This is a genomic window from Glutamicibacter protophormiae (assembly GCF_014647495.1).
GTDB classification, from domain to species: Bacteria; Actinomycetota; Actinomycetes; order Actinomycetales; family Micrococcaceae; genus Glutamicibacter; species Glutamicibacter protophormiae.
The window spans coordinates 1-114,941 of sequence record NZ_BMPH01000003.1; the positions used below are offsets into that span (position 1 = coordinate 1).

At 64.0% G+C, this 114,941-nt stretch carries 108 protein-coding genes, 1 tRNA gene, 2 pseudogenes and 2 riboswitches (1 of these 113 running past the window's edge); of the genes and pseudogenes, 68 read left to right on the top strand and 43 right to left on the bottom strand.

Features of this window, described 5'->3' with window-relative positions; translation table 11 throughout:
- From IEY43_RS04300 to IEY43_RS04315, 4 genes are all read right to left on the bottom strand, one after another.
- A partial coding sequence (locus IEY43_RS04300) for a transposase (RefSeq protein ID WP_188947389.1) occupies positions 1–393 on the bottom strand: 393 nt, incomplete at its 3' end.
- Positions 394–436: 43 nt separating this feature from the next.
- Positions 437–568 carry a flavin reductase gene (locus IEY43_RS18480; protein WP_374189845.1) on the bottom strand — a complete coding sequence of 44 codons (132 nt, stop codon included), beginning with the start codon at positions 566–568 and terminating at the stop codon, positions 437–439.
- Positions 569–637: 69 nt separating this feature from the next.
- Positions 638–1,678 carry a methionine synthase gene (locus IEY43_RS04310; protein ID WP_188947390.1) on the bottom strand — a complete coding sequence of 347 codons (1,041 nt, stop codon included), beginning with the start codon at positions 1,676–1,678 and terminating at the stop codon, positions 638–640.
- Positions 1,679–1,716: 38 nt separating this feature from the next.
- Complete coding sequence (locus tag IEY43_RS04315) at positions 1,717–2,709, bottom strand: DUF1852 domain-containing protein (RefSeq protein WP_188947391.1); 993 nt, start codon at positions 2,707–2,709, stop codon at positions 1,717–1,719.
- Between the two features lie 121 nt (positions 2,710–2,830).
- Between IEY43_RS04315 and IEY43_RS04320 the strand changes: the two genes are divergently transcribed.
- The 6 genes from IEY43_RS04320 to IEY43_RS04345 all read left to right on the top strand — a co-directional run bounded on the left by IEY43_RS04320 (position 2,831) and on the right by IEY43_RS04345 (position 10,801).
- Positions 2,831–3,772 carry a LysR family transcriptional regulator gene (locus tag IEY43_RS04320; RefSeq protein WP_188947392.1) on the top strand — a complete coding sequence of 314 codons (942 nt, stop codon included), beginning with the start codon at positions 2,831–2,833 and terminating at the stop codon, positions 3,770–3,772.
- Positions 3,773–3,995: 223 nt separating this feature from the next.
- Positions 3,996–4,086, top strand: a riboswitch (SAM riboswitch).
- A gap of 135 nt (positions 4,087–4,221) precedes the next feature.
- Positions 4,222–5,532, top strand: a complete 1,311-nt coding sequence (locus IEY43_RS04325; protein ID WP_188947393.1) for an O-acetylhomoserine aminocarboxypropyltransferase/cysteine synthase family protein — start codon at positions 4,222–4,224, stop codon at positions 5,530–5,532.
- Complete coding sequence (locus IEY43_RS04330) at positions 5,529–6,734, top strand: cystathionine gamma-synthase (protein ID WP_188947394.1); 1,206 nt, start codon at positions 5,529–5,531, stop codon at positions 6,732–6,734. The genes IEY43_RS04325 and IEY43_RS04330 overlap by 4 nt, the downstream gene beginning before the upstream one ends.
- A gap of 188 nt (positions 6,735–6,922) precedes the next feature.
- On the top strand, positions 6,923–7,246 hold the full coding sequence (locus tag IEY43_RS04335) for a hypothetical protein (protein ID WP_188947395.1): 324 nt from the start codon (positions 6,923–6,925) through the stop codon (positions 7,244–7,246).
- Between the two features lie 1,032 nt (positions 7,247–8,278).
- Positions 8,279–9,403, top strand: coding sequence for a pentapeptide repeat-containing protein (locus IEY43_RS04340; RefSeq protein WP_188947396.1), 1,125 nt, complete (start codon positions 8,279–8,281; stop codon positions 9,401–9,403).
- A 534-nt stretch (positions 9,404–9,937) separates the two neighbouring features.
- Positions 9,938–10,801, top strand: a complete 864-nt coding sequence (locus IEY43_RS04345; protein ID WP_188947397.1) for an AraC family transcriptional regulator — start codon at positions 9,938–9,940, stop codon at positions 10,799–10,801.
- Between the two features lie 20 nt (positions 10,802–10,821).
- Here IEY43_RS04345 and IEY43_RS04350 read toward each other — a convergent pair whose 3' ends face one another.
- The 3 genes from IEY43_RS04350 to IEY43_RS04360 are packed head-to-tail and all read right to left on the bottom strand — an operon-like array spanning position 10,822 to position 13,325.
- Positions 10,822–11,340 (bottom strand): gamma carbonic anhydrase family protein, encoded by a 519-nt coding sequence (locus IEY43_RS04350; protein ID WP_188947398.1) that lies wholly within the window; start codon positions 11,338–11,340, stop codon positions 10,822–10,824.
- 39 nt (positions 11,341–11,379) lie between these two features.
- The gene (purU, locus tag IEY43_RS04355; protein WP_188947399.1) at positions 11,380–12,222 is read right to left on the bottom strand and encodes a formyltetrahydrofolate deformylase; all 843 of its coding nucleotides are present in this window, start codon (positions 12,220–12,222) and stop codon (positions 11,380–11,382) included.
- A gap of 50 nt (positions 12,223–12,272) precedes the next feature.
- A complete protein-coding gene (locus IEY43_RS04360) occupies positions 12,273–13,325 on the bottom strand; it encodes a flavin-containing monooxygenase (protein WP_188947400.1) in 1,053 nt (350 codons plus the stop codon).
- 92 nt (positions 13,326–13,417) lie between these two features.
- Positions 13,418–13,494: riboswitch (ZMP/ZTP riboswitch) on the top strand.
- A gap of 40 nt (positions 13,495–13,534) precedes the next feature.
- Between IEY43_RS04360 and IEY43_RS04365 the strand changes: the two genes are divergently transcribed.
- Complete coding sequence (locus IEY43_RS04365) at positions 13,535–14,395, top strand: bifunctional methylenetetrahydrofolate dehydrogenase/methenyltetrahydrofolate cyclohydrolase (RefSeq protein ID WP_374189846.1); 861 nt, start codon at positions 13,535–13,537, stop codon at positions 14,393–14,395.
- Between the two features lie 197 nt (positions 14,396–14,592).
- Positions 14,593–15,255, top strand: coding sequence for a DUF459 domain-containing protein (locus IEY43_RS04370; RefSeq protein ID WP_188947402.1), 663 nt, complete (start codon positions 14,593–14,595; stop codon positions 15,253–15,255).
- A 419-nt stretch (positions 15,256–15,674) separates the two neighbouring features.
- Here IEY43_RS04370 and IEY43_RS04375 read toward each other — a convergent pair whose 3' ends face one another.
- Complete coding sequence (locus tag IEY43_RS04375; RefSeq protein ID WP_188947750.1) at positions 15,675–15,872, bottom strand: hypothetical protein; 198 nt, start codon at positions 15,870–15,872, stop codon at positions 15,675–15,677.
- On the opposite strand from IEY43_RS04375, the pseudogene IEY43_RS04380 reads away from it, so the two are divergent.
- Positions 15,855–16,103: pseudogene (locus IEY43_RS04380) on the top strand (hypothetical protein); the annotation flags it as partial. The gene IEY43_RS04375 and the pseudogene IEY43_RS04380 sit on opposite strands and share 18 nt — an antisense overlap.
- 133 nt (positions 16,104–16,236) lie before the next feature.
- Here the strand turns inward: IEY43_RS04380 and IEY43_RS04385 are convergent.
- The 3 genes from IEY43_RS04385 to IEY43_RS04395 form a co-directional block, all read right to left on the bottom strand.
- Positions 16,237–16,716, bottom strand: coding sequence for a GNAT family N-acetyltransferase (locus IEY43_RS04385; RefSeq protein ID WP_188947403.1), 480 nt, complete (start codon positions 16,714–16,716; stop codon positions 16,237–16,239).
- 301 nt (positions 16,717–17,017) lie between these two features.
- Positions 17,018–17,740, bottom strand: coding sequence for a class I SAM-dependent methyltransferase (locus IEY43_RS04390; RefSeq protein WP_188947404.1), 723 nt, complete (start codon positions 17,738–17,740; stop codon positions 17,018–17,020).
- Positions 17,741–17,987: 247 nt separating this feature from the next.
- Positions 17,988–19,355, bottom strand: coding sequence for an MFS transporter (locus tag IEY43_RS04395; RefSeq protein ID WP_188947405.1), 1,368 nt, complete (start codon positions 19,353–19,355; stop codon positions 17,988–17,990).
- A 107-nt stretch (positions 19,356–19,462) separates the two neighbouring features.
- Between IEY43_RS04395 and IEY43_RS04400 the strand changes: the two genes are divergently transcribed.
- Together IEY43_RS04400 and IEY43_RS04405 are read left to right on the top strand one after the other, a co-directional pair.
- A complete protein-coding gene (locus tag IEY43_RS04400; protein ID WP_268240052.1) occupies positions 19,463–20,371 on the top strand; it encodes a LysR family transcriptional regulator in 909 nt (302 codons plus the stop codon).
- A 49-nt stretch (positions 20,372–20,420) separates the two neighbouring features.
- Positions 20,421–20,777, top strand: a complete 357-nt coding sequence (locus IEY43_RS04405) for a VOC family protein (RefSeq protein WP_188947407.1) — start codon at positions 20,421–20,423, stop codon at positions 20,775–20,777.
- Positions 20,778–20,802: 25 nt separating this feature from the next.
- On the opposite strand, the gene IEY43_RS04410 is transcribed toward IEY43_RS04405, so the two are convergent.
- The gene (locus IEY43_RS04410) at positions 20,803–21,420 is read right to left on the bottom strand and encodes a response regulator (protein WP_188947408.1); all 618 of its coding nucleotides are present in this window, start codon (positions 21,418–21,420) and stop codon (positions 20,803–20,805) included.
- Complete coding sequence (locus IEY43_RS04415; RefSeq protein ID WP_188947409.1) at positions 21,401–22,582, bottom strand: sensor histidine kinase; 1,182 nt, start codon at positions 22,580–22,582, stop codon at positions 21,401–21,403. Before IEY43_RS04415 ends, IEY43_RS04410 begins: the two co-directional genes overlap by 20 nt.
- Positions 22,583–22,692: 110 nt before the next feature.
- Here IEY43_RS04415 and IEY43_RS04420 point away from each other — a divergent pair, with 110 nt between their 5' ends.
- The 6 genes from IEY43_RS04420 (at position 22,693) to IEY43_RS04445 (ending at position 27,183) form a co-directional block, all read left to right on the top strand.
- A complete protein-coding gene (locus IEY43_RS04420; RefSeq protein WP_188947410.1) occupies positions 22,693–23,493 on the top strand; it encodes a GAP family protein in 801 nt (266 codons plus the stop codon).
- Positions 23,494–23,561: 68 nt separating this feature from the next.
- Positions 23,562–24,059 carry a hypothetical protein gene (locus IEY43_RS04425; RefSeq protein WP_188947411.1) on the top strand — a complete coding sequence of 166 codons (498 nt, stop codon included), beginning with the start codon at positions 23,562–23,564 and terminating at the stop codon, positions 24,057–24,059.
- A gap of 51 nt (positions 24,060–24,110) precedes the next feature.
- Entirely contained in the window at positions 24,111–24,551 is a 441-nt protein-coding gene (locus tag IEY43_RS04430) for an NUDIX hydrolase (protein ID WP_188947412.1), read from the top strand.
- 255 nt (positions 24,552–24,806) lie between these two features.
- A complete protein-coding gene (locus IEY43_RS04435) occupies positions 24,807–25,643 on the top strand; it encodes an exodeoxyribonuclease III (RefSeq protein WP_188947413.1) in 837 nt (278 codons plus the stop codon).
- A 9-nt stretch (positions 25,644–25,652) separates the two neighbouring features.
- Positions 25,653–26,663 (top strand): tryptophan--tRNA ligase, encoded by a 1,011-nt coding sequence (trpS, locus tag IEY43_RS04440; RefSeq protein WP_188947414.1) that lies wholly within the window; start codon positions 25,653–25,655, stop codon positions 26,661–26,663.
- A 1-nt stretch (position 26,664) separates the two neighbouring features.
- The gene (locus IEY43_RS04445; RefSeq protein WP_188947415.1) at positions 26,665–27,183 is read left to right on the top strand and encodes a 2'-5' RNA ligase family protein; all 519 of its coding nucleotides are present in this window, start codon (positions 26,665–26,667) and stop codon (positions 27,181–27,183) included.
- An 81-nt stretch (positions 27,184–27,264) separates the two neighbouring features.
- Here the strand turns inward: IEY43_RS04445 and IEY43_RS04450 are convergent, their stop codons facing one another.
- From IEY43_RS04450 to IEY43_RS04465, 4 genes are all read right to left on the bottom strand, one after another.
- Positions 27,265–27,678: an SHOCT domain-containing protein gene (locus tag IEY43_RS04450; protein ID WP_188947416.1), complete on the bottom strand. Its 414-nt coding sequence runs from the start codon at positions 27,676–27,678 to the stop codon at positions 27,265–27,267.
- A gap of 176 nt (positions 27,679–27,854) precedes the next feature.
- The gene (locus tag IEY43_RS04455) at positions 27,855–28,256 is read right to left on the bottom strand and encodes a phage holin family protein (RefSeq protein ID WP_188947417.1); all 402 of its coding nucleotides are present in this window, start codon (positions 28,254–28,256) and stop codon (positions 27,855–27,857) included.
- Between the two features lie 66 nt (positions 28,257–28,322).
- Complete coding sequence (locus tag IEY43_RS04460; protein WP_308425038.1) at positions 28,323–30,119, bottom strand: SulP family inorganic anion transporter; 1,797 nt, start codon at positions 30,117–30,119, stop codon at positions 28,323–28,325.
- Positions 30,026–30,838 (bottom strand): GAP family protein, encoded by an 813-nt coding sequence (locus tag IEY43_RS04465; RefSeq protein WP_188947419.1) that lies wholly within the window; start codon positions 30,836–30,838, stop codon positions 30,026–30,028. The genes IEY43_RS04460 and IEY43_RS04465 overlap by 94 nt, the downstream gene beginning before the upstream one ends.
- 127 nt (positions 30,839–30,965) lie before the next feature.
- Between IEY43_RS04465 and IEY43_RS04470 the strand changes: the two genes are divergently transcribed.
- Positions 30,966–31,970, top strand: a complete 1,005-nt coding sequence (locus IEY43_RS04470; RefSeq protein ID WP_188947420.1) for a formylglycine-generating enzyme family protein — start codon at positions 30,966–30,968, stop codon at positions 31,968–31,970.
- Between the two features lie 145 nt (positions 31,971–32,115).
- The gene (locus IEY43_RS04475) at positions 32,116–34,665 is read left to right on the top strand and encodes a LuxR C-terminal-related transcriptional regulator (RefSeq protein ID WP_374189849.1); all 2,550 of its coding nucleotides are present in this window, start codon (positions 32,116–32,118) and stop codon (positions 34,663–34,665) included.
- Between the two features lie 8 nt (positions 34,666–34,673).
- Here the strand turns inward: IEY43_RS04475 and IEY43_RS04480 are convergent, their stop codons facing one another.
- Entirely contained in the window at positions 34,674–35,756 is a 1,083-nt protein-coding gene (locus IEY43_RS04480; protein WP_188947422.1) for an ATP-binding protein, read from the bottom strand.
- Positions 35,757–35,965: 209 nt separating this feature from the next.
- On the opposite strand from IEY43_RS04480, the gene IEY43_RS04485 reads away from it, so the two are divergent.
- From IEY43_RS04485 to IEY43_RS04495, 3 genes are read left to right on the top strand one after another with little or no spacing between them, the layout of a single operon-like run.
- On the top strand, positions 35,966–36,904 hold the full coding sequence (locus IEY43_RS04485; protein WP_229777279.1) for a DUF1214 domain-containing protein: 939 nt from the start codon (positions 35,966–35,968) through the stop codon (positions 36,902–36,904).
- 35 nt (positions 36,905–36,939) lie between these two features.
- A complete protein-coding gene (locus IEY43_RS04490; protein WP_188947423.1) occupies positions 36,940–37,356 on the top strand; it encodes a hypothetical protein in 417 nt (138 codons plus the stop codon).
- Positions 37,357–37,364: 8 nt separating this feature from the next.
- Complete coding sequence (locus IEY43_RS04495) at positions 37,365–38,039, top strand: GAP family protein (RefSeq protein ID WP_188947424.1); 675 nt, start codon at positions 37,365–37,367, stop codon at positions 38,037–38,039.
- 162 nt (positions 38,040–38,201) lie between these two features.
- Here the strand turns inward: IEY43_RS04495 and IEY43_RS04500 are convergent, their stop codons facing one another.
- The 4 genes from IEY43_RS04500 to sdhC form a co-directional block, all read right to left on the bottom strand.
- Positions 38,202–38,984, bottom strand: a complete 783-nt coding sequence (locus IEY43_RS04500) for a succinate dehydrogenase iron-sulfur subunit (RefSeq protein WP_047118408.1) — start codon at positions 38,982–38,984, stop codon at positions 38,202–38,204.
- A complete protein-coding gene (gene sdhA, locus IEY43_RS04505; RefSeq protein WP_188947425.1) occupies positions 38,984–40,771 on the bottom strand; it encodes a succinate dehydrogenase flavoprotein subunit in 1,788 nt (595 codons plus the stop codon). Before sdhA ends, IEY43_RS04500 begins: the two co-directional genes overlap by 1 nt.
- 70 nt (positions 40,772–40,841) lie before the next feature.
- Positions 40,842–41,285 carry a succinate dehydrogenase hydrophobic membrane anchor subunit gene (locus IEY43_RS04510; protein ID WP_188947426.1) on the bottom strand — a complete coding sequence of 148 codons (444 nt, stop codon included), beginning with the start codon at positions 41,283–41,285 and terminating at the stop codon, positions 40,842–40,844.
- Positions 41,286–41,288: 3 nt separating this feature from the next.
- Positions 41,289–41,669 (bottom strand): succinate dehydrogenase, cytochrome b556 subunit, encoded by a 381-nt coding sequence (sdhC, locus tag IEY43_RS04515; protein WP_082123805.1) that lies wholly within the window; start codon positions 41,667–41,669, stop codon positions 41,289–41,291.
- A 277-nt stretch (positions 41,670–41,946) separates the two neighbouring features.
- On the opposite strand from sdhC, the gene IEY43_RS04520 reads away from it, so the two are divergent.
- The 11 genes from IEY43_RS04520 to IEY43_RS04570 all read left to right on the top strand — a co-directional run bounded on the left by IEY43_RS04520 (position 41,947) and on the right by IEY43_RS04570 (position 56,279).
- Positions 41,947–43,062 (top strand): mannose-1-phosphate guanylyltransferase, encoded by a 1,116-nt coding sequence (locus IEY43_RS04520; protein ID WP_188947427.1) that lies wholly within the window; start codon positions 41,947–41,949, stop codon positions 43,060–43,062.
- Positions 43,063–43,240: 178 nt separating this feature from the next.
- On the top strand, positions 43,241–45,373 hold the full coding sequence (gene betT / locus IEY43_RS04525; protein WP_188947428.1) for a choline BCCT transporter BetT: 2,133 nt from the start codon (positions 43,241–43,243) through the stop codon (positions 45,371–45,373).
- Between the two features lie 134 nt (positions 45,374–45,507).
- On the top strand, positions 45,508–46,713 hold the full coding sequence (locus IEY43_RS04530) for an amidohydrolase (protein ID WP_188947429.1): 1,206 nt from the start codon (positions 45,508–45,510) through the stop codon (positions 46,711–46,713).
- Between the two features lie 280 nt (positions 46,714–46,993).
- On the top strand, positions 46,994–48,082 hold the full coding sequence (locus IEY43_RS04535) for a BMP family lipoprotein (RefSeq protein WP_188947430.1): 1,089 nt from the start codon (positions 46,994–46,996) through the stop codon (positions 48,080–48,082).
- A gap of 118 nt (positions 48,083–48,200) precedes the next feature.
- The gene (locus IEY43_RS04540; RefSeq protein ID WP_188947431.1) at positions 48,201–49,814 is read left to right on the top strand and encodes an ABC transporter ATP-binding protein; all 1,614 of its coding nucleotides are present in this window, start codon (positions 48,201–48,203) and stop codon (positions 49,812–49,814) included.
- Positions 49,815–49,831: 17 nt separating this feature from the next.
- Positions 49,832–51,019, top strand: coding sequence for an ABC transporter permease (locus IEY43_RS04545; protein ID WP_374189850.1), 1,188 nt, complete (start codon positions 49,832–49,834; stop codon positions 51,017–51,019).
- Positions 51,016–52,290, top strand: coding sequence for an ABC transporter permease (locus IEY43_RS04550; RefSeq protein ID WP_188947433.1), 1,275 nt, complete (start codon positions 51,016–51,018; stop codon positions 52,288–52,290). The genes IEY43_RS04545 and IEY43_RS04550 overlap by 4 nt, the downstream gene beginning before the upstream one ends.
- Before the next feature lie 9 nt (positions 52,291–52,299).
- The gene (locus IEY43_RS04555; RefSeq protein WP_188947434.1) at positions 52,300–52,710 is read left to right on the top strand and encodes a cytidine deaminase; all 411 of its coding nucleotides are present in this window, start codon (positions 52,300–52,302) and stop codon (positions 52,708–52,710) included.
- Between the two features lie 27 nt (positions 52,711–52,737).
- Positions 52,738–54,051, top strand: a complete 1,314-nt coding sequence (locus IEY43_RS04560; protein ID WP_188947435.1) for a thymidine phosphorylase — start codon at positions 52,738–52,740, stop codon at positions 54,049–54,051.
- Positions 54,052–54,295: 244 nt separating this feature from the next.
- Positions 54,296–54,985 (top strand): DedA family protein, encoded by a 690-nt coding sequence (locus IEY43_RS04565; RefSeq protein WP_188947436.1) that lies wholly within the window; start codon positions 54,296–54,298, stop codon positions 54,983–54,985.
- 91 nt (positions 54,986–55,076) lie between these two features.
- Positions 55,077–56,279 carry an adenosine deaminase gene (locus IEY43_RS04570; RefSeq protein ID WP_188947437.1) on the top strand — a complete coding sequence of 401 codons (1,203 nt, stop codon included), beginning with the start codon at positions 55,077–55,079 and terminating at the stop codon, positions 56,277–56,279.
- Between the two features lie 75 nt (positions 56,280–56,354).
- Here the strand turns inward: IEY43_RS04570 and IEY43_RS04575 are convergent, their stop codons facing one another.
- Entirely contained in the window at positions 56,355–57,845 is a 1,491-nt protein-coding gene (locus IEY43_RS04575; RefSeq protein ID WP_188947438.1) for an aldehyde dehydrogenase family protein, read from the bottom strand.
- A 120-nt stretch (positions 57,846–57,965) separates the two neighbouring features.
- Here IEY43_RS04575 and IEY43_RS04580 point away from each other — a divergent pair, with 120 nt between their 5' ends.
- The 6 genes from IEY43_RS04580 (at position 57,966) to IEY43_RS04605 (ending at position 64,262) form a co-directional block, all read left to right on the top strand.
- Positions 57,966–58,664, top strand: a complete 699-nt coding sequence (locus IEY43_RS04580) for a MazG nucleotide pyrophosphohydrolase domain-containing protein (RefSeq protein WP_188947439.1) — start codon at positions 57,966–57,968, stop codon at positions 58,662–58,664.
- Between the two features lie 90 nt (positions 58,665–58,754).
- Positions 58,755–60,035: a phosphopyruvate hydratase gene (gene eno / locus IEY43_RS04585; RefSeq protein ID WP_188947440.1), complete on the top strand. Its 1,281-nt coding sequence runs from the start codon at positions 58,755–58,757 to the stop codon at positions 60,033–60,035.
- A gap of 124 nt (positions 60,036–60,159) precedes the next feature.
- Entirely contained in the window at positions 60,160–61,068 is a 909-nt protein-coding gene (locus IEY43_RS18100) for an FtsB family cell division protein (protein ID WP_229777280.1), read from the top strand.
- Positions 61,069–61,091: 23 nt separating this feature from the next.
- On the top strand, positions 61,092–61,790 hold the full coding sequence (locus tag IEY43_RS04595; protein ID WP_229777281.1) for a DUF501 domain-containing protein: 699 nt from the start codon (positions 61,092–61,094) through the stop codon (positions 61,788–61,790).
- Positions 61,790–62,722, top strand: a complete 933-nt coding sequence (locus IEY43_RS04600; RefSeq protein ID WP_188947441.1) for a Ppx/GppA phosphatase family protein — start codon at positions 61,790–61,792, stop codon at positions 62,720–62,722. The genes IEY43_RS04595 and IEY43_RS04600 overlap by 1 nt, the downstream gene beginning before the upstream one ends.
- 154 nt (positions 62,723–62,876) lie before the next feature.
- The gene (locus tag IEY43_RS04605) at positions 62,877–64,262 is read left to right on the top strand and encodes a S8 family serine peptidase (RefSeq protein ID WP_229777296.1); all 1,386 of its coding nucleotides are present in this window, start codon (positions 62,877–62,879) and stop codon (positions 64,260–64,262) included.
- Positions 64,263–64,305: 43 nt separating this feature from the next.
- Here IEY43_RS04605 and IEY43_RS04610 read toward each other — a convergent pair whose 3' ends face one another.
- Complete coding sequence (locus IEY43_RS04610; RefSeq protein WP_188947443.1) at positions 64,306–64,641, bottom strand: hypothetical protein; 336 nt, start codon at positions 64,639–64,641, stop codon at positions 64,306–64,308.
- 250 nt (positions 64,642–64,891) lie between these two features.
- On the opposite strand from IEY43_RS04610, the gene IEY43_RS04615 reads away from it, so the two are divergent.
- Together IEY43_RS04615 and IEY43_RS04620 are read left to right on the top strand one after the other, a co-directional pair.
- Positions 64,892–66,259, top strand: coding sequence for an NAD(P)/FAD-dependent oxidoreductase (locus IEY43_RS04615; RefSeq protein ID WP_188947444.1), 1,368 nt, complete (start codon positions 64,892–64,894; stop codon positions 66,257–66,259).
- A 114-nt stretch (positions 66,260–66,373) separates the two neighbouring features.
- Positions 66,374–66,458, top strand: a tRNA-Leu gene (locus tag IEY43_RS04620).
- Positions 66,459–66,538: 80 nt separating this feature from the next.
- Here IEY43_RS04620 and IEY43_RS04625 read toward each other — a convergent pair.
- Both IEY43_RS04625 and IEY43_RS04630 read right to left on the bottom strand, forming a co-directional pair.
- The gene (locus tag IEY43_RS04625) at positions 66,539–67,654 is read right to left on the bottom strand and encodes a tyrosine-type recombinase/integrase (RefSeq protein WP_188947445.1); all 1,116 of its coding nucleotides are present in this window, start codon (positions 67,652–67,654) and stop codon (positions 66,539–66,541) included.
- The gene (locus IEY43_RS04630) at positions 67,641–68,420 is read right to left on the bottom strand and encodes a helix-turn-helix domain-containing protein (protein WP_188947446.1); all 780 of its coding nucleotides are present in this window, start codon (positions 68,418–68,420) and stop codon (positions 67,641–67,643) included. The genes IEY43_RS04625 and IEY43_RS04630 overlap by 14 nt, the downstream gene beginning before the upstream one ends.
- A 105-nt stretch (positions 68,421–68,525) precedes the next feature.
- Here IEY43_RS04630 and IEY43_RS18320 point away from each other — a divergent pair, with 105 nt between their 5' ends.
- From IEY43_RS18320 to ilvA, 12 genes are all read left to right on the top strand, one after another.
- On the top strand, positions 68,526–68,732 hold the full coding sequence (locus IEY43_RS18320; RefSeq protein ID WP_188947447.1) for a helix-turn-helix transcriptional regulator: 207 nt from the start codon (positions 68,526–68,528) through the stop codon (positions 68,730–68,732).
- A 338-nt stretch (positions 68,733–69,070) separates the two neighbouring features.
- The gene (locus IEY43_RS04640; RefSeq protein ID WP_188947448.1) at positions 69,071–69,835 is read left to right on the top strand and encodes a hypothetical protein; all 765 of its coding nucleotides are present in this window, start codon (positions 69,071–69,073) and stop codon (positions 69,833–69,835) included.
- 294 nt (positions 69,836–70,129) lie between these two features.
- Positions 70,130–70,423: a hypothetical protein gene (locus tag IEY43_RS04645; RefSeq protein ID WP_188947449.1), complete on the top strand. Its 294-nt coding sequence runs from the start codon at positions 70,130–70,132 to the stop codon at positions 70,421–70,423.
- An 80-nt stretch (positions 70,424–70,503) separates the two neighbouring features.
- Positions 70,504–71,751, top strand: coding sequence for an AAA family ATPase (locus IEY43_RS04650; protein ID WP_188947450.1), 1,248 nt, complete (start codon positions 70,504–70,506; stop codon positions 71,749–71,751).
- Positions 71,748–71,954, top strand: a complete 207-nt coding sequence (locus IEY43_RS04655) for a hypothetical protein (protein ID WP_188947451.1) — start codon at positions 71,748–71,750, stop codon at positions 71,952–71,954. The genes IEY43_RS04650 and IEY43_RS04655 overlap by 4 nt, the downstream gene beginning before the upstream one ends.
- 426 nt (positions 71,955–72,380) lie before the next feature.
- The gene (locus IEY43_RS04660; protein ID WP_188947452.1) at positions 72,381–72,554 is read left to right on the top strand and encodes a hypothetical protein; all 174 of its coding nucleotides are present in this window, start codon (positions 72,381–72,383) and stop codon (positions 72,552–72,554) included.
- Between the two features lie 547 nt (positions 72,555–73,101).
- Complete coding sequence (locus tag IEY43_RS04665; protein WP_188947453.1) at positions 73,102–73,986, top strand: hypothetical protein; 885 nt, start codon at positions 73,102–73,104, stop codon at positions 73,984–73,986.
- Between the two features lie 864 nt (positions 73,987–74,850).
- Positions 74,851–75,156, top strand: coding sequence for an HNH endonuclease (locus IEY43_RS18485; RefSeq protein WP_188947454.1), 306 nt, complete (start codon positions 74,851–74,853; stop codon positions 75,154–75,156).
- Between the two features lie 466 nt (positions 75,157–75,622).
- Positions 75,623–76,222, top strand: a complete 600-nt coding sequence (locus IEY43_RS04675; RefSeq protein ID WP_188947733.1) for an NYN domain-containing protein — start codon at positions 75,623–75,625, stop codon at positions 76,220–76,222.
- Between the two features lie 415 nt (positions 76,223–76,637).
- Positions 76,638–77,456 (top strand): Bax inhibitor-1/YccA family protein, encoded by an 819-nt coding sequence (locus IEY43_RS04680; RefSeq protein ID WP_374189851.1) that lies wholly within the window; start codon positions 76,638–76,640, stop codon positions 77,454–77,456.
- A 115-nt stretch (positions 77,457–77,571) separates the two neighbouring features.
- On the top strand, positions 77,572–78,873 hold the full coding sequence (locus IEY43_RS04685; protein WP_188947456.1) for an AI-2E family transporter: 1,302 nt from the start codon (positions 77,572–77,574) through the stop codon (positions 78,871–78,873).
- Between the two features lie 4 nt (positions 78,874–78,877).
- Positions 78,878–80,149 carry a threonine ammonia-lyase gene (gene ilvA, locus IEY43_RS04690; protein ID WP_188947457.1) on the top strand — a complete coding sequence of 424 codons (1,272 nt, stop codon included), beginning with the start codon at positions 78,878–78,880 and terminating at the stop codon, positions 80,147–80,149.
- Between the two features lie 72 nt (positions 80,150–80,221).
- On the opposite strand, the gene greA is transcribed toward ilvA, so the two are convergent.
- Both greA and IEY43_RS04700 read right to left on the bottom strand, forming a co-directional pair.
- A complete protein-coding gene (greA, locus tag IEY43_RS04695; RefSeq protein WP_188947458.1) occupies positions 80,222–80,716 on the bottom strand; it encodes a transcription elongation factor GreA in 495 nt (164 codons plus the stop codon).
- 280 nt (positions 80,717–80,996) lie between these two features.
- The gene (locus IEY43_RS04700) at positions 80,997–81,416 is read right to left on the bottom strand and encodes a DUF4307 domain-containing protein (RefSeq protein ID WP_188947459.1); all 420 of its coding nucleotides are present in this window, start codon (positions 81,414–81,416) and stop codon (positions 80,997–80,999) included.
- A 204-nt stretch (positions 81,417–81,620) separates the two neighbouring features.
- Here IEY43_RS04700 and mca point away from each other — a divergent pair, with 204 nt between their 5' ends.
- From mca to phoH2, 5 genes are all read left to right on the top strand, one after another.
- The gene (gene mca, locus IEY43_RS04705) at positions 81,621–82,526 is read left to right on the top strand and encodes a mycothiol conjugate amidase Mca (protein WP_374189852.1); all 906 of its coding nucleotides are present in this window, start codon (positions 81,621–81,623) and stop codon (positions 82,524–82,526) included.
- 25 nt (positions 82,527–82,551) lie between these two features.
- Positions 82,552–82,851 (top strand): hypothetical protein, encoded by a 300-nt coding sequence (locus IEY43_RS04710; protein WP_188947460.1) that lies wholly within the window; start codon positions 82,552–82,554, stop codon positions 82,849–82,851.
- Positions 82,852–82,870: 19 nt separating this feature from the next.
- Positions 82,871–84,985, top strand: a complete 2,115-nt coding sequence (locus tag IEY43_RS04715; protein WP_188947461.1) for a thioredoxin domain-containing protein — start codon at positions 82,871–82,873, stop codon at positions 84,983–84,985.
- Between the two features lie 97 nt (positions 84,986–85,082).
- A complete protein-coding gene (locus IEY43_RS04720) occupies positions 85,083–85,844 on the top strand; it encodes an isoprenyl transferase (RefSeq protein ID WP_188947462.1) in 762 nt (253 codons plus the stop codon).
- 262 nt (positions 85,845–86,106) lie between these two features.
- Positions 86,107–87,423, top strand: coding sequence for an RNA 5'-3' helicase PhoH2 (phoH2, locus tag IEY43_RS04725; RefSeq protein WP_188947463.1), 1,317 nt, complete (start codon positions 86,107–86,109; stop codon positions 87,421–87,423).
- Here the strand turns inward: phoH2 and IEY43_RS04730 are convergent.
- Entirely contained in the window at positions 87,420–88,235 is an 816-nt protein-coding gene (locus IEY43_RS04730; protein WP_188947464.1) for a hypothetical protein, read from the bottom strand. The genes phoH2 and IEY43_RS04730 overlap by 4 nt on opposite strands.
- A gap of 98 nt (positions 88,236–88,333) precedes the next feature.
- Between IEY43_RS04730 and IEY43_RS04735 the strand changes: the two genes are divergently transcribed.
- Both IEY43_RS04735 and IEY43_RS04740 read left to right on the top strand, forming a co-directional pair.
- Positions 88,334–88,852, top strand: coding sequence for a prepilin peptidase (locus IEY43_RS04735; RefSeq protein WP_188947465.1), 519 nt, complete (start codon positions 88,334–88,336; stop codon positions 88,850–88,852).
- Positions 88,853–88,907: 55 nt separating this feature from the next.
- Positions 88,908–89,324, top strand: a complete 417-nt coding sequence (locus IEY43_RS04740; protein ID WP_229777282.1) for an NUDIX domain-containing protein — start codon at positions 88,908–88,910, stop codon at positions 89,322–89,324.
- Between the two features lie 88 nt (positions 89,325–89,412).
- Here the strand turns inward: IEY43_RS04740 and IEY43_RS04745 are convergent, their stop codons facing one another.
- A complete protein-coding gene (locus IEY43_RS04745; RefSeq protein ID WP_188947467.1) occupies positions 89,413–91,125 on the bottom strand; it encodes an MDR family MFS transporter in 1,713 nt (570 codons plus the stop codon).
- Positions 91,126–91,150: 25 nt separating this feature from the next.
- Positions 91,151–91,816: a TetR/AcrR family transcriptional regulator gene (locus tag IEY43_RS04750; RefSeq protein WP_188947468.1), complete on the bottom strand. Its 666-nt coding sequence runs from the start codon at positions 91,814–91,816 to the stop codon at positions 91,151–91,153.
- Positions 91,817–91,914: 98 nt separating this feature from the next.
- Here IEY43_RS04750 and IEY43_RS04755 point away from each other — a divergent pair, with 98 nt between their 5' ends.
- Complete coding sequence (locus tag IEY43_RS04755; protein WP_188947469.1) at positions 91,915–92,481, top strand: GNAT family N-acetyltransferase; 567 nt, start codon at positions 91,915–91,917, stop codon at positions 92,479–92,481.
- 15 nt (positions 92,482–92,496) lie between these two features.
- On the opposite strand, the gene IEY43_RS04760 is transcribed toward IEY43_RS04755, so the two are convergent.
- The 6 genes and pseudogenes from IEY43_RS04760 to IEY43_RS04780 form a co-directional block, all read right to left on the bottom strand.
- A complete protein-coding gene (locus IEY43_RS04760) occupies positions 92,497–93,687 on the bottom strand; it encodes a dipeptidase (protein WP_188947470.1) in 1,191 nt (396 codons plus the stop codon).
- 38 nt (positions 93,688–93,725) lie between these two features.
- Positions 93,726–94,163, bottom strand: a pseudogene (locus tag IEY43_RS18545) (hypothetical protein); the annotation flags it as partial.
- A gap of 15 nt (positions 94,164–94,178) precedes the next feature.
- Positions 94,179–95,045, bottom strand: a complete 867-nt coding sequence (locus IEY43_RS04765; protein WP_188947471.1) for a hypothetical protein — start codon at positions 95,043–95,045, stop codon at positions 94,179–94,181.
- 126 nt (positions 95,046–95,171) lie between these two features.
- Positions 95,172–96,584: a class II fumarate hydratase gene (locus tag IEY43_RS04770; RefSeq protein WP_188947472.1), complete on the bottom strand. Its 1,413-nt coding sequence runs from the start codon at positions 96,582–96,584 to the stop codon at positions 95,172–95,174.
- A gap of 130 nt (positions 96,585–96,714) precedes the next feature.
- A complete protein-coding gene (locus IEY43_RS04775) occupies positions 96,715–97,350 on the bottom strand; it encodes a carbonic anhydrase (RefSeq protein WP_188947473.1) in 636 nt (211 codons plus the stop codon).
- A gap of 73 nt (positions 97,351–97,423) precedes the next feature.
- Positions 97,424–98,095: a DUF4245 domain-containing protein gene (locus IEY43_RS04780; RefSeq protein ID WP_188947474.1), complete on the bottom strand. Its 672-nt coding sequence runs from the start codon at positions 98,093–98,095 to the stop codon at positions 97,424–97,426.
- Between the two features lie 157 nt (positions 98,096–98,252).
- Between IEY43_RS04780 and glpX the strand changes: the two genes are divergently transcribed.
- Positions 98,253–99,287, top strand: coding sequence for a class II fructose-bisphosphatase (glpX, locus tag IEY43_RS04785; RefSeq protein ID WP_188947475.1), 1,035 nt, complete (start codon positions 98,253–98,255; stop codon positions 99,285–99,287).
- Between the two features lie 109 nt (positions 99,288–99,396).
- Here the strand turns inward: glpX and manA are convergent, their stop codons facing one another.
- The 4 genes from manA to IEY43_RS04805 form a co-directional block, all read right to left on the bottom strand.
- Positions 99,397–100,605, bottom strand: a complete 1,209-nt coding sequence (gene manA, locus IEY43_RS04790) for a mannose-6-phosphate isomerase, class I (RefSeq protein WP_188947476.1) — start codon at positions 100,603–100,605, stop codon at positions 99,397–99,399.
- A 67-nt stretch (positions 100,606–100,672) separates the two neighbouring features.
- A complete protein-coding gene (locus IEY43_RS04795) occupies positions 100,673–102,295 on the bottom strand; it encodes an LCP family protein (RefSeq protein WP_188947477.1) in 1,623 nt (540 codons plus the stop codon).
- Positions 102,296–102,313: 18 nt separating this feature from the next.
- Positions 102,314–102,844 carry a 5-(carboxyamino)imidazole ribonucleotide mutase gene (gene purE / locus IEY43_RS04800; protein WP_188947478.1) on the bottom strand — a complete coding sequence of 177 codons (531 nt, stop codon included), beginning with the start codon at positions 102,842–102,844 and terminating at the stop codon, positions 102,314–102,316.
- Between the two features lie 78 nt (positions 102,845–102,922).
- Positions 102,923–104,083, bottom strand: a complete 1,161-nt coding sequence (locus IEY43_RS04805; RefSeq protein ID WP_188947479.1) for a 5-(carboxyamino)imidazole ribonucleotide synthase — start codon at positions 104,081–104,083, stop codon at positions 102,923–102,925.
- Positions 104,084–104,313: 230 nt separating this feature from the next.
- Here IEY43_RS04805 and IEY43_RS04810 point away from each other — a divergent pair, with 230 nt between their 5' ends.
- Positions 104,314–104,907, top strand: a complete 594-nt coding sequence (locus tag IEY43_RS04810; RefSeq protein ID WP_229777284.1) for a GtrA family protein — start codon at positions 104,314–104,316, stop codon at positions 104,905–104,907.
- Between the two features lie 9 nt (positions 104,908–104,916).
- Here the strand turns inward: IEY43_RS04810 and IEY43_RS04815 are convergent, their stop codons facing one another.
- Positions 104,917–105,642, bottom strand: a complete 726-nt coding sequence (locus IEY43_RS04815; RefSeq protein ID WP_188947480.1) for a TIGR03089 family protein — start codon at positions 105,640–105,642, stop codon at positions 104,917–104,919.
- Positions 105,643–105,929: 287 nt separating this feature from the next.
- Between IEY43_RS04815 and IEY43_RS18400 the strand changes: the two genes are divergently transcribed.
- From IEY43_RS18400 to IEY43_RS04830, 3 genes are read left to right on the top strand one after another with little or no spacing between them, the layout of a single operon-like run.
- Positions 105,930–106,454: a WhiB family transcriptional regulator gene (locus IEY43_RS18400; protein ID WP_275439067.1), complete on the top strand. Its 525-nt coding sequence runs from the start codon at positions 105,930–105,932 to the stop codon at positions 106,452–106,454.
- Positions 106,400–109,933, top strand: coding sequence for a glycosyltransferase family 2 protein (locus tag IEY43_RS04825; protein ID WP_188947481.1), 3,534 nt, complete (start codon positions 106,400–106,402; stop codon positions 109,931–109,933). The genes IEY43_RS18400 and IEY43_RS04825 overlap by 55 nt, the downstream gene beginning before the upstream one ends.
- Positions 109,930–112,380 (top strand): DUF5719 family protein, encoded by a 2,451-nt coding sequence (locus IEY43_RS04830; RefSeq protein WP_188947482.1) that lies wholly within the window; start codon positions 109,930–109,932, stop codon positions 112,378–112,380. The genes IEY43_RS04825 and IEY43_RS04830 overlap by 4 nt, the downstream gene beginning before the upstream one ends.
- Before the next feature lie 365 nt (positions 112,381–112,745).
- On the opposite strand, the gene IEY43_RS04835 is transcribed toward IEY43_RS04830, so the two are convergent.
- A complete protein-coding gene (locus tag IEY43_RS04835; RefSeq protein ID WP_188947483.1) occupies positions 112,746–113,204 on the bottom strand; it encodes a metallopeptidase family protein in 459 nt (152 codons plus the stop codon).
- Between the two features lie 67 nt (positions 113,205–113,271).
- Here IEY43_RS04835 and IEY43_RS04840 point away from each other — a divergent pair, with 67 nt between their 5' ends.
- Together IEY43_RS04840 and IEY43_RS04845 are read left to right on the top strand one after the other, a co-directional pair.
- Positions 113,272–113,664 carry a DUF3499 domain-containing protein gene (locus IEY43_RS04840; protein ID WP_188947484.1) on the top strand — a complete coding sequence of 131 codons (393 nt, stop codon included), beginning with the start codon at positions 113,272–113,274 and terminating at the stop codon, positions 113,662–113,664.
- Positions 113,665–113,926: 262 nt separating this feature from the next.
- Positions 113,927–114,941 carry the 5' portion of a TIGR01906 family membrane protein gene (locus tag IEY43_RS04845; protein ID WP_188947485.1) on the top strand. 452 nt of this gene lie beyond the right edge of the window, so the window shows 1,015 of its 1,467 coding nt (coding positions 1–1,015); the start codon lies at positions 113,927–113,929; its stop codon lies off the right edge, out of view.

Here is a 114,941-nt window from a genome sequence, read left to right on the forward strand (position 1 = left end):
GCGCGAGCCCTTGGGCACCAGCGTCGGGGCGAAGGTACCGGCCCGGTCCCTGGGGATCTGCAGGTCGATATCCCCGGCCACCGTGGACACGGTCTTCGGGTAGGAGCCATTGCGGGAGTTCGGCAGGAACCGGCCGTGGGCCTCGCCTTGCTCGTAGCCCAGATGGCTGCTCAGCTCGGATTTCAGGCCGCGTTCGAGGCCGGCACGGATGATCTGCTGAATGAATCCGTCTTTGCCGTCGAGCTGGATTTCTCCGCGGTCGATGAAGCCCATGAGTTCGTCGAAGGCCCCGGAGTCCTTGACGGCGTTCATGGAGCCGAGGGCTGCGATCTTCTCTGCGATGTCGGAGGCGTTTTCCATGCTCTGTTCGGTCTGGTCTTTCTGGATGGTCATATCGTGTTTTTCCTAGTCTCTTTCTATCAATTGACTAGGGGTCTTACACAATCCATCTGACAGGCTCTCGAGACACTGATAACAATTGCAACGGCGGCTGCGCGCTCACCGATGTCACCGACGACTTGGTCAGCGCCACCGGGCCCTGTCCTTCATCGGTGGCAATTAGCGCCACGCCGCCGGGTGCCCGCGGAAGAGCGTCTTGAAGTCTTCCACGGGCGCCGATGGCACCGCCACTGCGGTTTTAGACGAGGGCTCCGACAAGCTCCTCGCGCAGCACCGCGGCCCCGGCGCTCAGCGCACTGAGCTTGGCCAGCGCCACGTCGCGCGGGAACGGGGCCATGCCGCAGTTGGTGCTCGGGATGAGCTTGTCGGCATCTACGTACGCCAGCGCCTTGCGCAGGGTTTTGGCCACCTCGTCAGGGGTCTCGACCTGCTGGTTGGCCACGTCGATCGCGCCGAGCATGACCCGCTTGCCGCGCACCAGCTCCACGACCTCCAGCGGGACGTTCGAGTGGTGGGATTCGAGCGAAATGGTGTCAATCGAGGAACGCTGCAGCAGCGGGAACGACTTCTCGTAATGGCGCCACTGGGTGCCCAAGGTCGCCTTCCAGTCATTGTTCGCCTTGATGCCGTAGCCGAAACAAATATGCGCCACGGTCTCCGCTTTCAGGCCCTCGCAGGCGCGCTCCAGCGCTGCCACGCCCCAGTCGGCCACCTCGTCGAAGAACACGTTGAAGGCCGGCTCATCGAACTGGATGACATCCACGCCCGCGGCTTCCAGTTCCTTGGCCTCCTGGTTCAGGATAGCGGCGAACTCCCAGGCCAGCTTCTCGCGGCTGCCGTAGTAGCCGTCGTGCAGGGTGTCCACCATGGTCATCGGGCCGGGCAGAGTCCACTTGATCTGGCGGTCGGTCAGGGTGCGCAGGAACTTCGCATCCTGCACGAACACCGGGGCCTTGCGCTCCACCGCGCCGACCACGCTGGGCACGCTGGCCTCGTAGCGGTCGCGGATCAGCACGGTCTGCTTGTTCTCGAAGTCAACACCTGACAGGTGCTCGATGAAGGTGGTGACGAAGTGCTGCCGGGTCTGCTCGCCGTCGGAAATGATGTCGATCCCGCGGCGGGTCTGCTCCAGCACCGCGGCGCGCATCGCGTCCTGCTTGCCCTCGGCCAGCGCCGCCCCCTCAAGCTTCCACGGCGACCACAAGGTCTCGGTTTCCGAGAGCCACGCAGGCTTGGGCAGGGAACCGACAATGGAGGTGGGAAGCAGGGTGTTGGTCATAACAGGTCCTTTGAATTCGTGAGGTGTTCAGGGGGCGCTTAGGCGGCGGGCACGGCGTAGCCGGCGGCCCACTCTTCGAGCAGTGCGCGGTTCGGGGTGATGAAGTGTTCTTCGGTGTACCTGCCCTGGCTCGCGCCCAGGCGGGTGCGTTCCTCGCGGTCGTAGGAGACCAGCGTGCGGGAGAAGTCCTGCACCTCCAGGCTCGGGCGGTAGACCGCCGGGGCCGGGGAGTTCGCGTTGTAGATCTCCGGTCGGTAGATCTTCTGGAAGGTCTCCATGGTGGCAATCGTGCTGGCCAGCTGCAGGTTGGTGTAGTCGTTCAGCAGGTCGCCGCGGAAGTAGAAGGCCAGCGGTGCGACGGAGCCGGCGGGCATGAAGTAGCGCACGCGCAGGCCCATCTTCGCGAAGTACTCATCGGTCAGCGAGTAGTCGTCCTGCTGGTATTCCAGGCCCAGCACCGGGTGGCTGTTGCCGGTGCGGCGGTAGGTCTTGGAGGTGGAGACGCTGATGCAGATCACCGGCAGCTGCTCGAAGCGCTGGCGGTAGGCCTGTGAATCCAGGAAATGCTGGAAGAGCCGGCCATGCAGCTCCCCGAAGTCCTCCGGAACCACCGGCTTGCCCGAGGCGTCGGCCGTTGCCGGCAGCAGCACGCTGAAGTCGTAGTCCCGCACGTAGGAGGAGAAGTTGTTGCCCACGACGCCGTGGGTGCGCGCCCCGGTGTACCGGTCCAGGATGCTGGTGTTCAGGACCTCCAGCAGCGGGAAGTCCTGCGCCCCCTGCGCCGAGTCGAAGTGCACGTTGGCGGAGACGATTTCAAGCTCTAGCGCGTAGCGCTCGCCGTCCGGGTTGTCCCAGTGCGCCAGGGAATTGAAACGGCGGTTGATCATTGTCAGCGCGTTGCGCAGGTTCTCCTGGCGGTTCGCGCCGCGGGCCAAATTGGCGAAGTTCGTAGTGATGCGCGAATTCTCCGAGGGTGTGTAGTCCTCGGTGAAGTCGGTGCTGGTGATGCTGAAGTTCAGTGCGTCTGCCATGGCGGCCAATCTGTTGCTCAGGGGCCTGGGCAGGCCGGAGGAAGTCAATGCGTCCATCATGCAGCGTCTTCGGAGGTATCAGGTAACTCGGGCTAGCTATGGGTTGATATAGACTCAGCCTATGGTTCAGAAAGCGAACGGCCTGACACTGCAGCAGCTGCGCTATTTCATCACGGTGGCGACCGAGGGGTCGATCTCCGCCGCCGCGGATCTGCTCTACGTCACGCAGCCGAGCATGTCCGCGTCGATGAAGGAGCTCGAAGCACGGGTCGGGCGCACGCTGCTGGCGCGCTCGGCGCGGGGCGTGACGCTCACCGTCGAGGGGGCGGAGTTCCTCGGCTATGCCAGGCAGGTCCTCGAACAGGTGGAGCTGCTCGAACACCGCTACCTGGGCCGGCCGCCCTCGCGGCGCCTGCTGGGGATCTCGACCCAGCACTACTCGTTTTCCGTGGATGCGTTCGTGCGCATGGTCCAGGCCAGCGGGGCCGAAGAGTACGAGTTCTCGCTGCGCGAGACCCGCACCGAGGAGATCATCGAGGACGTGCGCACGCTGCGCAGCGAGATCGGGATCCTCTACCGCAACGACTTCAACGCGAAGGTGATCGACAAGCTGCTGCGCGAATCCCGGCTGGTGTTCCACCCGCTGTTCCTCGCCGATCCGCACATCTTCATCTCGCGCAGCAACCCGCTGGCATCCCGCCGGCGGGCAACCCTTGCCGATCTCGAAGACCTGCCGCGGCTGACCTTCGACCAGGGCGCGAACAACTCCTTCTACTTCGCGGAGGAGATCCTCTCCACGCTGTCCAGCAAACGCGAGATCAGGGTTTCCGACCGCGCGACCATCTTCAATCTCATGATCGGCCTGGGCGGGTACACGATCTCCACCGGCATCATCAGCGACGAGCTGGACCCCTCGATCGTCGCGATCCCGCTGGACATCGACGAGCGCATCGAGATCGGCTGGATCGACCATGCAGCGATCCCGCTGACCGAGCAGGCCCGGCGCTACCTGGAAGAAGTGCGCACGGTCGTCGCGGAATTCGGAGTCCACCTGCTCGGCTGACACCGTCACACTGCGTCATCGATTCGCCGCGCAGGACACATTGCGCAGCGAATAACCCCGGAATTCCGCGGTTTTTGGCCTGCGCGCCGCGTCATACAAGGTCCGCGCACCCGGTGTAACGATGACGATCACACGACATATGACGGGCCACTGCCTTGTGTGAAGCGCAGCCCCCGGCGCCGTTTGCGCCGTCCGGGACCCATGTCCAACCATGGAACTACACACCCCATCAAGAGCGACCGAGAGATCTGGCTCGTCGACGTCGCAGCAACCATCGGGAAACCGAAAGGTGCTAATGCCAGGAACGATGGAGCAGCCCCGGACTGCGTCTCTTGACGCTGCGCTGTGCCTCGTACCATGATGGACAGGCCGCCGGCCTGCCGTCCCCGGTACCTCGCACCGTGTTCGGTGCCCTCTCTCGTGGATTCGACAACGAGAAGGAGCCAGCCATGGCACAGCCACACACCGGGCCGTCGACGACGGCCATCCACGCCGGGTACACCCCCAGCGGCGACTACCGCCCGCTGGCCGTGCCGCTGTATTCCTCCGCGGCCTACGAGTTCCCCTCGCATGCCGAGGCGGTGGAGAAGTTCGCGCTGCGCCAGACGGGCTTCACCTACTCGCGCACCGGGAACCCGACGGTATCGGTGTTCGAACAGCGCGCCGCGGCCCTGGAAGCCGGGGCCCATGCGGTGGCCACCGCCACCGGCCAGGCGGCCGTGGCGCTGGCGCTGCTGGCCCTGACCCAGGGCCCGAAGCACATCATCGCCTCCAGCCAGCTCTACGGGGGCACCGTGGACCTGCTCACCGATTCCTTCAACGACTTCGGCATCCGGGTCAGCTTCGTGGACCCGGAGGACCCGGAAGCTTGGGAAGCGGCCATTGAGCCAGACACCCGAGCCTTCTTCCTTGAATCGGTCACCAATCCGCTGTCCACGCTGCCGGACCTGCCGGCGCTCAGCGAGATCGCGCACCGCCACAACATCCCGGTGGTCGTGGACAACACTCTGGCCACCCCGGCCAATTTCCGTCCGCTGCTGCACGGTGCGGACATCGTGGTGCACTCGGCCACCAAGGCACTGGCCGGCCACGGCCAGGTGCTCGGCGGTGTGGTGGTGGACTCCGGGACCTTCGACTTCTCGGATCCGGAACGCTGGGCGCAGATCGCCGCCCCTCGCGCCCGCTACGCCGGCACCTCGCTGCTGGAGCGCTACGGGGCCGGAGCCTATTCCATGCTGGTGCGCTCCAAGTTCCTGCACGATCTGGGCCCCACGCTGTCGGCCGCCAGCGCCCACGGCATCCTGACCGGCATCGAGACGCTGTCGGTGCGCACCGCCGCGGCGCAGCAGAACCTGCTGCTGCTGGCGAACTTCCTGCAGGCCCACCCGGCGGTGGCGGCGGTGCACCACCCCAGCCGTCCCGGGCACCCGCATCACGAACGCGCCAAGCGCTTTTTCCCGCGCGGCACCGGCAGCGTGCTGGCGGTTCAGCTGCACGACGAGGCCCTGGTTTCCGCGTTCATCGACAGCCTGGAGGTGATCGTGCTGGCCGCCAACATCGGCGACACACGCACCATGATCGCCCACCCAGCCACCATGACCCATTGCCGGCTTTCCGAAGCGCAGCTGGCCGACGCGGGCCTGAACCGCGCGGTGCTGCGCCTGTCGGTGGGTCTGGAAGACCCCGCAGATTTGATCCGCGACCTGGACCGCGCACTGAGCGCGGCCCAGGCCGCCACCCGAGAGGAGAGCTTCGCATGAGCGGCTTCAACACGCTGGCGGTGCACGCCGGCCAGGAAAAGGACCCGCACACCGGTGCGGTGATCCCTCCGATCTACCAGACCAGCACCTTCATCCAGGACGGCATCAACGTGCTGCGCGCCGGCCACGAGTACTCCCGCGGCTCCAACCCGACCCGCAACGGATTCGAAGCCCAGCTCACCGCGCTGGAAGGCGGAGCCGCCGGCTTCTCCTTCGCTTCCGGAATCGCGGCGGAAGATGCGCTGCTGCGGGCGCTGCTGGCCCCGGGGGACCATATCGTCTTGGGGGCGGACGGTTACGGAGGAACGAACCGTCTGATCACCCGGCTGCACCACAAGTGGGGCATCACCGCCAGCGCGGTGGACATCACCAACCTGGATGCGGTGCGTGCCGCACTGCGCCCGAACACCGCGCTGCTCTGGGTGGAGACCCCGTCCAACCCGCTGCTGGGCATCGCCGACCTGGCCGGCTGGGCCGCCATCGCCGCCGAGCACGGCGCCCTGCTGGTCGTGGACAACACCTTCGCCACCCCGTACCTGCAGCGGCCGCTGGACTTCGGAGCGCACGCGGTGGTGCACTCGACCACCAAGTACATTGGGGGGCACTCCGACGTCCTCGGCGGCGCGGTCATCGTGGCAGACCACCTGCACCGCGGCCAATCGCTGGCCGAAGCCGTCGGCTACCAGCAGTTCGCCGGGGGAGCGGTCTCCGGTCCGCAGGATTCCTACCTGGCCGCCCGCGGGCTGAAGACCCTGGGCCTGCGCATGGAACGCCACTGCGCCACCGCATCCACCCTGGCCGGCTGGCTCGATGACCGGCCCGAAGTCGCCCGCGTCTACTATCCCGGGCTGGAAAGCCACCCGGGCCACGAGCTGGCCAAGCGCCAGCAGCGCGGTTTCGGCGGCATCCTCTCGCTGCAGCTGGCCGACGAGTCCGCGGCCCGCGCCTTCGCCGAGTCCATGGAATACTTCCAGCTCTCGGTGTCCCTGGGCGGGGTGGAATCACTGGTCTGCTATCCGCGCGAAATGACCCACGCTTCGCTGATCGGCACACCGCTGGAAATCCCGGCCAACCTGGTCCGCCTCTCGGTGGGCATCGAGGAGCCCGAGGACCTGATTGCCGATCTGGAACTCGGACTCGCCGCTGCCGAAAAGGCTTCCGGGGCGGGCAGCATCCAGCACCGCAGCCTGGCTACCGCCTGAGCTTTCTTCGCAAGAAGCACGCGGGCCCTCCTCATTCGAAGGCCCGCGCGGGCGTTTAACGTCGGTGTCACTCAGCGATTCGCACCTGCGGCGTACGTCAGGCAGGGAATACTGGGTTCTGGAAGTGAAGATCTCCGGTCACCGTGATCGGTGGTCCAGAATGAAGACTGCATCCCGGGGAGCCAAACGTGTCGCAAATTCCAATGAAAGCATTCGGCATCGTGGGCGTAGTGGCCATGCTTGGTTTGAACATCTCGGTGCTGGCCTTCTTTGTTCTGTGGAAGATTGCCGACAGCACCGCAATCGGCCACATGGAATCGGAATCCAGTGTGGACCCGGGCCAGATGCTTCCGAATTCCGAAATGATGTGGTTGGCAGCGCACGGTTCCGTGCTGATGCTAGTGGTTGTGGACGTGCTTATTGTTGCAGGGCTGGTCAAGATGGCAGGTGCCCCGCAGCGTGCCGCCAATAGGGAACAGGACGCCTATTCGGAAAGCGACCGTCTGGTTTAGTTAAGCGATTGGGTTGGTTCCGCATTCCAATCGGTAGTATCCAGATCAGCTAACGGAAATTCAACGTCTTGTACATGACATGACACGGCCACCACAGTATTGGCCGGAATTCCTAGCAACGAACAGGAGCTGGACGCGCTACCCATGGGCGCCAAGCTGATCACTGATCGGAAAACTCTTTGAGGCCCGCGCAGCTGTGCTCTGCGAAGCGCTAGGCCTCCCGGCTGGGGACTACCGCTCGATTTCTTGCTAATGGCGGGATGGATGAGCTGACACCGAAGCGATGAAGTGCTTGGCGCAGGCATTCGCCATTGACCTGGGAGCCTGTCAGAACGTTAGTGTAAGGCACTAGTCAAGTTCCTTTATCAGAGCTCATGATACTTACTTCGAATACGGTTCAATCCGGTCCCGATTCGCCAGCTCAAACTGCTGCAACGATTGCTTTCTTCCGTTCGTGCCGGCCCCTTCCAACAGAATACGATCTGGCGCCGGCCCATGGGATCCGACCCTTCTTCTGCGCATTCAGGAACGTAGGATTAATTCCGGCGTGTGAGTTGCTGCCAGAACTGGTGGGCGGGTGGTATTCACCCGGTTTCTTCCTGTATGGCTGTTGTAGATGATTGACCGTGGGGTGTCTTGTCGGTTCAGGGTGGACCGTTGTTGAGATGTCATTTAGAGTTCGAATCAAATAGCAGGTGAGTTGGGTTTATGGGGGATCACATGGGGAAAGATTCGGAAGGCCGGGTCCCGGACGCTAAACCAGATCATGAAAATCCTGCATTCTGGCGACGCTGGGTGAGGAGTTTGAAGAAGTGGGGGCCCCTCCTCTGGTTTCATAAGCGGTTGAAGAAGTTACATGAGCAGTTGGAACAGTCCCCCCTTTTAGTGGCCTCTCTATGGGCCATTACCGGCGCACTAGTAGCATTCGGAGTGCTTTGGATCTTAATTGGTTTCGTCATGCATGGGTTTTGGACCTGGGGGTTGGGCCCCGGGGACACGACGAGGGCCGATGCTGTTCGTACCGTACTGACGATGATTGCTGGTGTTGGCGGCATCATTTACCTGACGATTGCGTACCGACGCCAGCGGGGTGTTGAGGCATCTGACTTCATGAATCGGTTGGAGAACGCGGCGAGACAATTGGGATCCTCTGACCCGATGGTGCAGTATGCGGGAATCTATGCCTTGGAAGCGCTGGCTGATGAAAATGCGACTGAGCGCAAACAACTATGCGTGGATGTGCTGTGCGCGTACTTACGGCTACCCTATCAGGGTAACGGACGTCCGACCTTGTTGAAAGAGGTTGTGGAAAAGCATGCTTGGACAGATGGGCGGCGCAACGTTGAGGAAATCCGAACTCACCAGCTTCGACCGGCCGACAAGGAGGTGCGCCTAACGATCATACGAACGATTAGTAGGCATCTTCAGGATGACGCATCTAAAACGTGGTCAGGGTTGGACTTAGATTTTACTGGTGCGGTTATCGATGGTGGAGATTTCTCTGGAGCCGTATTCTCTGGCGGAAAGGTGTCCTTCAGCGGTGCGAAGTTCTCTGGTGGGAAGGTGTCCTTCAGCGGTGCGAAGTTCTCTGGCGGGCAGGTGAACTTCGACGGTGCCGAGTTCCTTGGCGGGAAAGTGACCTTTTTCGGAGCGCAGTTCTCCGATGGGGAAGTGACCTTTTTCGGGGTCCGGTTCTCCGGTGGGGAAGTGTCATTCAGCGAAGTGCAGTTCTGTGGTGGGGAAGTGTCTTTCGGACGGGCAAAGTTCTTCGGCGGGAAGGTATCCTTCGGATATGCGGAGTTTTCTGGCGGGAAGGTGACCCTCAACGGTGCGGAATTCTTTGGCGGGAAGGTGTCCTTCGGGCGTGCGCGGTTCTCTGAAGAGGCGGAGGTGTCCTTCGGACGTGCGAAATTCTCTGGTGGGGAAGTGCCCTTCAGCGGTGCGAAGTTTATTGGTGGAGAAGTATCCTTCTTCGGTGCGAAGTTCTCTGACGGGGACGTGGACTTATCCGACGCGAAGTTCTCCGGTGGTCATGTGGACTTCAGGAAGCCTGCTGCATGGGATGCACCGCCGCGTGTTCCATGGGATGACGGGCAACCGCCGGTTAATGTGCTTCCGGACCAGTGGCCTCCAACTGTGTGGATTCCAAAGGAGTAGTTTCCAGTCATAGAATTCGACGACTGTCGATCTTGTGGCTCACCGCAACTTGTTGACACATGATATAGCTCATGCTTCCATTTCGAGCGCGATCTCATGCTTTTCAGCGCTTTCCTGATGGCAGCGGAACGTCTGCTCAATCTCGATAACATGGAGTGGTTCGAGCGGACTAGTGCTCGAAGAGCAGGAAGATGCTAAAGGTTGCCCCAGCTGTAATTGGGCGGTTGAAGTTAGATTGCACATCTATTCAGTGCCAGCTACTTCCGGAACAACCTATGCTGAAGGTCTTGGCTCGGGCTGACCATTTTTTAGCTCTGCTGCAACCACTGCCAAACTACTGTGCGGAAAGATGTTCCGCTATTCCCGCATAGGTACGATTCGGCCGAAGCCAGTGGTAAACACAACCCGGACCCGTTGTCCGGCAATCGGCGCTGGTGAAGGCTGGAGTCTTCGGCCCACCTGATCTGAACGAACCGCAAAAGTCGGGCGCGACTTTGCTTCCCCTCGGGATAGTGGATGGTGAAGGGTGGGAACATGATCGGAATTCTGAATCGGCTCATGGAGCAGATCGAACAGCACCTTGAAGTCGAGATCGATTTCGACGAGTTGCTGGCGGGCTCGGGTACCACCGTGTACCACGTTCGCCGCATGTTCTCTTCGCTGGCAGGAATGCCGCTGTCGGAGTACGTGCGCCGTCGGCGCATGACGGTGGCGGCTGCGGACCTGCTGGAAGGCCAGGATCTGCTGGGCCTTGCCGTGCGCTATGGCTACGGCTCGGCAGAGGCCTTCGGCCGGGCGTTCCGTGCGGTGCACGGTGCCGGCCCAGGTGATGTCCGCCGCGATGGCGGCCCCCTTCGAAGCCAACCAATACTCAGGTTCAGCCTGACCGTCGAAGGGTGCGTCCCCATGGATGCCCGAATTGTTGAACGCCCGGAATTCAAGCTGGTGGGCCACTCGGCCCGTGTGCAATTGATCCACGAAGGGTCCAACCCGCAGATCCAGGCCCATATCGCCTCGTTGCCAGTCAGCGAGCATGCCCGGCTCAAGGAGTTGGGCAACACCGAGCCGGCAGGCCTGCTCCAGGTCAGCGCGGATGTGGATGCAGACTACCGGGAGGGCTCCGAGCTCACGTACCTGCACGGTGTCGCGATGCTGGATGGGACCGTGCCGGAAGACCTGGACACCATCACTGTTCCCGCCGGGACCTGGGCGGTGTTCCGCACCTCCGGTCCGTATCCGGTGGCACTGCAGAACGTCTGGGCTTCCACCGCAACGCAGTGGTTCCCGTCGAATCCGTGGCTGCTGCGCGAGGGACCGTCCATGGTGGCGGTGCTTGAGCGGTCCGAGGACTTCAGCACCGCCACCTGCGAGCTGTGGCTGCCCGTGGAACGCGGGTAGGGCAGCAGGCCCGCCGCGGATCAGGAATTGGCGACCAGATGCTTGGCGGCCAGGCCCAGATAGGTGTCGGCGTTCTTCTTCAGTCCGGCGACCTCTTCCTCGGTCAGTTCGCGGCGCACCTTGGCCGGGACGCCGGCCACCAGCGAGCGCGGCGGAACCTGGGTGCCTTCAAGCACCAAGGCGCCAGCAGCCACCAGCGATTGCTCGCCGATGACCGAGCCGTTCATGATGGTGGCGCTCATGCCCACCAGGCAGCCGTCTGCCACGGTGGCACCGTGGACCACGGCGCTGTGCCCGACGGACACCCCGGCGCCCACGGTGCAGGGGAAGCCGGTGTCGGCGTGCAGCACCACGTTGTCCTGCAGGTTGCTGCCTTCGCCCACGCGGATCGGCGCGGAGTCGCCGCGCACGGAGACCCCGTAGAACGCGCTGGAACGATCGCCCATCGCTACGTCGCCACTCAGAGTGGCGGTAGGTGCGGTGAAAACGTCCTGGCCGACCTGCGGGGTCTTGCCGTCAATGGTAATAATGTGAGTCATGACACCACTGTAACGGCGAGGTGTTCGGACCTGCGACTTTTACGAGAAGACGATGGTGCGCTGTCCGTCCAGCATCACGCGGTGCTCCGCATGCCACTGCACGGCACGGGTCAGCGTGCGGCCTTCGACGCTGCGGCCCAGGGCCACCAGCTGCTCCGGAGTGCGTGCGTGGCTCACCTGGGTGACTTCCTGCTCGATGATCGGGCCCTCGTCCAGATCCGAGGTGACGTAGTGGGCGGTGGCGCCGATCAGCTTCACGCCGCGCGCGTAGGCCTGGTGGTAGGGCTTGGCGCCCTTGAAGGACGGCAAAAACGAATGGTGGATGTTGATGACCCGGCCCTCCATGCGCTGGCACAGCGAATCGGAGAGGATCTGCATGTAGCGGGCGAGCACCACCAGTTCGATGTCGTAGTCATCCACCAGCTTCAGCAGTTCGGCCTCGGCCTGCGACTTGTTGGCGGCGGTGACCGGCAGGTGCACGAAGTCCACCCCGTAGAACTCGGCCATGGACTTCAGTTCCAGGTGGTTGGAGACGATGACCGGGATATCGATGGCCAGGGTGCCGGCGCGCTGGGCGAACAGCAGGTCGTTCAGCGCGTGCCCGGCCTTGGAGCACATGATCAGCGTTCGGGTGCGTGCCGTGGTGTCGTCTACGCGCAGCGACATGTGGAAGTCGTCTCGGATGGGCGCCAGCGCCGCGCGAACCTGCGCCAGGGACTGCTCGGTGGCCACTTCGATGCGCATGAAGAAGGTCCCGGACTCGGGGGACTCGTACTGCTGGGATTCGGTGATGTTGCAACCGGCACCCAGCAGACCTCCGGAAATGGCATGGACGATGCCGGGACGATCTACGCAGGACAGGGTAACGGTGAACTTGTTCATGCATTGAGGTTAACCGTCTAACGCCCTGCGTGCACATTCGCCGCAAACAGTTACGCCGGAACGGCCGCCAGGAACTTGCTCGCTGCCACCGCGGCCTTGCGCCCGGCGCGGGTAGCGCCCAGCGTGGAGGCCGAGGCGCCGTAGCCGACGAAGTACAGGCCCGGAAGCTCAACTGCGCTGACCGAATCCTCGCCGATCAGGATGCCGCCGGCCAGCGTGTGCAGGTGAAGCGGGCGAAGGTGCTCGTGCGCATGGCGGAATCCGGTGGCCCAGAGGATGGCGTCGATGGGTTCAGTGCTGCCGTCCTGGAAGTGTACACTGCGCGGGCCCAGGAAATCGATCTCGCCGCGGGAAACCAGCGCGCCGGAATCGATGGCCGCCTGCATCACCGGGGTCAGCATCAACCCGGTGGCGCCCACCACGGAGGTCGGCGGCAGGCCCGCGCGGGTGCGCTCGTTGACCTCGCGCTCCACCTGGACGCCCCAATCGGCGCTCGGCGTGCGCCAGTCCGGCTCGGAGCGGGTGGACCACAGGGTGTCCACGCCGGCGGCGCGCAGCTGCACGATGAACTGGGTGGCGCTGGCGCCCCCGCCCACCACCAGCACCCGCTGTCCGGCGAACTGCTCGGGGCCGATGAAGCCGTTGGTGTGCACCTGCGGGCCGTCGAAACGGCCCGGGTACACGGGGATGTTGGGGTTGGTCCAGGTGCCGGTCGCATTGATGATGCTGCGTGCCTGCAGCGTGCTTCCATCAGAAAGCTCGACGGTGAAGAGGCCGTCCTGGTGGGTGACCGCGCGGACCGCGGCGTGGTGGCGCACCGGCAGGTTCTTCTCCCGCTCGTAGGCTCCGTAGTATTCGGAGACCACCTCGGAGGCCGGACGGGTGGGGTCCTGGTGATCGAAGGGGAACTCGGGCAGCGATGCCACCGCGTGGGTCTTGCCCAGGGTCAGCGTGCGCCAGCGGTGCTGCCAGGCGCCGCCCGGGCCCGGATTGGCATCCAGCACCACGTAGTCCTCCCAGGGCGCCAGCCCCCGGCGCTGCAGGTGGAATGCGGCGGCCAGTCCCGCTTGCCCCGCGCCGATCACGATGTTCTGGTATTGCATTGCTGCCTCCTTACCCCTGATAACCGGTTCCGCGGTGCCTCCATTCCACGTGAGGCGGTTGTCACACCGGTGCCCGGCGTGCAGTTCGCTAGAATTAACCGCGTGACTGGCGTTTGGTGGACTACCACCGGGGAGCTAATCGTGGGAGCCGCGCGCCTGGGTTCGCACACCACCTGCCTTGGCAACAGGGCCCCTACGGAAGGATGAGCGTGAGCGCACGCATTCTCGACGGCAAGGCCACCGCGGCCACGATTAAGCAGGAACTGACCGAGCGCGTCGCCAAGCTGAAGGCCGCCGGCCACAGCACCGGACTGGGCACCATCCTGGTGGGCAACGACCCGGGCTCGGCCTGGTACGTGGGCGGCAAGCACAAGGACTGCGCCGAGGTGGGCATCGAATCCATCCGCGTGGACCTGCCGGAGGAAACCACCCAGGACGAACTGCTTGCCAAGGTGCGCGAGCTGAACGAGAACCCTGACTGCACCGGCTACATCGTGCAGCTGCCGCTGCCCAAGCACATCGACCAGGACGTCATCCTGGAAGCCATGGACCCGGCCAAGGACGCCGACGGCCTGCACCCGATGAACCTGGGCCGCCTGGTCGCCAACGTGAACCGCCCGATGACCTCCCCGCTGCCCTGCACCCCGCTGGGCTGCGTGGAGCTGCTGGCCCGCCACGACATCGAATTGAACGGCATGCACGTGCTGGTCGTCGGCCGCGGCGTGACCATCGGCCGCCCGGTGGGCCTGCTGCTGACCCGCCGCGACGTGAACGCCACCGTCACCCTGGCGCACACCGGCACCGCCAACCTGGACGAGCTGCTGGCCCAGGCCGACGTGGTGATCGCGGCCGCCGGCTCGGCCCACATGATCAAGACCGCCAAGCCGGGCGCCATCCTGCTGGACGTGGGAGTTTCCCGCGTTGACGGCAAGGTCACCGGAGACATCGACCCGGCCCTGTACGAGGTTGCCAGCTGGATCTCCCCGAACCCGGGCGGCGTGGGCCCGATGACCCGCGCGATGCTGCTGAACAACGTGGTGGAAGCCGCGGAGCGCAACGCCGCGAAGTAGGCGCGAAGCGAACCATCGGCCGACGGCTCGCCAGTGAATTACTGGCGGGCCGTCGGCCGTTTAATGGGTGTTTCGCATCCTCGCGGGGCAAGGCGCCGGGAACCACCGCCGCCGCCTGCCCGCGCGGGTTGGGCAGCTGTCCGCCGCTGGCCTAGCATGGGATGAGCAGGACCCAAATACACAGGTGAGGCAGGGATATGGCGGAGCAGGGCAACGTCGGGGACATCACGCAACAGGCGCAGCCGGATGTGCGCATCTGCTTTGTCGGGGATTCGTTCGTAGCCGGTGTCGGCGATGAGGAGCGTCCGGGCTGGGCAGGACGGCTGGCGGCGCACGCGCATCGACGGGGGTCCGCGCTGACCTCCTACAACCTGGGCATCCGCCGCGACACCAGCGCGGACATCCTGCGCCGCATCCAGGCGGAATGCGTTGCGCGGCTTCCTGCCGGCTGCCATGCCGGGATCGTGCTCTCGTTCGGCGTCAACGACACCATGCTCGAAGCGGGCAGTTGCCGGGTCAGCGCCGAGGACTCGGTGTCCCATCTGCGCGAGCTGCTGGCGCGGCTTGGCCGCCAGGGCTGGCCGGTACTGGTGGCGGGCCCGCCGGCGGTCGCAGACCCGGCACACAACCAACGGATCGCGGCCCTGGATTCCCTGCTGGCGGCTGAATGCTCCCGCCATGCGGTTCCCTACGCGAGTGTCGTGCACCAGATGCAAGGCCATGAAACCTGGCGCCGCGAGGTGCGCGAGGGGGACGGAGCCCACCCGGGGTCGGGAGGCTACGACGCGTTGGCGGCGCTGCTTCAGCCCGCCTGGGACCGCTGGCTTGCAGCAGTGCGGGCCGGCAGCACCGGGCTCTAGCTGTACTTCCCAGAGATGTTGGTTGGACTCCTGCGACGATACGATCTGAAGTGATGGAATGACCAAGGCCTCCTGGGGTGGAGTGGAGCTGTCTTAGAAACCGCTTCACATAGGAGACCTTCATGTCCCGCGCTAACGCAGAACTGGCCCCGAAAGCACGTTTGCGACTGGCCCGGCTCATCCTCGAGGACGGATGGAACGTCGCTGGCCGCGGCCGCTGCTGGCAGCAGCATTCGCCCGGAAGCGCCAAGGGGGTGCTGCGCGAACGCTACGCCCGCGGCGAGATCGACGAGACCGAATACCGCCAAGCGCCTGGAAATCCCGCGCACCAGGACGACGTAGACCACGCAAAAACCCGTTCCATGGGATCAACAGATCCTCCGGAACGGGTTTTTCGCTGTGCTAAAGGCGCTTGGCTGCTAGTGCGAAGCCTTCTGCGGCTGGCTCTCGACGGTGCGCTTGTCGAAGACCAGGGCGCCGACTTCCTGCTCCGCCTGGTTGCGGAAGGACAGGTCGATATCGGCCCGGTCGCGGATCATGGAGACCGCGATGAAGCCGAGCACCACAACCACCAGCAGGTAGATGGCCACGGCGGTGGTGCCGCCGGTTCGGCCCACATGATCAAGACCGCCAAGCCGGGCGCCATCCTGCTGGACGTGGGAGTTTCCCGTGTGGACGGCAAGGTCACCGGAGACATCGACCCGGCCCTGTACGAGGTTGCCAGCTGGATCTCCCCGAACCCGGGCGGCGTGGGCCCGATGACCCGCGCGATGCTGCTGAACAAGGTGGTGGAAGCCTCGGAGCGGTGTCGCCGCAAAGTAGACGCTAACGACAGCAGGGATCGATAGCCCGCCGGATAGCGGGTTGTTGATTCTTTGGGTTAGGTGCTTAAACGCGTGTTCAGAAACCTTCAAAAGCCAACCGCCATAAGATGACTACTACGCTGCGGGTTGTGCGAGTCCTAACATTTGTTCAACGTTTTCAAATTAGTGCGGGTCTACGAAGCCAAACTGTTGTGAAGCCCTCGTCCATGTCTTCTTCGAAATCGAATTTGAAGCCGCGACGTTCATAAAATGTATAGGCAGTATCGTTTCCTTTGACAAATTCGATCCTCACGTCTTGGGCTGGCCCAACAGTAGCTAAAGCCACGTTCATCAGAGCAGTGCCAATCCCTTGGCCGTGGGCTTCGGGCACGACATAGATTTTCCAGATTACGGGTTCGTCTTCAAACCGTCCGAGGGTTAGTGTTCCGACTGCCTGTTCGCCCTGAGCAGCTATGAATGTCGTGTCATCTGTGATTGATGCGCTCACCGACTCATGAGACCACCAGGTATTGAGGTTGTTCATGACGAAATCCGGACTTGTGAAACCTAGATACGTAGCTGGCCATGTAATAAGCCCAATTGACCGGATGGCTTGCACATCATCAAGACTCGCGATGCGAATTGAAAGGTCTTCCATGCCCTGAATCTACAGGAGCATGGAGAAACTAGTGGACTTTCAATGGAGAAATGGGAGCCATTACTTGTTATTTCGCGTTGCATCGATTGCATGAACAGCCGGATCTTGTCAGTGTGTACGTCCATGCAAGGAACCTTCTGCTGGGCGTCGTTGCAATACACGGTCGAGATGAACGGATTACGTCTGTGTGAATGCCACGGTCGCAGGAATTGGCAGTTGAGACAATTGAACTGGTCCCGCAGGCGAACCTGCATGGATAAGGGATGGCTTGACAGGGGACCCGTTAGGCGGTGACTATCGATTATTCTCGATGAGCTTCGAAGACCATCAGTGGTGAGTCGTCGGTGCAAGGCGTACGGTTCCAATCACTCCACACGCCGTCAACAACGAAACCTGCATCGGCTAGCTGCTGCTGGATAACTTGCCGGTCGCGGAAAGCAAGAACGAGCTGCTCTACAACGTGGTGCCCGCTGGCCATGAACAGACTGTGAGAGGTTAGCCGGACCTCTCCGGGGGCCGTTTCACTGGCCTCGGTCCATTCGCGAACTGGACCACTCGTCGTGTCGCGGATCCTCGTGTCTTCAGCAGCCCAGTTCTCCCAAGCTCGGGTATTTGGGTTCCGGCTCTCGAACGCCAGCACACCGCGATCCCGCAAGGCTGTGTTGATGTCCTCAAGAGTCCGTTCCCACTCGCCATCTGGAATGTGCTGCGCAACGTTCCCTGTCATAACCGCATAGTCGAAGGCCTCGTGCGGAATATCGCGGCTGTCCCCGAGGATCCAGCGTACGGCCCGTCCATCCACACGTTCAGCCGCGTAGTTGATCATATTTCTGGACGGGTCAATTCCGACAACCGTGCGCCCGGGCCGGACGAAAGTAGCTGTCAGGATTCCGGTTCCACAGCCCACATCGAGTATTGAGCGTGCATTTTTCTCATCTGCCAGCAGTCGGTAGAACTCATGGTCGGGGCCGTCTGGATTGGCGTCATCATAGAGCTCAACAAGCCGCAGGTCATAGTCGTCCATATGCCAACCGTAACGGAATAAATCCCGTGTCCACCGATTGCTACAGGGACCACACCAAGGGATGGATCCATTCATCCATTCGTGGCACTTGTTCAGCTTGTTACCAACCTGTGGTCCATCGTCGACGAGACCGAATACCGCCAGCGCCTGGAAGTCCTGCGCACCAGGAAGTAGAGAGGCGCAAAAACCCCGTTCCGGTGAATGGAATTCACCGGAACGGGGTTGCTGCGCAAGGGGCGCTTGGCTGCTAGTGCGAAGTCTTCTGCGGCTGGCTCTCGACGGTGCGCTTGTCGAAGACCAGGGCGCCGACTTCCTGCTCCGCCTGGTTGCGGAAGGACAGGTCGATACCGGCCCGGTCGCGGATCATGGAGACCGCGATGAAGCCGAGCACCACAACCACCAGCAGGTAGATGGCCACGGCAGTGGTGCCGCCGGTTGCCTGGACCAGCGCCTGGGCGATGGTCGGGGCGAAGGCGCCGCCGAGGATCGCGCCGATGGCGTAGGAGATGGAGACACCGGAGAAGCGGACCGAAGCCGGGAAGAGCTCGGAGTACAGGGCCGCCTGCGGGCCGTAGGTCAGGCCCAGGCCGATCGAGAACAGGCCGAAGGCCAGGTAGAGCATGGCCAGCGAGCCGGTGTTGACCAGCGCGAAGACCGGGAACAGCGACGCGGCAAGGATTACGAAGCCGATCTGGTAGGTGCGCACGCGCCCGACCTTGTCCGCCATGTAGCCGGCGATCAGGGTCATGATCAGCCACATGGCTGCGCCGAAGGCCACGGCGACGAGCACATCGGTGCGCTCCAGGCCGATCGGTCCGTCCGGGTTGGTGGTGTAGGCCTGGAAGAACCCGCCGGTGGTCATGTAGCCCGCGGCATTGTTGCCGGCGAAGACCAGCGCGGCAATGACCACCAGCGGCCAATGCTTCTTGAACAGCACGACGATCGGCACCTTGGTCTGGGCCTTGTGCTCGGCGATCTCCTCGAAGACCGGGGACTCGTCGACTGCGCGGCGGACGAAGTAACCGATGGCGATCAGCACGATCGAGACCAGGAACGGCACACGCCAGCCCCATTCGACAAATGCCTCGCCGGGGGAGATGACGCCGGTCATCAGCGCCATCATGCCGCTGGCCAGCAGCATGCCCAGCGGCACGCCGACCTGCGGGTAGGAGCCAGCGCGGCCGCGCTTGCCCTCTTCGGCATGCTCGACGGCCATCAGCACCGCGCCGCCCCACTCGCCGCCGGCGGAGATGCCCTGGATGATGCGCAGCAGCAGCAACAGGATCGGGGCCCACAGTCCTGCGGTCTCATAGGTTGGCAGCACGCCGATCAGCGTGGTGGCCGCACCCATCAGGGACAGGGTCAGCACCAGCATGGCGCGGCGGCCGATCTTGTCGCCGTAGTGTCCGGCCAGGAAGGCGCCCAGCGGACGGAAGAGGAAGGACAAGCCGACCGAGGCGAAGGAGATCAGCAGCGCGATCTCCTTGCCGGCAGGCTCGAAGAACAGCTGGCTGAACACCAGGCCGGCAGCGGTGGCGTAGATGAAGAAGTCGTACCATTCGACGGTGGTACCGATGACTGTGGCGAACGCGACGCGCCGTTGGTTTGCGTTCATGAAGGGGCAGCTCCTTGGAGAGGTGAATCACTTCAGTGTGACACCCCACATAGGTAAGGTAAACTTCAATTGTCTGTAGAACTTCTGAAGGCTGGCTTATGTACTCCATGCGGCATCTTGAAATCATGGCTGAACTGCCCGACCATAAAACCCTCGGATCCGCAGCCGACGAACTGCGTATTTCCGAGTCAGCGCTGTCTCAGGCGATCACGGCGATCGAGAAGCTGGCCGGAGAAACACTGTGCTTGCGGCGCAAGGCGCACGGGTTCTCGCTGACTGCCTCAGGGGTGCATTTCGCGTCCCTGGCCCGCAAAATTGTTGCTGAAGTCGGTGAATTGGCCGCCACTTTTCCGCAGCAGGAGGGCGTGCTGCGCGGCCCGGTGCGCTTTGGCTGTTTCGCCTCGCTGTCGCCCCACCTGATCCCGGCGACCATGCAGGGATTCGAGCACCCGCAAGTGGAGCTCTCGGTCCAAGTGGGTACGCATGAGTCGCTGCTTCCGGGGCTGCGCCATGCGGATTTGGATGTCGCGTTCGTGTACGACCTGGGCCTGCCGCCGGATATGGACAAGCAGCTGATCTACGATACCCAGATGCAGGTGGTGCTGCATCCGGAGCACCCGCTGGCGGGGCTGCAGCGGCCGCTGGAGCTGGCCGACCTGGTGGACGAGCCGCTGGTGATGTACGAGTCGGATCCGTCCACCGAATACGTGCTGCAGCTGTTCGCCGCGCAGGACCTGAACCCGCAGATCATCGCCGAGGTGCCGCAGATGATCCTGGTCTCCGCCATGGTCGGGCGCGGCCTGGGCTACGGCCTGATGATGCGCCGCCCGAACAATGCCGAAATGTCCCTGGAGGGCAGGCCCCTGGCCTTCCGCGAATTGCACGTGCCGGAGCTTCCGAGCTCGCTGACCTCCACCAGTTCGGTCGTGGCGATCACCCCGCGCGGGGTCAAGGTGCCGGCCCGGGTGCAGGCGCTGATCGCGCACTGCCGCGAAGCCATGGCAGATTCCTGGTAGCCCTATCCAAGCACCGGCGGCTACCGCATAATGGGGCGCAGGAGGCATCATGATTGGCACATGGCAGGCATTGGTGATCGACTGCGAGGACCCGGACTCGCTGGCGGCGTTCTACGAGCAGCTGCTGGGCATGGTCCGGATTGACAACGACCCGGACTGGGTGAGCATCGGCGATGCCCCTGATCGCCCGGCCGTCGCATTCCAGGCCGTCAGCCCCTATGTAGCGCCCGAATGGCCGGGCCATGTGCATCCGCAGCAGATGCACCTGGACGTCCGGGTCAAGGACCTGGACCTGGCCGAGGAACTGGTGCTGAATCTCGGCGCCCGGAGTACCGGGGAAGGCGCCAAGACCTTCCGTGTTTACCTCGACCCGCAAGAGCACCCCTTCTGCCTGGTGAGCTGGTAGCGGCAGGCCGGCTGCCGCAGGCTAGCTAGCCTGCCGCGCCATAGGCGATCCTGGCCGCCTGCAGCCGGGTGCCCACCCCGAGCTTGGACAGCACCGCCGAGACGTGCGTTTTCACGGTGCTCTCTCCGATGCCCAGACGCTGCGCCAGCTGCGGGTTGCTCAGCCCCTCGCCGATTCCCTCAAGCACCTCGCGCTCCCTCGCCGTGAGCCCTTCGGGCAGCACCGCTGGCGGCGCCGAGGCCAGCGCCCTTTCCATGACCCGGGCGGTGACCTGTGGATCCAGCACGGACTGGCCGCGGCCTGCCGCGCGCACCGCCTCGATGATCGCCTCCGGTTCGGCGGACTTCAGCAGGAAGCCGTGGGCTCCGGCCTGCAGTGCGCCGAAGAGGTAGTCGTCGTCATCGAAGGTGGTCAGCACGATCACCTTGGCCTGACCGGAAATCCGCGCGGTCGCGGCGATCCCGTCCATCACCGGCATGCGCAGGTCCATGAGCACCACGTCGGGAGCCAGCGCGCGGACCATGGGCAGGGCGGCGGCGCCGTCCGCCGCCTCCCCGACGACTTCCAGGTCCCCGGCCGCCTGGAGCACCAGGCGGATGCCCAGGCGCACTGTCGAATGGTCGTCAACGAGCAGGATCTTCATGGGCTTCTTCCTCGGGGCGCGGGGCGGTCGGCAACGTGACCTTCACCTGGAATTCGGGGGTGGACTGGATGTCGCAGCTGCCGCCCACGGCCAGGGCGCGGGTGCGGATGCTTGCCAGCCCGACGCCGGTGCCGAAGCCGTTCCCGGGCTGCGCCGGGACCGGATTGCTGGCCATGATCTGCACGCTGCCCGTCCGCTGCTCCAGGCTCAAGCGCAGCGTGCTGCCCGGGGCATGCTTGGCATGGTTGACCAGCAGCTCGCGGACCGTGCGGTGCGCGGCGGTGTGCACGGCGGCCGGGATGCGCTCGGGATGGGCCACCGAATAGTCGAGCTGGACCTCTTCCGGGGCATCGGCGACCAGCTGCGGCACATCGGTCAGCCGGGCGGCCAGCGCCGGGGTGCCCGCGTGCAGCATGCGGACCATGTCCGCCATTTCCTCCAGCCCGGTGACGCTTTCGCGGCGGATGGTTGCCAGCGGTTCGCTGCCCGGCGCGGCGGCCAGCGCGGCTCCGGAGAGCAGCGCGATGGAGGAGAGCCTGGCGGAGAGCACGTCGTGCATTTCCCGGGCCAGCGCGGTGCGCTCCGATACCCGGGCCGCATGGTGCTCCGCGGTGAGCCGGTCGGCCCGCTCCTCGGCGGCGGCGGCCAGCGCCGCCGAACGCCCGGCCTGCGAGGCCGCCAGTTCCTGGGCCGTGCGCACGTTCTGGGCCCACAGCATCGGGGTGAACAAGATGAACCCGGTGAGGAACAGGCTCAGCACCACCTGCTGTTCGGCCTGCGTGGTCTCCCAGGCGAGCACGGCCGCCACCAGCGAAACCAGGCACATGACGGCGAACGACATCCGGCGCAGCCGCGTCCCGCCGAGCAGGAAGACGCTGAAGACCGCCTCGAACGCCATGAAATACCCGGCAACGCTGCCCAGCGCCAGCAGTCCCAGCCCGGCCGAGGCCATGGCCAGCACCGCGGGCAGCAGCCAGCGCCGACGCAGCAGGACGGCGCCCAGGCCCAGCAGCAGCACCGGGAGCCAGAGCCAGCCCGGCAGCTCGACCAGCGGCGGGTTCACCACGCCGAAGGCGTGCAGCACCGCGGCAAGGAACAGATACATCCCGGCGGTTTCAGGCTCTTCCTGGCCGCTGCCGAGACGCCGGAGCAACGTCGTCATGCCTCCAGCATGCACCATCCGCCGGGCGGGGCGGCATCCGCCTTAAGGGGGAGATCCTGCGGGGCCATTGCCGGATACCGCGGCGCCGGTACCCGCGACAGGCTGGAAGCATGGACATCTTCACACACGCCGCACCGGCCTCGCTGGTGGTGCTCGCGCTGATCGACGCCACCAGCATCGGCACCCTGGTCATTCCCGTCTGGCTGCTGCTGCGCCGGGACTACCGCCGGTCAATTCCCCGGGTGCTGCTCTACCTTTGCCTGCTGGCGGGGTTCTACTGGGTGATCGGTTTGCTGCTGCGATCCGGAGTCCAGCTGGCCGCGGCCCGGATCCCCATGGACGCTCCGGTGGTCCGGCTGCTCGGCCTGGCCGCGGGAGCGGGAATGATCATCTGGGCGCTGGCCTACCGCACCGATGAGCAGAAGCTCGCCGCCACCCGCAAGGCCGGAACCGCCGGCGGCGTTCGGGCCGAGGCCGGGGGACGGCAGGACTCCGGTGCCGAAGAGCCGCAGGTATCCGGGGCGCTGCGCCGGCGGCTGGGCACCGCGCTGGATACCCGCACCGGGGTCGTGGTGCTGGCCTTGCTGGCCGGTTTGCTGGAACTGCCCACCATGCTTCCCTACCTGGGAGCCATGGGCGTGCTGCAGGGCACCGGATGGAGTGCCGGGGTGCAGGCGCTGGTGCTGGCCGGGTACTGCCTGGTGATGATCGCACCGGCCCTGATGCTAGTGGGCGTGCGCAGGGCGGCGGGGGACCGGATTGAGCAGTGGCTGCAGGCGGCCGGCCGGAAGCTGGGCCGCTATGCGCAGGAGACGCTGGGCTGGGTGGCTGGCATCGCAGGCTACTTCCTGATCAGGCTCAGCCTGGACGGGGTGCAGCTGCGCGAGCTGGTCGGCAGCGTGCTGGGATAGAAACGCTGTGGGCGAAAGGACAGGAACGCAATTGGCCTGCACCGCGGGATGATGCGAGAATTGAAGGCATGGAACCTCTAGGCAGCAGCGCGAAGCAGGGTCGGAAAATCACCCTCAACGCATCGACCCTGGCCATGTCTGTCATGGTCATCGTCCTTCTGGTGGCGGTCATTTTCGCCGCCAACTCAAACGAGATCGTCGGCTGGTTTGTCGTCGTCATCTCCGCCGGCTGGCTGCTGCTCGCCGGGTTCATGATGTTCGGACTCAAGCGCGGAGCGCAGAAGATCAACGAGTCGCTGCGCGAAGCCACCGTCGCGGCCACCCCGCGCGCCCAGGCCGGTGCCGTCGTCGTCGACGAAGCCACCAGCCAGCGCGACATGAAGCTTGACCACTCCTTCAAGATCGTCCAGGTGCAGGCACGGGTGATCTCCGAGCAGCGGGAGCTGAAGACCCCGGAGTCCGAGGAAATGATCGACCGTGCACTGGACACCATCCAGATGACCGCGGGCAATGCCCGGGACATGATCAAACCGGCCAAGCCGTTGGACGGCGAAATCATCGGCTAAATGCATACTTCTCGAGGCGGCTTCGGCCGCCTCGATGTTTTTAAGGACGTCATGGAACTGATTGCCGTCGCCTATGTCATTTTCCGGCGCGAGAACCAAATCCTGCTGCAGCGGCGATGCGGCACCGGCTTCATGGACGGCTATTGGTCTTCCGGGGCCGCCGGGCACGTCGAGGCCGGGGAATCAGTGTTCCACGCGGCCTGCCGCGAGGCCCTTGAAGAACTGGGGGTCACGGTCGATCCGGCAGACCTGATGCCGCTGACCGTGCTGCACCGCGCGCCGAACCGCGTCGACTTCTTCTTCCAATGCACCGCCTGGGACGGCCAGCCGCTGCTGATGGAGCAGGACAAGTCCGCAGATCTGCGGTGGTTCGAGCTGGAGGAGCTGCCAAGCGCGGTGGTTCCCCACGAAGTGCGGGCGTTCGAGCAACTGCTCACGGGGTTGCCGCCGAGCGACTCGACCGGCGATTTCACGCCTGGTGCAGGCAGGTAAGCCCGGTAGCCGCCGGGCATCGGGGCGGTCCGCGGCAGAAGGGGGTGCCCCGTTGCCGCACGGAACTGGAGATGCCCGCAGTGGGATGGCCCGGCGGCGAGGCAGCGTGCGATCGATGACGAGGAACTGTCGCACTGATCTGGCGGCCGAAGCTCGAAGCAGCGGGAGCCGGAACTGAACTTCCGATCCGTGTTTCCTTCCGGGGCGCGAGCCGATCAACGCGTAATCAGCACGCGAATTTTGTAAGCTGGAAGGGTGATACCAACCAGCGTGGAAATTCTGAGCAAGAACGCCGGCGCCCTGCGCGTGGCTTCGGTCAATGTCAACGGCATTCGCGCCGCCTACCGCAAGAACATGGCAGATTGGGTCGCCGCCCGAGACGTCGACATCCTGTGCCTGCAGGAAGTGCGCGCACCGGACAAGGTGCTGCGCGAACTGATCGGCGAGGGTTGGCACATCCTGCATGCCGAGGCCAAGGACAAGGGGCGTGCCGGCGTGGCAGTGCTCTCCCGCACCGAGCCGGTGGCCGTGCGAGAGAACATCGGCGACGAGTACTTCGCCGAATCCGGACGCTGGGTGGAAGCGGACTTCGAGGTCAACGGGGAAACCTTCACCGTGGTCTCCTGCTACGTGCACTCGGGCGAGCTGGGCACCCAGAAGCAGGATGACAAGTACCGTTTCCTGCAGCGCATGACCGAGCACCTGCCGGCACTGGCGGCGGAAAAGGACCATGTGCTGGTGGTGGGCGACTTGAACGTCGTGCACACCGAGAAGGACATCAAGAACTGGAAGCCGAACCACAACAAGCGCGCCGGCGTGATGGATGAGGAGATCGCCTACTTCGACGGCTTCTTCTCTTCGGTGGGGTACAAGGACGTGGCCCGGGAGCTGGCCGGCGACGCGCAAGGCCCCTACACCTGGTGGTCCTACCGCGGGCAGGCCTTCGACAACGACGCCGGTTGGCGCATCGACTACCACATGGCCACCCCGTCGCTGGCGGACAAGGCCATCAAGTCCCATGTTGACCGCGCTTCAGGCTACGACCTGCGCTTCTCCGACCACGCACCGCTGGTCGTCGACTACCAGTTTTAAGGATTTTTCATGACTAAGCCCCGCGTTCTCTCGGGCATGCAGCCTTCGGGCGACTCCCTGCACCTCGGCAACTACCTTGGTGCACTGGTCAACTGGGTCAAGACCCAGGATGACTACGACGCATTCTTCTTCATCCCGGACATGCACGCCATCACCGCGAAGTACGACCCCGCGGACCTGAAGGCCCGGACCCGCAAGACCGCCGCGCAGTTCATTGCCGGCGGCATCGACGTGGACCGCTCCACCCTGTTCGTGCAGTCCCAGGTGCCGGAGCACGCCCAGCTGGCCTGGGTGCTCAACTGCCTGACCGGCTTCGGCGAAGCCAGCCGCATGACCCAGTTCAAGGACAAGTCCGCCAAGGGAGGCGTCGACGCAGCCAACGTCGGTCTGTTCACCTACCCGGTGCTGATGGCCGCCGACATCCTGCTCTACCAGCCGCAGGGTGTGCCGGTGGGAGATGACCAGCGCCAGCATGTGGAGCTGACGCGCACCTTGGCTCAGCGCTTCAACCACCGCTTCGGCGAGACGTTCGTGGTGCCGGAGGCGCAGATCCCCACCGAGGGCGCGCGCATCTACGACCTGCAGAACCCGACGTCCAAGATGTCCAAGTCCGCGGAGTCGCCGGCAGGCCTGATCAACGTGCTCGACGAGCCGAAGCTGATCGCCAAGCGCATCAAGTCCGCCGTCACCGACACCGGGACCGTCATTGCCTACGACAAGCAGGAGAAACCAGGCGTCTCCAACCTGCTGGATATCCTGGCGGCCGTGACCGACCGCCACGTGCCGGAACTGGTCGCCGAATTCGAGGGCAAGATGTACGGGCACCTGAAGGTGGCCGTGGCCGACGCGGTGGTGGAGCGCCTGACCCCGATCCGCACCCGTACCCTGGAACTGCTGGACGATCCGGCCGAGCTGGACCGCCTGCTGCTGGTCGGCGCCGAAAAGGCCCGCAGCGTTGCGTCCAAGACCGTGGCCGATGTCTACGAGAAGGTCGGCTTCCTGCCGCCGCTGGGCGTCTGAGATGGATAACCTTGAACCCCGATTCACGCTGGGCGTGGTGATCCCGGTGCCGCAGCCGCAGCGGGAAACCCTGCGCGCCTGGCGCCGGGAGTTTGGGGGAGCGGACACCGAGGCGATCGCTCCGCACATTACGTTGGTGTCCGGGTCCTACCTGAACACCTGGGAGAAGGCCGTCGCGCAGGTGCGCCAGGTGGCCAGTTCAGCCGCGAGCTTCACCGTGCAGCTGGGCCCGGCGCGCACCTTCCGTCCGGCCAGCGAGGTGGTCTACCTGCCGCTGCTGGCCGGGGCGGAGGAATGCTGGACGCTGCACCGCGCGCTGCTATCCGACGCGCTGCGCCACGAGTCGGGCTTCGCCTACCATCCGCACCTGACCATCGCGCAGAATGTACCTGCGGAGAGGCTGGATGCCGCGCAGGCCGCGCTGCACAGGATCGACCTGTCTTTCGCCGTGGAATCGATCCAGCTCTTCGACACCCGACGTGGCCAGTGGAGCCTGAGCGAGGAAATCACGCTGGGCTGATAACCCAGCCGCAATAGGAAAACGCCAGCCCTTTGGGCTGGCGTTTTCCTGTTTGCGCCTGCTGTGCGGCTGCGTTTGCGGTTAGGCCGTCTGAGCGGCCTTTCCGGCTTGGCTCAGTGCCTGGGCCCGCAGGATTTCGAATTCGTCGGCGTTGATGGTGCCGGCATCGAACAGGGCCTTGGCCTTGACGATCTCGTCGCTGGGGCTGACCTGTGCAACGGTGCGGATGTAGTCCTCAACGGCGTTGGCATTGCCTACCGCGGCCTTGTGGGTTCGCTCAGCCATGCCCTGGCCACGGGCGATGAGGTAGACCAATGAAGTGATGAACGGGACGAAGATCAACAGCACGAGCCACAGCGCCTTCCACCAGCCGTTCAGCTCGCGGTCGCGGAAGAGGTCGCTAACGATCGAGAACAGCGCGATCAGATACGCGACGAAAACAAAGGCTGAAACAATTACCCAGATGATGTTCCAGAGTGAATTCCAGAAATCCATGACTTAGTCCTTAGAAGGTAGATACCTGCTTGACCTGAAAATTCGATGATCGAAATTTCAGCAATAAACTTTCCCTATTCCAGAATGACCTTCCTTTCAAGGGAAGGCAATGAACTTTTGCAACGTCGCCGAAAATTCACCAATTGGTGATGAGTGGGCGGCGGCTGGCCTTGAAGCTATTTTTGTCCTCTCGCTGCATCGCGTTGGGCAATTCGCTTTTTCAAGAAAATGAGCGGCAGCAGCCAGCTGCCCAGCGTCGTGGTCGCCCAGACAATCAACGCAGCAAGAATCCAGGTGGTGAATCCATTGATGGTCAATCCATCGGGGAACAAGCTTGCGACAAAGAGCGCAGCCAGGGTGGAAATCAAGCCGAAACCGCCGATGGCCGCGGGAACATAGCGATTGGTCATGCGGAAGATGAATGGACCGAGCAGCGATTGGGCGAAAGCGAAAACAAGTACCGCCACCAGGAATCCTTGCGGTGCCAGATGGAAATCATCGAGCAGCCACATGCCTACCAGCAGTCCCAGTGCCGAAGTGGCCACATAGATTGCCGCGCGGATCAGAAAAATAATCATCAGAACTACTCCTTGGTCGGTACAGTAATTATCGAGGAAGTTAACACAACCATCACCGCTTCACTTTCATGATCGTTGCCAGACTTCGGCAAAAGCAATGGCTTCGCTCAGGGATTCTCCGACGTGTTCCCGGGCCAAGAAAATGTGCTCCCGGCCCAAGGCGCTGATGGCCCCGGTCGTGACGAACTGCTCGAAGGCCCGTTGGCTGAGTCCGGACAAGAGCAGGGTTCCGCCGGCCTCGGAGAGTTTTCTCGCGTAGGACTCCAAGGTCCGGATGAATGTACTGCCGAGGTCTTCCTTGCCGCGCAGTCGAATCACGACCACTGCGCGTTCGCAACGGGTGGGAATCTCCGGAAGCTGCTTCTCGAAGACGGGCGCCGCGGCAAAGAACAAACTTCCATAGGGAACCAGGACGACCAGATCCCCGGCCGCCAAAGTGGCCGGAGGCGCAGCTTCACGAGGAAGAACCGTGCCGCTATCGAAGATCCAGCGTTTCACGACGGTCCGGTTGGCCTGCCGGGAAATATGCAGGATGATGGCCAAGCCCACGCCGGTAAGTACCGAGTACTGCAGCGGGATGAGCAGGGTCAGCACAAACGTCACGGCGATCACCGCTGCCTGGATGGGCCCCGTGCGCCACACCATGAGCATGTCGTGGATCTTCAGGGTCCGGAATCCCACCAGCATGAGCAATCCCGCAAGGGCCGGCATGGCGACCAGCCCGATGACTGGTCCGAGCGCCAGGATCGTCACGGCGATGACCGCCGCCGCGACGAGGTTGGCCAGAGCCGACTTCGAACCCGCGGCCCGCACGAGCGAGGTGGCGGACATGGAACCGCCGACCGGCATTCCCTGGAACATGCTTGCGGCCAGGTTGGCGACTCCTTGTCCCCGGAAATCCGCAGAGGGGTCGGGAAAGCGCCCGTCAGGATTGGCGATGCTTCCGCTGATTCCCGCTCCCTGGACCAGTCCGACCAGCGCCAGTGACAGGGCGGGCAGGACCAGTTCCGGGACGAGTGAGATATCCGGCAGGCTCAGGCCGGGCAGGGTGTTCGGAACTGTCGCCAGCGAATTCAGCTGCAGCACGGGTTCAGCAAAGGGCAACAGCGCCAGCGCTGCGGCCAAGGCGGACCCGATGATCACCGTGACAACCATGGACATTGCTCCCAAGGCAGTGCGTTCTAGCCACAGCACCAGCAGGATTGTGATCCCTCCGACCAAGCATGCCGACCAGCTGAGCTGCACCACGTGCAGCACGGTGTCCAGCGCCCGGCTTAATCTGTTGTCGCCCTGGCTGTCGTAGCCGGTGAAGTTGTCCAGCTGCCCGAGCATGATGTTTAGCGCGACCGCGTTGATAAAGCCGATGAGTACCGCGGTGGGTATGTATCTAACCAGTGATCCCAACCGGGCCAGTCCCAGTCCCAGCATGACCAGTCCCGAGAGCAGGGCCAAGGTCGCCAGCACCGCTGAGGATTGCTCCGGGTCGTGCGCTTGGGGGACATCCGAGACCACCACCGCCATTGCGCCTGTGACTTGAACCGACATGAAGACCGATCCAGTGGCGAGGGCGCCTCCGGCAGTGCCCAGCAAATAACCGTAAAGTCCATGGACCGGATTCACTCCTGCCAGGAGACCGGCGGCCAGCCCGTCCGGAACACTATGCATGCCAAGTGCCAGACCGGCCTTCACGTCATGCCTGACGGTGGTTCGGTTGCCGAAGCGCCTGAGGTAGTTGCGCAAGCTGCCTGGGGCTGGGTTGCTGTCCCGTTTCATGCCAACAGCTCGATTGCGTTGCGGTACTGCCCGAAGGCGGTCATCGCCAGGAAGACCGCGCCGAGCGTGCCGTTGTGCACGACGATCCATGCACGCAGTTTCAGCAGCCCCGGTTCAGCGCGGTTCCGGTCTTTGAAATGCCAGAACACAGGCAGCGCCATGGGGACAATGCACAGGACCAGGAACCAGGCCAGGACTATTGCCGAGGGCCCCGCCGGAACGTGGGCCAGCTCGATTTCCAGTGGTGCGGCAATGGCGCAGGAAACATTGATCGGGTTGAAAAGGAAGATGCCGGCGCCCAGCTGCACGGACCGTGCTGGGTTGAATTTGTCGATCTGCTGGTACCACGGCGGCAGCTGGGGAATCGAATCAAGCACATCCTGCGGCGTCGCCGCGGCAAACATGTGGGTAAGCTTTCTGGGGGAGCGGCTGTAGGTGTACCAGGCGCCGATGAACATCACGGTGCCCAGCACGAGCCGCGTGATTGCGACCCAACGCCACGAATGGGCCTCGGAATTCGGTGCGAGCCCATTGAATACCAGATAGGAAACCACCGTGACCGCGATGACCGCCGCGCTCCAACCAAGCAGGTACATGAGCCCATTGAGGCGCGGCCGGCGGGAAAACAGCACAGCCAGCAACGCCAAGACGGCCAGGGGGCTCGCGATGAGTCCAAACATGATGGGCAATAGGTCCCAGATGAGCTTAAACACCACGGCTCCAGGGGCCCGCACCGTGCTGGTGCGCCCGCTCCAAGCTCTTGGTCCGCATGGCCCGCCGAACTCCTTGCAGCTAGCAGTTTCGGCCATGGGAACTGTTAACGCCCGGGCCCTTGATTCCATGGTCGTGGATGTTCGGCCTTCGTGGAAGGTGCATGGGCTCAAATCATCAGCAGTTGATGATTACGCAGGGGCAGTTGATGGGCAGGATTAGACCATGTTCGAGAACAGCGGGTCCACCCCGTTTGCCGGCCGCTTGGGGTCGCGGCTTACGCTCACCGTCGATGAAAAACCGACCTGGGTACAGATCCCCGCCGGACGTTTTTCCATGGGTTCCTATGACTTCTACCCTGAAGAGGCTCCCGTGCATGAATGCCGGGTCGACTCGTTTCAGCTGACACGGGATCCGGTAACCAACGCGCAATTTGCCCATTTCGTTCGGGCCACGGGATATGTGACGGTCGCAGAGCGCGGTCTCAGCGAATCCCAATTTCCGCATCTGGATCCATTGCAGCGCCTGCCAGGTTCGTTGGTGTTCACTGAAACTTCCGGACCGGTCGACCTGCGGGACTGGACGGCATGGTGGCGCTGGACCAGGGGGGCGCAGTGGCGCCATCCGTTGGGGGAGGGAAGCGGCCTTGCCGGCCGCGAGTCGCATCCGGTGGTGCAGGTGGCCTATGACGATGCCGTTGCCTATGCAGATTGGATCGGTGCGCGGCTTCCCAGCGAGGCGGAGCTGGAATACGCGGCCGGAGCGGGTCGTACTCCCGACCCCTACGCCTGGGGGCCGGAGCAGGATCTGGACGGTCGGCTCATGGCCAACACCTGGCGCGGTCGATTCCCCTATTTGAACAAGGGCTGCAACGGGTGGGTCGGCACCTCCCCGGTTGGGGTTTTTCCGGCCAATGCCTTCGGGCTCAATGATGTCATCGGGAATGTCTGGGAATGGACCAGCGACCCCTACACCTCCTCCCACGCCGTCGCCGCTGAGGGCGAACCGTGCGGTGCAGGGCCTGGAGACGACGGTGCGGCCTGCCGATGCGCCCCGAAAGCAGTACCAGCGCGGGAGAGCGCTGCTCCTCGGGCTATCGTCCAGCGTGTCTTGAAAGGGGGATCGCACCTCTGCGCCCCCGAATACTGCCTGCGCTACCGGCCTGCCGCCCGGTCGCCGCAGTATGAAGACACTGCGACTTCGCATATCGGATTCCGCTGCGCCAGATAAGCGCAATATATGTACATCTCGAGTATAAAAGATGCCGGAAGCACTCCTTCCGTATACGATTCCTTTTATGGAGCAATCGCCGTCCCTTGAATGGGCTACGCCGCCATGGTTCCTGACCACTGCGCCCAAACCGGCCGGTGCGATCATGGCAAGGACACGACTGCATGGCCTCCTCGAAGCCTGCATACACCGCAATGCGGTGACGCTTGTCAGTGCTCCGTCCGGATTCGGCAAATCGAGCGCGTTGTCCACTTGGGCAGCGCATCGAACTTCGCCCCTGGGCTGGCTCAGCCTGACATGGATGTCTTCGATTGATGAGCGGCGGTTCCTGGGCGGGATACTCGGAGCGCTGCAGCGGCTGCAGGGACAGCTGCGTCCGGCGGACCAAGAATTGCTGGGGCACCTGGCACCGGGCTCATTGAGCGCCGACGATTTCCTGCATCAACTATGCCTGGCCGGCGCCCAGCTCTCCGAACCCGTGGTAATCGTGATCGACGACGCGCACCTGGTCGATGCCCAGAGCTTGCGCCGGATGGCAGGAATCCTGTCCATGCACTCGGGATTCAACCTGAGACTTGTGCTATCCGGCACCGACAACTTCGCCAAGCATTTCGCGGCAGAACTGCGCAACGGCAACGCCGTGCTCATCGGCCCCGAGGAGTTGTCCTTTACCGGGGAAGAAGTGCAAGAACACTACGGACTGGCCCCGGAGCAGGCCGCCGAGGTGATTTCCGAATGCTCAGGGTGGCCCATTGCAGTCCACCTGTCCATGCTCGCACCGGAGCAATCCGCGAATACGCTGGACCTCATTTCAGCCTATCCCGCCGTGGAGAATTCCAGCGACGAACTCGTGCAGTACGTCCAGGAGGCAGTCCTGCGGCAGCTCCCGGAGACCCTGCAGCAGTTCGTGCTCGCCACAACGTCGTGCCTCCGTATTGATGCGGTTCTTGCGCAACGGCTCAGCGGAATGCCCGAGTCGACCGCCTTGCTGGAGGAGTGTGTTGCACGGGGACTGTTCCTCGAACGGTATCTGGACCCCAATGCGGAAACTATGTACCGATGGTACGAGCCCTTCGCCAAGCTGTGCCAGATTTTGCTCAAACGGCTCGACCCCGCCAGATCCCGGGAACTGAACAAGTCTGCTGCGTGCGCATTGCGCCACGAATACCCGTTGGACGCAATCCACCACGCGTTGGATGCCCGGGACAGCCGAACATGCCGGGACATCATCCGAACGTATTTCTTGAGGATACTTTGCGAATCAGGGGCCAGGCTGCTGAATGCCGCATGCCTGCAACTTGAACAGCTGGAGCCGCTCGGCGCCGACTTGCTGATGATCCGCGCCTGCGCATTGGACGCGATGGGGGACGGCACCGGCGCAGCGGTTCTGCAGCGAACCGCCGCTTCGATGCAGGCGATGACGCCGAAACAGGGCCCGCAGGAGCAAGCGATGGCCTTTTGCGGCTTGTTCCTGGCCCGCAGCTCGGAAGAACTCGGGCAGGCAGTTGATTGCGCCCGGGAGTTCCTGCCGAACAGCGACATTTCGCCGCAGGCTCGCGCCTACCAGCTGTTCTGCGTCGGGTGGAGCGAACTGCGGCTGCGAAGGAATACGGCTGATGCCGTACGCTTCCTGCGGTCCTCGATGAACGATGCAGAAGCCCTGAACCTGCCAGCCCTCAAACGGCTCAGCCAGTCCAATCTCGCGTTCGCCTTGAGCTTCGGAGGAGACTTCGTGTCCGCACGGCAGCTGACCCCGGAGCTGGCAACCGGTGATGGAGGCAGCGACCTGGGAGCCCACAATGTCGGCTGGAAATTCTACGACGGAGGCATCACCGCGTTCACCCTGGTGTATCTCGACTTCTGGCAGGGCCGCACCGACGAATGCTCGGCACACCTGGCCGAATTATTCCGCCTCGGTGGCCACGGATCGTCCTATCTGGCGCTCGGGTGCGTCTTCAACGCGTTGCTGGTCGCAGCGACGGGGAACTCGGCACGGATTCAGCAGGCCGCTGAGCAGATGGAACGGGTCAGCAGCAACGACCAGCACGGCGTGCCATGGGGATCCTACAAGACCCTGGGCCAGGCGGCGCTGAAGTTCGCGGCCAATGACGTCGACGCCGCGCTGGCGTTGCTTGCACCGTACAAATATGAGCCGAACATCCCGGTGATGAGGGTCTGCGCGGCAGACATCTATCGGCGGGCCGGGAAGCTTGAAGAGGCATCGGCCTGGTTGTCCCAACTGAAGCCGCAGGAGATGGCCTCATATATCGCGGCCTACGCACTGGTCGTTTCGGCTGCCGTGGCGCGCGAGCGGGGCGAACGGCCCGCCGCCCACGAGCAACTTGAACGTGCGCTGGATATCGCGGCCCCCGCCGGGATCGCGCTTCCCTTCACCCCCACCGACGACGTCCTTCGCAGGTTGCTGACCGAGCACGCGGCCTGGGGCACCAAGCATGAAGGCTTCCTGGCACCGCGCATCGGCCAGCAAATGGGCATTTCCCGGACGGCACTCATCTGTGCGCAACTGTCGTCCCGCGAAAAGGAAATCTTCGGCTATCTCTGCACCACCATGACAGCCGAAGAAATCGCCGCGACGCTGTTCGTCTCGGTGAACACGGTCCGCACACACCAGCGTTCGATCTATCGAAAGCTTGGCGTCAACAGCAGGCGGGACGCGATCAAGCTGTCCGTGTGAACCGGGCTCTAGACCAACGGCACCTTGACGTCGCCTCCGCCTTCCACCGTGATCCGGTCGCGCATCTGGTTCAGCGTGGGCTCGGCAACGAACCCGCCGGCAAACAGCCCCTGGCCTTGTGCGAAGTCCTTGGCCTGTTCCAGCAGCTCGGTGGGTACGAAGCCGAAAACTTCTTCGACCTCCTTCAGGTCACGCGGCGAATTGACGCGCATCAATCCCAAGTTGTCGCACTGGGAAAGGACGTTGGGATGGATTTTGGTTGGCCGCTGCGTTGAAAGGAACAGCCAGAGGCCGAATTTTCGACCTTCGGCCGCGATCTGGATGAGCTGTTCGGTCAGGGCCTTCTCCACTGGGGTGACCGGATTAGGGGAACACAGGTTGTGTGCTTCATCGATCACGATCAAGATCGGCTTGCGGCTTTGGCGTGTGGCCCACAGGTGTTCAAGCACACCCAATGCCGCGACCTTCGGCTCCTCAGGATGGGCGAAGCCGCCCAAATCCATGACGGTCACCCGTGGCCGGGCATCGACGATGTCGCATGCAGAGGTTCCGCCGCGCGACCACAGATCCCAGCCGAGCACCTGGAGGTTCTCGATCCGGTAGGCCAATCTGACCTGTCCACTGTCGCCGGAAGCGAGAAGATTCGCGATGAATTCTGCATCGTCGAAACTGCGGGCTTCGCCTTCCAAGTGCAGCAGGGCATTGTATTCCTCGGCGTCCAGCACCGGGTCCAAGCGGAGCACGGCGGCCTTTGCCGCCGCCGACATGTCGGTGAAGCGGATGTTCAGCCGCTCACCGCCCGGCGTTGTCGTATTTAGGACGTGCATCGAGGCATTGCGGATTCCCTGCGCTTCGTCCGGATCGGCCTCCGGACGGGTGCTGCCGAGCTTGGCGAAGTCGGCATTCGGATCCATGATCAGCATCGGCAGCTGTGTGTGCAGGATCAGCTGTTCCAGAACCACGCCCAGCGCGTAGGTTTTTCCCGAACCGCTCTGTCCACACCAGAAGGTGTGCCGATTGAACTTCGAGGCATTCAGTTCTACCTGTCCGGTGGACTGGCCTACCCGTGTTCCAATTTTCAGTGCCTGCACGTGAGATGTCTCCTTCGGTTTTTACAGGAAGGTGCGTGGTGGAGCCCGCCCCTCGTTTAACGAGAATCTCACGGAGTTCGGCTTCAGGGGCTGGCCCACAGGGAATATTTCAGGCTGATCGGGCAAAATCACCAACATTTGATGATGTGCACGAAGCGCGGAGTTCATAGATTGGAATAGGAACCAGCCTGCCTACGAAAGGTTTTTCGGTGAGCCGACAAATCGTGGATTTCGAGAATTTTACTCGTGCCGAATCCAACACCATGTTCGCCAACATCATCGCGCAGGCGGGAGGCACCGGGCGGTGGAGCCATGGGTTCACCCCGACCCCGGTCGAGAATCAGCCGATCGTCCGGATGAACCGCGACACGCTCTACAGCGCTGCCATCGTCGACATTTCCGAGGGTGCACTACTCAGCATTCCTGAGGTCGGCGAACGGTATATCTCGGTCATGATCGTCAACCAGGACCACTACATCAACCGGATCTTCCATGCACCGGGCGAGCACAAGCTGACCATGGACGATTTCGATACCGAGTTCGTAATGGTCACCGCGCGGATCCTGGTCGACTCCGACGACAGCGCAGACGTCGAAATCGTCAACGACCTGCAGCGCCAGCTGGGGATCTCATCGGTATCGCAGCGCGACTTCGAGCTGCCCGGCTACGACCCGGCATCGCTGGCAGCTACCCGCCAGTCCTTGCTGGAGCGGGGCCGCGAGCTTCCAAGCCTGGACGGCTGCTTCGGACGCAAGCAGGATGTCGAGCCGGAACTTCACCTGATCGGCACGGCGCTGGGCTGGGGCGGCCTGCCTGAAACCGAAGCCACCTACATGAACGTTGACCCGGGCCTGCCAGCCGAGCACTTCCAGCTCACCGTTGGGGAGGTCCCGGTGGATGGATTCTGGTCCATTTCCCTGTACAACGCGCAGGGATACTTCGAACCGAACCCCCTCGGGGCCTACTCGGTCAACTCCGTGACCGGTGAACGGAACGAGGACGGCAGCTTCACTGTCAACTTTGGCGGAGAACCCGGTGTCCCGAACCACCTGCCCATCATGGAGGGTTGGAACTACCTGGTGCGGCTCTACCGGCCGCATCCAGAAATCCTCGACCACAGCTGGACGTTCCCCAGCATTTCGCATTGACCATCAACATCACTCCGAACACCCTAGGAATCATCATGAACAAGCACATCAAGTCGGCACTAGCCCTGGCCTTTGGAGCTTCTCTGGCGCTGTCAGCCACCGCCTGCAGCTCGTCCCCCGCAGAGAACGAAGCCGGTGCCTGCACGGCCTACAACGATTTCGTCGCCGCTGTCGCCGGCGTGCAGGCCACGGTGGATGGATCGTCGAGCGTCGGTGAAATCCGCGAGGCCCGTGAAAAGGTCGCCACCACGTACAAGGAGCTCGAAGGCAACCTCGACAAGGTCTCCGCAGACCGCAAGCAGGCCCTGGCCGACTCCTGGGAACAGCTGAATAAGAAGATCGAGGACTTGGACAAGGATCTGAGCGTCCCGGAAGCCAAAGCCGCGATCAGCGATGAACTGGCCGCGCTCAAGTCTGCGCAGACCAGCGCCAATACCGATCTGAAGTGCTAGAGCGCTAAGTGCTGGAACTACTTGGAGAGCTCCTGCCCTACGCCCTGACCATTGCCATCAGCCCGGTGCCGATCATCGCGGTCATCTTGATGCTCATGTCTCCGCGTCCTCGGGCGCTGGGGGGCAGCTATCTGGCGGGATGGATCCTGGGCATCGTAGCGGCGGCCAGCGTGTTCACCGCCTTGGCAGGGGTGCTGCCGGAGGCTGGCGAATCCACGGACCCCAAGCCGGCCGTGGCGATCATCCAGATCATCCTTGGTGCACTGCTGCTGCTCCTGGCCATCAAGCAGTGGCGTTCTCGTCCGAAAAAGGGTGACGAGCCGGAGCTTCCGAAATGGATGCAAGGCATCGACTCTATGAAACCCGGCATTGGGCTGGGACTTGGATTCCTCTTGGCTGCGGTGAACCCGAAAAACCTGTTGGTTGCGGCGGCCGCGGGGTTGGCCATCGGCCAGCAGGAGGCGAGCGGCGCCGCGACAGCGGCCGCGCTGGGGGTATTTACCCTGATCGCAGCGCTGACCGTCCTGCTGCCCGTGCTGATCTTCCTGGTCGCACCGCAGAAGGCAACGCAGGTCCTGGACCAGATCCGGGAATGGCTGACCGCGAATAACACGGCCATCATGGTGGTGCTGTTCGTGGTTCTGGGCGGACAACTGCTGGGCAAGGGACTGGGAGGGATCTAGCCGGGTCCCGGCCCGCCGATAGGTGCCTGCGACATGCGTCGCAGGCACCTTTCCAGTTAACCGCCGGTGCCGCGGCGGGTGGCGCCGGGCAGCGCCCCGCGGCCATTGAAGGCATGCAAAAGGGCCCGAACCGCATGGGTTCGGGCCCTTTAGTTCGCGTACTTAGACGGTGCGCGAGAGGATTGCCTGCTTGACCTCGGCGATGGCCTTGGTCACCTGGATGCCTCGGGGGCATGCTTCGGTGCAGTTGAAGGTGGTGCGGCAGCGCCACACGCCTTCCTTGTCGTTCAGGATCTCCAGGCGCATGTCGCCTGCATCATCGCGCGAGTCGAAGATGAAGCGGTGCGCGTTGACGATTGCTGCCGGGCCGAAGTACTGGCCGTCGGTCCAGAACACCGGGCAGGAAGAGGTACAGGCGGCGCAGAGGATGCACTTGGTGGTGTCATCAAAGCGCTCGCGGTCCTCGACCGACTGGTAGCGTTCCTTGGTCGGCTCGTGGCCCTTGGAGATCAGGAATGGCATGATCTCCCGGTAGGACTGGAAGAACGGTTCCATGTCCACGATCAGGTCCTTCTCCAGCGGAAGACCCTTGATTGCCTCAACGGTGATCGGCTTGGAGGTGTCCAGGTCCTTCAGCAGGGTCTTGCAGGCCAGGCGGTTGCGGCCGTTGATGCGCATGGCATCCGAACCGCAAATGCCGTGGGCGCAGGAGCGGCGGAACGACAGCGAACCGTCGTGGTCCCACTTGACCTTGTGCAGGGCGTCCAGCACTCGGTCGGTGCCGTACATGGTCAGCTTGAAGTCTTCCCAGTAGGCCTCTGCTGTGGTCTCCGGCAGGTAGCGGCGAACGCGCAGGGTGATGTTGAAGGTAGGGATCTCTCCGCCGCCACCAACACCGGCCTTCAACTCAATCTTTGATGGTGGTTCTGGCAGTTCGGTGCTCATTAGTACTTACGCTCCATTGGCTGGTAACGGGTGAAGACAACCGGCTTGGTTTCCATGCGGATGCCGGCGATGCCCTCGGTAGTAGCGTTGTGGTCGCGGTAGGACATCGAGTGGACCATGAAGTTCTCATCGTCGCGGTTCGGGAAGTCCTCGCGGTAGTGACCACCACGTGATTCCTTGCGGTGCAGCGCTGCGGTGGTCATGACCTCCGCCAGATCCAGCAGGAAGCCCAGTTCCACGGCTTCGAGCAGGTCGAGGTTGAAGCGCTTGCCCTTGTCCTGGATGGACACGTTCTTGTAGCGATCGCGCAGGCTCTCGATGACCTCCAGCGCGCTCTTCAGGGACGTCTCATCGCGGAACACCTGGACGTTGGCGTCCATGGTTTCCTGCAGGGCCTTGCGCAGCTCGGCCACGTTCTCGGTGCCCTTGGAGTTCAGCAGGCCGTCCAGCTGGGCGGTGACCAGGGCTTCCGGGTTCTCCGGAAGCTCCACGAACTCGGCGTCAGCAGCGTACTTGGCGGCGGCGATGCCGGCGCGGCGGCCGAAGACGTTGATGTCCAGCAGCGAGTTGGTGCCCAGGCGGTTTGCACCGTGGACCGATACGCAAGCCACTTCGCCGGCCGCGTACAGGCCCGGGATGGTGGTGTTGTTGTCCTGCAGGACCTCGGTCTCGACGTTGGTCGGCACGCCGCCCATGGCGTAGTGCGCGGTCGGGTATACCGGTACCGGATCGGTGAACGGCTCCACACCCAGGTAGGTGCGGGCGAATTCGGTGATGTCCGGCAGCTTGGATTCGATGTGCTCTGGCTCCAGGTGGGTCAGGTCCAGCAGCACGTAGTCCTTGTTAGGACCGCAGCCGCGGCCTTCGCGTACCTCGTTGGCCATGGCGCGGGCCACGATGTCACGTGGGGCCAGGTCCTTGATGGTTGGTGCGTAGCGCTCCATGAAGCGTTCGCCCTCCGAGTTGCGAAGGATTGCGCCTTCGCCGCGGGCGCCTTCGGTGAGCAGAATGCCCAGGCCGGCAAGGCCCGTCGGGTGGAACTGGAAGAACTCCATGTCCTCCAGCGGGAGGCCCGAGCGGAAGGCGATGCCCATGCCGTCACCGGTCAGGGTGTGGGCGTTGGAGGTGGTCTTGAAGACCTTGCCCGCGCCGCCGGATGCGAAGATCACGGACTTGGCCTGGAAAACGTGCAGTTCGCCGGTGGCCAGGTCGTAGGAGACTACGCCGGCAACACGCTTCTGCATGTAGGCGGTGCCGTCTTCGCGGAAGGCTTCCTCTTCAACCATCAGCAGGTCCAGCACGTAGTACTCGTTGTAGAACTCGACGTTGTGCTTGACGCAGTTTTGGTACAGGGTCTGCAGGATCATGTGGCCGGTGCGGTCTGCTGCGTAGCAGGCGCGGCGCACGGCGGCCTTGCCATGGTCGCGGGTGTGGCCGCCGAAGCGGCGCTGGTCAATCTTGCCCTCTGGGGTTCGGTTGAACGGCAGACCCATCTTTTCCAGATCCAGCACGGCGTTGATGGCTTCCTTCGCCATGACTTCTGCTGCATCCTGGTCGACGATGTAGTCGCCGCCCTTGATGGTGTCGAAGGTGTGCCACTCCCAGTTGTCTTCCTCGACGTTGGCCAGTGCGGCGCACATGCCGCCCTGGGCCGCACCGGTGTGCGAGCGAGTTGGGTAAAGCTTAGTTAGCACTGCGGTGCGTGCACGCTGACCGGATTCGATCGCTGCACGCATACCTGCACCGCCGGCACCGACGATGACTACGTCGTACTGATGTACCTGCATTCTTGATGCTCTCTTTTCTACAAAATCTGTCTGGCTAAAAGTCTGGCTCTAAAACGGGAGTTTTAGGGTTTTAGCACTGTGGCAGGGTGCTGCCGGCCACGCATGGGTCGAAGGTGAAGATCACCAGGGTGCCGAGCACGACGATGAAGATCGTTGCGACGTACAGGATGCCCTTGAGCCATGCTCGGGTCGAGTGCTTCTCTGCGTAGTCGTTGATAATGGTGCGCACGCCGTTGGTGCCGTGCAGCATGGCCAGCCACAGCATGGCCAGATCCCAGAACTGCCAGATCGGGTCGGCCCACTTGCCGGCGACGAAACCGAAAGAGATGGCGTTGATGCCATCGCCGACGATCAGGTTGGAGATCAGGTGGCCGAAGATCAGGACGATCAGTGCCACGCCGGAAAGGCGCATGAACAGCCATGCGAGCATTTCGAAGCTGCTGCGGGACTTCGGACCGCGCTTGTACTTCGGATCGATGCGCTGGCTGCGGGGAGCAGGAATGGTGACGCTCATGGCTTAGTGACCTCCAAATGCGAGGGAGAGGTGGCGGATGGCGAAGCCTGCGAAGACGACAACCCACAGGATCATGACGCCCCAGAGCATCTGGCGCTGGTACTTGGTGCCCTGCTTCCAGAAGTCAACGAGGATCAGGCGCAGGCCGTTGAATGCGTGGAAGAGAATCGCGGCGACCAGGCCGGTCTCGCCCAGAGCCATCCACGGGGTCTGGTAGGTGCTGATCACTGCGTTGTATGCATTGGCATCCACGCGCACGAGGGCGGTATCAAGCACGTGAACGAGTAGATAAAGAAAAATTACGACACCGGTGACTCGGTGTCCCACCCAGGACCACATGCCTTCATGGCCGCGGTATAGGGTGCCTGACGAAGTCTTCGACACTGAACTAACCTCCAAGGCTCGCAACGGCGCATGTGTATATTGCACACAATGAGATTTGACGCACTTGTGCGAGCGTTCCTTGTGCGAGTCTAAACCACTTGCCGGGTCTCAATCTATTTCGTGTCTTGTTCCTGTGAGCATGTTCACCGAATAGTGCCGTCTATGCGGTAAAAGGCTTCGATGCCCCAATATTAGGTCATGGGCGACTTGCCTATTTCGCCCATTGATATCGTTCTCAATACCGGTATTTCCCGGAGAATGAATTAGTCTGGAAGGCGTGAATGCTGACCTTTTAGCCCGATTCCACGGCGTGATTCCCGCCGGCGGCGTCGGTACTCGACTGTGGCCCCTTTCCCGTGCATCGGCTCCCAAGTTCTTGCACGATCTGACCGGATCGGGCTCGACCCTGATCCGCGCCACCTACGACCGCCTGGTGCCGTTGGCCGGCGACCGGATCATGGTGGTCACCGGACGCGCCCACCGAGGCGCCGTCGTCGCCCAGCTGCCCGAGCTGTGCGACGAGAATCTGGTCCTGGAACCGGAGCCGCGCGACTCGGCCGCCGCCATCGGCCTGGCCGCCGCGATCCTGTCGCTGCGCGACCCGGAGATCATCATGGGTTCCTTCGCTGCGGACCAAGTCATCGAGCCTGTTGAGGTTTTCCAGGCGGCCCTGAGCGAAGCAATCCACACCGCCGCCAGCGGCAAGATCGTGACCATCGGCATCCATCCGACCCATCCGTCGACCGGCTTCGGATACATCAAGACCGGCGATCCGCTGGACGTGGCCAATGCCCCGAGCGCACGCGGTGTGGTCGAATTCGTGGAGAAGCCGGATGAGGACACCGCGCGCCGCTACCTGGCCAGCGGCGGCTTCCTGTGGAACGCCGGCATGTTCGTGGCCCCGGTGGGCCTGATGCTCAAGCACCTGCAAGCCAATGAGCCGCAGCTGCACGATGGCCTAATGCGCATTGCGCTGGCCTGGGAAACCGACGCGCGCGACGAGGTCATGGCCGAGGTCTGGCCGGACCTGCCGAAGATCGCCATCGACTACGCGGTGGCGGAACCTGCCGCCGCGGCCGGCGACGTGGCGGTCATTCCCGGCGTGTTCAACTGGGACGACGTGGGGGACTTCGCCGCCATCGGACGCCTTAACAAGGCCAGCGCGGCTGAAGGCATCATCAATCTCGGTGATAAGGAAGTGCGTGTCTACGCGGACAGCGCGACCGGTGTTGTCTATTCGGACCGCCCGCGCGTGGTGGCCCTGGTCGGCATCCAGGACGTCGTGGTGGTCGACACCGCCGACGCGCTGCTGGTGACCACCAAGGACCACGCGCAAAAGGTCAAGCAGACCGTCGAGCAGCTCAAGGCCGACGGCGCGACCGAAGTGCTCTGAAACTGACCGCGCGCCGGCCTCCCGTTGACCGGGACGGCCGGCGCGTGTCCAGTTTCACGATTAGCGTCCGCAACCCGGACGTGACCACACCGAAGGCAATTGCCCAGGGCCATGCTGGCCTGTGCTTTTACTGTGCGCGGCCCGGGCGGATCCTTGGCTGGTTGGTATGTTTGAAGTCATGACTACGGCCAACAATGAGTCCGATTCATCCGATGCCGACACGGCGCAAAACCCCGGAACGCCACGTACCCGGATCAACAAAGTGGTTTTTTTCGGCTCGGCATCACTGGTGCTGGGCATTGCTCTTTGGGCCATCATCGACCGCGATTCAGCGGACCTGGCCATCTCCACGGCCGTCGACTGGATCGGCAGAAACTTCGGCTGGTACTACACCCTGATCATCGTCTCGGTGCTGCTGTTCGTGATCGCGGTAGCGGTCTCGAAGGTCGGCAAGACACGGCTGGGCCCGGACCATTCGCGCCCATCATTCAACATGTTCACCTGGGCGGCGATGCTGTTCGCCGCCGGCATCGGCATCGACCTGATGTTCTTTTCCGTCTCCGAACCGATCAGCCAGTACCTGGCCCCGCCGACCGGGGACGGCTCGACCGTGGAGGCCGCACGCCAGGCCATGGTCTGGGCGCTCTTCCACTACGGCCTGCTTGGCTGGGGGCTGTACGCGCTGATCGGCATGGCCCTGGGCTACTTCTCCTACCGCCGCAACCTGCAGCTGTCCATCCGCTCGGCGCTGTACCCGCTGCTGGGCAAGCGCACGTCGGGGTGGATGGGGCACACCGTGGACATCGCGGCCATGCTCGGCACCATCTTCGGCATCGCCACCTCCCTGGGCATCGGCGTGGCCCAGCTGAACTACGGCCTGCACTTCATGTTCGGCATCCCGGAAAACCGCAGCTGGCAGATCATCCTGATCGTCATCGCCGTGGTGATGGCCACGATCTCGGTGCTCACGGGAGTCGAAAAGGGCATCCGCCGGCTCTCCGAGCTCAACGTGCTGCTCTGCATCGGCCTGATGCTTTTCATCCTGGTCACCGGGGGCACTGCCTACCTGATGGACGGCATCATCACCAACGTGGGCGACAGCATCGCCCGGTTCCCGTCCATGGCCCTGGACACCTTCGCCTATGACCGCCCCGAAGCCTGGCTGAACGGGTGGACGCTGTTCTTCTGGGCCTGGTGGATCGCCTGGGCGCCATTCGTCGGCCTGTTCCTGGCCCGCATTTCCCGCGGCCGGACCATCCGCCAGTTCGTCACCGGCGTACTGGTGGTTCCCTTCGCATTCATCCTGCTGTGGATCTCCATCTTCGGCAACAGCGCACTGCAGCTGGTCCGTTCGGGCAACGAGGCGTTCGGCGAGGTCGCCATGAACACCCCGGAGCGTGCCTTCTACAGCCTGCTGGAACAGTTCCCGGCCGCGCCGTTCACCGCCGCGGTCGCCACCTTCACCGGCCTGCTCTTCTACGTGACCAGCGCCGACTCGGGTGCCCTGGTCATGGCCAACTTCACTTCCCACCTCAAGGACCCGCAGGCCGACGGCTCCAAGCCGGTGCGCCTGTTCTGGTCGCTGGCTACCGGCCTGCTGACCATGGGCATGCTTTTCGTGGACGGCGTGCCCACGCTGCAGGGCGCCACCGTGATCATGGGGCTACCGTTCTCGTTCGTGCTGCTGCTGATCATGCTGGGCCTGTTCAAGTCGCTGCGCATGGAATCCGCGCTGGCCAGCAGCTACCAGAACACCATGCATGAGGCGCTGGCCAGCCGGCTGGGCTCGGTGAGCGACCGGCGCAACTGGAAGCAGCGGCTAGCCCGTTCGATGACCTATCCGGGACTGAAAGCCACGCGGCGCTACCTGGACGAGGTGGCGCGGACCGCGCTGGAGGAAGTGGCCGAAGAATTCCGCAGCCGCGGAGCGGACGTGGAGGTCACCACGGAATCCGTGCCGAACCTGCAGCTTCCTTCGCTGGACCTGCTGGTGGCCACGGGAGCCGAGCGGCCGTTCAAATACCAGGTCTACCCGGTGCAGCTGCCGGTGCCCCGGTATGCGCGCTCGGCCCCTGCCAACGATGTCTACTACCGCATCGAGGTCTTCTCCCAGGAAGGCAGCCACGGGTACGACCTGATGGGCCTGACAAAGGAGCAGGTCATCGGCGACATCCTTGACCAGTACGAGGCGCACCTGGGCTACCTCGATGGGCAGTTGCAGACCGACGAGCCCAGCCAGGTTAATGCCGAAGCGGTGATGACCACCCGCTGGGAATCGGACTTCGAGTCCAGCCGGCGCGAGGACACCTAGAATGACGGCGCTGCGGCTGGCGGCATGCTGCCGCCCGCCGCGGCGCCGTGTCCCTTGTTTCGCGGTTGACGGCCACATTACGGATAAACTGTCTTCCTTAGGCTCAAGACGCGTAGTCTCGAAAGGTGTCTTCAGTGAGTGAATTAGGAAATCTAGGGTCGGTCAAGGACTGGACCGAGTCCTTAACGCCCGAGTTGATCGAGTTCCGCCGCGAACTGCATCGCAACCCCGAACTTTCCTTCGCTGAATTCCAAACCACCGAACGCATCCTGGAAGCGCTGCGCGCCGCCGGGCTGAACCCGGTGAAGATGGAACGCACCGGAGCCTACGTGGACGTCGGAGAGGGGCCCATCCGCCTCGCCCTGCGCGCTGACATCGACGCGCTGCCCGTGCTCGAGGAAACCGAACTGGACTACGCTTCCACCATCGAGGGCATCGCCCATGCCTGCGGGCACGATATCCATACCACCGTGATGCTGGGAACCGCGCTTGCGCTGGGCCGCATCCAGCAGGCCGGACTCCTGGCGGGCCGGATCCGCGTCATCTTCCAACCCGCCGAGGAAAAGCTTCCCGGGGGAGCTGTCTCGGTCATCGAGCAGGGGATCCTCGATGAAGTTCCGCGCATCCTTGCCCTGCACTGCGAGCCGCGCATCGATGCAGGCAAGATCGGCACGCGCATCGGCGCGATCACCTCTGCCAGTGACACCATCCGCATCGAGGTCAACGGCCGCGGAGGGCACACCTCGCGACCGCACCTGACCGAAGACATCGTCTTCGCCATGAGCCAGATCGCCACCCAGGTCCCCGCGGTGCTCGGCCGCAAGGTCGATGTGCGCTCGGCCGTATCGGTCGTCTGGGGACAGATCCACGCCGGCAGCGCCCCCAACGCCATTCCAGCCACCGGCTACCTGGCCGGGACCATGCGCTGCCTTGACGGCGACGTCTGGTACGAAGCCGGGCAGCTGCTGGATGCCGCGGTGCGGCAGATCGCCGCCCCGTACGGCGTGGAAATCAAGCTGCAGCACACCCGCGGCGTGCCTCCGGTGGTCAACGCCCCGGCCGAAACCGCGCTGATCGAATCCGCGGCCCGCCAGGAGTTCGGGACGGACTCCATCGAGCTGACCCCGCAGTCCATGGGCGGGGAGGATTTCGCCTGGATGACCCAGAAGGTCTCCGGTGCCATGCTGCGCCTGGGCACCCGCACCCCGGGCGGAAAGATCTTCGACCTGCACCGCGGAGATTACGTGCCTGATGAGAGGTGCATTGGGGTGGGCGTGCGGATCATGTGCGCGGCTGCGCTGCAGGCAATCGACGAGGCGAACGGCATCCGCGCTAATTAACCGCGCAATCCGCCAATAATTTTTTCGAGTCCACTAGTCACGCCGTAAATTGGCCAACTGACTTGGGTATTGACGTTAAGCGCTTGCCGTTTGGCGCTGCGGAATTCGGCAAATTGCAATGTTTGCCGTCTTTACCAGTTACATATCTCCGATAGGCTATGGAGACGATGGGAACGTTCGCTCCTCAGGGTGCGTGCGGTGGGCATCGGCAACGGCGCCCTGCGTGGGAAGAAAGGCCTCACGGCTCCCGGTTATCTCGCATAACTTTTTGGAGGATTAGATGCGCATCGTATCGCGCAAGACCGGCATGGCCGCGGCCATGATCGGCATTTCTGCTTTGGCATTGACCGCCTGTGGCGCGGCCCCGGAAGAGGCGGCCCCCAAGGCTGGAAACCCGGACTACACCGGTTGCATCGTCTCGGACTCCGGCGGATTCGACGACCAGTCCTTCAACGAGTCCTCCTACCGCGGCCTGAAGAATGCCGAGAAGGACCTCGGTATCAAGATGCAGGAAGCTGAGTCGAAGTCCAATGCCGACTTCGCCACCAACCTGCAGGGCATGATGAACAATGACTGCGATCTGACCGTGACCATCGGCTTCCTGCTCGGCGATGCCACCAAGAAGGCCGCCGCTGAGAACCCGGACAAGCACTTCGCGATCGTCGACTTCCAGTACGACGAGCCGATCAAGAACATCAAGCCGATGATCTACGACACGGCCCAGGCCGCCTACCTGGCAGGCTACGCGGCCGCCGCTTCCTCGGAGACCGGCACCGTCGCCACCTTCGGCGGCGTCAAGATCCCAACCGTCACCATCTTCATGGACGGCTTCGCCGACGGCGTGGCCAAGTTCAACGAGGACAAGGGCAAGGACGTCAAGCTGCTGGGCTGGAATAAGGACAAGCAGGACGGCACCTTCACCGGCGACTTCGAAAAGCAGGACAAGGGCAAGCAGGTCACCAGCAACTTCATCGCCAGCGGCGCTGACGTGATCATGCCGGTGGCCGGTCCGGTGGGCAAGGGCGCAGGCGCCGCAGTCAAGGAAGCCAACAAGGGCGGCAAGGACGCCAAGCTGGTATGGGTTGACTCCGACGGCTACCTGACCGCTCCTGACTACAAGGACGTCATGCTGACCTCCGTGATCAAGACCATGGACAAGGCCGTTGAGGACCTGGTCACCGCTGACTCCAAGGGCGAGTTCGACGCGACTCCATACGTCGGAACCCTGGAAAACACGGGCGTGGCCTTGGCACCGTTCCACGATTTCGACTCGAAGGTCTCCGACGAGACCAAGTCCGAGATCGAGGCGCTGAAGGCACAGATCATCTCCGGCGACCTGAAGGTCGAATCCCCATCGAGCCCCAAGTAAGGGTCTCGAACCAATAACGTCACAGAGCGCGTCACCGCTCGCCGCAGCAGCGGTGAACGGAGACGCGCTCTAAGACTGCCCACTGCAACACACACCGAACAATGAAGATGGTGGAATCGTGAAACTCGAACTAAGGGGAATCTCGAAAGCCTTCGGTTCTTTCTACGCCAACAAGGACATCGACCTGGTCGTCGATGATGCCGAAATCCACTGTCTGCTCGGTGAGAACGGCGCGGGAAAGTCGACACTGATGAACGTCCTCTACGGGCTGTACCAGCCGACCGAGGGACAGATCCTGCTGGATGGAAAACCAGTGGCATTCAATGGCCCCGGCGACGCCATGGCCGCCGGCATCGGCATGGTGCACCAGCACTTCATGCTTATCCCGGTTTTCACCGTGGCAGAGAACATCGCCCTGGGCGCCGAGGCGACCAAGGGCCCGGGCGTGCTGGACCTGCAGGTCACCCGCAAGAAGATCCGTGAGATCTCCGACCGCTACGGCTTCGACGTGGATCCGGACGCATTGGTCGAGGACCTGCCGGTCGGCGTGCAGCAGCGCGTGGAAATCATCAAGGCGCTGGTCCGCGAGGCCAAGGTGCTGATCCTCGACGAGCCCACCGCGGTGCTCACCCCGCAGGAAACCGACGAGCTGCTGGAAATCATGCGCCAGCTCAAGGCCAATGGCACCTCGATCGTGTTCATCTCGCACAAGCTGCGCGAGGTGCGCGCGGTCTCCGACGTCATCACCGTGATCCGCCGCGGCCGGGTCATCGACTCGGTCGGCGCCGAAACCAGCACCACCGAACTGGCCAACCTCATGGTTGGCCGAGCGGTGGAACTGAACCTCAACAAGGAACCTGCCACCCCGGGAGCCGCCCGCTTCCAGGTGCGCGGCCTGAGCGTGGTCAACGACCTGGGCGCCACCAGCCTGGACTCCGTGAGCTTCGACATCCACGAGGGCGAGATCCTCGCCGTCGCGGGGGTGCAGGGCAACGGCCAGACCGAGCTGACCGAGGCGATCCTGGGCACCCAGCCGGTGGCCGCGGGATCGATCTCGCTGGACGGCATCGAACTGGTCGGCAAGTCAGTCAAGCAGGTGCTGCGCGCCGGGGTCGGCTTCGTCCCCGAAGACCGCTCGGTCCACGGCCTGGTCTCGGAGTTCACCATCGAGGAGAATCTGATCCTGGACCTCTACGACCGCCCGCCGTTCGCCCGGGGCATCTCGATGAACCTGGACGTCATGCGCAAGAACGCGGCCGCGCAGATCTCGGACTTCGACGTGCGCACCGACAACCAGCTGAATCCGGCGTCCAGCCTCTCCGGAGGCAACCAGCAGAAGGTCGTCATGGCCCGAGAGCTGTCCCGCGACCTGAAGCTGTTCATCGCCTCCCAGCCCACGCGCGGCGTGGATGTGGGCTCCATCGAGTTCCTGCACCGGCGCATCGTGGCCGAACGCGACAAGGGGACCCCGGTGATGATCGTGTCCACCGAGCTGGACGAGGTCATGGAGCTGGCCGACCGCATCGCCGTGCTCTACAAGGGCCGGGTCAACGGCATCGTGCCGGGCAACACCTCCCGCGAGGTGCTGGGCCTGATGATGGCCGGCGTCAGCGCCGAGGAGGCCTTCGCCCAGGCCGACTTCGCCACCTCCGCCAACGAACCGGTGGAAGCCCAGCCGGTACCGCTGGAGACCACCGAACACACCGACACCCAGGAAGGAGAAGCACAGTGAGCGAGACCAAGGCACCTGTGGTTCCCGACCCCAAGAAACCGGGCAACGACCTGTTCAAGTCCATCACCCAGGGACCCGGCCTGGTCTCGGTGCTGGGCGTCATCGTGGCGCTGGTGATCGGCGGCCTGCTGATTGCCGTCACCGATGAGAAGGTCGGGGAAACGGCCGCCTACCTGTTCGCCCGGCCCTCGGACTTCTTCTCCGCGCTGTGGAGCGCAGGCACCGAAAGCTATGTGGCGCTGTTCAACGGCTCCATCTACAACTCCTCGCAGGGCTTCGCCCCGCTGCTGGAAACCCTGACGGTCTCCACCCCGCTGATCTGCGCGGGCCTGGGCGTGGCCCTGGCCTTCCGCGCCGGCATGTTCAACATCGGCGCCCAGGGCCAGCTGATCATCGGCGCCACCATGGCCGCCTACGTCGGCTTCGCCTGGCACCTGCCGGTGGTGGTGCACCTGCTGCTGGTGATCGTCTTCGGCCTGCTCGGCGGCGCCCTGTGGGGCGGGCTGGTCGGCCTGCTCAAGGCCCGCACCGGCGCCCACGAAGTGATCCTGACGATCATGTTCAACTACGTGGCGCTGTACCTGCTGGACTTCCTGATGAACACCGAGGCGTTCCGCCGCCCGGGCGAGACCAACCCGATCTCCCCGATCCTGGACGCCAACGCGGTCTTCCCGGCGCTGCCGGGCTCCCGGCTGCACCTGGGCTTCCTGATGGCCGTCTTGCTGACCATGGGCGTGGCCTGGCTGCTGAACCGCTCCACCATCGGCTTCGAGTTCCGCGCCGTGGGGCACAACCCGCACGCGGCGCAGACCGCGGGCGTGAACGTGGCCCGCTCCACGATCCTGGCCATGGCCTTCGCCGGCGCGCTGGCCGGCGCGGCCGGCGTGGCGCAGGTGGCGGGCACCGAGAAGGTGCTCACCGCCGGCGTGGCAGGTTCCCTGGGCTTCGACGCGATCACCGTGGCGCTGCTGGGGCGCTCCACCCCGTGGGGCACCTTCTTCGCCGGCCTGCTCTTCGGCGCTTTCCGCGCCGGGGCGGTCAACATGCAGATCACCACGGGCACCCCGATCGACATCGTGCTGGTCGTCCAGTCGCTGATCGTGCTGTTCATCGCGGCTCCGCCGCTGGTCAAGGCGATCTTCGGACTGAACCGCAAGAAGAAGCGCGCGAGCGCTACCGAATCGACCCAGGCAGGTGCCAAGTGACCACCACGGTTCCCTCGAAGTCAGCGATCTCGGTGCTTCCGAGCAAGAAGACCCCGATCATCTTCAGCGTGCTGGCAGTGATCGTGCTGGTCAGCTTCGGCCTGCTGGGCAACTCGCAGACCGCCAGCTTCTCGCTGTCCTCTGCCGGCGACGCGTTCTCCCTGCCCGACCTGGTGTTCCCGGGCCGCGCCTCGAACATCGTCATCGGCGTGCTGCTGGCGGCTCTGGCCGCCTACTCCTGGATGCTGCGTTCCAAGGGCCGGGTGCTTCCGGTCTGGAGCGTTGCGGTGGGCGCGGTGCTGTTCGTGCTCGCGTTCCTGATCTGGGTCGTCTCCGGCGCCAACATCAACTCCATCTCGCTGGCCAGCCTGCTGGCCGGCGGCGTGGTGCTGGCCGTGCCGTTGGTCTTCGGCTCCCTGTCCGGCGTGCTGTCCGAACGCTCCGGCGTGGTCAACATCGCCATCGAGGGCCAGCTGCTGGGCGGCGCGTTCACCGCGGCCATCGTGGCCTCGGTGACGCAGAACGCCTTCGCGGGCCTGATCGCCGCCGGCCTGGCCGGCGCGGTGGTTTCCCTGGTGCTGGCGCTGTTCTCCATCAAGTACCTGGTCAACCAGATCATCGTCGGCGTGGTGCTGAACGTGCTGGTCTCGGGCATCACCGGCTTCCTGTTCACCACCGTGATGCAGGAAGACCCTCAGCTGTACAACTCGCCGGTGCACCTGCCGACCATCGCGATCCCGGGGCTCTCCGCCATTCCGGTGATCGGCCCGATCCTGTTCAAACAGTCGGTCATCGGCTACCTGATGTACATCGCCGTGTTCCTGGTCTGGTTCGGCCTGTACAAGACCCGCTGGGGCCTGCGCGTGCGCGCCGTGGGCGAGCACCCGAAGGCCGCCGACACACTGGGCATCAAGGTCAACCGCACCCGCTTCTGGAACGTGACCCTGGGCGGCATCGTCGCCGGCATCGGCGGCTCGTTCTTCACCCTGGTCGCCATCGACTCCTTCACCAAGGAAATCTCCGGCGGCCGCGGCTTCATCGCGCTGGCCGCGGTGATCTTCGGGCGCTGGAACCCGATCGGCGCGTTCGCCGCGGCGCTGCTCTTCGGCTTCGCGGACAACCTGCAGGTGATGCTCACGATCATCGGCACCCCGGTGCCGAGCCAGTTCATGGCCATGATGCCGTACCTGGTGACGATCTTCGCCGTGGCAGGACTGGTGGGGCGCTCGCGCGGCCCGGCCGCCGTCGGCGATCCCTATGTGAAGGAATGACCCGTTCCCATGACTAACACCACCGCGCCGTGGTCGCAGCTTGAAGCTGCGGCCGCGGCCGCGTTGTCCAAGGCCTACGCACCCTACTCGAACTTCCGGGTCGGCGCCGCGGCGCTGACCGGCGACGGGCGGCTGGTCTCCGGCTGCAACATCGAAAACGCCGCCTACGGGGTGACCCTGTGCGCCGAATGCTCCATGCTCGGCGAACTGTTCGCCACCGGCGGCGGCACGCTGGACTACTTCGTGTGCTTCGGGCAACTCAAGGACGGCGAACTGGAACTGATCACCCCGTGCGGCCGCTGCCGCCAGCTGCTCTTCGAGCACCGCGGGCCCGACCTGCGGATCAAGACCGCATCCGGGATCGTGGGCATGGACCAGCTGCTTCCGGACGCCTTCGGACCGCACAACATCATCGACTGACCAGAGAACAGAACGGGAGGCCCCTCCATGGCTGCCGAACAATTCAGCGCCGTCGAAGTCATCCGCACCAAGCGTGACGGCGGCGAGCTGAGCAACGAAATGATCGACTGGACCATCGACGCGTACACCCGCGGCGTGATCGCCGAGGAGCAGATGGCCGCGCTGAACATGGCCATCTACTTCCAGGGCATGCACCGCGCGGAGATCTCCCGCTGGACCAACGCCATGATCAATACCGGCGAACGCATGGACTTCTCCGCCCTGGCCGACCCGTCCGGGCGCAGCCTGCCCACCACCGACAAGCATTCCACCGGCGGCGTGGGGGACAAGATCACCTTGCCGCTGGCACCGCTGGTGGCCAGCTTCGGGGTAGCTGTCCCGCAGCTCTCGGGCCGCGGCCTGGGCCACACCGGCGGCACCCTGGACAAGCTCGAAGCGATCCCGGGCTGGCGCGCGGAGCTGTCCAACGAGGAGCTTTTCGCCCAGCTTTCCACCGTCGGCGCGGTCATCTGCGCCGCCGGCGCCGGATTGGCCCCGGCGGACAAGAAGCTCTACGCGCTGCGCGACGTCACCGCAACCGTTGAAGCGATCCCGCTGATCGCCTCCTCGATCATGAGCAAGAAGATCGCCGAGGGCACCGGTGCCCTGGTGCTGGACGTCAAGGTGGGTTCCGGGGCGTTCATGAAAACCGAGGCGATGGCCCGCGAGCTGGCCGAAACCATGGTGAACCTGGGCGCCGATGCCGGGGTGAACACCGTGGCGCTGCTGACCAACATGGACACCCCGCTGGGGTTGACCGCTGGCAACGCCATCGAGGTTCAGGAATCCGTCGAGGTGCTCGCCGGCGGCGGCCCGGAGGACGTGGTCGAGCTGACCGTGGCCCTGGCCACCGAAATGCTGGCCGGGGCGGGCATCAGCGACGTGGATGTGCGGGCGGCGCTGAACGACGGCCGCGCCATGGACAAATGGCGCGCCATGATTTCAGCGCAGGGCGGCGACCCGGATGCCAAGCTGCCGGTGGCCCGCGAATCGCACACCGTGCTGGCCCCGGCCGAAGGCGTGCTGCTGAAGCTGGACGCCATGGACATCGGCCTGGCCGCGTGGACCCTGGGCGCCGGGCGTGCCCGCAAGGAAGACGCTGTGCAGGCCGGCGCCGGCGTGCGCCTGCACGTCAAGCCCGGTGCCCTGGTGCGCCGCGGGGAACCGATCGCCACGCTGCTGACCGATACCCCGGAGAAGATGGAACGCGCCATCGAACTGGTGCAGCGCGCCATCCTGATCGGCTCGGACTCCGACCGCCCTGACATGCGCCTGATCCTGGACCGCATCTGCGCGAACTAGCCCGGCCCGCCGGCAGCCGCCCCGCACGGGGCGGCTGCCGGCGTTTAACCCGGAAGGCCTCCCGGACGCGGGAACTCGCGCAAGCCGCCGGGCGTTAAAAACTTCACCTCATCCCCCGGAGGGAGAACCGCGCGGTGCGAAACACGACCTTGGTAGGGTGCGAAGCGGTGCGATTCTGGTGGAGAATGGATTAAGAGCGCGGATTTCAGCCGCCGCGTGCTGCAAGGAAGCGATATACCCGCCGATGGAATTGGTCAACGAAGCGATCATGCATGCGGCCACCGCATGGTGGATTCTGCCGCTGCTGTTCGCCTTCTGCCTCATTGACGGGGTGTTCCCCGTCGTCCCCTCCGAGACCTTCCTGGTGTCGCTGGCCGCCGTGGGCATCAGCACCGGAAGCCCCAACCTGCTGCTGATCTTCGTGATCGGGGTGTCCGGGGCGATCATCGGGGACCAGATCACCTTCCGCATCGGCCGGGGCATCGGCTACCGGCAGTACGGGTGGATGCGCAAGGGCAGGGTCAAGAAGATCCTGGACTTCGCGACCCGCAAGCTGGAAACCTCCGGCGCGCTGCTGATCTTCACCGCCCGCTACATTCCGCTGGGGCGCGTTGCGGTGAACATGACCGCCGGGGCCACCGGATTCTCTTACCACCGGTTCACCTTCTTCGATGTCATCGGCTGCATCACCTGGGGCGCCTACTCCGTGGGCATCGGCGCGCTGGCCGGAAAGTGGCTCTCGGAGAACAAGCTGCTGGGCATCGCCGTCTCCGTGGTCATCGCCGTGGTGCTCGGCTACATCATCGACCGGATCGTCAGCCGGGTGCTGGAACGGGTCCACCGCCGCAAGCTGCGCCAGTTGGCGCAGAAGCGCGGGGGGACGCTGGGATCAGCGATCCACACCGCGCCTCCGGGCGAGCAGCAGGAGATTTAACCTCCCGGGCCGGCACCCGTCAACAAGATGTGTCCAGAACTTCAGCCGTGGTGGCTATCAGTCAGCCGGAAATGCGACTAGGCTCAAGGGTGTGACTGAAGAAATGATTCAAGCTGCCTACGATCCCGAGTTCGACTTCCGGGATCTGCCAAAAGTTTCTCTGCACGACCACCTCGACGGTGGTCTGCGCCCGTCGACAATAATCGAGCTCGCCGCTGAAGTTGGCCACGAACTGCCCGAGACCGATGCCGAAGCTTTGGGCAATTGGTTCCGTGAATCGGCCGTCTCCGGGTCGCTGCCGCGCTACCTGGAAACATTCGAGCACACCCTTGCCGTGATGCAGAGCCACGAGGCCCTGATCCGCGTGGCCCGCGAGTTCGTGGAAGACCTGGCCGAGGACGGCGTGATCTACGGCGAAGTCCGCTACGCTCCGGAACAGCACCTGCGCCAGGGCCTGAGCCTGGACGACGTCGTTGACGCCGTGCAGGAAGGCCTGGACCAGGCCTGCGAAGAGCTGAACAGCGAAGGCCACCCGATGCAGGTCGGACAGCTGCTGATCGCCATGCGCCATGCGGACAACGGCGTGGAAATCGCCAAGCTGGCGCTGCGCCACCGCGGCCACGGCGTGGTCGGCTTCGACATCGCCGGCGCCGAGGACGGTTTCCCGCCCTCGCGCATGAAGGAAGCCTTCGACCTGCTGGCCGAGAACCTGTTCCCGACCACCGTGCACGCCGGCGAAGCCGCCGGGCTGGACTCCATCAAGGACGCCATCCTGGTGGGCCGCGCCCAGCGCCTGGGCCACGGCGTGCGTGTGGCCGAGGACATCGAGATCGAGTTCGGCGGCGTGGACGAGGACGGCGAGGAACTCGGCGAGGACACCGGCCTGGTCTCGCTGGGCCCGGTGGCCAACTGGGTTCGCGAACGCGGGATCCCGCTGGAAATCTGCCCTTCATCCAACCTGCAGACCGGGGCCACCGCCGAATTCGGCGAGGGCATCGAATCGCACCCGATCGACCTGCTGGTGCAGACCGGGTTCAACGTCACGATCTCCCCGGACAACCGGCTGATGTCCGGCACCACCTTGTCGGACGAGTTCGAGCTGCTGGTCGAGGCCTTCGACTACGACCTCGAAGACCTGCTGGACCTGACGCTGAACGCGGCCGAGGCGGCCTTCGTGCCGCTGGAGATGCGCGAACTGCTCGTCGAGTACATCAACGACTTCTACGACCACCTGCTGGACGGCGACGACGAGGATGACGAAGACTTCGAGGATGAGGACTACGAGGAGAACTAACCTCGACCGTCCTTGAGCACGACACCAAAAAGGCAGCCTGCCCGGAAAATTCCGGGCAGGCTGCCTTTTTGGTGTCTAGAACGGGTACTTCTTGGGTGTGCTCTGCACACCCACCCAATGGTCGGTGGTGAATTCCTCAATGGCCCACTCGCCATTGAAACGGCCCAGGCCCGAGTTCTTCTCGCCGCCGAACATCACATGCGGCTCGTCGTTCACCGGGATGTCGTTGATGTGCGTCATGCCGGCCTTGATCCCGCGGGCGAAGCGCACGCCCTTCTCGATGTCGCGGGTGAACACCGCGCTGGACAGACCGTACCGGGTGTCGTTGGCCAATTCGAGCGCATGCTCTTCGCTGTCCGCCTTGGCGATGCCCACGACGGGTCCGAAGATCTCCTCGCGGAACAGCTCCATCTGCGGGGTCACGTCGGCAAAGACATGCGGCGGGATGACGCGCCCCTGGATCGCCCCGGAGAGCACCTCGCGGGCTCCCTCGGCCCGGGCCCGCTCGATCTTGGCGGTGACCGAGGCCAGCTGGGCGTCGTTGATGACCGGGCCGATCAGGTTCTTGCGCTCGGCGGCATCGCCGAAGCCCAGGGTGGAGACCAGCTGCGCATATTTCTGAACGAATTCCTCGTAGACCGGCTCCTGGACGATGATCCGGTTGATCGCCATGCAGATCTGGCCCTGGTGCAGGAACTTGCCCAGCGCCGCGGCCTTCACCGCTTCATCCAGGTCCGCGTCCTGAAGCACCACGAAGGGCGCGTTGCCGCCCAGTTCCAGGGCCACGCGCTTCATGTGCTCACCGGACACAGCGAGCTTTCCGACATTCTGCCCCACCTCGGTGGAACCGGTGAAGGACACCAGCGAGGGCGTCGGGTGGGCGACGAAGTAGTCGCCGATTTCCGAGCCGGAACCAACCAGCACGTTCAGTGCTCCGGCCGGCGCTCCTGCTTCCTCGAAGGCCTTGGCCAGGATCAGGGCGCCGGACAGCGGGGTGTCGGACGCGGGCTTGAGCACCACCGTGTTGCCCAGGGCGAGGGCCGGAGCCACCGAGCGGGCGGAAAGCAGCATGGGGAAATTCCACGGGCTGATGACCGCGACCACTCCCAGCGGTTCGCGGTAGACCCGGTTTTCCTTGCCGGGGAAATTCGAAGGCATGATCTTTCCGAATACGCGCGACGGGAAGGTCGCCGCTTCGCGGAGGGCGGCGATGGTGCCGCCGAGCTCGATGTTGGCCTTCAGCTGCGCGGAACCGGACTCGGCGCTGAGCAGGGCCAGGATGTCCTTGTAGTTGGCCTGGAGGTAGGCGGCGGCCTTCTCCAGCACCGCGGTGCGGGCCGCGGGCGGCAGCGCCGCCCATTCGGGCTGGGCTTCGGAAGCGGCCAGGTAGGCGGCGTCCACGTCCGCGGTGGAGGCCTGGCGGATCTCGGCCAGCACCGCGTCGTCAAAGGGATTGGCAGTGGTCAGCGAGGAGGCGGACGTCCCCTCGATCCACTGGCCGTTGATGAACAACGCGGAGGGCAGCTTCTGGAGGAAGGCTGGGCGTTCGGTTTCCTGCACGGTCATGGCGACTCCTTTGGCGTGGGGGTTTCGGCTTAACGCAATGCTAGCCCGAATGTAATGCTCGTTACAGGCGCAGGCGCCCCGGCCCGGCGCGGGCCATGCCGGCGGGGATAGGATGAACGCATGCCCAGCGAGACGACTTCCATGGACCATCTGATCCAGACAGTGCGCACCCTGCGCGAGAACTGCGCATGGACCAGGGCGCTGACCCACGAGTCGCTGCGCACCTACCTGATCGAGGAATGCTACGAGGTCCTGGACGCCATCGGGGCGGTGGATGCCCCGGCGCTCAAGGAGGAGCTGGGCGACGTGTTGTTCCAGATCCTGCTGCACGCGCTCATCGCCGAGGAACAGGAAAACTTCACGCTGGAGGAGGTCGCCGCCACCCTGGACGCCAAGCTGCTGCGCCGGAATCGTCATGTTTTCGACGCCGCGGGGAGAATCCGCGAGTGCATCATCACGGACGTCGATGAAATCATCAGGGTCTGGGATGCGGCCAAGCAGGCCGAGCGGGAAGGAGCCCCGCAGGAGCGCCGCAACGCCGGGCTGCCGGCCGGCCTGCCCGCGCTCACGCTCGCGCAGAAGCTGCTGGACCGCCATACCAGGGCGGATTCCCGGGCCGCCGGGGAGCACCGGATCAGTGCCGCAGTACGCGACCGCGTGGTCGATGCAGACAGCCTCGCCGCCGAGCTGATGGCGCTCACTGCACGCGCCGAAGAACTGGGGCTGGACGCGGAATCGGTACTCCGCGACCGGTTGCAGCACAGCTACGGCGCGAAGCCGGACGCAACATCGTCGCCCGAATCCGGTTCAAAGCGCTAGGCTAGAGACAGGCAACGGCGCCAACGGTCACTCAGCGACCGCTGGCTGGCCAGCCCTTAGACCACCCCTTTCTACAAGGAGTCCATACTCATGGCATTGATTGACGCCATCCACGCGCGCGAAATCCTTGATTCCCGCGGCAATCCGACCGTTGAGGTCGAGGTACTGCTCACCGACGGTTCGCACGGCCGCGCCGCCGTTCCATCAGGTGCCTCCACCGGCCAGTTCGAGGCCGTAGAACGCCGCGACGGTGACAAGAGCCGCTACCTGGGCAAGGGTGTACTGGGCGCAGTCGAGTCCGTCATCGAGGAAATCGCTGACGAGCTGGAGGGCCTTGACGCCACCGACCAGCGCGCCATCGACCAGGCCATGCTTGACCTGGACGGCACCAGCAACAAGTCCAAGCTCGGCGCCAACGCCATCCTGGGCGTGTCGCTGGCAGTGGCCAATGCCGCCGCAGTGAGCGCGAACCTGCCGCTGTTCAAGTACCTGGGCGGCCCGAACGGCCACGTCCTGCCGGTTCCGCTGATGAACATCCTCAACGGCGGCTCCCACGCCGACTCCGACGTGGACATCCAGGAATTCATGATCGCCCCGCTGGGCGCCGAGTCCTTCTCCGAGGGCCTGCGCTGGGGCGTCGAGGTCTACCACAACCTCAAGGACGTCCTGAAGGAAAAGAACCTGTCCACCGGCCTGGGCGACGAGGGCGGCTTCGCGCCGAACCTGCCGAGCAACCGTGCGGCACTGGAACTGATCACCGAGGCCATCAAGCGCGCCGGGTACACCCCGGGCGAGGACATCGCCCTGGCCCTGGACGTCGCTTCCTCCGAGTTCTACGAAAACGGCGCCTACCAGTTCGAGGGCGAAGCCCGTTCCGCAGAGCAGATGAGCGACTACTACGCGGCACTGGTCGCCGACTTCCCGCTGGTCTCCATCGAGGATCCGCTGGACGAGAACGACTGGGACGGCTGGAAGACCCTGACCGACGCCATTGGCGACAAGGTGCAGCTGGTGGGTGACGACCTGTTCGTGACCAACCCGGAGCGCCTGGCCGAGGGCATCGAAAAGGGCACCGCCAACTCGCTGCTGGTGAAGGTCAACCAGATCGGCACCCTGACCGAGACCCTGGACGCCATCACCCTGGCCCAGCGTGCCGGCTACACCACCATCACTTCGCACCGCTCCGGCGAGACCGAAGACGTGACCATCGCAGACATCTGCGTGGCCACCAACGCAGGTCAGATCAAGACCGGTGCTCCGGCCCGCTCCGAGCGCGTGGCCAAGTACAACCAGCTGCTGCGCATCGAGGAAGACCTCGGCGCCTCGGCTGTTTACGCTGGCAAGAGCGCGTTCCCGCGTTTCAACAGCTAATCACCAGCAAAAGCGAATAAGCTCGTCGGTAGTGGATACCGGCGGGCTTTTCGTTTTTTAATGGAGATATCGTGGATTTTCCGCGAATGTACCGCTTGCAGAACACCATGGGGAATGGGGGAATATGGCCCAGCGACCACCGCGCATGCCACGAAGGAACACCCCTAGCCCGGGACAGGACAAGCCGCAGGAATTCCCGGAGAACGCCAACCGCGCCTCCGCCGACCCGGCGCCGGCCCATGAGGCCGAGCCGGCCACCGACTCGCTGCATATCGTGCAGGATCCCGAATTCCCGGCATCCCAGCCCAAGGTCCGCAAGCTGCCCAGCGTCCCGCAAACCCATTCCAAGCCAGCTGCTTCCGCGCCAGGCTCCGGAAGGACCGGCGGCCCCAAACCGCCAAACTCCAAGCCCGCAGGCGGCACAACGGCGGCACAGGCAGGCCGCCGGGCCAAACCCGAAGAACCGGGCACCCCGGTGCCGCAACGCGCCGCCCACGCCGAAGGCTCCAAGCGCCCGCTGCGCGAACGCGCCAAGGAAAAGCAGAACGAACGGCGCCGCGAAGACCGGGCCAAATTCTCCATGGCCGTGCGCCGCAAGCCGGGGGAGAAGCCCGCGCCGCAGGCCCCGGTCCAGCAGGGTGAACCGGTGGCCGCCCACCGCTTCTCCGGACGCATTGCCGCGCTGATCGTGGTCTTCGCCTTCTTCGCGGTCATGCTGGTCCCCACGGTGAACTACTACCGCACCCAGATGGCCCAGATCAACGAGCTGCGCGCCTCCATCGCCGCGATGGAAGCCCAGCGCGACGAGCTGAAAGCCGAGATCGCCCGCTGGGACGACCCGCTGTACATCAAGCAGCAGGCCCGCGAACGGATAAACTTGGTGATGCCCGGAGAGAAGCTCTACATGGTTGTTGGCGAGAAGCCAGCGGACGAGAGCGCCGAATCCGGCAACGGCAGCACCTATGAGGTGCGCCAGGAACTGCCTTGGGTCGATGCGCTCATCGACTCCATTACCCGTTCCGCAACAGACTGACCGACGACGCAAAGAGACGAAACGTGACTGAACAGCCCATCCGCGAAGCCCTGGACGCCGCCGGACGAGTACCCAGCGAGCAGGACCTGGACACCCTCAGCCGCCAGCTGAACCGTCCGGTGCGGGATGTGGTGGAAATCGGTGCACGCTGCGTGTGCGGCAACCCGCTGGTCGCCACCACCGCGCCGCGGTTGTCCTCGGGCATCCCGTTCCCGACGACCTACTACCTGACCCACCCGGTGATCACCGCCGCCGTGTCCCGGCTGGAAGCCGCCGGGCTGATGAACGAGATGAACGAGCGCCTGGCCGCTGAGGCGCCGCTCGCCTCCGCCTACGCCGCGGCCCACGACTCCTACCTGGCCAACCGCGATGCCATTGGCGAGCGCTCGGGCACCGGAGCCGTGCCGGAGATCGCCGGTGTTTCGGCCGGCGGCATGCCAACGCGCGTGAAGTGCCTGCACGTCCTGGTGGGCCACGCGCTGGCCGCCGGCGAGGGCGTGAACCCGCTGGGCGACGAGGCGCTGCAGGCCATCGCCGAATGGTGGACCAAGGACAAGTGCTTCTGCGTTGGCGCCTGGGACACCGAGGGCCAGGCCCCGAGCCAGGACCGTTCGCGCCATGTGAAGACCCAGGAAAAGGTCGACCCCGCCATCAAGCGCGCCGAACGCGCCGCGAAGCGCGCGGCCCGCGAGGCCGCGCAGAACTCCGGGGAGCAGAAGTAATGCGCGTCGCCGGAATCGACTGCGGCACCAACTCCATCCGCCTGCTGATCGCCGACGTCGAGGCGGATGGCAGCGAGCTGCGCGACGTGCTGCGCACCATGCGCGTGGTGCGCCTGGGCCAGGGCGTGGACGCCACCGGCGCCTTCGCCCCCGAAGCCCTGGAACGCACCTTCGCGGCGGTCAAGGAATACAAGAAGCTGTGCGACGAGCACCAGGTCCAGGCTATCCGCTTCGCCGCCACCTCCGCCGCCCGCGACGCGTCGAACCGCGAGCTGTTCACCAGCAAGATCACCTCGATCCTCGGTGTCGAGCCGGAAATCATCAGCGGCGAGGAGGAAGCCGAGCTGTCCTTCACCGGTGCCGCCTCGGTCCGCGCCGGCAAGCCCGGGCAGGTGCTGGTCATCGACCTGGGCGGCGGTTCCACCGAGTTCGTCCTGGGCGGCGAGAACGGCCCGGTCGCGGCCAAGAGCCTGGACATGGGCTGCGTGCGCGTCACCGAGCGCTTCCACATCGACGGGCTGCGGTCGCGCCAGAGCCTGGAATTCCTCGACGCCACCCTGCAGCGCCTGGACGGCGCGGTGGACGTGAGCCAGGTGGACGCGGTCATCATGGTCGCCGGCACCTGCACCACCCTCACCGCGCAGGCGCTGGGGCTGAAGCAGTACGATTCCGCGGCCATCCACGGCGCCGAGCTGAGCTTCGCCCAGATGCGCCAGGCCACCGCCTCGATGCTCTCCTACACCCGCGAACAGCGCCAGGCGCTGGGCTTCATGCACCCGGGACGCGTGGACGTCATCCAGGCCGGAGCGGTCATCGTCGAGCGCATCCTGGACTACCTGGAACGCGCCAGCGGACACCGCGAGATGGTCCTGGTCGCCTCGGAGCACGACATCCTCGACGGCATCGCGGCTTCCGCCGCGCAGCGCGCTTAATGACACCCCAGGCAAGACAGGGCAGGAGATGACCTTGAAAGCACCAGCACGTTCCGGCCTCCCGGCCGGCGCACGCACCGCCGTTTCGGCCCTGCTCGCGACCCTGCTGGCCTTCGCGTTCCTGCTGCCCAGCCCCGCGGCGCAGGCCGATGACATGCGCAACGCCGAATACTGGCTGAAGTCGCTGGGCATCACCGAGGCGCAGAAGGAAACCAAGGGCGAGGGCGTGAAAGTCGCCGTCATCGACACCGGCATCGACACCGGCCACCGGGACCTGAAGGGCGCCGTCGTGGGCGGCGCCGACATGTCCGGGGCCGGGGGAGCCAAAGGCGAGAAGCCCATCGGCGTCATGAGCGAGCACGGCACCCTGGTGGCGACCCTGCTGGCCGGGCGCGGCAACAACCAAGGGGAAATCGACCGGGTCACCTCCGAGAACCAGCGGCTGAAGTCGGCCTGGGAACAGGCCAAGAAGACCGCCGAGGAAGAGGACAAGGACGTCCCGGAGGAACCCGAATACGAAAAGGTCCCCGCGCTGTCCGGCGGCAAGGACGGGGTGCTCGGCGTGGCGCCCAAGGCAGAGCTGCTGTCCGTGTCGTTGTGGATGGGGGACGGCAACCCTTCCGGCATCTCCGTGGAGCAGCAGATCCCCAGGGCGGTGAAGTACGCGGTGGACTCCGGCGCGAAGGTCATCAACATGTCCCTGGGCTCCACCAGCCCTGCCTGGCCCGAAAGCTGGGACGAAGCCTTCAAGTACGCCGAGGAACGCGACGTGGTCGTCGTGGCCGCTGCGGGCAACCGCTCCGGCGGCATGAACCAGGTCGGCGCGCCGGCGACCATCCCGGGCGTGCTGACCGTGGCCGGCGTCGACGAGAACGACAAGGCTTCGCAGGATTCATCCACCGAAGGCATCTCCATCGGTGTGGCCGCCCCGGCCGAGAAGCTGGTCGGCGGGCTGCCGGACAACGGCTACGCGCGCTGGTCCGGAACCTCCGGCGCCGCGCCGATCGTCGCGGGCGTGGCGGCGCTGATTCGCTCCAAGTACCCGGACATGCCGGCCGAGCAGGTCATCAACCGCATCCTGAAGACCGCCAAGGACACCGGAGCCGCCTGGGTCGACAACCTCTACGGCTACGGCATCATCGATGCGAACGCCGCCGTGAATGCTGACGTCCCGGTGGCGACCGAGAATCCGCTGGGCACCATCACCGAATGGATCCGGGTGCACCGCCGCAATACCGAAGGCGTCTCGGATGCTCCGGACCCGGGCGTCTCCAACGAGAAGTCGGACCTGAAGCAGGTGGCCGCCCCGGAGCCGATCGCCCCGGACACCTCGACGCCGGTGCTGCAACCGGTGCTGGTGATCGGCGGATCGCTGATCCTGCTGCTGGTACTGGCCATCGGCGGGGTGCAGGTCAGCACCAGGGCAAGGAAGCAGGCGCTGTCCGCACGGGTGGCCTCGGCCAAACTGGGCGACCTGCAGGTCGGGAAGCCCAATGAGGGCCGCGACCTGTTCGACGACATTCCTGAAGACGAGAAGTAGATGATGACCCGGTGCCCGCAAGGACGCCGGGTCATTTGCCTCTTCATTGCTTTTCGTCCGCGGAATGCAGTTTGGAAGGGACGGGCGGGGCGCCCGAGGCCGGTGACGCCGGAAGCGCCCCGAAAGGCGCCGCGAATTCACAGGTGATCCTCTGGTACCGGGGAACGGCGGCGATCCAGAGGACGAGCCCGATCAGCATTGCGGCAACTGCCAGCCCCAGCAGCGCGAGGTCGCTTTCGGTGGCGGGGCAGCCGGCGGAACTGTCATCGATCTCCGGGCAGCTGCGCCAGGGCTGGAGGAACATGATCACGCTGGCGGCAGCTCCCAGCAGCGTCAGCAGGGCCGCCAGCCAAATCAGGAACCTTCGGAATACGCGCATGCTCCAACCATTGCACGTCCGACGCGCCTCGGCTGGGCGGCCCCACAGCGTGCCGTCCGCCAGCTTACGTGGACGGCGCTTGCGGGCAGTGAATCAGCCGCGAAAAACACGGAATCCGAACCCTGATCACCGGCTGCCATGGCGAACGCTCCTTACCGTGTCCGGACGGGCGACGGTTACGTGATTAAACATACCCATTAAGTTAGTGAATATTTTCACTAACTCCGAAAATCCGCGTAGAATCGACAGTATGTCGATCATCGAAAGCTCCCAGAAGCGTCCTCGCATTCTCGTCGTTGGCGGTGGCTATGTTGGCCTGTACGTTGCGATGAATCTGCAGAAAAAGGTTAAGTCCCACGGCGGCATCGTCACCGTGGTCGACCCGAACCCATACATGACCTACCAGCCGTTCCTGCCGGAAGTTGCAGGCGGCCAGATTGAACCACGCCACGTTGTGGTCTCCCACCGTCAGCACCTGAAGCACTCCGAGCTGATCAACGGCCGCGTGCTGAGCATCGACCACGCCAGCAAGAAGGCAGTCATTGCTCCGGTCAACGGCGAAGAGTACGAAATTGAATACACCGATGTCGTGATGTCCGCTGGCGCGGTCACCCGCACCTTCCCGATCACCGGCCTGGCCGAGCAGGGCATCGGCCTGAAGACCATCGAAGAGGCCATCGCGCTGCGCAACAAGGTTGCCGAGCGCATCGAGTCCGCTTCGAACATGACCGATCCGGCAGAGCGCAAGCGCGCCCTGACCTTCGTGGTGGTCGGCGGCGGCTTCGCCGGCATCGAGACCATCGCCGAGCTCGAGGACATGGCCCGCCACCTGGTCAGCCTGAACGACCGCGTGCAGCAGAGCGAAGTCCGCTTCGTGCTGGTTGAGGCCATGGGCCGCATCATGCCGGAAGTCACCGCCGAACAGGCCGAATGGGTTGTCGAGCACCTGCGCAGCCGCGGTGTCGAGGTCCTGCTGAACACCTCGCTGGCCGATGCCACCGACGGCTACCTGCAGCTGATCAACATGGCCGACAAGTCCCCGGCCGACGCCTTCTACTCTGACACCCTGATCTGGTGCGCCGGCGTCATGGCCAACCCGATGGTCCGCTCCACCGATTTCCCGATCGAGCAGCGCGGCCGCATTGAGACCCGCACCGACCTGCGCATCAAGGATGCGAACGGCGATGCGCTGGATGGCGCGTGGGCAGCCGGCGACGTATCGGCAGTCAAGGACGTCACCGGCGGCCTGCCGGACGGCACCTGCGTGCCCAACGCGCAGCACGCCGTGCGCCAGGCCAAGCTGCTGGCGAAGAACCTGTATGCAGCCCGCTACGGCGTTGGCCGCATCAAGGAATACAAGCACAAGAACCTCGGCGCCGTGGCAGGCTTCGGCAAGAACAAGGGTGTTGCCAAGGTCGTGGGCATCAAGCTCAAGGGCTGGCCGGCATGGATGGCCCACCGCGGCTACCACGGCATGGCCATGCCGACCTTCGAGCGCAAGTTCCGCGTGCTCGGCGACTGGATGGTTGCCTGGTTCTTCACCCGCGACGCGCTGCAGCTGAACAACCTCGACGCGCCGCGCACCGCCTTCGAGGAAACTGCCAAGCCGAAGAAGTAGCACTTCACGGCCGATGATCGAATCACGGGTTGGGGATCGCCATGGGCGGTCCCCAACCTGTGTGCTGGGCAATTTCTTTTTTCCCGAATCGATCGCGTAGGATTTTAGAGTCCTGCCCCTATGGTGGAATTGGCATACACGGCTGACTTAAAATCAGCTGCCGCAAGGCTTGTGGGTTCGAGTCCCACTGGGGGCACCACTGCATATGGCCTCTACTTCCCTTTAGTTACGGGGGAGTGGAAGCCATTGCTGTTTCTGGAAACACTGAAAAGGGCACATTTAGGGCACATTCATCCGAGATACTGCCTCATTCAAGGCCACTGCAACGCCGTCCAAATCGTCATCGAACAGCTCTGCATACACGTCAAGCGTCATCGCAGCTGAGCTATGGCCAAGCATCCGCTGAACTGCTTTCACGTTCGCCCCGGCGCTCACTGCGAAGCTCGCAGCGGTGTGCCTTAGGTCGTGAGGCGTCACCCTTGGAACGCCTGAATCTATGACAGCTGAACCGAACCAGGATTTACGTTCGCGCATGTCGATGTGGCGAAGGTACGTTCCATCAGGATTCGGGAACACCAGGTCTTCACGATGCTTGCCCTTGCATAGTTCACCAATGGCAGGCGCCATGAACTCGGGGAACGGCACAGATCTTTGCTCATGGCTTTTTGGTGTTCCCACCTTGATCTTCCCGCCAACATCGACAGCGTTCTGGTTAACACTCAAGCGCCGGCGAATCATGTCTACATCTTGCACCCGCAGCGCGGTCGCTTCACCCCACCGCAGCCCACAGTATGCCAGCACGCGAACCAGCGTAGGGTATTTCGCGTGATCCGCCAGATCCCGTATTTGCTCATGGCTCAGAAAGACATGAGCCTTCTTCTTTTTCCTCGGTAGATCCACTCCACGCGCAGGATTGGTTTGCAAACGGCGGTCTTTTACCGCGTCATCCAGGATCGCAGCTAGCACACCATAGGCGCGGATTACCGTTGTCGCTGATTTCGGCTTCATTGCGGGCGTAGATTTAGCGTCACCGATAGATAGTTTCGTAACCCAGGCTTGCACTTCAGTATGGATAATTTCAGTGATGGGCCACTTGCCCCAGGCTGGCTCAACATGAACCCGCCAAGCTATCTCTAGTGGTCGATAGGCGGAAGGTTTGAGTGTTTGCTTGCGTTCCAGCCAGGATGGCCCCAGAGACGCAATGGTTACGTTTGCTTTGGCGGGATCTATGTAGGTTCCGTTGGCCTTATCAACTTCCACCGTGGCACGGAATACCTCTGCATCTCGCTTGGTCTTGAAGCCCTTTTTCTTGGTTTGGCTTCGGTCAGGTTTCCGATACCTGACCATGTACCTAAGTGCGCCATCATTTAGTAGGTATTTCTCAATCGTTGCCATCGGCTGAATCCTTCAACGCCTTCTTGAGATCTTCTCGAACGAGGCTTGCTTCAACGGATTTTGTAGCTATACCGAGAATAGTTTCCTTGATCCTAGCGACCCAAAGATTCATATGGCCGCCAAGGTAGGGCAGAGATGCTACCTCTGTGGCCTGACCTTCGCCGTTAATGTGCCACAGCGATAGCGATTCATCATCTTTAAGATTCATAGCGTGATAATGAGCCTGGAACATTAGGCGTTGTTCAGCCTCGTATCCATCGTCGCCCAGTGGGAAAAGCATAATAGTGTTCTCGAGTTCGGTGTCTGCTTTTCGCATGACTTTATGAGCGCTATGTAAGGGATCATCATTCCTTGCATGCGCCTCAGCGCCGGGAGGAAAATAGAGCTCTTTCAGCGGCTCCTGATTATCGAGCAGGCGAAGACCGTTGGCCCATTCCCATATCTCACCTTCGGTTTGTCCCTTTGGGGCGGCGGTCACCTGTTCGCTCATATCGTCACTAGGTGAGTTCGCGGGGAACAGTAGGGCGTTAGGGTTTACGTTCAATGCGACAGCTAAGGCCATGAGTTCATCAGCATCGACGCGTCTTGTCCCGGCTTCAATTTTCTGAAGACCACTAGCGGAAATCTTCACTCCAAGCTTTTCTAGTCTGTCTTCAAGTTCGCGAAGGGATACTCGATCGCTTCGGTATCTCTTAATGTTCGCGGCCACAGTTGCCCCGGTTTTGCCTATATCGCGGCCACGTTCACGCTTCTTCTCAGGTTCCATATAAGAAACACTACACACCATATTGACATCACGCCACATTAGAGATTAGTGTTTCCAGTAGAGCGTAACTAATGCTCTATTGGAACTAATAGGGAGGACAGGGAAATGACTACAGTCACCATCCCCGAGGTCGAAGTACTCCATACTCCGGCAGCTTTGGGGGACCGGCTCGGCTTGTCAGTTGGAGCACTCGCTCAAATGCGATATCGGGGCAATGGGCCTCGATTCATAAAACTAGGTGGACGTCAGGTTCGTTATCGAGAGTCAGATATCCAAGCCTGGCTCGATCAGCAGACCAGGGATCGCACCTAAAATCTCTATCTCGCAACGCGGGAGGGAAAGCAGAAATGCCAACAACTGAATCGACAGACAAAAACGGTCTAACAACTGTCTACCGAGGCGAAGGGGCACTGATCCCGCAAAAGGATCTAATCACCCATCTTCGCAAAGAGTGCGGTCACTCACTCAACGCGGCCAAGGCAATCGCTAAGGAATGCCGGACGCACCAGAATACGGCTAACCGATGGTTGCCGACAGGCTGGGTAGATGTGCTCCACCCGCCCAAAGTTTTATTCGTTCGCAGGCTCTCAGTTGAACAGCGAATGATGCACCAGAGAGATGACTAACCAATGTTCCGAAAGAATGACCGCGTGACTCTACGCGACGCATGGGGAGAACCGGGAACCATCGTCAAGGTCACCAAGAACGAGATCCGAGTCCGCTGGGATGACGGGCTCGAAACCCCAGTTCACCCGCAGCAACTCGCCCACATCTTAGAGGCAGAAAAAGACGGTAGCTACTCCGACCAAGAACCAGCTACCGCCAACGAAACCAACACTCAAGAAAAGGATGATTCCATGAACAACATTACCAAGTACACCACTGCCCAGCTAGTCGCCGAAGCCGACCGCCGAGGCGTACCCGTCCCCGCCAACCTCCGCGCCGAAAACCCACCAGCCGGCTTCAAGCTGGAGTACCACTGCGCATGTGGCATGGGCTGCACCCCCGAAGATCTGAATACCGAAGAAAAATGTCACATCATTGGACACAGTTTCGACGGCCCCGGCGTGTACCTCGACAGCTCCAGCGTGCAACTGAACAGCAATTGGACCGCGAAGCACGGCATCACGTTCCACCTGTCCAACTACAAGTCCCAGGACCGTGACGGCAACTGGGTCGAAAGCAGCTGGACCCGCGACGAACTGTCACAGCTCCCAGCCATGGTTACCAAGGTCCTAAGCACCATCGACTACGCCGCCGCGAAGGAGTTCTTCGAGCAGCACCCCGAACACTTCGACCGCGTACCCGGCGTTGGAGCACTCGCAGTGCTAGCGGACCAGAACAATCTCAGCGCCCCCGAAGCCTTCCAGGCATACATGGATCTGACCAAGCAGCGGAGCGTCGAAAATGCGTAAGACCGTCCAGAGCCTCGCACAGGCCGCTTTCTGGGCTACTGGCTTTATCGCACTCGTAACCATCCCGCAGCTGGTCTGCACGGCAGTAGGAGCTCCGATTGCATATTGATCCACGAGCCTTCGTAGACAACATTCATGTGGTCGTAGTCGAAGTAGACAAGCCCGACAGCGTGCACTACCGCCGACGCACTTACTTCAACTTGCCCAGCGCCCAGCGAGCCGTTGACCGGGCCACCGAACGCGGACAGTCCGCAAAGCTGATCCTTTGCAAGCTAGTGCCAGCAGGTGAAGCCGATGCATGACCAGGATGCGCAACGTGCCCAGTTCATCAGCTCGAACGCCAAGGCCCGTGAGATCTTCCTCGAAGGCTACGAACGTGGCTACAAGGCCGCCATGGACGAACTCGACGACCGAATCGGTCTAGCCCTGGTCAGTCAGTCCTACCTCGACGACCCGGCAGGCTATCAACGCCGGTTCGCCAAGTCCGCAGCTAACGCGGTGGACGTATATGCAGCAAGGCAAGCCATGGGCACCCACAATACCGGCCCAGAGCCAAAACCGCTTTACCCGCTCCGACTCGTCGGATAACCAACAAATACAAACCCTGAAGACCCCAGCAAACCCGCTGGGGTCTTCTGCTTACCTATCCATCTAGGAGAGGATGACTCTTGTCCGATGCGCTACGAACCAAGAAACTACTACTGACCCCCGCGAGCCACATCAAGCCACGTCGCCAGAAATGGCTATGGGAACCATTCAAGGGGCAAGGCGTAATCCCATTGGGAACCGCTACCATCGTCGCCGGCAAGGGCGGTGAAGGTAAAACCACCTTCATGCTTGACCTCGCAGCGCAAGCTTCACGTGGACAGCTATCCGGCGATCTCTACGGCAAACTGCTCACCACGATCATCATCGGCCCCGAAGATGACTGGGATACGGTCATGGTTCCTCGGCTCATGGCAGCGGGAACCGATCTGGATCGGGTATTCAAGATCGACGCTCAAACCGAGGAAAACAACCTCACGCGAGAACGTTCGCTGAAGTTCCCGCTGGACGTTGACTTGATCGAACAAGCAATCCAGGAAACCGGGGCAAAAATCATCGTCGTGGACCCGGCGCCATCGGTCATGGGCGGCGACATGAACAAGGCACAGGAGGTCCGCAGTTCCTACGAACCGCTGATCGCACTGGCCCAGAAATACGAGTTCTCGCTGATCCTGATCAATCACTTCAACAAGGGTGGAACATCAGTAAGCGGCGGGCTCTCGGGTTCCCACGCATGGCGTGACCTTACCCGCTCATACCTAGCATTCGCCACGAACGATGAAACCGGGGAGAGGATCTTCAGTCAGGACAAGAACAACTACGGAGAGTCAAAAGGCTCTTACAAGTTTGCTCTCGAATCCGTAGATGTGGATCTTGGCGACGGGGAAACCAGCAACGTCGCCAAGGTGAGATTTCTCGGTGAAACAGACGAAACCGTCGGGGATCTCATGGCACAAGGGCGCGGGGATGACCCGGAGCACGAGGACCGCAACGCAGCGCAAGCTTTCATCCTGGACTTCATCAAGCAAACCGAAACATGGGAAGCGAAAGCCGGTGACGTACTCAAAGCAGGGCGTGGCGCAGGCTTCTCAGACATGGATCTGAAGAATGCTCGCAGGCGAAGTAAGTCACCAAAAATCGTTTCTCGAAAGAGCGATTTCAGCAGCGGTTGGGTTTGGGCGATTGAAGACAAATTAGGCGAAGGTGTCACCCAAGGTGCTGTAGGTGTCACGGTTCCAGAACATGACACCTTAGACACCTTCATGACACCTTCGACCGATCTGGCACCTGTGATCTGCAAATTGCACGGCACAGAAGACATCGAAGAATGCTACACCTGCACGCAGATCCGAGAGGCGGCCTCAGCGTGAAACCTGAAACCAAGAAACGGCCTTTCCTCAACATCCGACGCAGAACGTGGGCACACGAAGACGGTTCACTGACACCGGGCTTAGCTCTCCACCAGGCGGGGAAAGTCTACGCCCATCTCACTGCCGACGAAGCTCGCGCCATGGCCGACAAACTACACGACTATGCCGACAAATTAGATCAGGAGTTCCAACATGAGCACTAACGTGCCTACTGCCCCGGTAATAGATTCATGGCCAAACCGAACCTACCCAGGGCACTACATCATCGAAGTTCGCTGCCCCTACTGCACCAAAACGCACACCCACGGCGTGCAAAGCCTGACAGCCCCCGCAGGGCACCGTGCCGCGCATTGTTCCGCCACTATGCGCAACCCCGGATATTTCGTCGCGTTTACTGAAGAACTGAAACCGGGCAACTAAAAACACTCATTCGAGAGCGGTCACTGGACTCTGCCCCAGTGGCCGCTTTCCACATTCCAAGGAATACCCATGATTGACCCATGCGACCGGGAACAGGTCATAAAGCTACTGCGCCGAGCAGCAGACCACATCGCACAAGGCGTTTCCTCGACACAGATCCACGCGCAACTGCACCACCTTGCAGACCACCTAGAGAACGGTGACTAGACATGGCCGGCTATTACTACTCAGACCGACAGATCCAGACCTACTCAGAACACGCCCAAGCCGCCGTCCTATGGGAACGCGCCGCCCACTGGGAACAGAACGCGAACTACTGGAAACACCGCGCCGAATCGGCAGAACGCCGAATGCTCGAACACCACTGCGAAGGAGACCACTAAATGACCTGCAACCGCCCGCCCTACATCGGCTCAGTCAGAATCCAAGAGTGGATCACCAAAGACAAACAGCGCACCAACGGCATCCAGCTACGCGGCGCATGGGGACTAGCCGCCCACCTGACCGCCGACGAAGCCCGAACCCTGGCAGACACCCTCCACGACCTCGCAGACCAATTAGAGCAGGCCACGGAGGCACCAGAGCACCGGGAACCACCCCGAGTCCTACAGCCGGCCTACACCAGCCGTAGCACCCTCACCGCAGCAGACGGACACCCCGAACCACTGCTACCGGCCACCAGTGCGGACTGAGGAAACGAGCCGTGAACATCACCCCAGACAACATCAGCGACATTGCCGTATCAGTGCAATGCCCAGCATGTGACTACGTCCACGCCTACGGGCGACACGAATTCAATACATGGCCGCCGACCCCCGGCAGCAAAGTACGCATCAGATGCAAAACGCACCGCTCAGCAACCCCGAGCGAACGCAACTGGATCTACGCAATCTCACACATCACTATCCAATTCTGAAAGGCAACAAAACCATGGAAAACAACATGATCAACTTCGCCGGCAACACCAACAACAACCAGAACGAAAGCGACGAACTGCATATGAACTACAACATCGAAGACCGCCTCGACCAGACCCACACCATCACCCCACGACTGCGCGGCATCACCCGAGCAATCCGAAAGCACAACCTCAAAGCACCAAAGATCCTCACCGAAGATCTCATCACCAACCAGCAGCAAGCAGCAGCACGAGTCCGCGATCTTGCACCCGCCGCCAACATCCCGAACCTCGAAGCCGCAGCACAAGCCATCATCGCCGGCGAAGACCCCAGCGAACACATGGCAAATTACGCGGCATGGTACGGAATCCACGCCCTCACCGAACAGATCGTAACCACCGCACGCGCACAGTTCATCGACGCACTGAACGAGCACGCCGACGACCTCACCGAACAGGTACGCCGAACCATCTTCGAACCAGCTCTACGCCGGCTCAAGACCCTCATCGAGAAGCACCCCGGCAAGAACTGGGATCTTGAAGCAGCAGTCCAGAACAAGGACTACGCCCACGCCCAGCTCATCGACAAGAACCAAGACATTGCCGAACAGCTCGATCAGGCCTACATGCTGCGCGCCATGTTCTACAACAGCAACGCCTTCACCACCCCCGCCGCCGTCGTAACCACCGCCGGCTACAAGGGCAGCACCAACACCGCAAGCCTGCAATGGTGGGCAATGACCATCGGCAACGGACACACTGCGCACCTGCCCACCGCCACCGAATGGGAAGACCTGCATAACAGCAAGGAACACGCCGAGGTGCGCAAGGCAGACGCGGAAGCCCTCGCCGCCGACCAGCCCGAAGCGCAGGTTGTGCAGACCCTCATGCACGAAGGCCGCATGATGTCCCGCTAAACCACAGGTAGCCCGCACCTCAACAGGTGTGGGCTACCCACCAAAAGACACGGCGTGAACGTCACCAGCGATCTGCAACACGGCAAGAGCCGGAACGATGGCCAGGAGCGACAACGACGACCGTCGCACAGATCGGCCAGCGCCTAGGCGACACACAAAAGATAGCGGTTGACCAAGAGAGGAATCCTCTACAAGACGCCGCTAGTGTCGCCCTACAGTCCCTCGACCCAATACACGCGGGTCGGGGGACAAACCAATATCACCACACCCCACGCCACAACGACCGGCCAGCAGTCAACGGCACAGGATCCATCGGAGGCTTCCCAGCCTGCACCCAACCCCGCACCCACGGACGCAACCGAGCACGTCGCAATTCCTCATACCTCAACGACACAGTATGCAGCCGGTACCCACAGAACCTACGACCAAACACCCCAGGCTCAAACCAGTACATCGCCACCACAGGCTCAGCACCAGCAAGCACAGCAGCCCTATGCGCAATGAACCTATAGGACACCTCAGCATCCCTAAACGTGTAGCAGCGCGGGAACTCACCAGACACTAACGAACCATGCAACACATCAAGGAACGCGCCCTCCATCGTCCCCTCACCCACAGCATGTATCCGCCCCTGATCCCACACCTCACGGTAACGCTCATCAGGATCATCCAGCGACCGCTTATCACGCTGAGGCAACCAACTAGGCGTGACCCTACTGCGCGTCCGCTCCACCAGATACACAACCACAGCAACCAACGCAGCAACACCAGAGACAACCAAAGACAGCACAGCAACCATCCCCACAGCCTAACCGCACCACACCCCAGCAACACCAACAGACCCACACACAGAGACGAACACCAATGGCCACATCACGCACAGGCACAGCCCAATGGTTCAACGTGCGCAACCACGCCCTACGCCTCGCACAACAGAACGACCAAACACAATGCCCATACTGTGGGATCCCACTCGACTACAAGAACAAGAGAGCACCCAACGGCGCACAAGTGGATCACATCGTGCCACACTCACGCGGAGGCAGCGACAGAATCACAAACCTAATCGTGTGCTGCGCCCGCTGCAACCAATCCAAATCAAACAGATCAGCACCCAAGCAACACACCAAACCCCAGAGCAAACCACTATGGACAAGCCGCAAATGGTAGAGCAAACCCAATGGGGGGAGGGGGTTAGACCGGCCTCGCGTTCGTACAACAGGCATAGCTAGAATATTTCCCCCCGAGCTGCTGACAGCCCCGCGAAGCCTAGGGGAGAGGGGGTAAAACGCCTTTTTCGAAGCCTCGTACCTCCAGCATTGCGTTATATTTTCAGCCGATTTCCACAGATGGTATTTTTCCGCAGATGGTGCCGATCTTCCTGTGAGGAGATTGGGAATGCCCCCTACCAAAATGATCAGCGGCTTTCTCGCTGGGGGCGAAGCTAACGCTAAGGCAACCTTCGAACAAACAAAAACGGCACTCACGAATGAGTGCCGTTGGGCCACGGCTGGCTGAGGACAACCGGGCGGGGTATGCAATAACTATACACACAGATTCCCCTAAAAATGCAACTATGTGATTTGATAATCATGTGAATGAGATCCCGAAACCTGCGCCACCAGCTGAGCGCCTTATGGTGTACGTAGACGGTTTCAATCTTTACCACGGATTGCATAGCACGAGTAAAAGACAGCACCTATGGCTCGATCTAGTCAAGCTTTCGAAATCGCTCCGACCCAATCAGAAACTCGTGGGCGTTAGGTACTTCACTGCTACAGTGCTGAATGATCCAGATGCTCAATCTCGACAAGCACACTATATCGATGCGTTGCAAGCTAAGTACCCCAATCTGATTCAGGTCATCTTGGGTAGGTATCAGGCGAAAACAAAGACATGTTTCAAATGCCAGAACATGTATACCTCGTATGAGGAAAAGGAAACCGACGTCAACATGGCGCTTTCGATAGCAACTGATGGTCTAAAAGGTTTGTACGATTCGGCTTTGATTATTTCTGGCGATAGCGACATGGCCCCCGCGGTCAAGGCCGCTCAGTCGGCCGGCCGGCCTCTGTTTATAGCGGCTGCTTTCCCACCCGGGCGCAACTCGCAGGAACTTCGATCTTTGATGCCAGCGTCGTTTCCCATCAACGCCTATAAAATTCGCAAGGCACAACTGCCTAACAAGTTCGATGCGCAGGGCAAGACATTCCAACGCCCCGCGAAATGGCGATAATAGCTTCTTTTGTACCTTACTGCGATCTGTAGATAGCGCAGAGGGCACAGAAAGGGCACATCCTCCGAAGAGCAGCGGTGATTTAGCGTTATCCAAAGTAGTCAAAAACCTCTAAAATCCGCAGAACTAGCGCAGTGGCCAGAGGAACTAGAGGTTTCGAGTCCCACTGGGGGCACCACATCTGAAAGCTCCGGACTTCCCGCAAGGGCGGCCGGAGCTTGAGTGCATTGCAGCACTGCTGTCCCTGCTGTTCACCGGCGCTACACCGGGATTTTCGCTGACGGAGTAGAAAATTCAGGTCGTCAAGAGGGGAAATCATCCCTTTGACTGAGCAGATTCACAGCATTTATCAATACTGTTAAGAGCAGTAACATTTAGCACTGCCGTGCCTACTGACCACACAACCTACGGGGGAATAATCTTGAGCGGCAACCCAATCTTTGGTTCGAAGAACCAGGCCGACGCATGGGCCACCAAGCCCGGTGCTCCGGTTGGATTCCGTGACACCGCCAATTTGAGCGCCGACCAGCTGGACAGCATGTACCAGCAGCCGGCCGCCACCAGCGCCGACATGGGTCGCATGACCATCGGCGATACCATCAACAAAACCGTGTTCACCCTCGGTCTGGTGGTGATCGGTGCCGCCATCGGCTGGGCCGTCCCGGCCCTGATGCTCCCCGGTGCGCTGGTCGGTTTCGTCCTCGGCCTGGTCAACGCCTTCAAGAAGAAGCCTTCCCCGGCGCTGATCCTCCTTTACGCTGCGGCAGAAGGCCTGTTCCTCGGCGGCCTGTCGCAGTTCCTTGACGGAATGTACCCGGGCGTTGCCATCCAGGCTGTTGTGGCGACCTTCGCAGTGGCCGGCGTAACCCTGGCCCTGTACCGCTCGGGCAAGTACCGCATGACCCCGAAGCTGAACAAGATGTTCATGGTCGCCATGATCGGCATGGTTGTCTTCTCGCTGCTGAACATGGTGCTCATGCTCACCGGCGTGGTCGACGGCATGTTCGGCCTGCGCAGCGCCGGCGGCGGCGCGCTGGGCCTGATCATCGGCGTCCTGGCGATCCTGTTGGCCACTTACTCGCTGGTTTCGGACTTCACCATGATCGAGGAGCTGTCCAAGCAGGGCGCCCCGGCCATCATGGCCTGGCGCGGTGCCTTCGGCCTGACCGTGACCCTGGTCTGGCTCTACACCGAGATTCTGCGCATTCTGGTTATCTTGCGCGGCGACGACTAGCCATATTGAATTAGATTCCAAGGACCAGTGCCCATATCGGGTACTGGTCCTTGTTTTTTGTCACAATCTCGACATGGAATCCGCCGGGGCGCAGTCCGCGCGGTAGCGTAGGGACATGAAGAGTAATCGGTTAGAGCGTCTGCGCCGTCTGCGAGGCAACCTGCCGACCCTGAAACCAGAGGCCCCCGCCGCGGTTCCGGCCGAGCAGCTGGACCTGCATACGGCCGAGGATCTGCCCTACGGGGTGCGCCTGGCCGCGAGCTGGGCGTGGCGCTTGCTGATCATTGTCGCGGCGCTGGGTGTTGTCTTCTGGATGCTGTCCAAGGTCTCGCTGCTGCTGATCTCCGTCATGGTCGCCGCGCTGCTGACCAGCTTGCTTTCGCCGGTCGTCAAGATCCTGCACGCCAAGCTCGCGGTGCCCCACGGCCTGGCCGTGGGCATTACGCTGATCGGATTTCTGGCCCTGGTTGCGGCGGGCCTGTCCGTTGCCGGCCAGCGGCTGAGCGTCGGCTTCGCCGACCTGTGGACACAGGCCCTGACCGGCATCCAGCAGATCCAGGACTGGCTGTTCAACGGCCCCCTGCAACTGACCAACGACGACCTGCAGACGGTGCTGGACGACGCGCTGACCGAGCTGCGCGGCAATGCCAGCAACATTCTCAGCGAAGCCATCAGCTGGGGCTCGGCACTGGGCCAGATCCTCACCGGCGTCCTGCTGACGCTCTTCTGCCTGATCTTCCTGCTGCTGGACGGACGCCGTGTCGGGTTGTTCCTGATCAACCTGCTGCCGCGCCGTGCCCGGCCTGCCATGGACGGGGCGCTGACCAGGGGCTGGTCCTCGCTGGTGCGTTACGTGCGCGTGCAGATGCTGGTGGCACTGATCGATGCGCTGGGCATCGGTTTCGGCGCGTTTTTCCTGGGTGTCCCGCTGGCCCTGCCGCTGGGTGTGCTGGTTTTCATCGGCTCGTTCATCCCGGTGGTCGGCGCGCTGCTGACCGGAGCGCTGGCCGTGCTGCTGGCGCTGGTCTCCAACGGCTGGCTCAACGCCCTGATCATGCTGGCCATCGTGCTGCTGGTGCAGCAGGCCGAATCGCACATCCTGCAGCCGTTGATCATGGGCAAGGCTGTCAGCCTGCACCCGCTGGCAGTGGTGCTGTCGGTGGCCGGAGGCACCATGCTGGCTGGCATCGCCGGCGCGCTGTTCGCCGTGCCGCTGCTGGCGGTGCTGAACACCGTGGTCAAATACCTTTCGCGGCGAGGCTGGGAAGACGACCCGTTCGTCGCCGAAACCTACGGCACGGATCTGGCCGGCGCAAGAGCCCCTGCCGCCGAGCCGGAGGCTCCGGCCATCGCGACTCCTTCATCCAAATCATCACCTGCGCCGACACCCCGGCTTACCGACCATCCCGAGGACTAGAATCATGAGCACTGAAACCAAATTGCCGGTCAGCTTGGCGGATATCGAAGAAGCAGCGAAGGTCCTCAAGCCGGTCATCGCGCTGACCCCCGTGGAGCACTCCCGCGTACTGTCCCAGCACCTGGGCAGCGAGGTCTACCTCAAGTGCGAGAACATGCAGCGCGCCGGCTCCTTCAAGGTCCGCGGAGCCTACGTGCGCATGGCCAAGCTCAGCGAGGAGGAGAAGGCCCGCGGCGTCGTGGCCGCCTCAGCCGGCAACCACGCCCAGGGCGTCGCGCAGGCCGCCAGCCACCTGGGCATCAAGGCCCGCATCTACATGCCGCTGGGCGTGGCGCTGCCCAAGCTCACCGCGACCCGCGACCACGGCGCGGAGGTGGTGCTGTTCGGCGACACGGTGGACCAGGCGCTGGCCGAAGCGCAGCGCTACGCGGATGAAACCGGCGCCGTGTTCGTGCACCCCTTCGACCACCCGGACATCATCGCCGGGCAGGGCACCATCGGGCTGGAGCTGCTGGAGCAGCTGCCGGAGGTGGACACCGTGCTCATGGGCGTGGGCGGCGGCGGGCTGCTGGCCGGAGTGGCCATCGCGCTGAAGGAACGCGCCCGCGAGCTGGGCCGCGAGATCCGCGTGGTAGGTGTGCAGGCGGAGAACGCCGCGGCCTACCCGCCGTCGCTGGCAGCGGACGCCTTGGTCCCGCTGGACACCGTGCACACCATCGCAGACGGCATCGCCGTGGGCAAGCCGGGCCAGCTGCCCTTCGCGATCATCAAGGAATTGGTGGACGACGTGGTCACCGTTTCCGAGGACGCACTGGCCCGCGCCCTGGTGGTGCTGCTGGAGCGCAACAAGCTGGTGGTCGAACCGGCCGGCGCGGTGGGCGTCGCGGCCCTGCTGGAGAACAAGCTGGAAGAGCACGGCATCAACCCTGGCACCACCGCGGTGATCCTCTCGGGCGGCAACATCGACCCGCTGCTGATGCTCAAGGTCATCCAGCGCGGCCTGTCCGCCGCCGGACGCTTCCTGACCATCCGCATGATGCTGCCGGACCGTCCCGGCGCCCTGGCGCAGATCTCCCGCATCATCGCCGAATCGGATGCCAACGTGACCCGGCTGGACCACACCCGCATCGGCGGCTCGCTGTCCATGGGCGACGTGGCGATCACCATCGATTTGGAGACCAAGGGGCACGAACATTCCAGGATGGTGCTGAACAACCTGCGTGCCGAAGGTTTCGACCCGCACATCACCAACACCGCCGGCGGCTCCGTCGCCTAGCCGGAACCCGAAAAACCGCTGGCCGCCCCCGAAAGGGGCGGCCAGCGGTTTTTGGTCTTGCCTGAGCTGTTGCTAGGCGGAGAACGGCTTGGCGGAGAGGATCTCCACCTTGATGTCGCGGCCGTTCGGTGCGGCGTAGGTCAGCTTGTCGCCCACCTTGGCGCCGTGCACTGCCACGCCGATGGGGGACTGCTCGGAGTAGACCTCCAGGTCGGTGTCGCCGGCCACTTCGCGCGAGCCGAACAGGAAGGTGGTCTCGTCGCCGGCGATGTTGGCCACGACCAGCATGCCCGGTTCGACAACGCCGTCATCGGCTGGAGCCTCGCCGACGTGCGCGCGGCGCAGCAGGTCCTTCAAGTACAGGATGCGCGCTTCGGCCTTGCCCTGCTCTTCGCGGGCTGCGTGGTATCCACCGTTTTCCTTCAGATCGCCCTCGGAACGGGCCTGCTCGATACGGGCAACGATCTCGGCACGACCCGGGCCGGAGAGGAAGGTCAGTTCATTATTGAGCCGATCGTAGGCTTCCTGAGTCAGCCAAACGATGGGTTCGTTGCTGTTGGTGCTCACGGTTGTACTTCCTTTGGTCAGTCGGGACCTCGCCGCACCTTCCTCAGGAAAGTGGAAAGCCACCGGTACGGTGGCCTCGACGAAGTCGGATTCGGTACGTTCGGCGGATGCCGCATTCCTACAGATGCAAGCAAAGACCCCGCCAGCAACATGCTCCGGTTCGTTCATTATTCCGGTCATGCGCCGATGCGGGGCGAAACGTATCTTTTCATCGATAGTAGTCGCCAAACCTGAATAAACCCAATAGTTTCAGCTATCAGGAAAGTCAACGGGGAAAATATCAGCCTTTGAAGTCCTGCGGGACGACGGAGCATTCTTCAATTCCCGCGGTCACCGCGAGGTTGTCGGTATGCAAGTCCACGGTGAGCGTCTGGCTCACCACGCCGGTCTGTTCCCCCGGATCCATCACGATCGTCTTGAAGCCGACGATGGCTTTGGTCTTGTTCATGGCGCGCACATCGCACTGCACCCGGTCCTTGGCATTGTATTCCACGGCAATCGTTGCCTGGGCCATGGTGGGCGACTCGATGTCGAAACGAACGTCCTGGTAGGAAAGCGCGTCGTAATTCGCCGAAGCGAAATAGCCGGCGCCGGCGATTCCAACAACCAGGGCCGCACCGATCAGGATGTTGCGGTTCCTCTTCGACAGGTGGCGTTTCTTGGGGTTGTTGTAGCGAGCCGTTAAGCTTGGATCAGACATTGCGCGCCTTGCTCCACTCTCTTGCCTTGGCGGTGGCCCGGTAATCGAGGGCCTGCCGTTCGTTGGGTCCTGGAGGTTAAGTCTACCGTTGACTTGCCCTGGGGAATAACGAGAGGTCGGACAACGGTTGAGGTAGAGGGTGGGTGCCAAAGTCCCGCGCGAATGTACAAAAGTGCCGAAGGAAGTTGACCAGTGGAGAACCACGTGATGAAAAAGATCGCCCCTTCCCAGGGCCTGCGCCTCATGGCGATCCATGCGCATCCTGACGACGAATCATCCAAGGGCGCCGCAACCATGGCGGCCTACATCGATGCCGGCGCCGAAGTCATGGTCGTCAGCTGCACCGGCGGTGAACGCGGAGACATTCTCAACGCGGCGGCCGGGGAACTGGCCCACGCGCACCGCGACCTGCCCGGCGTGCGCCGCACCGAGATGGCCGAAGCCGCCGCGGTTCTCGGCATCAAGCACCGCTGGCTGGGATATGTCGACTCGGGACTTCCCGAGGGCGACCCGCTGCCCGAGCTTCCATTCGGGGCGTTCGCCCTGCAGCCGGTGGAGACCGCCGCCGCCGGTGTCATCAAGCTGATCCGCGAATTCCGTCCGCATGTCATCGTCACCTATGACGAAAACGGCGGCTACCCGCACCCGGACCACATCCAGTGCCACAAGGTTTCCACCTTCGCCTTCGAGCACGCCGGAAACCCGGAAATGTATCCGGAACTGGGCGACCCGTGGCAGGTCGGCAAGCTGTACTACGACCGCGCGTTCTCCCCGGAGCGCTTCCGCACCTTGCATTACGCGATGATCGAGGCAGGCTACGAGTCGCCCTATACCGAACGCGTGGCCCAGTGGGAAGCCGACGAGGACAACCAGATGTTCAAGTGGGTTTCGCCACACACCACGACCACCCAGATCCTGTGCGCCGACTACTTCTCCCTGCGCGATCAGGCCCTGCTGGCCCACCGAACCCAGATCGACCCCGAGGGTTTCTTCTTCGCCGTTCCGGAACACGTCTATGCTGAAAGCTGGCCGTGGGAGGACTACACCTTGATTTCCTCCAAGGTGCCCACCGAACTGCCGGAGTCCGACCTGTTTGCCGGACTAAGATAGTTCCTAATAACTTCCAGCTGTAGAAATGAGTTGTCTGTACACCGTGAATGCGATCTACGCGTCCGTGATCCTGGCATCGACCCGCAATACCTTCGGAACGGAGAAGGCCAGCGACTACGGACCGGGTTTCCTCGGCTTCGTCTTCACCGCCGTGATGGTTGTTGCCGGCATCTTCCTGATGCGTGACATGGTCCGCCGTGTGCGCCGTGTGCGCTACCAATCAGAAGCCGAACTGCGCCAGCATCAGATGATGGAAGACGGCGAAAAGCGCAAGCTTGAGGAGCCTGACGAGCCGATCGACCCGAAGACCAGCGAAGAGAAGTAGTCCGTGCTAGCTTGAAGTCGTGGCTCAGCGACTTTCAGGCTCTTCGAGCCAGTACCTCAGGCAACATGCACACCAGCTAGTGGACTGGTTCCCGTACGGGGACCAGGCCTTTGAACAGGCGCGCCTGCGCGACGTTCCGGTGATGCTCTCCATCGGGTATTCGGCATGCCACTGGTGCCATGTCATGAGCCATGAGTCTTTTGACGATCCCGCCATCGCGCAGCTGCTCAACGAGCATTTCGTCGCCATCAAGGTGGACCGGGAGGAACACCCGCTGGTGGACGACACCTACATGATGGCCACCCAGGCGCTCACCGGCGCCGGCGGCTGGCCCATGACCATCTTCGCCCTGCCCGACGGGCGCGCCTTCCACGCCGGAACCTATTATCCGGCTGCGCCCCGCGGCAAGACCCCCTCTTTCACCCAGGTGCTCAACGCCGTCAGCGAAGCCTGGGAATCCAAGCGCGAAGGCCTGACCGAGCAGGCCGACATGCTCGCCGGACATCTGGCCGAGCTCGGCAGCAGGCAGGGCGCGCTGCTGTCCCTGCATTCGGCGCTGCCGGCGCAGCAGGCCCAAGAAGCCGCCATAGCCCACTGGGTCTCCGCCACCCGCCCCGAGGGCGGCACCACCCCTGCACCGAAATTTCCGCCGACCTGGGCGTTGAAAACCCTGTGGCGCTCGGTGCCCGCCGGCGGGAGCCGCAGCGACGAAGTTTTCAACGCCGCGGCCACCACACTGGAAGCGATGCTGCGCGGCGGCCTGCAGGACCACCTGGGCGGCGGTTTCGCGCGCTACTGCGTGGATGAGCAGTGGTCGGTGCCGCACTTCGAGAAGATGCTCTACGACAACGCCGGGCTGCTCTCACTGTGCGCCCGCAGCGCAGTGCTCGCCGGGGAATACGCACGCAGCGCCACCGGCGCCCAGCAGCAGCGCGCCGAAGCCCTGGCCGCCGCGGCCCGGTCGGCGGCCCTGGACACCGCCGGCTTCCTGCGCCGTGAAATGCGCGTCGCCGCGCACGGTGCCGGGCGCCAGGCCCTGGCCAGCTCGCTCGACGCCGATTCGCCGCGCGGGGGACAAAGCATCGAAGGAGCCTATTACACGTTCTCCCGGGCCGAGCTGAACGCCGCCCTGGACGAGCTCGACGCCCTGCCGCCGAACCTGCTCCGGCTCGCCGAGGTCGCAGAGGACCCCGGGCATTACTGCCTGTCGCTCGCCCGATTCCCCAACGCCGGCGAAGAGCGCCTGTGGGAGCGGCTGAAGCAGGAACTGGGCCTGGTCCGGGCCCAACGCCAGCGGCCGGGACGGGATGACAAGGTCATCGCCGGGTGGAACGGGCTGGCCATCGAGGCCTTGTGCGAGGCCGGCGCGCTGCTGGATGCACCCGAACTGCTGGAAACGGCCGAGGACGCCGCCGAAGCGGTGTGGCAGGCGCACTGGGACCCCGCAACACGCCGCTTGGCCCGGGTCAGCTTCGACGGGAAGGCCGAGCACTCCAACGAGGGGACCTTGCAGGACTACGCGGCGCTGGCCCTAGGGCTGCTGGCATTGGACAGCGCACAGGAGCGGGGGTGGTGGACCGCGCGCGCCGATGCACTGCTGGAACGCGCGGCCGACTTCATCGATCCGGAAACCGGCGTGCCGCGCGACGCGGTGCAGCTGGACGCGCGGCTGAGCGCCCAGCGGGCTGCCGGCGCGGCGACCGTGCTCGACGACGCGATTCCGGCCGCCGGTGCGTTGTACGCCATGGCCCTGGCCCGCCGGGCGGTCTCGGCCATGGCCGACGGCACCTGGAACGAAGCCCAAGCCGCGGGCCTTGAGCGGGCGCGCGGGCTGACGGCTCATGCGCTGGCGCTGGCGACCGAGGTCCCCACCCAGGTCGCCACCGCGTTGGAAGTCCAGGCAGTGCTCAACTCGCCGGTGCAGTATGTGACGGTGGGCGGGGGCCAGCCGGAGCAGCTGGCACGGCTGCGCCGGCTGTGCCGGCTGTGCCGATCGCTGGGTCTTGAAGTACGCGCGGCGAAGGACCCGGCGGACCCGGCGGGGATGCTGCGCATCCAGGGATGCCGTGAGGAGTTGTGCCAGGCTCCGGTGGACTCCTTGGAGCGCTTTGTACAAACCCTGTACAAGCACTGAAACACCGGTTCTGCCATGCCAGATGAAGGGATCGGGCCGGCGGACACGGTAGATTTGGAATCTAGGGTTTTTAATTTTCAAGGAAAGGCAGGGCGCGGTGCAGCTTCCCAACCTCGCGTACCGTTTCTACGAACGGCGCCTGGCGAAGTCGCTTCCTGCCGACAAGCTGCCGCACCACATCGGCGTCATGGTGGACGGCAACCGCCGCTGGGCCAAGTTGGCCGGAACGCCGACGGTTGCAGGCCACCAAGCCGGCGCGGACAAGATCCTGGAGTTCCTGGACTGGTGCGAAGAGCTGAACATCAAGGTCGTCACCCTCTACATGCTCTCCACCGACAACCTCAACCGCGAGCCGGGTGAACTGCGTGATCTGCTCGAGGTCATCGGAACCACGCTGGATCGGCTGGGGGAGACCAACCGGGTCAAGGTCCAGCAGGTCGGCGCCCGGGACCTGCTGCCGGCAGAGCTGGCCCAGAAGCTGGCGGCGCTGGAAGCCTCGACGGCTCACCGCACCGGCGTGCACGTGAACGTGGCCATCGGTTACGGAGGACGCCGCGAAATCCTGGACGCCATCAAGTCGCTGCTGCGCGATGCCGCCAAGGACGGGCGCACCCTCGAACAGGTCACCGACGAGTTGAGCACCGACGGCATCGAGTCCTACCTGTACACCAAGGGCCAGCCGGACCCGGATTTGGTCATCCGAACCAGCGGGGAACAGCGCCTGAGCGGCTTTTTGACTTGGCAGAGCGCCTACTCCGAGTTCTACTTCTGCGAGGCCCTGTGGCCCGACTTCCGCCGGGTCGACTTCCTGCGCGCCCTGCGCGACTTCGCGGATCGCCAGCGCCGCTTCGGCACCTAGGAATTCCGCTGGAGGCCAACGTTCGTGAAAACGTTGCCTACTCTTAACCCTTCCCCGTATTCATTGGCCTGTCTTTGGGGCTATCGTGAGCACTAAGGCAGGGGCAAACAGCCCCCGCTGAGCGAAGGGTTTCTCACTAGATGACCACAGCAGCGTTCGCCGGTTTCACCACCGGAATCGCCTCTGGACATCCGGTGCCGGGAGTCCCCACACATGCGTGGGGCATGCTCCCCACGCCGGATCCGAGAACAGGTGCGCTGCCATGACCCGAAATGCCGACGAGACTGTCCGGACCTACGTGATCGATACGTCGGTCCTGCTCTCCGACCCGCGGGCGATGTTCCGCTTCGAGGAGCACCATGTGGTGCTCCCGCTGACCGTCATCACCGAGCTGGAGAACAAGCGCAAGGACCCCGAACTCGGGTACTTCGCCCGCCAGGCCCTGCGGCTGCTGGACGACCTGATTGCCAGCCACAGCGGGCTCTCCCGCGCGGTGCCGGTCTCCGACAGCGGAGGCACGCTGCGCATCGAGCTGAACAACATCGCCGCCGAAGTGCTTCCGGTGGGCATGCGCGGGGGAGACAACGACACCCGCATCCTCGCCGTGGCCAAGCACCTGCTGGATGAAGGCCAGGACGTCGCCCTGGTGACCAAGGACCTGCCGATGCGCATCAAGGCCTCGGCCATCGGCATCCATGCGGAGGTCTACCGCAGCGAGCTGATCACCACTACCGGCTGGAGCGGGATCCAGCAGCTGGAACTGGGCGAGGACACCATGGCCTCGCTCTACGAACGTGAACAGCTGGCCAACCTGCCGGAGATCGCCGATGCCCCGGTCAACACGGGTTTCGTGATCACCTCGCCGCGCGGCAGCGCGCTGGGGCGCAAGACGGATGCCACCACGTTGAAGCTGGTGCGCGGCGACCAGCAGGCCTTCGGGCTGCACGGACGCAGCGCCGAGCAGCGCATCGCCCTGGACCTGCTGATGGACCCCGGGGTGGGCATTGTTTCGCTCGGCGGCAACGCCGGCACCGGAAAGTCCGCCCTGGCGCTGTGCGCCGGCATGGAGGCGGTCATGGAGCGCAGGGAGCACCGGAAGATCACCGTGTTCCGCCCGCTGTATGCGGTCGGCGGGCAGGAGCTGGGCTACCTGCCCGGCTCCGAGGGCGAGAAGATGGGACCCTGGGCCCAGGCGGTCTTCGACACCCTCGGCTCCATCGTGTCCAAGAACGTCATCGACGAGGTGGTGGACCGCGGCATGCTGGAAGTGCTGCCGCTGACCCACATCCGCGGCCGTTCGCTGCATGACTCGTTCGTGATCGTGGACGAGGCGCAGTCCCTGGAACGCAATGTGCTGCTCACCGTGCTGTCGCGCATCGGGCAGAATTCCAAGGTGGTGCTGACCCACGACGTGGCCCAGCGGGACAACCTGCATGTGGGACGCCACGACGGCGTGGCCGCCGTGGTGGAGCAGCTCAAGGGGCATTCGCTGTTCGGGCACGTGACGCTGACCCGGTCGGAACGTTCGGCCATCGCCGCGCTGGTCACCGAGATGCTGGACGGCCCCTACCTGGGTTAGCCGTTGCCGGCGTCGCCGCGCAGCTCCCACGGGATCGGTGCCCTGACATCGGTCAGCGTGGGGGCCGGCGCGGTGAACAGCGAGTCGATGTAGTACTCGTTGTGCGCCAGCACCTGCAGGCTGATCTCGGACGCCCGGCTGCCGGCATCCAGCACGCGGCGGTGCACGCAGATCCCGGTGTCCGCATCCAGCATGAGCAGCGTCCGGGTCTCCGGCGGAACCAGCGCGAAGTCAGCGAGGCACGGGCGGTAGCTGTAGCCGGCCGACAGCACCGCGGCCATCACCCTGCGTCCGGCGAACTCGGTCTCGGCCAGCTCGTGGATGTAGGTCGGATGGTCGAAGGCCAGATCCAGTGAGGCAGGTTCAGCACCGGCAACTTCGAACGGGTCGAGCATCGTGGACAGGAATGGCAGGGGCAGCAGGTCGCCGAACCCGGCGATCTGCGGGCGGCGCAGCACCAGCCGGTCGCTGGTGAAGACCGGGGATGTCAGGCCAGCCGGCAGCTGCCAGGACGAGGCCGAGGCGGCGGCCACATAGTCGCGCCCGCGGTCGGCGGTGAACTGCTCGCGTTGGTAGACCAGCCGTCCGGACTCATCGAAGGCCGCCACGGCCTCGCGCTGCCGGATGATCATCTCCACACGGCCTTCCATGCCGCGGGCGGGATCCTGGAATGCCGGGGGCACCGCGAAGGAGAAGCGCACGGAGGTGCTCAGCCAGGGGGCCGAACGGGCCAAGGCGCGGAAATGCCGTCGGGCTGCCGAATCGGGCAGCGGATGCCCTGGGAAACGCTGCGGTGCTGCTGGCTGGGTCATGACTCCAGTCTAGGAGCAGGAACGGTGAATGGCACCGGTTGTGCACATTCCCTCCGGCGCCGGCCGACAGGCTCGGCGCCCGCGCCTATGCTGGAAGCATGTTGGAGCGCAACCCGGTGCAGATCCTGGCCGTCGCCCAGGAATCGTGGGCGGCGGCGCTGCTGGTCGCCGCACTGCTCGCCTGTTTTGCCTGCTTCGGGTATGCGCTGTCCGCCGCAGACATCGCCGGGCACCGGCTGCCGAACCGGCTGATCGCCAGGTGGCTGCTGGCTTCCGTGATCATCCTCTCGCTGCTGGGGGCGGTCCGCATGGACTTCTGGCCTGTGCTGCGGGCGCTGTTCGGAATGGCGCTGCTGTGCGGAGGGTACCTGCTGGTCTCGGTGGTTTCCTCCGGCGCCCTGGGCATGGGGGACGTGAAGCTCTCCTCCGTGCTCGGGCTGAACCTGGCCTATTTTTCCTTGGCCTCGCTGTTCCTTGCCACGCTGCTGGCATTCGTCATGGCAACGCTGTTCGTGCTGCTGGGGACGATCCTGCGCCGGCTGACGCTGAAATCAGCGGTGCCCTTCGGCCCGTTCATGATTATCGGCGCGCTGATTGCACTCTTTGTGGCACGATAGGCTCATGCCCACACCTGAGTTCATCACGAATCTAAGAACCCATATCGGACACGAAATGTTGTGGCTTTCCGGGGTGAAGGTCGTGGTCCTCGACGGGGATCGGGTGCTGCTGGTGCGCCGTGCGGACAACGGCAAATGGACGCTTCCGGCCGGAATCATCGAACCCGGGGAAGAAGCCTCGCACACCGCTGCCCGCGAGGTGCTGGAGGAGACCGGGGTGGAGTGCGAAATCACCGACCTGCTGGGCGTCGGCGTCACTGCGCCCACCGTCTACCCCAACGGGGATCATGCGCAGTACCTGGACATCGTCTTCAAGGCCGCGCACCGCTCCGGTCAGGCGGTCCGCGGCGATGACGAGAACCTTGAGGTCGGCTACTTCGATCTGGACGACCGCCCGCAGTTGCCGCCGCTGCACGAGCGGGCCATCGGCTGGGCGCTGAACCCGCGCCCGGGCGGATACTTCGCCGCCTGACACCCACCCCCGCACCGTGCTCGGGCCCGGTCATGGCAACAATGCCCCGCACCATTGGTGCGGGGCATCGTTGCAGCGAGGAAGCGGGCTACGGGTTTCGCGGATCCTCGGGAACTGCTGGATCCTCGACCAGCACCGCATCGGGCTCCGGCGCGGCCTGGGTTGCGGACTGCGCCGGGGCGGCGGTCCGGGAGCGCTGGGCCGCTTCGAGGGCTTCTGCTTCTGCTCCGCCGACGGCCTCTCCGCGGGCCACCATGCCTGCCTGGTCTGACAGCGGGACCTGCTTGAGGAACAAGGCCAAGCCGAAGGCCACAACGAGGAAAGGAATCAGGTACCAGAACACCGGAGCCAGCGAGTCCGCGTACGCGGTCACAATGCCGTCGCGCAGCGGCTGCGGCAGCTGCGAGAGGGTTGCCGGATCCAGCGTGGCGGTTGCCTGCCCGGCATCGGCCGCGTTGGCGCCAGCACCGGAGAAGACCTCCATGAGCTTCTCGGACAGCCGGTTGGTGAACATCGCGCCGAAGATCGCGACGCCCAGCGAGGCGCCGACCTCGCGGAAGTAGTTGTTGGTGGAAGTGGCTACGCCGACCATCTCCGGGTTCACCGCGTTCTGGACCACCAGCACGACAACCTGCATGATCAGGCCCATGCCGGCGCCCAGGAAGAAGAGGTAGGTGCAGATCAGCCACAGCGGGGTATCCGCGGCGAGCGTGGTGAAGCAGAGCATTGCGGCGGCGGTGACCACCGTGCCGATGATCGGGAACGCCTTGTACCGGCCGGACTTGGTGATCGCGAGGCCGGAATAGATCGAGGTTCCCATCATGCCGACCATCATCGGGAGCATCAGCAGGCCGGATACGGCCGCCGAGGTGCCCGAAGACATCTGCAGGAAGGTCGGGACGAAGGCAATGGCGGAGAACATGCCGATGCCCAGGGTGAATCCGATGGCCGTGGCATTGATGAAGACCTTGTTCTTGAACAGGCCCAGGGGAATGATCGGATCTTCCGCCTTGGCCTCGACCACCACGAACAACAGCGCCGCGGCCAGCAGGCCCGCGCCCCACGCCCAGGTTTCCGGAGCGGACCATCCGTGGTTTGCGGATCCGCCGAAGTCGGTGAAGAAGATCAGGCAGGTCGTGGCGATGGACAGCAGCACGACGCCGAGCACGTCGATCTTCTTCTCGGCCTTCTTGTTCGGCAGCGTGAGGGCGAACCAGGCGATCAGGAAGGCGCCGATGCCGATGGGGATGTTGATGTAGAACGCCCACTGCCAGGTCAGGTGGTCGACGAAGAACCCGCCCAGCAGCGGCCCGGCCACGGCGGACAGGCCGAAGATGCCGCCCAGTGGCCCCATGTACTTGCCGCGCTCGGACGCCGGGACGATATCCGCGATGATGGCCTGCGAAAGGATCATCAGGCCGCCGCCGCCCAGCCCCTGCATGGCGCGGAAGACCACGAAGGTCCAGAAACCGGTGGAGAACGCTGCCCCGACCGAGGCCAGGGTGAACAGCGCGATGGCGATCAGGAACAGGTTGCGCCGGCCCAGCACGTCGCCGAACTTGCCGTAGATCGGCATGACGATGGTCGTGGCCAGCAGGTAGGAGGTGGTGATCCAGGCCTGGTGCTCCACGCCGCCGAGCTGGCCCACGATGGTGGGCATGGCGGTGGAGACGATGGTCTGGTCCAGCGAGGAAAGCATCATGCCGGCGATCAATGCCGAGAAGATGATCCAGATGCGCCGCTGGGTCAGCACCAGCGGTGCGTCGCCCGGCGGCTTGCCGTGGGAAGTGGTGGTGGTCATGGTTTTCCTTGCAGGAGTTTTCAGGCTACGGGTGTGTGCGGGTCAGCGGTTGGCTCAGCACGTCTTGGGCGGCGGCCATGTAGTCCAGGAATTCTTCGCTCAGCGAGCGCTCGCCGGAACCCTGTACGAAGCGGTCGACGGATTTCATGGCGGCAAGGCGCAGGGTGTGGACCAGCACGACGAGTCCCGGATGATCGGGGTCCACGCCCTCGCGTTCGGCCATCAGGCCCAGGAACTCTGCTTCCTTTTCCGGGCCGATCTGCATCATGCGCTGCAGCAGCTCGGGCTCGCGGTGGACGACGGAGAAGAATCCGTGGGTGCCGACGATGGCCTGCTCGTCGTGGGTCAGCTGTTCCAGCGCCAGCGCGACCAAGTCGGCAAGGAGCGTGGGAGACAGCCCGGTGATCCCCGCGGGACGGGCCGCCATGAAGCGTTCCACGGCGCCTTCGGGCACCTCGTCGGCGCCATGGCCGAACACGGCATCCAGCTTGGTGGGGAAGTAGTTGAAGAAGGTGCGTCGCGAGATCCCGACCTGTTCGCACAGCTGTTCCACGGTGAAACCGTTGTAGCCGTGCTCCGCGGTCAGCGTGCGGGCCTGCCGGGTGATGGACAACCGGGTCTTTTGCATGCGGGAGCTGAGGTGGGCACCCTTGGCGGGTTCGGCGGAAACCTCGTTTGCACTGTTGTTCATAAAGTGCATTTTTGCACTTTAACTTCCATGGTGCAAATAAAGTGTCGTGGTGCACAACGGCTTCGACAACTGCCGCAGCTGCGACATAGGATCGCCCCATGACAACCGTTGTGCTTCGCCCGCCGACCGCCGCGCTGTTCGACTCCTGGCTTCAGAGCTGGGACGAGTGGGGAACTGCCGACCAGGACGGCGCCGGCGTCTTCTTCGCGCAGAAGTTCGGCTGGGATCTGCGTTCGCCGCAGGGATTCGCGCGGTGGGTGCAGCTGCTCAACGAGATGGGCATGCCGGGCGCGGTGCCGCCGGAGGGCTTCGCCCCGCAAAGCACGCTGTGGCTTGAGCGCGCCGGAGAGTACCTCGGGGCGGTGAGCCTGCGCCACACGCTGATGAACGACTTCCTGGAGAAAATCGGTGGGCACATCGGCTACGGGATTCGTCCCGGGGCCCGCGGCCAAGGGTTGGCCAAGCTCGCGCTCGCGGGGGCGCTGGACCGAGCCCGGGAGCTGGGCCTGCACCGCGTGCTGGTCACCTGCGACGACTCGAATATCGCCTCAGCGAAGACCATCGAGGCCTGCGGCGGCGAACTGGAGCGAATTGTGCCGCGGGAGGAAATCGCCGAGTCCTTCGGCGCGGTCGAGGACCTGCGCCGCTACTGGATCAGGCTTTAGCCGCGGATTTTCGGTCTAGCCAGCCGGAAGCACCCGGCCCAGCACGCGCAGGGTATTGCCGCCCATGATGGCCTGGATCTCCGCCTCCGAGCGGCCGCGGTTCATCAGCTCCTGGGTGACCAGCGCGATCTGGCTGGCGTCCCAGGCGACCTCGGTCGCCCCGTCGAAGTCGCTGCCCAGCGCCGCGCTGTCCAGGCCTCCCACCAGGATCACATGCTCGATGGCATCCACGACTGCCTGAACGTCCAGCCGGCAGATGGCCGCGTCCCAATAGCCGATGCCGATGACCCCGCCGGTGGCGGCCACTGCGCGGATCTGCGCATCGCTCAGGTTGCGGTTCACCTGGCAGGTGGCCTGCACTCCGCCGTGGCTGAAGACCACCGGCCGGGTGGCCATGGCAAGTACCTCGTCGATGCTCTGGTTGCTGGCGTGGGCCAGGTCGACGACGATTCCCAGCTCCTCCATGCGGGCGACCGCCTCGCGTCCCAGATCGGTGAGCCCGCCCTTGGCTGCACCGTGCATGGAGCCGGCCGCCTCGTTGTCGAAGAAGTGCGTCAGTCCCGCCATGCGCATGCCGTCGGCGAAGAGCACGTCCAGGTTGTTGATGTCTCCTTCCAGATTCTGCAGTCCCTCGACCGAGAACAGCGCCCCGGTGACGTTGGCGCCCCGGGCGCGCTGGGCCAGCAGGTCCTCGAGCTCGGCCTTGGAAGTGATGGTGCGCAGTGCGCCGTCGGAGCGCCGCGCGGCGTCGCGCAGTTTCTTGGCATGGAAGCGCGAGCGCTCGAACGGGGAGAACCAGGTCTTCGGCGGCTGCAGCTGGGCGATGCTCAGCAGCGTGATGTTGTCCGAATCCGCGCTGTTCGACTCGTAGTTCTGGCCCACCGGGGACTTGGAGACGGAGGAGAAGACCTGCAGCGCCACGTTGCCTTCCTGCAGCCGGGGAAGGTCCACATGCCCGCGGGTGGAGCGTTTGAGCAGGGACCGGTCCCACATGAGCGTATCGGCGTGCATGTCCACGACCTGCAGCTTGCCATGCGCGGCCTTCGCCTCGTCGCCGAGCTGAGGCAGCTGCGTGTCGGCCAACTCGTTGCGGCTGCGCTCCACGACCCCCGGCGCGAAGATGAAGAACGCGGCCAAGGCGAGGACCAGCAGCAACCCTAGGCCCAGCGCCAGTCGCTTGAACGGCGTGCGTGTGGTGCGGCTCATAGTGTTGAGGCTAGCAAAGTTCCGCCGGTTTGCGGAGGCTATGTCTCGGGGACGAACCACGCCCGCGCATGCCGGAAGCGCACCGCATGCCCCTTGACTCCGGCAGGACGGAGGTCGACCCGGTCCACGACCCCTACCGAGGGCGCCGTGGCGGGTTGCGGTTCGCCGGATGCTTCTCCTTGGCCTCGTTCGACGGCCCGATCCGGCGTTTCCGGGAACTCAACGGTTCCCTGGGATGTAGCGGTACCGTAGTAGCCGGTATAGGCCGCGCCAGAGAAGCCGACCACCACCGGTATCTCACCCGGGTCGTCGGAGCATAACGGGACCGTGGACTGCGGATCCCACAGCCAACTCGAGCCGGCCGCACGCCGGAATTCCTCGGGGGTCATCGCATTGAGCGCATCGATCCCGTGGATGGGGCAGTGATTGTTGGCGCTGACTTCGGGGCTTGAACGGATATCGAGGGCCTCGTCGGGGAAGACCTGAAGGAGCTAGGTGACGCAAATGCAACGCGCTTCGGCGGTATCACGCCCGACGTCGATCATTCCTGCTTCGAGGTCCGACTCCGGTGACAACTCCGCGACGGGGCCGGGGACGGCGGGCAACTGCCAGGCATGGACGCCGGTCAGGGACCGGGCGACTCCTCCCAAGGTAAACCGCAGCAACAGATAGCATCCCATCGCCGAGGCCAGCACCGCAGCACTGGCCAGGGAATCGGACCACCAAGAACGCTCCGGATCGGCAGCACCCGGTCCGGGCATGCTGTTGAAGATCCGCAGCGTGATCCACCAGAGCACTGCCGCCAGCAGCCACCAGGCGATCGCGAGCATCAGATTCACCCCGGTGCCGAATCGCAGCTGGTAGCGGGAGTCTTCGGTCAGTCTCAGTGCGGTTCCCGGGCTCAGGTCGCGAACCAGACCGCGCAGGTGCAGTGTCTGGCGGAGCATGAACCCGGAATCAAGCAGTGCCCACAAGGAGGCAAACAGCGCCCCCAGCCACCAGAACGGTGCCTCGGTGCGCGATTCCATCGTCTGGGTCATCGCCACCAGGCCAAGCATCAGCGGCGCCAGCCCATGGTTGAAGCGGTAGATGAGCCAGCCGACGGCGCTGAACGCGACGACCAGGCCGATCCCGGCAATGTCCAGCACGTCAAGCAGCGTGTAACCGCTAACCCGGTCACTCGGCCCGGAATCCTCCCAGCGGCGGAATCCTGCGTAGATACCCACCGTCGTGGACGCCAGAATCAGCCATGCGACGCGACCAACGAACGGCCGCGAAAGGCGGAGCGGAATCCCAGTCCACTGGTCGGGGGAGGGACTGAGAAGGGCGCAGTCCAGGCCCTGATGCGGATGCTTCATTTTTCCAGTGTGGCATGTGGCCACGCGGGATCAGAATTGTGCAGGACACGCAACCGGAGCCCTGTGGAGAACGTGGGCGAAGCCCGGCGCAGGAGGGTGCCTGCGCCGGGCTGGAAGAAGGAACCGCTAGTGCTTGCCCACCATGGTGGAGACATCCAGCAGCGCATCCAGCTGCTCTTCGGTGACCTCGCCGCGCTCGATGAAGCCCAGCGCCACGGTGGCCTCGCGGACGGTCAGCCCGTCGGCCACGGCCTTCTTGGCGATCTTGGCCGCGTTCTCGTAGCCGATCAGCTTGTTCAGCGGGGTGACGATGGACGGGGAGGCCTCGGCCAGGAACCGCGCGCGCTCCACATTGGCGGTGATCCCGTCGATCATCTTTTCCGCCATGACGGTGGAGACGTTGGCCAGCAGGCGGATGGATTCCAGCAGGTTGGAGGCCATGACCGGGATGCCCACGTTCAGCTCGAAGGCGCCGTTGGTACCGGCCCAGGCGATGGTGGTGTCGTTGCCGATGACCTGCGCGGCGACCTGGATGGCTGCCTCGGAGATCACCGGGTTGACCTTGCCCGGCATGATCGAGGAACCCGGCTGCAGATCCGGGATGGCGATTTCGCCCAGGCCGGTGTTCGGTCCCGAGCCCATCCAGCGCAGGTCGTTGGCGATCTTCATCTGGGAGATCGCGATGGAGCGCAACGCGGCCGAGGCCTCGACCAGGCCGTCGCGGTTGGCCTGTGCCTCGAAGTGGTTGCGGGCCTCGGTGACCGGCAGGCCGGTGTCGCCGCGCAGGAATTCAATGACCTTTTCCGGGAAGCCGTCCGGGGTGTTGATGCCGGTGCCCACGGCGGTGCCGCCCAGGGGAACCTCGGCCACGCGCGGCAGGGCCGCCTGGACGCGTTCGATGCCGTAGCGCATCTGGGCTGCGTACCCGCCGAATTCCTGGCCCAGGGTGACCGGGGTGGCATCCATCAGGTGGGTGCGGCCGGACTTGACCACGTCGGTGAACTCCGCGGCCTTCGCCTCAAGGGAAGAAGCCAGGGTATCCAGCGCGGGCACCAGGTCGTTGGCCAGTGCGGCGGTCGCCGCCACGTGCACGGAGGTCGGGAAGACGTCGTTGGAGGACTGCGAGGCGTTCACGTGGTCGTTCGGGTGGACCTCGGTGTCGCTGCCGGAGGCCTTCAAGGCGCGGGTGGCCAATTCGGCAATGACCTCGTTGGCATTCATGTTCGAGCTGGTGCCGGAACCGGTCTGGAAGACGTCGATGGGGAAGTGGGCGTCGTACTGCCCGCTGGCCACGAGATCGGCCGCCGCGATGATCGCCTCGGCGCGTTCGGCGTCGAGCACGCCCAAGGCGCGGTTTGCGTGGGCTGCGGCCTTCTTGACCTGGGCCAAGGCCCTGATATGGGCCGGCTCCAGGGTCTTTCCCGAGATGGGGAAGTTCTCCACGGCGCGCTGGGTTTGCGCGCGGTACAGGGCTTGTGCCGGAACCCGGACTTCGCCCATGGTGTCATGTTCGATGCGGAAATCGTCACTGTTGATCATAGGGTCAGATTACGCCTCAAGCGTCCGCGAAGGACAGGCTTTGGCGAAAACATCACAACCAACAGTGACGATGTCCAGATCTGGGAATTTCCCCTGTCAGGAGATGGTTGAGGCTGCGGTCCCGGAGCGCTTAGGCGACATCCAGACCGAGGCTGGAAACCAGCTGCGCCTTGCCGTCGTCCAGGTGGTAGGCCACGCCGGCCACGGCGGTGCGGCCCTCGGTGATGGCCTTGGACAGGACGGTGGACAGTTCCACCAGACGCTCGGTGGTCTGCTTGACGTGCTCCACCACGGTGCCGTTGACATCGGTGACGCCCTGGCGCTCGGCGGCCTGGACCGACGGGGCGATGTGCTCCACCAGGTCGCGCACGAAGCCCTTGGGCATGACGCCGCTGTTGCGGCTGTTGATGGCTTCGGTGACGGCACCGCACGAGTTGTGGCCCAGGATGACGATCAATGGGACGTTGAGCTCATCCACAGCGAATTCGAGGGAGCCGATGCTGGCCAGGTCGATGACGTGGCCGGCGGTGCGCACCACGAACATGTCGCCCAGTCCGACGTCGAAGATGATTTCCGCGGCCAGCCGGGAGTCCGAGCAGCCGAAAATCACGGCAAAGGGTTCCTGGCCGGCGACCAGGGACTGGCGGCGGGCGCTGTCCTGGTTCGGGTGCTGGGTCTCGTCGTTCACGAACCGCAGGTTGCCGTCGCGGAGCTTCGCCCACGCTTCGTTCGGGGTCATTGAATGCTGTGTGGTTTCAAGAGGCATGATTTGGATTCTATCCGGTGCAGTGTTCGGATATCGAATAAATGACGCGCCTCGACGTCAAAAGCGAAAAAATCTATTTGGCGTCCTGGGAGGCCAAACGGGCCATCTCGACCAGTTCTTCCTCGCCGGTGTCGCTGGACAGCACGAAGGTCGTGTCCTTGCCTTCGGAAATCAGGTAGGTCTTGGCATCCTTGATGCGCACTTCCCACTGCACCCCGTCGATCTCCTTGGTGCCGGTCGGGAGTGCCGAGTCGGTGATCAGCGCGACCCACGTCGGATTGGAATCCACGGCCTGGCGCACCCAGACGAACTTGCTGTCCTCGATCACCACGCCGAATTCCCAGTAGGGCACACCCTGGGCGGTGTTGGCCTGCCAGCGGGCGAAGTTCGCGTACTCGTCGTCGGCAAGCTCCGGGGCGAAGAGCTCGGTGCCCGCCATTTCCGAGGCGCCCTGGGCGGTGGCCTGCAGGTCGACGGTGGACTCGAAGGCCTTTTCGTCCGGGGTCGGGTTCAGCAGGTAGAGCGGGATGAATACCGCAATGCAGAACGCGACGGAGATGATCATTCCCTTGAGGGTCTGGTTGGCGCGCTTGGCCTGCTTCTCCGTCAGCTGCGGCTTGTACGGAAGATCCTCAAAGGTCGCCTTGGGGTCGTTCAGGTCGCGGCGGGTCGGCTCATCGCTGATGACGGGGACCGCCCCGGCTTCGCTCGCGGGCGTGTTGTTCTCGGTATTCTCGGGCTGCACGCTATCCATTCTCCCCGAAGTTTCTGTGGAATTCGAACTGCAGTGCCCTAGCCCACGTTGCAGTGTGCGCAGGATAGCTGCGACACAACATGCGTCGCCGAAAGCAAAGAGGATAGAATGGGTCTGTTTGCATAGGCGCAATGACTACGACTCAGTGATGGGATCTTTCGTGACCGAAAAGAACAACTACGCCCACCTATCTTCGCGACTGTCGGTAACCGACGCGGAGCCGGACCGCAACCTGGCATTGGAACTTGTCCGTGCCACGGAGGCGGCTGCCATTGCCTCCTCGCCATGGGTTGGGTTCGGTGACAAGAATGCCGCAGACGGTGCCGCAGTGGACGCGATGCGCGGCCTGCTGTCCACCGTGAACTTCAACGGCGTCGTGGTGATCGGCGAAGGCGAAAAAGACGAAGCTCCAATGCTCTTCAACGGCGAGCAGGTCGGCAACGGCACCGGTGCCGAGTGCGACGTGGCCGTTGACCCGATCGACGGCACCCGCCTGACCGCGCTGGGCCTGAACAACGCCCTGTCCGTGCTGGCAGTGGCCGACCGCGGAACGATGTTCGACCCGTCCGCCGTCTTCTACATGGAAAAGCTGGTGACCGGTCCGGAGGCCGCCGAGCTGGTTGACCTGCGTCTGCCGGTAAAGCAGAACCTGCACCTGATCGCCAAGGCCAAGGGCAAGAAGATCAGCCAGGTCACCGTGACCGTGCTGGACCGCCCGCGCCATGCCGGCCTGATCGAGGAAATCCGCCAGGCAGGCGCCCGCACCAAGCTGATCATGGACGGCGACGTGGCCGGAGCCATCGCCGCCACCCGCGAGGGCACCGGCGTGGACGCGCTGATGGGCATCGGCGGCACCCCGGAAGGCATCGTGACCGCCTGCGCGATCAAGTCGCTGGGCGGCGTGATCCAGGGCCGCCTGTGGCCAACCGACGACGATGAGAAGCAGAAGGCCATTGACGCGGGCCACGAGCTGGGCCGCGTGCTGACCACCAACGACCTGGTCACCTCGGACAACTGCTACTTTGCTGCCACCGGCATCACCGATGGCGACCTGCTGCGCGGAGTTCGCTACAAGAACGGCCGCATCTCCACCCAGTCGATCGTGATGCGTTCCAAGTCCGGAACCATCCGCTTCGTCGAGGGCGAGCACAAGCAGGACAAGTGGGACGCCTACACCCGCTAAGCCGCAGCCGGTCCAAGACCAGCTGACTTGTAACGCATCGAGCCGCAGCCTTCCTCGGAAGGCTGCGGCTCGATGCGTTTCGCCGATTGGCGGCCGGACTGTCCCGGGCCTAGATGCGCTGGGCGCTGGCCGCGAACAGCCGCCCGGATCCCGGTGACAGGCAGGCGGCGGTCGCGGGAAGTTCCGCGGCGGACAGGAACACCGAATCGCCCCGGCGCAGCAACTGCTCGCCCTGCGTCCCGCGGATCGCGAACTCGCCCTCGGTGCACAGCAGGATGCCGGCACCGTGCAGGGCCAGCGGCTGCGGGAGCGAATCCCCGGCGCCGCTGATGACCTGGAGCTGGAATTCATCGAATTCCGGCTGGTACAGCAGGCTGGAGCCGCTCAGGGCCTGCGGGGTGAGCAACGGGGGAGCCGATGCCTGCGCGATGGTCACGTCCAGCAGCTCCGGGACATCGATGTGCTTGCTGGTCAGCCCGCCGCGCAGCACGTTGTCGGAGTTGGCCATGACCTCGATGCCCAGCCCGCGCAGGTACGCGTGGACGTTGCCTGCGGCTAGGCTGATGGCCTGACCGGGGGCCAGGAAGACCAGGTTCAGCAGCAGCGCCACCAAGACTCCCGCGTCTCCCGGGTAGATCCCGTTGATGTTCACCAGCTCCGAGAAATGCTCGCGCCCGCCAAGCGACGGATCGGCCTGGATGGCTGAGCAGATCTGCTGCACCACCGCGGAGATCCCGCCCGGACGGGTCAGCACGAACTCCAGGGCCGCGGCCAGCGGTTCCTCGCCGCGCAGCAGGCCGGCCAGCTCGGCGACCGCGGCCCGTGCCTCGTCGGGCAGCGCACCGCCCAGCAGCTCCAGGTCCGCGAGGATTTCCTCGGGACGGCGGAACCCCGACAGCGCGGTGAACTCGGTCAGCGCATAGAGCATCTCCGGCTTGTGGTTGTCGTCCCGATAGTTGCGGTCGGCGGCATCCAGCGCCTTGCCCGCGGCGTTCTCCAGGGCGAAGCGCTCCCTGGCTTGCTGCAGGGTCGGATGCACCTGGATGGACAGCGGCTGGGCCGCGGAGAGCACCTTGAACAGGAACGGCAGCCTGCCGTAGCGTTCGGCGACATCCGTACCCAGCGTGGCCGCAGGGTCGCCGGCAATGACCGCGTCCAGCCCCTGCCCGTTGCCCGCCAACCGGCTCGGGCATCCCGGGTGGGCGCCGAGCCAGAGCTCTGCCTGCGGGCCCTTCGTATCTTCCAGCCCCAACAAGTCGGAGATCTGGCTGTCAGATCCCCAGTGGTAGTCCCTAATCGTGTTGTTCAGTTCGAACACGTCTTGTAGCCTTCGCCTTTCACAAACGGATGTGGATTGCCAGTCGGTCGGGGGGGGTCTTAACCGTTTACGGCACCGAGCATTCGTCGTTGTTTGCTGCAATCTGGGCGATGCGGGTCGTGTAACCCATCAGCTCCAGCTGCACCAGGTATTCCTCGGTGATCGGGCTGCCGTCAGGCTGCGTGAATTCTTCCTGTTCGCCGTTGGACAGCTTCGGCGCGTTGTTCACGTCCGTGGCGTCCTCGGGAGCCTCGGACTGCTCCGGAGCCTGCGACGCCTCGGTGGTCTTCTTGGTCTCTTCGGTCTTCGTGGTTTCCTCGGTCTTCTTCTTTTCCTTCTTCGGGGCGTTCTGCTTGTCGATGATCGACTGGATGCGCTCGTGGATCTGGTCGAACTTCGGGTAGGTGGAGAACGAACGCGGGAAGTCGGGGGCGCCCAGGGTCAGGCGGGCGAACGGGCTGGAGGACACCTTTTCCGCCACCGACACGAACGAGGCGAGCTGGCTGGCCGGGATGTCGGTTTCCACCAGCTGTTCGCCAGCAGACATGATGCCGGTGAAGTTGGTCAGAATGGTCTGCGGGGTGAACTGCTTGATGATCGCCTGCTGCAGGCACTGCTGGCGCTTGATGCGGTGGTAGTCGTCGGTGAAGTCGCGCGAGCGGGCGAACCACAGCGCCTGCTTGCCGTTGAACGTCTGGACTCCCGGAGCGAACCAGTGGGTGCGCAGGTTGGTGCCTTCCCATTTCTTGCCGTTGTACGGCACCCAGCCGCCCGAATCGATGGTGACTCCGCCCAAGGCGTCGACGAACTGGGAGAAGCCGGCCATGTCGACCATTACGTAGCCCTGGACTTCGAGGCCGGTGGTGCCCTCCAGCGCATCCATGGCCGCTTGGGCGCCGACGTTCTTCACCGAATCGGGGAACAGGTCCGCGTGGTTGTCCACGGCATCGCGGTAGATGGCGTTGAACAGGCATTCGTTGCCGCAGTTGTAGCCGTCGGGCCAGACCTTCTTCATGGGGGAGTCATCCGCAAAGCGGGCGCCCTGGAAGTTGCGCGGCATGGAAATCATCAGGGTCTTGCCGGTCTTCGCGTCAACCGACATCAGCGCCACCGAGTCGGTGCGGACGCCTTCGCGGTTGTCGCCCGAGTCCGCGCCGAACACCGCGATGTTGTAGCGTCCATCGACCGGGTCGAAGGCAGGTCCTTCCTCGAAGACCTTTTCAATGGTCTGGCGTCCGGTGTTGACCAGCGAGGCGCCGTAGATGAACAGGCCGCTGGTGGCGACCACGGCGGCCAGCGTGAAGACCGAGACGATCACGCGCATGCCCGGGGCCAGGAACTTCGGCTTGATGATCACCAACGTGTTGATGAACATGATCAGCCAGAGCACGGCCAGGGTGCCCAGCACGACCACCAGCACCATCTGGAAGTTCGGGTGGGCTACCCAGCTGAGGATGACGGACCTGTTGATGAAGTACAGGGCCACCAGGCCGATGACGGCCAGCCAACACAGCATGGTGACCGACACCGCGAGGCGCCCCAGCTTGCGGTTGCCCGCAATCAGCTGGGCGCTGCCCGGAAAGAAAATGGTCAAGATGACCAGGATCAGGGCGCGCTTGCTGCGCTGCGGAGAGCTGATGCTCTCCGGATTGCGCAACGGATTTGGAGCGCGGTGACTGGCAGAACCCATGTACTTATATGACTTTCCCTAGGAGGCGAAATTCTCGTTCGCGACTTCTTCACGGAGCGATGCACCCTTTGCATGGGCGGAATCACGCAGAGATTCAGCGAACTGAAGCAACTTTACCTGTAACGACTCGGCCAGCTCGTCGGTTCCCGACGCGAGCATGCGCACGGCGAGCAGTCCTGCGTTGCGTGCGCCGCCGATGGAAACGGTTGCCACAGGGACCCCGGCCGGCATCTGCACGATGGACAGCAGGGAATCCATTCCATCCAGCTTAGCCAGCGGAACTGGTACTCCGATGACAGGCAGCGGTGTAACTGATGCAAGCATGCCCGGCAGGTGGGCGGCGCCGCCGGCGCCGGCGATGATCACGCGCAGGCCGCGTTCATGTGCCTTCTTCCCGTAATCGATCATTTCGGTCGGCATGCGGTGCGCCGACACGACGTCCGCTTCGAAGGGTATGCCGAATTCGGCCAGGGCCTGGGCAGCTAGGCGCATTACCGGCCAATCCGAGTCGGAACCCATTACGAGGCCGACAAGTGGTGCTTCAGTCATTGCGAGATATTCCTTGGGTCTGGTGGTCAAACGCCGCCGCCTCCCTGACGGGGAAGCGGCAGCGCTCTAGGTAACAGGCTAGGCGGTGGCGGGCACGCCGTCGCGGATCAACGCGGCCACGAGGTCGGCGCGTTGGCGAAGTTCATCTACGCTTTGCCCGGCGTTTGCCACGATGTTCACATGGCCGATCTTGCGGCCCGGGCGGACGGACTTGCCGTAGGCATGCACCTTGACCTCCGGGGCGGCGGCCAGCGCCGCGGCGAAGGCCGAGTACAGGTCCTGGTTGGCGCCGCCCAGGTAGTTCTTCATGACGGTGACACCCAGTTCGCGGGTTTCGCCCAGCGGCAGGTCGAGCACCGCGCGCAGGTGCTGCTCGAACTGGCTGGTGACCGAACCGTTCATGGTCCAGTGGCCGGTGTTGTGCGGGCGCATGGCCAGCTCGTTGATCACGAAGCCGGCGCCAACGCCGGGGGTCTCGAACAGCTCGGCCGCCATGACGCCGGTGACGCCGAATTCCTCGGCGATGCGCAGCGCGGCGTTGGCCGCGGTGCGGGCGGTGTCCTCGGAGATGTCCTGGGCCGGGGCGATGACTTCGTCGCAGACGCCGTCGACCTGGATGGTGTGGACCACCGGCCAGGCCTTGGCCTGTCCGGAGGGGGTGCGGGCCACCATGGCGGACAGCTCGCGGGAGAAATCGACCTTGTCCTCGGCCAGCAGCGGGCCGTTCTCGAACCAGTCCGCCGAGTCGCGTGCTTGGCCGGCGTCGTCCAGGATGCGCACGCCCTTGCCGTCGTAGCCGCCGCGCGGGGTCTTCAGCACGATCGGCCAGCCGATCTCGTCGCCGAAGGCGACCAGCTCGTCGACCGAGCCGACCTTGGCCCAGGCCGGGTTGGGCAGTCCGAGCTTTTCAATGGCTTCGCGCATGACCAGCTTGTCCTGGGCATGGATCAGTGCGGCCGGGCGCGGCTGGATGTTGACACCCTCATTGATCAAGGTGGTCAGGAATTCGTTGGGGACGTGCTCGTGGTCGAAGGTCACCACGTCCTTGCCCTTGGCGAACTCGCGCAGGGTTTCGAGGTCCTTGTAGTCGCCGACCGGTGCATCCGGAACGCTGCGTGCGGCCGAGACGTCCGGGCCTTCGGCCAGGACGTGAAGTTCAAAACCAAGGTTCAGGGCCTCAGGGGCCATCATTCGGGCTAGCTGCCCGCCACCAATTACACCAATTTTTGGAAAGCTCACCCTACTAGATTAGCGAACCGACGGTGGATGCCTTGTATGGCGGAAGTTGGATGACTCTCATTCCCCGGCTAATTAACAGGAAATCTCGCTAAAATAGCGGGATGCCGTCTCTGCGCTGACCGCCGAAGACGACCGTTAATACTACCGTGCGGGGCAGATCGCCCCCGGGGACACCGGGCAGCCAGTGCCGCGAGGACTCTGGCCGCGCCGCGGTGAAGGGCTGGAGGAAAATGTTCGAGCGCATCAGACTGAAAATCACCGGACTCATTTCGCTGCTGTGGCGCGAAGTGGCCAAATTCGGTGTGGTCGGCGGCGTCGCCTTCATCATCGACTCCGGCATCTATGTCTGGCTGCTCCATGGCCCCATGAGCGATTCACAGGTGAAGGCGAAGATCATCGCCGGCGTAGTCGCCACGCTCTTTTCCTGGCTGGCAAACCGCTTCTGGACCTTCCGCCACCGCCGCCAGGCCAATGTGGTGCGCGAACTGGTGATGTTCCTGATCATGAACGCGATCGGCCTGGGTATCGCGGCCGCCTGCGTCTGGGTGACGAAATACTGGATCGGCCTGACGGATCCGACGAGCCTGTTCATCGCCGGTTCGGTGGTGGGCCTGGTGCTCGGTACGATCTTCCGTTTCTTCGCCTACCGTTTCTGGGTCTTCGGCGCCGAGATGGACCAGGAAGAGAACTTCGCCCACGACCACGACCTGCTGGCTGCGCCCAAGCACCAGGTGCAGGGCGGCGCGCAGCAGGCTTCCGGTGCCGACCGATCCGCTGATTCGGATTGCGCGGACACCGGAAGTGTTCCCACGGTGGTCAATTAGCCGGACGGATCAGGCCTCGGGGGAGTAGTCGGCCGTGATGCGCTCGCCTTCGCGCAGCCGGTCGGTAGCTTCCACCCCGTCCTCCAGCAGCACTATGGCGTCGCCCGCAGCCCACTGGGCGATGGCGTAGGGAAGGAATTCGAGGACCGGAAGGCCGGCCCGAGCCAGGATGGTGCCCTTGGCTTCCGCGGGGGTGGCGAACAGCGTTTCCAGAGCGGTATTGTTCCCGCCGATGGCAATCGCGGCCGCCGCTCCGGAGACGGACGACGGGAAGAACTGGTCCCCAAAGGAGCGCACCGAGGCATTGAAGTCCTCGGCGACCGGGCCCAGGTCCCCGCCGAAGGACAGCGCAAGCGCCGCCGGGTCGACGGCGAGGATCTCCGAGGATGCGGGAATGCTTGCGTCGGCAGGGCTGGCGGTGATCCAGAGGACGGCGTCGGAGGCACGCTCATGCGAAGGCGCAGCCAGCGTCGCTCCATGGTGCAGCGCCGCCAAGGCCAGCACCAGCGACTTCCAGTGGGTCGGCAGGTCAAGCACGACAATCTGGTTTTCTTCGAGGTCGAAGGACTCGGCCAGCAGGTTGGCGCTTTTCGCCACCCAGTTGTCGAACACCCGGCCCGATAATTCAATACGTTCTGAGTTGGCTCCGTACCAGGTGAGCCATGGCGAGGCTGAGGCCCGATGCGGTGCCAGTAGGTTTTCCACGAAAGTGCCGGAAATCAAGTTGAGACTCACCTGTACCTTTATTTTTCTTAACTGAGAATTCGCCGGGAATTCGGGCAAGTTGCGACTCGCCCGGTTGATCTGCCCGTTTGAACGGCGTGTTGTGCCGAGAGTTTGCTGGGAAGTGTTCTTAGAATACCTTCCCCGCTTGACTCAGGCTTAGTTACAAAGATGTAATTAGATGGTGAGTTCGGCTCGCACCATCATTTTCCATATTTCGATGGAATAAATGAAGCCGAATGGATCGGGCGCTAGGATGGCCCGATCTTCTCAAACCAACGTGAAAGGTCTACATCACCATGGCGAAGCTGGAGCAGGGGTACTCCGAATTCTCGACCTCGGCTGTTGCGTCCGCCCAATACGGGCTGGAAGACGCACCGTCGGATTGGTTTGTCGATCCGCAAGCCGGAGAGTTCGCACGCCTTGCCGTCGCGGCCGACCTGGAATCTGCTGCCGATAATTTCCTGAAGGACAACGACACCGCGGAAACCGTCGAGGAGATTCCATCCGCAGGGTCGTGGGCCCCGGAGCTGGATGAAGACGACGAAACCCGCGAAGCGATCAAGGCCGTATGGCTGGGCGTCGGCGGGGAAGTGGATGAAGGCGAACTTGGATGGCAGGCCCGCGCACTGTGCGCGCAGACTGATCCCGAGGCTTTCTTCCCCGAAAAGGGCGGCTCAACCCGCGATGCTAAAAGAGTTTGCGGAGCATGTGTTGTACGTTCGGAATGTTTGGAATACGCGTTGAGCAATGACGAGCGCTTCGGCATTTGGGGAGGGCTCTCGGAGCGCGAACGCCGCCGTCTACGGAAACGAGCAATCTAATTCGCCCGCCAATTCATGTCACCGCCATCGTTGCCACGCACGATGGCGCTGACTTTTTACCACGCACTTTAGCCGCGCTGAGAAACCAGTCCCGGCCCATTGAACGCTTCATCGGTGTCGATGCATCATCCACCGACGGCTCGCTGGACGTCTTGAAGGCCAACCTGCCGTCGAACGCGGCGTTGATCGTCGCGGACGAAGGCTCGCTCGGACTGTCCTTGGACACCGCGGTGGCAGAGCTGCCGGAAGCCCGCGCGGACCGCGACGAATGGCTGTGGATCATCCATGACGACTCGATGCCGGCTCCCGACGCGTTGGAATTCCTGACCCGCACGGTTGAAGCCTCCGAATCGGTCACCATTGCCGGCTGCAAGCTCCTGGACATCGACAACCCCCGCCACCTGGTGGAGGTGGGCCTGAGCGTTGATCGCAAGGCGCAGCGCCTGACCATGATCGACATCGACGAAGTCGACCAGGGCCAGTACGACGCGCGCAGCGACTACTTCGCCGTGTCCTCCGCAGGCATGTTCATCCGGCGCGACGTCTTCGAGCAGCTCGGCGGCTTCGACCTGGCACTGCCGGGCCGCGGCGACGACGTCGACATCTGCTGGCGCAACCGGTTGGCCGGACACCGCGTGATCGTGGTGCCCGAAGCGAAGATCTACCACCAGGTGGAGATCGTCGAGACCCTGGCCGGCCCGCGCGAGGCCAAACGCGCCGAGGTCTTCCAGCGGCTGAAGTACGCCTCCGGCCCCGGCCTGCCCTTTGTCTGGCTCGGCATCCTGCTCGGCGGCATCGGCCACTTCCTGGTCTCGCTGCTGGCCAAGGACCCGGGCCACGGCTTCAGCCATCTGGGCTCGACCCTGCGCGGGCTGTTCTCCCCGGTGAAGCTCGGCGCCTCGCGCCGCAATGTCAAGCAGATCCGCACCGTGCCGCGCCGCCAGGTGCGCAAGCTGATGGCTTCGGGCGCCGAGGTGCGCGAATACCGCCGCAACCTGAACACCGGCCGCGAGGACTCTCGGGTCTTCGGGGACGGCAGCGGATCCGACGGCGCGCTGGAGCCCAGCGGCGACAACTTCTCGGATTTCGTGTCCATCGCGCGCCCTCCGCGCACCACCGCGGTGCTCTCGCTGATCTTCGCGCTGCTGCTGGCCGCCGCTGCCTCGCTGGTGGCCTGGCGCACGCTGTTCGGCGCCGGCGCGCTGTCCGGCGGGGCGGCCCGTCCGTTCTCCCAGACCCTCGGCGAGATCGGCGCCAACGCCGCCTCCTGGTGGCAGAACACCGGCACGGGACTGAGCGCCGCACCGGACAACAGCGATTCGCTGTTCTGGTTCTTCTCCCTGCTGACCTTGGACCATGCAAACCAGGCCTCGGTCTACCTGTACTTCGCCGCGATGCCGCTGGCCGCCCTGACGGCCTGGTGGGGCATGGGCGCACTGAGCCGTTCGCGTGCCGTGCGTTTCATCGCCGCGCTGCTCTGGGCCCTGTCCCCGTCGCTGGCTTCCTCCCTGGCCTCGGGCCGGGTCGGCTCGGCACTGGTGCACCTGATGCTGCCGTTGCTCTTCCTCGCGGTGCTGCGCGCCATGGATTCCCACGTGGCCCCCGAAAGCCAGGGCGTGCGCGATGCCCGGCAGCGCACCACCTCGGCATGGACCGCCTCGGCCAGCGCGGCGCTGATCCTGTGGGTCATCTCCGCCGGTTCCATGGCCTTCTTCCTGACCGCAACGGTGCTGGTCTACGTGCTGGCGCTGCTTTCCCCGCAGCGCTCCCGCACCCTGTGGTGGATCCCGGTTCCGGCACTGATCTGGAACCTGCCGCTGCTGATTTCCGCGCTGGGCACCCCTCGGCTGCTGTTCACCGAACCGGGCGCGCTCACCGCGTTCTCCCCGGCCTCGCTGTGGCAGATGGCCCTGGGCTTCCCCGAATCCTTTGACGCCGCGGCGGTCCCGGTGGGTTGGGGTTTCCTGCCCGAGGGCCCTTGGGCACTGGTTGCCGCGCTGCTGGTCGGCGCACCGCTGGTGCTGCTGGCAGTCTTCGGAACGCTGAGCAGCGCCGCCAGCGCCAATGCGAACATGCGCCGCAACTCGCGCCGCCTGCTGTGGAGCGCGGCCCTGTCGCTGGCAGCCGGGTGGGCGGTGGGATTCATCCCGGTCGGGCTGGATTCGCACACCACCGTCAGCGCCTACACCGGCCCATTCGTCTCCATGGCGGCCTTCGCGCTGCTGGCGGCAGCGGCCAATGCCAGCGCCGCGCTGCGCCGCGAAGATCTTCCGCGCGCCGCGCGGCTGTCCAGCGGCCGACCGGCGCTGGGCGCCATGGCGGCGCTGTCCACCGTGGCGATCCTCGCCAGCGGTGCGGTGCTGCTCGGCGCCCAGCTGAACCCGGCCAACCCGGACGGCACGCTGACCGCCCTGAACGCGCCACTGCAAGTCGGCTCCTCGCAAGAGCGCACCATCCCGGCCACCGCGGCCGACGCCGGACGCTCCGACTTCCATGAACGCACGCTGGTGCTCACCCCCCGGTCATCCGGCGAAATCGACAGCGTCGTGGTTTCCGGCAATGGCGAGAGCCTGGATACGCTCAGCCGCTATTCGCAGGTATCCACGCTGGCCGGTTCGCTGCTGGACCCGGTGCGCAACGAGAAGCCCGCCGTGGACGCCGTGCAGCGCGAATCGGTGGCCTTGCTGCTGTCCGAATCCGGGCTGGACGCCCGCGAGCAGCTGCGCGATTTGGGCATCGGCTATGTGGTGCTGAACGAAACCGGCGAAGCGGTCTCCTCGACCGTGCGCCTGCTGGACGCCGCCACCGGCCTTGCCTCCGTGGGCCAGACCGACAGCGGATGGCTGTGGCGAGTGGACTACTCCACTACCGATGCCGCCCGCGGCGCGGGATTCGCCCGACTGGTCGCGCAGGACGGCACCGTCACGGTGCTGCCAAGCCACCGGGCGAAGATCCAGGATGTGCAGATCCCCGCCTCCGACTCCGCTCGGACCCTGGTGCTGGCCACCGCAGCCGACCCGAAGCTGCGTGCTTCGATCGACGGACAGGCGCTGCGCACGGTGTCCTACCCCGAGGATTCGCAGACCCGCTGGGCCCAGGCTTATGAGGTCCCGGCCGCCGGCGGCACCCTGGCGCTCAGCCACCGTGAACCGATGGCCGTGCCGATGCTGGTCCTCAGCGGCTTGGTCCTGCTGATCACCGTCCTGCTGGCGATCCCGGTGCCGAGCACCCGCCGCCTGGCCAACTACCGTAATGACTCCTACCGGATCCGCGAGACCCGGCGGAATCCTCAGGAAGTCGCCGACGGCGAGCAAGTGCTCGCCGCCGCGCAGCCCGGAACCAGCCAGGTGCAGGAGGCCGGCCGCCCGCGCAGCCGCCGGGAGGCCCGTGCCCAGGCAAGCCAGATTCGTGAAGACTTGACCCCGAAGCTCAACGACCGCATTTCGGACGATGAGTCGGAGCAGGAGAAAAACCAGTGAGCGACGAGAAGAACGTGAACACCCCCGGTTCCTCCGACGAATCCCAGGAGCCCGCGGGCCAGCCCGAATCGCAGACTGGAGCCCCGTCAGGGCAGTCCGACCAGCCGCAACCCGCGCAACCCGCATCGGTGCCCGCCGCCGTGCCTGCCGCGATTCCGGTCTCCGCCGCCGTCACCAAGGCCGAGTTGAAAGCCGCCAAGGCCAAGTCGAAGGCCGACGCCAAACTGGCCAAGGTGCGCGAGAAGGAAGCGCAGATCCAGGCCAAGGCCGCGAAGTCCAAAAAGGCCGAGCCTGCCGCCGAAAAACCTGCCAAACCCGAGACGGCATCCGCCGTCCCTGCCTCGGCAGCGGAAACGGTTCCGGCAAGCGATGCGAAACCTGGCCAAGACGCGGCTCCCGGAGCTCCGGCCAAACCTGCTGACCCGGAGGCGGACGACAGCGCTGCTGGGGCACCAACCCCGGCAGCCGGGACTGCCTCGTCGCCGGAGACTGGCTCCGGCGGGCCCATCGGGACCCCGGGAGCAGCCGGCCCCGCCCCGGAGGAGAACACCGCTCCGCCCGTGCCGGAGACAAGCGACACCACCCCGACGTCCCCGGCCGGCGAACAGCCCAAGAAGCGTTCGGAGGCCGCCGCCGCGGCAGGAGCAGTGTCCGCGGACACCCCGGTGCCAGGGGCGCAAGAACCGTCCAAGGCCACGATTGCGCAGGCCACGCCGGCGGCGCCCCGGAATCCCCGGGATCCCAAGGAATCCGGGGAGCAGGGTGCCGTGACGGGAGCCCCGGCCGAGGCGCCCAAGTCGCAGGAAAGCCCCAAGGCCGCACGCCGCCGCGAAAAGCTCGAACGCGCTCGCGCCGCGGCAGCACGGGATGCGGAACATTCCTCGACCCGTCGGAAGACCGGCGCGGTGCTGTTGAGCCTGACCGCGGTGCTCGCCTCGGGGGGACTTGTTGCGGCTGGCTCGCTGCTGGCTCCGGTCCCGGACACCACCACCCTCCCCGCCGCGGTGACCAGCCTGCCGGCCGGCGACGCGCTGAGCGTCTGCGCCTCGACCCCGCAGCTGCTCAAGGGCGTGGACGGGACCGATCCGCAGTTTGCTCCGGGTGCCAAGGAAATCTCCAGCAACCTGCGCAGCGTCGTGGTTTCAGACCTCGCCAAGCGCATCCCGGGATCCACCTTCTCCGCCTTGGGCGGCAGCTCGAAGCAGACCCTGACCGAACGCCTCGACGACGCCGAAGCTTCCGAGTCGCGCAGCGCGGACGACCAGGGCCTGACCGGACGCTCGTCCAAGATCAGCACCGTGAACAACGCCGATGGCAAGCAGATCTTCGAGGTGCAGCCGCTGGGCGAGCTCCCGTCCATCGGCAGCACCCTGCGCAGCTATCAGGCCAAGGACGGCGACCTCGCCGGGCTTGCCGCCGCCAGCTGCCAGGTGCCGGCTTCGACCTGGCGTTTCACCGGGCTGCAGACCACTACAGGCTCAACCTCGGTGCTGCACCTGGCCAACCCGACCAGCACTGCCGCCCAGGTCGCGGTGGACCTGCGCGGCCCCGAGGGACCAATTGACACGTCGACGCTGCAGAACGTGGTCATCGCCCCTGGCGAGCAGCGGGCCATCGTGCTCGGCGGCTACGCGCAGAACCTGTCCGCGGTGGCCGCCACCGTCACCAGCACCGGCGGCAAGGTGACCGGCTATGTGCAGCAAGCCGCGCTGCGCGGACTCACGCCTTCGGGCGTGGACCTGGTCGCCGGCAACGCCTCGGCCTCCAACACCCAGGTGATTCCGGGGGTGTGGATCGACAACAAGAACAACTCCGCCAAGCTGTCCAAGGACGACAAGTCACTGGTGCCGCAGCTGCACGTCGCCGCCGCAGGTGCGCAGGGCGCCGGCTACAAGGTGAAGGTGCTGGGTGCCAGCGGTGAAGTGGCCGCAAGCTTCGAGCAGAACCTGGCCGCTTCCTCCAATGCGGTCTCGGTCCTGAACCTAGACCAGCTGGCCGGCGGCTACTACACGCTGGTGGTCGAGGCCGACGCCCCGGTGACCGCGTCCGTGAAGATGGTGCGCGGGGCAGACCCGAAGGACGCTTCGGATACCGCGTGGGCCGTCAGTTCCAACCCGCTGGCAGGCAACCAGGTCATGCCGTTGTCGGCCAACGGCACCGGGAAGTTCGTGATCGCGGCGACGGACGTGGATTCCTCGATCGACGCGGTGGTTGTGGCCAAGGACGGCACGCTGCAGAAGACGCAGAAGCTGAGCATCAAGGCCGGGCAGAGCCTGGTCTTCGACCCGCGCGAAACCACCGAGGACGCCCAGGCGGTGGTCTTCTCCTCGGATGCCAACGCCTATATCGGCCAGGTGATTCTGGGCTCCGACCAGTCCATTGGCTGGGCCGCCATGCCCGCGGCGAACGCCGGACGCGAGGGCATCGTGGTCAACGTCGGGGGATAGCCTTCCCGGCAACACTGCATCAGGGCCCGGAATCGTGATCGATTCCGGGCCCTGGACTGTCCGTGGAAGCGCCAGCCACGGCTCGGGACAGCGGGACTAATCGCCGTCGCCGCCGCAATCGGCGAGCACCCCTACCAGGCATTCTCCGTGTGGAGCTTCGAGCAAGGCGAGGCTCGAGGGATAGCCAGTGTCCGCGCACCAGGGCTTCCTGTCGCGGGATGTGACTTCGATGAACAGTGATACGACCTCGACCGGCTGCGACCCGTCAGCAGCGGGAATCGAAAAAGCTAGGGCGTCCATGTCGAACCTTTCAAGGGTTCATCAAGTGTAAGCGCCGCTGAGCCGCTCGCCAAGACGGCGGCCCGTCAGAAATCGGGGTCTTCGGGAAAGTACTCGGGATCGACTTCGCTTACCGGAATCATCCAGAGCTCGGACACCTCGTGCACCACGCATTGGTGCACCAGATCCACCAGTTCCACCGGGCTGCTGGCCAGCTGCTCCAGCGGCAGCCGGAAGATCGTGATCTGGGCGCGTTCGTGCGCGGTGGCCGAACGCGAGCTGGACAACGGCACACGTTCACCGGCACCTTCGGCCCGGGAAAGCAGCGCATCGGAGGGCACCGGTTCGATGAGGAAATCGATTTTCATCATTCGGGACTCCCAGCGTTCGGCCAAGCGCTGGGCGCTGGCCATGACGGCGTCGTCGAATCGTTCGGGGCGGTTGCGATAGGCCGGCAGGTGCATGGGAACCAGCGGCCCGCGCCGGCCCCTGCCATGCCGGTTGCGGCGTGGTCCGCTGGGTTCATCCGGCAATTTGGCGTTCATGGCTCCAGACTACCCCCGGGAACCCAATTGCCGGTGAACCGTCGCTGACACGAGTAGACTGGAGGGCGTGGATGGTCTTCGTATTTGCTCTCGCCCAGCCTGCCGTGAAACGGCCCGCGCAACCCTCACCTATGTTTATGCGGATTCAACCGCGGTGCTGGGGCCGCTGGCGACCTATCCGGAGCCGCACTGCTACGACCTGTGTGCCCGGCATGCCAACCGACTGACCGTGCCCAGCGGGTGGAGCCTGATCCGCGGCACCATTCCGGATGTCATCGAGCCCGAAGATGAGCTGAACGCGCTGGTCGAAGCCGTACGGGAACACCGGCCGCGGGAACGCGCACCGCGCCATGCCGCCGACGTCGAGGCCGACGCCACCGAGTCGCGTGACCCGCGCGGCCCCCGCTTCGACGCCCGGGTGCGGCTGTCCGTGCTGCCTGATGCCACGGACAACCAGTAGCTCCCAGCCTTGTCCTGCGCCGTCACCGGCGCGCGCCGCTGCCAACGGATCCCCACCGGGGAGCCGGGCGGCGGCTTTTGCGTTTCCGCCGGGGCCAGCGGGCCGGGGAACGGAAGGTGTGGCGCACCCGGTGGGGAAATCAGGTGTGGCTATCCGCTGGATGCGAGTTTCTGCTGGATATGCTAAAGGCGCGAGGCCTGTCACCATGCCCGCAAGCCACCCCAAACATCACTTGATCGCGCAAATTGCAGGAGGACTCCTCATGGCTGAGGCTGCGAAGGACCCCGTAGGGGCCCCGGATCCCGGAACAACGCAGATGCCCAAGGCCTCGTTGAGCCAGAAGGCCGAAGAGCTTGCTGCTCGCCTGGAAGAGCACAAGAACAAGGCGCAGGCAGACGCCGCGGCCAAGGCCGCAGCCGAGCGCCGGGCCGCCGCCAAAGCCGTGATCAAGGGCGAAGCGCCCGCCTCCAAGCCGGAACCGGCGCGGCCGGCCGAGCAGAAGCCGGCCGCGGCAAAGCCTGCGGCCGCCGCCCAGCCTGTGCAGAAGCCGGCCCCGGCAAAGCCTGCGGGCCCCGCCGAACCGGTGCAGAAGCCGGCCCCCGCAAAGCCGGCAGCTGCCAAGCCTGCCCCTGCAGAGCCTGCCGCTGCGGCGCCCGCGAAGCCCGCAGCCAAGACCACCGTGCAGCCGGCAGTGAAGGCGGAGCCGTCCGCGGCTGCCGCCCCGGTTGCTTCCGAGAAGGCGGAGAACCCGGTGGAGGACATCATCCGGGCAATCAAGCTGCCCCACGAAATTGCGGCGGAAAAGGCCGCGAAGGCGCAATCAGCCCCGGCCCCCGCCGTGGCGGATGGCCCCGTGGTTCCGCCGGTGTCCGTGGCGCCCAAGGACGAAGCCAGCGCATCCACCGCGGCGGCCGTGGCCCAGGCCCGCTCCCGCGTTTTCGGCAGCTCGGGTCCCGAGGAGGAACCCTCGGAAGCCGCCTTGAAGCGGCGTGTGGCCCGTGAACGGGCCTTGAACTCCAAGCCGGCGATGGCCCGCCCGGCCCAGATCCTCGTCGCGGTGATCTTCCCGATCCTGACCCTGATCGCCGCTATCCGCCTGGTGGCGACCCCCGGTTTCCTCGCGCTGTCCTACGGCCGGCCGGGGTTCCCCGACGATCTCTTCGGGTTCAGCGCCGCCGAACGGCTTACCTACGGAAGCTACGGGGTCGACTACCTGAACAACTTTGCCGGTCCGGAATTCCTCTCGGGGCTGGTGTTGCCCACGGGCTCTGCCATGT

Excerpts from the sequence above, each read along its gene's own strand:
- IEY43_RS04310 (WP_188947390.1), bottom strand. The coding sequence starts at position 1,678 with ATGACCAACACCCTGCTTCCCACCTCCATTGTCGGTTCCCTGCCCAAG.
- IEY43_RS04315 (WP_188947391.1), bottom strand. The coding sequence starts at position 2,709 with ATGGCAGACGCACTGAACTTCAGCATCACCAGCACCGACTTCACCGAG.
- IEY43_RS04320 (WP_188947392.1), top strand. The coding sequence starts at position 2,831 with ATGGTTCAGAAAGCGAACGGCCTGACACTGCAGCAGCTGCGCTATTTC.
- IEY43_RS04325 (WP_188947393.1), top strand. The coding sequence starts at position 4,222 with ATGGCACAGCCACACACCGGGCCGTCGACGACGGCCATCCACGCCGGG.
- IEY43_RS04330 (WP_188947394.1), top strand. The coding sequence starts at position 5,529 with ATGAGCGGCTTCAACACGCTGGCGGTGCACGCCGGCCAGGAAAAGGAC.
- IEY43_RS04340 (WP_188947396.1), top strand. The coding sequence starts at position 8,279 with ATGATTGCTGGTGTTGGCGGCATCATTTACCTGACGATTGCGTACCGA.
- IEY43_RS04345 (WP_188947397.1), top strand. The coding sequence starts at position 9,938 with ATGATCGGAATTCTGAATCGGCTCATGGAGCAGATCGAACAGCACCTT.
- IEY43_RS04350 (WP_188947398.1), bottom strand. The coding sequence starts at position 11,340 with ATGACTCACATTATTACCATTGACGGCAAGACCCCGCAGGTCGGCCAG.
- purU (WP_188947399.1), bottom strand. The coding sequence starts at position 12,222 with ATGAACAAGTTCACCGTTACCCTGTCCTGCGTAGATCGTCCCGGCATC.
- IEY43_RS04360 (WP_188947400.1), bottom strand. The coding sequence starts at position 13,325 with ATGCAATACCAGAACATCGTGATCGGCGCGGGGCAAGCGGGACTGGCC.
- IEY43_RS04370 (WP_188947402.1), top strand. The coding sequence starts at position 14,593 with ATGGCGGAGCAGGGCAACGTCGGGGACATCACGCAACAGGCGCAGCCG.
- IEY43_RS04385 (WP_188947403.1), bottom strand. The coding sequence starts at position 16,716 with ATGGAAGACCTTTCAATTCGCATCGCGAGTCTTGATGATGTGCAAGCC.
- IEY43_RS04390 (WP_188947404.1), bottom strand. The coding sequence starts at position 17,740 with ATGGACGACTATGACCTGCGGCTTGTTGAGCTCTATGATGACGCCAAT.
- IEY43_RS04395 (WP_188947405.1), bottom strand. The coding sequence starts at position 19,355 with ATGAACGCAAACCAACGGCGCGTCGCGTTCGCCACAGTCATCGGTACC.
- IEY43_RS04400 (WP_268240052.1), top strand. The coding sequence starts at position 19,463 with ATGCGGCATCTTGAAATCATGGCTGAACTGCCCGACCATAAAACCCTC.
- IEY43_RS04405 (WP_188947407.1), top strand. The coding sequence starts at position 20,421 with ATGATTGGCACATGGCAGGCATTGGTGATCGACTGCGAGGACCCGGAC.
- IEY43_RS04410 (WP_188947408.1), bottom strand. The coding sequence starts at position 21,420 with ATGAAGATCCTGCTCGTTGACGACCATTCGACAGTGCGCCTGGGCATC.
- IEY43_RS04415 (WP_188947409.1), bottom strand. The coding sequence starts at position 22,582 with ATGACGACGTTGCTCCGGCGTCTCGGCAGCGGCCAGGAAGAGCCTGAA.
- IEY43_RS04420 (WP_188947410.1), top strand. The coding sequence starts at position 22,693 with ATGGACATCTTCACACACGCCGCACCGGCCTCGCTGGTGGTGCTCGCG.
- IEY43_RS04425 (WP_188947411.1), top strand. The coding sequence starts at position 23,562 with ATGGAACCTCTAGGCAGCAGCGCGAAGCAGGGTCGGAAAATCACCCTC.
- IEY43_RS04430 (WP_188947412.1), top strand. The coding sequence starts at position 24,111 with ATGGAACTGATTGCCGTCGCCTATGTCATTTTCCGGCGCGAGAACCAA.
- trpS (WP_188947414.1), top strand. The coding sequence starts at position 25,653 with ATGACTAAGCCCCGCGTTCTCTCGGGCATGCAGCCTTCGGGCGACTCC.
- IEY43_RS04445 (WP_188947415.1), top strand. The coding sequence starts at position 26,665 with ATGGATAACCTTGAACCCCGATTCACGCTGGGCGTGGTGATCCCGGTG.
- IEY43_RS04450 (WP_188947416.1), bottom strand. The coding sequence starts at position 27,678 with ATGGATTTCTGGAATTCACTCTGGAACATCATCTGGGTAATTGTTTCA.
- IEY43_RS04455 (WP_188947417.1), bottom strand. The coding sequence starts at position 28,256 with ATGATTATTTTTCTGATCCGCGCGGCAATCTATGTGGCCACTTCGGCA.
- IEY43_RS04460 (WP_308425038.1), bottom strand. The coding sequence starts at position 30,119 with ATGGATCGTCGTGCACAACGGCACGCTCGGCGCGGTCTTCCTGGCGAT.
- IEY43_RS04465 (WP_188947419.1), bottom strand. The coding sequence starts at position 30,838 with ATGGCCGAAACTGCTAGCTGCAAGGAGTTCGGCGGGCCATGCGGACCA.
- IEY43_RS04470 (WP_188947420.1), top strand. The coding sequence starts at position 30,966 with ATGTTCGAGAACAGCGGGTCCACCCCGTTTGCCGGCCGCTTGGGGTCG.
- IEY43_RS04475 (WP_374189849.1), top strand. The coding sequence starts at position 32,116 with ATGGCAAGGACACGACTGCATGGCCTCCTCGAAGCCTGCATACACCGC.
- IEY43_RS04490 (WP_188947423.1), top strand. The coding sequence starts at position 36,940 with ATGAACAAGCACATCAAGTCGGCACTAGCCCTGGCCTTTGGAGCTTCT.
- IEY43_RS04500 (WP_047118408.1), bottom strand. The coding sequence starts at position 38,984 with ATGAGCACCGAACTGCCAGAACCACCATCAAAGATTGAGTTGAAGGCC.
- sdhA (WP_188947425.1), bottom strand. The coding sequence starts at position 40,771 with ATGCAGGTACATCAGTACGACGTAGTCATCGTCGGTGCCGGCGGTGCA.
- IEY43_RS04510 (WP_188947426.1), bottom strand. The coding sequence starts at position 41,285 with ATGAGCGTCACCATTCCTGCTCCCCGCAGCCAGCGCATCGATCCGAAG.
- betT (WP_188947428.1), top strand. The coding sequence starts at position 43,241 with ATGACTACGGCCAACAATGAGTCCGATTCATCCGATGCCGACACGGCG.
- IEY43_RS04535 (WP_188947430.1), top strand. The coding sequence starts at position 46,994 with ATGCGCATCGTATCGCGCAAGACCGGCATGGCCGCGGCCATGATCGGC.
- IEY43_RS04555 (WP_188947434.1), top strand. The coding sequence starts at position 52,300 with ATGACTAACACCACCGCGCCGTGGTCGCAGCTTGAAGCTGCGGCCGCG.
- IEY43_RS04560 (WP_188947435.1), top strand. The coding sequence starts at position 52,738 with ATGGCTGCCGAACAATTCAGCGCCGTCGAAGTCATCCGCACCAAGCGT.
- IEY43_RS04565 (WP_188947436.1), top strand. The coding sequence starts at position 54,296 with ATGGAATTGGTCAACGAAGCGATCATGCATGCGGCCACCGCATGGTGG.
- IEY43_RS04575 (WP_188947438.1), bottom strand. The coding sequence starts at position 57,845 with ATGACCGTGCAGGAAACCGAACGCCCAGCCTTCCTCCAGAAGCTGCCC.
- IEY43_RS04580 (WP_188947439.1), top strand. The coding sequence starts at position 57,966 with ATGCCCAGCGAGACGACTTCCATGGACCATCTGATCCAGACAGTGCGC.
- eno (WP_188947440.1), top strand. The coding sequence starts at position 58,755 with ATGGCATTGATTGACGCCATCCACGCGCGCGAAATCCTTGATTCCCGC.
- IEY43_RS18100 (WP_229777280.1), top strand. The coding sequence starts at position 60,160 with ATGGCCCAGCGACCACCGCGCATGCCACGAAGGAACACCCCTAGCCCG.
- IEY43_RS04600 (WP_188947441.1), top strand. The coding sequence starts at position 61,790 with ATGCGCGTCGCCGGAATCGACTGCGGCACCAACTCCATCCGCCTGCTG.
- IEY43_RS04605 (WP_229777296.1), top strand. The coding sequence starts at position 62,877 with ATGCGCAACGCCGAATACTGGCTGAAGTCGCTGGGCATCACCGAGGCG.
- IEY43_RS04610 (WP_188947443.1), bottom strand. The coding sequence starts at position 64,641 with ATGCGCGTATTCCGAAGGTTCCTGATTTGGCTGGCGGCCCTGCTGACG.
- IEY43_RS04615 (WP_188947444.1), top strand. The coding sequence starts at position 64,892 with ATGTCGATCATCGAAAGCTCCCAGAAGCGTCCTCGCATTCTCGTCGTT.
- IEY43_RS04625 (WP_188947445.1), bottom strand. The coding sequence starts at position 67,654 with ATGGCAACGATTGAGAAATACCTACTAAATGATGGCGCACTTAGGTAC.
- IEY43_RS04630 (WP_188947446.1), bottom strand. The coding sequence starts at position 68,420 with ATGGAACCTGAGAAGAAGCGTGAACGTGGCCGCGATATAGGCAAAACC.
- IEY43_RS18320 (WP_188947447.1), top strand. The coding sequence starts at position 68,526 with ATGACTACAGTCACCATCCCCGAGGTCGAAGTACTCCATACTCCGGCA.
- IEY43_RS04645 (WP_188947449.1), top strand. The coding sequence starts at position 70,130 with ATGCATGACCAGGATGCGCAACGTGCCCAGTTCATCAGCTCGAACGCC.
- IEY43_RS04660 (WP_188947452.1), top strand. The coding sequence starts at position 72,381 with ATGGCCGGCTATTACTACTCAGACCGACAGATCCAGACCTACTCAGAA.
- IEY43_RS04665 (WP_188947453.1), top strand. The coding sequence starts at position 73,102 with ATGGAAAACAACATGATCAACTTCGCCGGCAACACCAACAACAACCAG.
- IEY43_RS18485 (WP_188947454.1), top strand. The coding sequence starts at position 74,851 with ATGGCCACATCACGCACAGGCACAGCCCAATGGTTCAACGTGCGCAAC.
- IEY43_RS04675 (WP_188947733.1), top strand. The coding sequence starts at position 75,623 with ATGGTGTACGTAGACGGTTTCAATCTTTACCACGGATTGCATAGCACG.
- IEY43_RS04685 (WP_188947456.1), top strand. The coding sequence starts at position 77,572 with ATGAAGAGTAATCGGTTAGAGCGTCTGCGCCGTCTGCGAGGCAACCTG.
- ilvA (WP_188947457.1), top strand. The coding sequence starts at position 78,878 with ATGAGCACTGAAACCAAATTGCCGGTCAGCTTGGCGGATATCGAAGAA.
- IEY43_RS04700 (WP_188947459.1), bottom strand. The coding sequence starts at position 81,416 with ATGTCTGATCCAAGCTTAACGGCTCGCTACAACAACCCCAAGAAACGC.
- IEY43_RS04710 (WP_188947460.1), top strand. The coding sequence starts at position 82,552 with ATGAGTTGTCTGTACACCGTGAATGCGATCTACGCGTCCGTGATCCTG.
- phoH2 (WP_188947463.1), top strand. The coding sequence starts at position 86,107 with ATGACCCGAAATGCCGACGAGACTGTCCGGACCTACGTGATCGATACG.
- IEY43_RS04730 (WP_188947464.1), bottom strand. The coding sequence starts at position 88,235 with ATGACCCAGCCAGCAGCACCGCAGCGTTTCCCAGGGCATCCGCTGCCC.
- IEY43_RS04735 (WP_188947465.1), top strand. The coding sequence starts at position 88,334 with ATGTTGGAGCGCAACCCGGTGCAGATCCTGGCCGTCGCCCAGGAATCG.
- IEY43_RS04740 (WP_229777282.1), top strand. The coding sequence starts at position 88,908 with ATGTTGTGGCTTTCCGGGGTGAAGGTCGTGGTCCTCGACGGGGATCGG.
- IEY43_RS04745 (WP_188947467.1), bottom strand. The coding sequence starts at position 91,125 with ATGACCACCACCACTTCCCACGGCAAGCCGCCGGGCGACGCACCGCTG.
- IEY43_RS04750 (WP_188947468.1), bottom strand. The coding sequence starts at position 91,816 with ATGAACAACAGTGCAAACGAGGTTTCCGCCGAACCCGCCAAGGGTGCC.
- IEY43_RS04755 (WP_188947469.1), top strand. The coding sequence starts at position 91,915 with ATGACAACCGTTGTGCTTCGCCCGCCGACCGCCGCGCTGTTCGACTCC.
- IEY43_RS04760 (WP_188947470.1), bottom strand. The coding sequence starts at position 93,687 with ATGAGCCGCACCACACGCACGCCGTTCAAGCGACTGGCGCTGGGCCTA.
- IEY43_RS04765 (WP_188947471.1), bottom strand. The coding sequence starts at position 95,045 with ATGAAGCATCCGCATCAGGGCCTGGACTGCGCCCTTCTCAGTCCCTCC.
- IEY43_RS04770 (WP_188947472.1), bottom strand. The coding sequence starts at position 96,584 with ATGATCAACAGTGACGATTTCCGCATCGAACATGACACCATGGGCGAA.
- IEY43_RS04775 (WP_188947473.1), bottom strand. The coding sequence starts at position 97,350 with ATGCCTCTTGAAACCACACAGCATTCAATGACCCCGAACGAAGCGTGG.
- glpX (WP_188947475.1), top strand. The coding sequence starts at position 98,253 with ATGGGATCTTTCGTGACCGAAAAGAACAACTACGCCCACCTATCTTCG.
- IEY43_RS04795 (WP_188947477.1), bottom strand. The coding sequence starts at position 102,295 with ATGGGTTCTGCCAGTCACCGCGCTCCAAATCCGTTGCGCAATCCGGAG.
- purE (WP_188947478.1), bottom strand. The coding sequence starts at position 102,844 with ATGACTGAAGCACCACTTGTCGGCCTCGTAATGGGTTCCGACTCGGAT.
- IEY43_RS04810 (WP_229777284.1), top strand. The coding sequence starts at position 104,314 with ATGTTCGAGCGCATCAGACTGAAAATCACCGGACTCATTTCGCTGCTG.
- IEY43_RS18400 (WP_275439067.1), top strand. The coding sequence starts at position 105,930 with ATGGCGAAGCTGGAGCAGGGGTACTCCGAATTCTCGACCTCGGCTGTT.
- IEY43_RS04835 (WP_188947483.1), bottom strand. The coding sequence starts at position 113,204 with ATGAACGCCAAATTGCCGGATGAACCCAGCGGACCACGCCGCAACCGG.